A 115343-nucleotide genomic window follows, 5' to 3' on the forward strand; every position below is an offset into this window, starting at 1 on the left:
AATTCTGGAAGCGCGACCAACCAAGCATTCCAGGAGCCCCGGATGAACTTGCATAAACATGCCCGTCTTACCCCTCGAGGTCGAGCCCTTCTCGTGCAGCGCATGCTCAATGGGTTACGTGTCGAGGATGCAGCACAAGCCGCAGGAGTCAGTGTCCGCACCGCCTACAAGTGGCTCAGGCGCTTTCGTGAGGAGGGCGAGGCCGGTCTGATGGATCGTTCGTCACGTCCGCACTCTTGCCCGCATGAGACGGCAGTCGACCTGATCGAACAATTGATTCAACTACGCCAATCTCGCCATACCTACCGACAGATCGCCCAGGTACTCGGCATGGCCGTCAGTACCGTTGCGCGCCGTCTCAAACAAGCTGGCTTTCATCGGTTGGCCGAGTTAGAGCCCGCCCCTGTAGTGGTGCGTTACGAATACCCCAACGCCGGCGATCTCCTGCATCTGGACATCAAGAAACTTGGCCGATTCTGGAGGCCAGGACACCGAGTTACGGGGAGTCGCCTGCAGGGCTCCGATGGTGCCGGCTGGGAGTTCGCTCATGTGGCCATCGACGACGCCTCTCGACTGGCCTTCACCAGCCTGCACCCGGATGAGCGCGGCAGTAGCGCCTGTCGGGCCTTGCTGCAGGCGTTGCGTTACTACCGTGGGTTGGGCATCCGCTTCAAACGCGTCATGACAGACAATGGTGCCTGCTACCGCTCTCATACGTTTCGGCGCTTATGCGCTCGGCTAGGGCTGAAACACATCCGCACCAAACCCTATACACCGCGCACGAACGGCAAGGCCGAACGCTTCATCCAGACCAGCCTACGTGAGTGGGCCTATGCACGCAGCTATGACAGCTCCGAACAACGAGCCAGGCACTTGCCTGCCTGGCTGCACCACTACAACTGGCATAGACCGCATGCCAGCCTCCATTACAAACCACCCATCAGTCGGGCTCCATTGCCACTGAACAACGTACTGGGTTTACACAACTAGGCGTCCCCGCCCGTCCCCACAGGTAAAGCAGCGATGTCCGCTTGGTAGCTCAGGCCAAGGCGCTCTGCGCCTGCTCCGACTGCGCTCGGCATGCAACAGCGGACGCAGAGCGTCCTCGGCGGCATTCCCACGCAGAGCGTGAGGAACGATCAGTTGGGTGGCTGCTTCGTCGGTGTCAGCGGTCGTAAGTCTCCCACCTGTGGGAGCGGGCCATGCCCGCGAAAAAAATCACGGGCATGGCCCGTTCCCACAGGTAAAGCAGCGATGTCCGCTTGGGAGCTCAGGCCAAGGCGCTCTGCGCCTGCTCCGACCGCGCGCGGCATGCAACAGCGGACGCGGAGCGCCCTCGGCGGCATTCCCACGCAGAGCGTGAGGAACGATCAGTTGGGTGGCCGCTCTTGCCATCGGCTCACAGGATACAGGCTCCCGGAAACCCAAAGATCGCCAACAGGCTCTCTATGAGCGCCCCAGGGCCTGCCGCGTTGAATCGACAACAGCCCCTAGCTACAAGGCGAACGGCAAGGGTTCGCGGCTGATCACCTGCACCCGCTGTGCGGGCACCTGGGCGTGCCAGCGCACCACCCCCTGGGCCTGTACCTGGAACTGGCTGGCGATCCGCCGGCCATCCTGCTCGAACTCGAGCTGCAGGATGAAATCACCGCTGTTGAGCAGCAGCCCTTCACTCAAGCGCTCGAACGTCGGGTCGTCCACCGCGCCCAGGGCCTCGCGCAAGGCCGCCACATCGCGGTAGCCGTTGGCCGGCCGGCCGGTGATGATGCGCGCCAGCAGCGAGCGCGCGAACTCACCCTCGTAGAGCGCATCGAGCAGGGGCAGCTGCTCCAGGCTCAGGGCATTGGCATTCAGGCGCCAGCCCGATGTCTGCGGCAGTGCACAGAGCTGCGGATAACGCAGCTGCCGGCCGCCCTGCGGGGTGAGCAGCAGGTTCAGCTCGCTCATGTCCACCATCGGCTGGTTGGCCGCCAGCCGAGGTGGCGTCTGGCGCAGGTACTGATCGCTTTCGGCGCCGTGCAGGCGGCTTTGGCCGTCGCTGTCGATCCAGTCGGCCAGGGCATGCACCAGTTGCTCGGCGGCCAGGTCATCACCGAGCAGGTACTGCAGCTGACGCTCGGCCCGTTCGGCTTCCTGGCCGGCCAGTGCATTGACGTTGAAGCAGCTGTGCAGATCACGAATGCGCAGGGTCGCCGCGCCGCCGGCGAAGGCGTAGCGCAACGGCTGGCCACGCAGGGCTTGCCAGAACAGCGGGCTCTGCCGCCAGGCAGGATCGCGCAACGCCTGCTCGGCGAACGCCAGGCCGGCGACCTCCAGGGCCCGCGCCTGGATGCGCTGCTGCTGCAGGCGCACCGCGTCGACCTGCTGCCGACCCTGCTGCACCATCCACGCCAGCCCAGCGGCAAGCATGGCCAGGGCCACCAACACCATCAATAACGCGGCACCGCGTTGCTGCCTGCAACCCATCGCTCACCCCTCGAAGCAGAGAGCCGACAGTCAACAGGCTGAATGTTGCAGAGAGGTGGCAATCGCCCTTTTTCGTCATCGCCGCGTCACCGTAGCGTCACAAAGCCCAGGCAGATTAGCCCTTCAATTTCATGGCGTTGGAGAGTTTTCATGGGTGGCATCGGTATCTGGCAACTGGTCATCGTGCTGTTGATCGTGTTCCTGTTGTTCGGCAGCAAACGCCTCAAGACCCTGGGTGGCGATCTGGGTGAAACCATCCAGGGCTTCCGCAAATCCATGGCCAGCAACAGCGAAGCCGACGAGCCGCCGGCCCAGGTGCAGCAGCAGGCGCCGCTGAGCGAAACCGCCCAGCCAGCTCGCGCCCACACGGACCGGCCAGCCTGATGTTCGAAGTAGGCTTCACCGAGCTGCTGCTGATAAGTGTGGTGGCGTTGCTGGTGCTCGGCCCGGAACGCCTGCCGGTGGCGGCCCGCACCCTGGGTCGCGGCCTTGGCCAGGCAAAACGGGCAATGGCCATGCTGCGCGACCAGGTGGAACGGGAGCTCGATGCCCAGGCCGTGAGCAAGGAACTGGATGCCCTGCCGTTGCGGCAACTGGAGCAGGAGCTGCGTAGCGGAATCAATCTGCAGCCGCAGCCTCAGCCTCAGCAGGCTGCGGCCAAAACCGAGGGCAGCGTATGAGCCGCATGCCGTTGACCGCCCACCTGGGCGAACTGCGCAAGCGGCTGCTGCGCTGCCTGCTGGCGATTGTGCTGGCCTTCCTGGGCCTGTTTCCCTTCGCGCAGACCCTCTACACGCTGATCTCCGAACCGCTGCGCCGCTACCTGCCCGAAGGCGCGAGCATGATCGCCACCAGCGTGACCTCGCCGTTCCTGGCACCGTTCAAGCTGACGCTGATGGTCGCCATATTCCTGTGCATGCCGATACTGCTGCATCAGGCGTGGGGCTTCGTGGCACCGGGGCTGTATCGCCGCGAGCGGCGCATCGCGGTACCGCTGCTGGTCTCCAGCATCCTGCTGTTCTACGCCGGCATGGCCTTCGCGTTCTTCGCGGTGTTCCCGATGATGTTCGGCTTCTTCGCCAGCGTCACGCCCGATGGCGTGGAGATGATGACCGATATCGCCCTGTACCTGGATTTCATCCTCGCCCTGTTCCTGGCGTTCGGGCTGGCCTTCGAGATTCCGGTGGCCACCTTCATCATCGTCTGGGCTGGGCTTACCGATGTCGCCACGCTGCGGCGTAGCCGGCCTTACGTGATCGTCGGCTGCTTCGTGGTCGGCATGCTGCTGACCCCGCCGGACGTGTTCTCGCAAACCATGCTGGCGGTGCCGATGTGGCTGCTGTTCGAAGTCGGCCTGCTGGCCTGCGGCAGCATCCAGCGCCGCCAGCAGCAAGGCGAGCAGGAGCTGGCCGTCAGCGAGTGAGGGCTGGGGTGCGTTGCCGTTTCACGCACCGGCGCGATGGCCCTGTCGATAGCCTGCTGGCAGCCAGCAGGCTGGGTCAGAATTGCAGATCGGACAGGCGCCACACTTCGAAGGCGGGCACTTCGTAGGGATGGGCTTTGCGCATTGCCTTGACGGCGTTGTGGATCAGCTCGTCAGCGACCACCAGCTCGACCTTCCACTCGGCAACCGTGGCCAGCTCGCCGCTTTTGCCAATGAACGGCGTGCTGCCTTCCAGCGGGCGGAACTGGCCGCGCCCCTGGGTTTGCCAGCAGCAGTGTTCGTAGCCGGCAGCACGCCCGGCGCCTTCCGCGAATACGACGGCTTTCACGCTTTCCAGGTGGCTCTCTGGAACGTAGAAACACAGCTTGTACATCAACTACTCCACTGCAAGTCGCTGAAAACAATGTGCTAATCATGCCACAGCATAATGGCACATTGCCTAGCGAGATTCGTGATACAGCCAACACTGCTGAAATATTCAGACTCATCTAGCCTGCCGCCGTTTCGCCGCGCCCTGTGCTGCGCGAGTCGCCGGCCACTCCCTGCAGACTAGCCGCTGCCATGCAAAAACCCAGGCGCTACGTCTCAAAACCGACGACCTGAACCAGCGCCGAATCGACACCCAGATAAAAAAACGCCAGGCAATGCCTGGCGTTTTTGATGCGGCGGGAGGTATCGGTCAGTCGACCCATACCCGCGCATTGCGGAACATGCGCATCCAGCCGCCGTCTTCCTGCCACTCGTCCGGGCGCCAGGAGTTCTGCACGGCGCGGAACACCCGCTCCGGGTGCGGCATCATGATGGTCACCCGGCCGTCGCGGCTGGTCAGGCCGGTAATCCCGCGGGGCGAGCCGTTGGGGTTGGCCGGGTAGGCTTCGGTGACCTTGCCGTGGTTGTCGATGAAACGCAGCGCCACGGTGCCGGACAGGTCGGCTTCGAGCAGTGCCTCTTCGCTTTCGAACTCGGCATGGCCTTCACCGTGAGCGATGGCGATCGGCATGCGCGAACCGGCCATGCCACGCAGGAAGATCGACGCCGACTCCTGCACCTGGACCATGGCCACCCGCGCTTCGAACTGCTCGGAGCGGTTGCGCACGAAGTGCGGCCAGAACTCGGTGCCCGGAATCAGCTCGTGCAGGTTGGAAAGCATCTGGCAACCGTTGCACACGCCAAGGGTGAAGCTGTCCTTGCGCTCGAAGAAGCCCTGGAAGGCATCGCGGGCACGGGCGTTGAACAGCGCCGACTTGGCCCAGCCCTCACCGGCGCCGAGCACGTCACCGTAGGAGAAGCCGCCACAGGCGACCAGGCCCTTGAAGTCGTTGAGGTCGACGCGGCCGGCGAGGATGTCGCTCATGTGTACGTCCAGCGCGGCGAAGCCGGCGCGGTCGAAGGCCGCGGCCATTTCCACCTGGCCGTTGACGCCCTGCTCACGCAGCACGGCGATCTGCGGGCGCACACCCTTCTTGATGTACGGCGCGGCAATGTTGTCGTTGACGTCGAAGCCCAGCTTGATCGACAGGCCCGGGTTGTCCTCTTCCAGCAGCGCGTCGAACTCCTGATCCGCGCAGTCGGCGTTGTCACGCAGACGCTGGATGCGGTGGCTGGTTTCCGCCCACTGACGCTGCAGCAGCCGACGCTGGCCAGTGAACACCGGCTGATCGTCGAAGCTGATCGCCACGTCGCCGTTGTTGACCGGCTTGCCGATCACCGCCACGCAGTCGTCCAGGCCAGCGGCGCTGAACTGGGCGAGCACGTCCGGGGTGGCGTCCTGGCGAACCTGAATCACCGCACCCAGCTCTTCGTTGAACAGGAAGGCCGCGAGTTCTTCACGGCTCTCGACCAGGCCGTCGAGCTGCAGGCTGAGGCCGCAATGCCCGGCGAAGGCCATTTCCAGCACGCTGACCAGCAGGCCACCGTCGGAGCGGTCGTGGTAGGCCAGCAGGTGACCATCGGCGTTGAGGCCCTGGATCACCGCGAAGAAGGCCTTGAGGTCTTCGGCGTCATCGACGTCCGGCGCCTGCTTGCCGAGCTTGCTGTACACCTGGGCGAGGATCGAGGCGCCCATGCGGTTCTGGCCACGGCCCAGATCGATCAGGATCAGATCGGTCTCGCCCTTGTCCATGCGCAGCTCGGGGGTCAGGGTCTTGCGCACGTCGGCGACCGGGGCGAAACCGGTGACGATCAGCGACAGCGGCGAGGTGACGCTCTTATCACCGCCCTCTTCGCTCCACTTGGTCTTCATCGACATCGAGTCCTTGCCCACCGGAATGGTCAGGCCCAGCTCGGGGCACAGTTCCATGCCGACGGCCTTGACGGTGTCGTACAGGCGCGCGTCTTCACCCGGGTGACCGGCGGCGGACATCCAGTTGGCCGACAGCTTGATGTCGGAGAGTTTTTCGATGTGCGACGCGGCGATGTTGGTGATGGTTTCACCAATCGCCATACGCCCGGAGGCCGGTGCGTCGAGCAGGGCCAGCGGCGTGCGCTCGCCCATCGCCATGGCTTCACCGGTGTACACGTCGAAGCTGGTGGCGGTCACGGCGACATCGGCCACCGGCACCTGCCATGGGCCGACCATCTGGTCACGAGCCACCAGGCCAGTGATGGTACGGTCGCCGATGGTGATCAAAAAGCTCTTGCTGGCCACGGCCGGGTGGCGCAGCACGCGCTCGGCGGCTTCGCGGATGTCCAGGGTGCTGGGGTCGAAGTCGTCGCCCAGTTCGGCTTCACGGGTGACCGAACGGTGCATGCGTGGCGGCTTGCCGAGCAGCACTTCGAGCGGCATGTCCACCGGGGTGTTGCCGAAATGGCTGTCGGTGACGGTCAGGTGCGGCTCTTCGGTGGCTTCACCCACCACCGCGAACGGGCAACGCTCACGCTCGCAGATGGCCTGGAAACGCTCGAAGTCCTTGGCGCTGACGGCCAGTACGTAACGCTCCTGGGACTCGTTGCTCCAGATCTCGTGCGGGGCCATGCCCGGCTCGTCGTTGGGCACGTTGCGCAGTTCGAAACGGCCGCCGCGGCCGCCATCGTTGACCAGTTCCGGGAAGGCGTTGGAGATACCGCCAGCGCCCACGTCGTGGATGAAGGCGATGGGGTTCTGGTCGCCCAGCTGCCAGCAACGGTCGATGACCTCCTGGCAGCGGCGTTCCATTTCCGGGTTCTCGCGCTGCACCGAGGCGAAATCCAGGTCCGCCGAGCTGGCACCGGTGGCCACCGACGACGCGGCGCCGCCGCCCAGGCCGATCAGCATGGCCGGGCCGCCGAGCACGATCAGCTTGGCGCCAACGGTGATCTCGGCCTTCTGTACGTGGTCTTCACGGATGTTGCCCATGCCACCGGCGAGCATGATCGGCTTGTGGTAGCCGCGCACTTCGTCGCCGTGGGGGGTGCTGATCGACTGCTCGAAGGTACGGAAGTAGCCGGTCAGCGCCGGACGGCCGAATTCGTTGTTGAACGCGGCACCGCCCAGGGGGCCTTCGATCATGATGTCCAGCGGCGTGACGATCCGCTCGGGCTTGCCGTAGGCCTGTTCCCACGGCTGTTCGAAGCCGGGGATGTTCAGGTTGGAAACGGTGAAACCGGTCAGGCCGGCCTTCGGCTTGGCGCCACGGCCGGTGGCGCCTTCGTCGCGAATCTCGCCGCCGGAGCCGGTGGAGGCACCGGAGAACGGCGAAATGGCCGTCGGGTGGTTATGGGTTTCCACCTTCATGAGGATGTGCACCGGCTCCTGCACCGCACCGTACTGGCGGGTTTCAGGATTGGGGAAGAAGCGCCCGGCGGTGTGGCCGACGATCACCGAGGCGTTGTCCTTGTAGGCGGACAGCACGTTCTCGCTGTGCATCTGGTAGGTGTTCTTGATCATGCCGAACAGCGACTTGTCCTGGCTCTCGCCGTCGATGTCCCAGCTGGCATTGAAGATCTTGTGGCGGCAATGCTCGGAGTTGGCCTGGGCGAACATCATCAGTTCGATGTCGTGCGGGTTGCGTGCAAGACCCTGGAAGGCATTGACCAGGTAATCGATTTCGTCTTCGGCCAGGGCCAGGCCCAGCTCGACGTTGGCCTTTTCCAGCGCGGCGCGCCCGCCACCGAGGATGTCCACGGCGGTCAGCGGCTTGGGCTCGGCATGGCTGAACAGCTTGGCAGCGTCCTGCAGGTTGCTCAGCACCAGCTGGGTCATGCGGTCATGCAAGAGCGCGGCAACCTGCTGCACCTCGGCGTCGCTCAGCTCGCCGGAGACGTAGTAGGCAATGCCCCGCTCCAAGCGGCGAATCTTTTCCAGACCGCAGTTGCGGGCGATGTCGCTGGCCTTGCTCGACCACGGCGAGATGGTGCCGAAACGCGGGATGGTCAGCAGCAGGCGACCGCTGGGTTCCTGCACCGGCACGCTGGGGCCGTACTTGAGCAGACGGGCCAGTACCTGCTCTTCGTCGGCACTCAGCGCACCGTCGACATCGGCAAAGTGGGCGAACTCGGCGTACAGGCCGGTCACAGCAGGCACTTTACTGGTCAGTTGCTCGAGCAATTTACCGTGGCGAAAAGCGGAAAGGGCGGGAGCGCCGCGCAGGATCAGCATCAGGGGACAGCCTCTGGGAAGGGGGTGTGCTTTGAGGGCGCATATTCTAGCCTAAAGCGACGAGCGCGGCACGCCCGCTCATGCCCTGGCTCGCCAGCCCGCGAGCCTCTGGTAAAGCGCTTTCGCCTAGCAGAGCGCGGGCGTGCTGTCCAGATATGGCACGGCACGACGTTGGCGTATACTGCGCCGATGCCCTCTCCTTACCTGATTGGCAAGCGCTACGCCGGCTGGCTGTCGGCGATCGGATTACTCCTGATGCTCAGCGGCTGCGCGGAACCTCCGAGCAGCCTGGAGCGGATCAAGGAGGAAGGCGTGCTGCGCGTGATAACCCGCAACAGCCCGGCCACCTACTTCCAGGATCGCAACGGCGAAACCGGCTTCGAATACGAGCTGGTCAAGCGCTTCGCCGACGATCTGGACGTCAAGCTGGAAATCCAGACCGCCGACAACCTCGACGATCTTTTCGACCGCCTCGGCAAGCCGGGTGGCCCGGTACTGGCCGCCGCCGGCCTGGTCGAGAGCGAAGGCCGCCAGCAGAGCGCACGCTTCTCCATTCCCTATCTGGAAGTTACCCCGCAGATCGTTTACCGCAACGGCCAGCGACGCCCCAGCCGCCCGGCGGACCTGATCGGCAAGCGCATCCTGGTGCTCAAGGGCAGCAGCCATGCCGAGCAACTCGCCGCGCTGAAGATCGAAGAGCCGGAGCTGCAATATGAAGAGTCGGCCGACGTCGAGGTGGTCGACCTGCTGCGCATGGTCGACGAAGGCGAGATCGACCTGACCCTGGTCGACTCCAACGAGCTGGCCATGAACCAGGTGTACTTCCCCAACGTGCGGGTCGGCTTCGACCTCGGCGACTCGCGCAATCTCGGCTGGGCCGTGGCGCCCGGCGAGGACACCAGCCTGCTCGAGCAGGTCGACGGTTTCCTGCGCCGCTCCCAGGACAACGGCAGCCTGCAGCGCCTCAAGGAGCGCTATTACGGCCACGTCGACGTACTGGGTTACGTAGGCGCCTACACCTTTGCCCAGCACCTGCAGCAGCGCCTGCCGCGTTACGAGAAACACTTTCGCAAGGCCGCCCAGGAACACGGCCTGGACTGGCGCATGCTCGCCGCGGTGGGCTACCAGGAATCGCTGTGGCAACCGGGCGCCACCTCCAAGACCGGCGTGCGCGGCCTGATGATGCTGACCCTGCGCACCGCCCAGGCGATGGGGGTATCCGACCGCCTCAACCCGCAGCAGAGCATCCAGGGCGGCGCCAAGTACCTGGTGCACGTCAAGGAGCAGTTGCCGGACAGCATCCAGGAGCCGGATCGCACCTGGTTCGCCCTCGCCTCCTACAACGTCGGTGGCGGCCACCTGGAAGACGCCCGCAAGCTCACCGAAGCCGAGGGGCTGGACCCCAACAAATGGCTCGACGTGCAGAAGATCCTGCCGCGCCTGTCGCAAAAGCAGTGGTACAGCAAGACCCGTTACGGCTATGCCCGCGGTGGCGAGCCGGTGCACTTCGTGCGCAACATCCGCCGCTACTACGACATCCTCACCTGGGTGACCCAGCCGCAGCTGGAAGGCAGCCAGGTCGCCGAAAGCGGCCTGCACGTGCCAGGCGTCGCCAAGGATCATCCTGAGCAGCAGGAAAAGGCGCCGCTCTAAGCGCCTGTTCATACTCTTTCAGCCCAGGTTCGTCGACGTTGCGACTCCGATCGAGTGTTTTACTCAGCACGTTGCGTCGACCGGTTGAACCCGCCGGCGAGAGCGGACATTTGTAGGGTGGACGACGCTTCATCCGTCCACCGCTCCGTGATCGCAACGGTGGATGAAAAGAGCGTCATCCACCCTACGTAGCGAGCGACCGCTTCTGCCTTGTAGTTGCCTCTTCATGCGCATACAAGACTTTGAACAGGCTCTAAGAGCCCACGCTTTCACCCTGCCACCTACTATCGAACGCTCTTGATCACCTCGATAAACGCCCGCAGCGCAGCCGATACGGGGCGGTGGCTCGGGTAATAGAGGCGCAACCCGCCCACCAGCGGCGACCAGTCCTCCAGCACGGCGACCAGCTTGCCCTCCTCCAGCCAGCGTTGCGCCGCCATGTCCGGCACATAGGCGATACCCATGCCGGCCACGGCCGCTTCGATCATCAGCTGCGTATGGTTGAGGGTCATGCTGCCCGGCACGTCCACAGCGACCTCCTGCCCACGCTGGGCGAACTCCCAGCGGTACAGCTTGCCGCTGGGCAGGCGCTGGCGGATGCAGCGATGGCCGCGTAAGTCCTCTGGCGTGACGGGGTGCCCGGCACTGGCCAGGTACTCGGGCGACGCCACGGCGAGAAAGCGAAAATCCTCGCTCAGGGCCACCGCGATCATGTCCTGGGGCACCGCCTCGGCGAGCCGAAGGCCGGCATCGAAGCCTTCGCGCACCACATCTACCAGGTGACCATCGCTGACCAGATCCAGGGAAACCTGCGGGTAACGCTGCAGAAAGGCCGGCACCACGCGCTTGAGCAATACGCGCATGGCCTCCTCGCCACCGTTGATGCGCAGGGTGCCGGTGGGATGACCACCCTCCTCGCTCAACGCGTCGATAGCCTGGTCGAGCCCCTGCAGCACCGGCGCCAGGCGCTGCAGGAAATGCTCACCGGCCTCGGTCGGCGCCACGCTGCGCGTGGTGCGGTGCAGCAGGCGCACACCCAGCTGACGCTCCAGCGCGGCAATCGCGTGGCTGAGTGCGGAGCGGGAAATCCCCAGCTCATCGGCGGCTTTTCTAAAGCTGCGGTGCTGCGCCACCGCCATCAGGGCAGTGAGATCGCCTAGCGTCGGCCTGCTCATTGTTCACTCCCATTCACCAGCTCATGCAGATTAAAGCCGATTATCACAACAAATAACCTGATTAGAGTGCACCTTCACGCAATCACCAAGGAGCACAGCATGAGCAAGACCTGGCTTATCACCGGCGCGTCATCCGGGCTCGGCAAGATCATGACCACCCAGCTGCTACAGCGCGGTGATCGGGTGATCGCCACCGCACGGCGTGAGCAAGCCCTGCAGGATCTGTCGAACGCGCATAGAGACCGGCTGCAGGTGCTCGCGCTGGACCTCACCGACACCGTGCAGATCGGCCGCGTGATCGAGCATGCCTTCGAGCGCTTCGGCCGTATCGACGTGATCGTCAGCAACGCCGGCTATGGCCTGTTCGGGCCTGCTGAGCAGGTAAGCGACGAGCAGATCGATCGGCTGCTGGCCACCAACCTGACCGGCTCGATCCAGCTGATCCGCCACAGCCTGCCCCACCTGCGCGCCCAGGGCGGCGGGCGCATCGTCCAGGTGTCGTCCGAGGGCGGGCAGATCGCCTACCCCGGCTTCAGCCTCTACCACGCCAGCAAATGGGGGATCGAAGGCTTCGTCGAAGCCGTGGCCCAGGAGGTCGCGCCCTTCGGCATCGATTTCATCCTCGCCGAGCCCGGTCCGACTCGCACCAACTTCGCTGCGGCCCTCGATCTGGCAATTCCTTCCGGCGTTTACCAGGACACACCGGCCGGCCAGGTTCACGCGATGATCGCCAGCGGCGAATTCAAGATCCGCGGTGATGCGGTGAACACGGTCGAGGCGATCATTCGAGCAGCTGATTCAGCCAGCCCGCCCTTGCGCCTGGCCCTGGGCAGCACCGCCTACGAAAACATCCATCGCGCCCTGACCGGGCGCCTGGAAGCGCTCGAAGCGCAGCGTGCCGTGGCCTTCTCGGCCGACAGCCAGGAGCACTGACATGAACCAGCATCCATTGATCCGCATGGCCGCAGCCACTGCATTGCTACTGTGCGCCGCGAGCAGCCTGGCAGCCGAGGCACCGAACAAGGTCGCCGGCACCTGGAACCTGATCGCCGCCACGGTGGAGAGCAATGGCGTGAAGTCCTACCCCTACGGCCCCGAGCCTCGCGGCCGGCTGGTCTTCACCCCGGATCTGTACTTCGTGGAGTTTTTGCACGACCCACGCATCCCGCGCTTTCAGTCCAACCAACGGGGCGGCGGCACCGACGCGGAAAACCGCGCGGTGATGGCAGGCAGCCTGGCGCTGTATGGGCGCTACACCGTCGATGAGCAAGGCAACTTCAGTGGCAACAGGGTGGAAGGCTCATCCTTCCCGAACTGGACCGGCGACGTGCGCACCACCCGGGAATTGCGCATGGAGGTCCGGGGCGAGCGCATGATCGAAAGCTTCCAGCGCCCTGGCGGTGCCAAGGTCAGGCTGGTGTTCGAGCGCGCCGATTAGGCGCTCCGGCAACTGGCAGCGCAGCATGAACAGGCTGTATGGACTACTGACGCCGCGCCTTGAAAAACGCCTTCAACACCTCGCCACACGCCTCGGCCAGCACCCCGCCCTCGACCAGCACACGGTGGTTGAGAAACGCCTGATCGAAAAACTGGCCGCGGCTTACCGCCATGCCGGCACGGGGTTCGCTGGCGCCGAATACCACGCGCTGCACCCGCGAATGGACGATCAGCCCGGCGCACATGGCGCAGGGTTCCAGGGTCACGTACAGGGTGCTACCGGGCAGGCGGTAGTTGGCGATAGCGTGCGCGGCGGCGCGGATGGCGACCATCTCGGCGTGGGCGCTGGGGTCCGAGGTGGAGATCGGGCAGTTGAAACCGCGGCCGATCACTTCGCCCTCCTGCACCAGCACGGCGCCGACCGGTACTTCACCGCGCAGAGCGCCTTCGGCGGCCAGCGCCAGCGCTTCGCGCATGAAACGCTCGTCGTGGCTACGGTCGATGATCAGCGGGGCTCTCAAATCAAGGTTCTCAAATCAGGGTACTCACGTCAGGCGATCTCGATGGCGGCCATCAGGCCGGTTTCCATATGGTCGATGACGTGGCAGTGGAACATCCACACACCGGGGTTATCGGCCACCAAGGCGATGCGCGCGGTCTCGTTCTTGCCGAGCAGGAAGGTGTCGGTGTAGTACGGCTCGATCTTGCGGCGGTTGGAATCCAGCACCTTGAAGATCAGCCCGTGCAGGTGAATGGGGTGCTGGTACTGGGCCATGTTGCGCAGCACGAAGATGTAGTGGCCGTCCTTTTTCAGCTTGGCGATGGGCCGGTCGGCGCAGGTCTTGTCGTTGATGTCCCAGGCCTGGCCGTTGATCTGCCAGTACTTGTAGCGGCCGGCGGCCTCATCGGCAGGCGATGCCAGGGAGGCGGCCCATTCGAAGTTGAAACGCAGGGTTTCGGCTTGCGCCAGGTCGGGCTCGGCCACCGGGTTGGGCGGCAGCGCCGGCGGCCACTCGGCGGCAGGCTCGCTGCTGGCGACAGGCTTGATGGTGGCCAGGCGCAGCGGCCCGTTACGCAGCGACAGCGCTTGACTGCCAACCGCCGGCACCTTGAGCGCCAGGTCGATACGCATGCCCGGGCCCAGCCAGTATTCCTTGCCCAGGGGGCGCGGCTGGATCGGGTTGCCGTCCAGGGCATAGATGCGCGCTTCGCCCTTGGGCAGGTTGAGCCGGTAGGTGATGGTGCTGTCGACGTTGATCAGGCGCAGGCGCACCACCTGACCGGCGGGCAGCTCAAGGCTCGGTAGCGACACACCGTTGATGGTCGACAAGCGTCCACGGGTGCCCTCACGGGCGGCTTCGCGGGGCACGCTGAAGGCGGTGAAGGCGCCCTCTTCGTCCACGTGCCAGCTCTTCAGGCACAGCGTGCGCTCGTGCCGGAAACCGGTCGGTTCGCGTTCCTCGATGATCAGCGGGCCGACCAGGCCACGGCCCAGCTGCCTGGCACTGGACTCGTGGGGGTGATACCAGTAGCTGCCGGCATCCGGGGTGACGAAGCGGTAATCGAAGAACTCACCCGGCAATACCGGCGCCTGGGACACGTAGGGCACGCCGTCCATTTCCAGCGGCAGGCGGATGCCGTGCCAGTGGATGGTGGTGGGCTCGGGCAGGTGGTTGATGAAGCGCACGCGCAGCTCGTCGCCCTGGCGGCAACGCAGCTCGACACCGGGCGCCTGGCCGCCGAACGTCCAGGCGGGCGTGACATGGCCGGGCACCAGCTCGATGTCGTGGGGCGCGGCGATCAGCTCGTAGTCGTGGGTCTTGCGGTCGAACGGCCGGCCCAGCCAGTAACGCGCGCCGCCAGCGCCAAGGCCAACGACGCCAAGGCCGATCAAGCCGCCCAACACCTGTCTACGGGTGAAACTCATGAAACCTGCTCCTGAAGCGATACTGCGGTGACGCTAATCAGGTGATACCGATGCGCCTCTGCGGGCGCTGGAGAGCTGCGCACGATACACCCTGGGGGCTGGGCCGTTAAGGGCTGCCGCCTAACTCCGGCGATAGGCGCGGGTGGTCAACAAATAAACCGGCAGGCCCGAGACCAGCACGATCAGCGCGGCATAGGGCGCAGCGCCGGCGTATTCCAGGTTACCGGTGTGCGACCAGACCTTGGTGGCCAGGGTCTCCAGGCCGGTCGGGCCGAGAATCAGCGTGGCCGTCAGCTCCTTCATGCAGTCGAGGAACACCAGCACGAAGCCGGCGCCAATGGCCGGCGAGATGATCGGCAAGGTCACCCGCACGAAGGTGGCAATCGGCGTATGCCCCAGGGTGCGCGCGGCCTCTTCCAGTTGCGGCGAGGCCTTCTCCAGCGCCACGCGGATCGGCCCCTGGGCCATCGGCATGAACAGCAACGCGTAGGCCACCAACAGCAGAATGCTGGTCTGGTAAAGCGCCGGCACATAGCCGAGGGCGAAGAACACCAGCGACAGGGCAATCACCAGACCCGGCAAGGCGTGCAGCAGGTACGGCAGGCGATCGGCCAGGGTGGCCATGCGCCCGTAGTACCGCACCACCACCAGGCACACCGGCAAGGCCAGCAGACAGCTGAGCAAGGCGCCGCCGAACGAATACCTCAGCGATGACCACAGCGTGCCGAGGATCTCCATCAGCGGGAAACTGGCCGAGCTGCCTTCGGTGATCCAGAAGCCCAGCATCACCAGCGGCACGCCACAGCCGATGGCCACCAGCGCCAGCAACAGCAACTGGGCCGGCACACTCCAGCGGCCCAGGCGCACCCGCGCGGCACGGCGTGCCGCACCCTGGCCGGTGCGCGCAAAACCGCGCCCGCGCAGGCGGAACTCGCCCCACAACAGCAGCATGCACAGCCCCAGCAGCAAGGCGGACAGCATCGCCGCGTTGCTGCCGCTGAACTCCAGCTCGAACTGCTGGTAGATGGCCGTGGTGAAGGTCTGGTAGCGCATGATCGAGGGTGCGCCGAACTCGACCAGCATATGCACCGCCACCAGCAAACTGGTGGCCATCAGCACCGGGCGCAGCAGCGGCAGCGTGACCCGCCAGAACACCTCACGGCGACTGCAGCCGAGCATGCGTGCCGACTCTTCCAGGGCCGGGTCGAGGTTGCGCAGCACCGCCACCACCGGCAGGTAGATCAGCGGGTACTTGGACAGGATCATCACCAGCACCGTGCCGCCCAACCCCTCGAACAGCGGGCTGATCGACACCCAGGTGAAGCCGCTGACGAACGAGGGAATGGCGAACGGCAGGCACAGCAGCACGTTCCAGTGGTTGCGCCAGCGCAGGTCGCTGCGCTCCACCAGCCAGGCCAGGGCCAGGCCGAGCAGCGCACAGCCCAGGGTCACCAGCACCATCAACTTCAGGGTGTTGGCCAGCAGGCCGAACACGAACGGCCGCCACAGCAGCGCGAAGGCTTCGTGCGGGCCGACCTGGGCGGCGCGCACCACCACGAAGAACAGCGGCAACGCGGCGAGCAGCAGCAAGGCCAGGATCGGCAGCTGCAGCCAGATCGGTGGCGCCTTGCGCCGCCGCGTGCTGACGGTAACCGTCGGCAGCGGCAGTTCCGGGGTGACCGCCTGAGGCTGCATGGTCAGTTCATACCCACTTCACGTTGCAACTCCAGGGCATCCTCGGCCAGGCCGATCTGCGCCGCGGTGATGGCCGGCGGCTTGAGCTGGTCATAGGGTTTGAGCAGCGGATCGGCCGCCACCTTGGGGTTGACCGGGTATTCGGCGGACTGGGTGAGCACGGCCTTCTGGCCCTCCTCGCTGATCATGAAGGCGAGAAACTGCTGGGCTTCTTTCGGGTGCTTGCTGGCCTTGACCACGGCCGCACCGGAGACGCTCGACAGGCCACCGGCATCGCCGTCGGCGAAATAATGCAGTTTGGATTTCAGCTCGCCCTTTTCCTTCTTCAGCGCCGTCCAGTAGTAACTGTTGACCAGCGCGGCACCGACCTCGCCGTTCTCCACCGCCTTCATGGCGATCACGTTGTTGGTGTAGGTGCTACCGAAGGCCTTGAGGCCGGTCAGCCATTCCTCGGCGGCTTCGCGGCCGTTGAGGCGAATCACCGCGGCGGTCTGGCCGAGGAACTCGCCACTGCTGGGCACGAAGGCGATCTTGCCCGCCCACTCCGGGTCGGCCACTTCCAGCACGCTTTTCGGCAACTCGGCCTCGCTGACCAGGTCCGGGTTGTAGGCCAGCACGCGCACGCGCGAGGTGATGCCGATCCAGTTGCCGTTGTCATCGGAGAACTTGGCGTCGATCTGCTTGAGCGTGGCGTCATCGACCTTGGCCAGCAGGCCCTGGCTGCCGAGCTTGATCAGCGGCGGCGCTTCTTCGGTGTAGACGATGTCGGCCGGCGAGCGCTCGCCCTCTTCGGCGATCTGGTTGGCCAGCTGGCCACCACCGCCCTTGCGAATCAGCACCTTGATGCCGGTCTTCTTCTCGAAGGCTGCTGCCACGGCCTTGCCGGTGGCCTCGTGCTGGCCGTTGTAGAGGGTCAGGGTCACCGGATCCTCGGCATGGGCCAGGTTGCCGAGCAGCAGGCCGCAGGACAGAACGCTGGCGGCGATCACGCGCGCCAATCCGGTTACTGGATGTGCCGACATCAATCACTTCCTCTGAAACAAAAAGTTACCAGCGATTATACGGGCCAACTGCAGCTGATTCTCAAGTAATCCATGCAACAGCCGGCCGAGCCGACCGAATCATCTGCCTCTCGACAACCTACCAAAAGTAAGTTACCAATAGTAGGTCAATCCCACACAGGTAACCGTCATGCATGCCCTGATCGTCGTTGCACACCCGGACAAGCACTCCCTGACCCACGCGATCGCGACCGGTATCGCCGCTGGTCTTGCCGGCACGGACTCCAGCCACTCGAGCGAAATCGCCGATCTGGCCGCCGAAGGGTTCGACCCACGCTTCAACCAGGCGGACATCGCCCTGTTCCAGCAAAAGGCATCAGCACCGGCAGACGTCGCCGCCGAACACGCCCGGCTCGAACGGGCCGACGCGCTGGTGCTGGTCTACCCGATTTACTGGTGGTCCTTCCCCGCCCTGCTCAAGGGCTGGATCGACCGCGTGTTCACCAACGGCTGGGCCTATGCGGAAGCCGACAACGGCAAGGTGGTGAAAAAGCTGCAGCGCCTGCAGGTTCACCTGGTAGCGGTTGGCGGTGCCGACGCGGGCACCTTCACGCGCCACGGCTATGACCAGGCGATGCAGACGCAGATCGACCATGGCATCTTCGATTACTGTGGCGCAAAGGTCGCGACCTCGCGGTTTCTGCTGGCCTCCGATCCGGGCTTCCCGGAGGCGCATCTGGAGACGGCGCAAGCGATTGGCCGTAAGCTGTTCGCCGCGCAACCTTGAACAGCCCGGAGTATCGATGAGTCCGCAACCTCCTGTATCGCCACGTCGCCGCCTGCCCCGCGAGGAGCGCACGCGCCAGCTTCTGGAAGTGGCCTGGCAACTGATCGGCGATGAGGGCACCGATGCCCTGACGCTGGGCAAGCTGGCAGAAGCGGCGGGCGTGACCAAGCCGGTGGTGTATGACCACTTCGGCACCCGCAACGGGCTGTTGGCGGCGCTCTATGAGGATTACGACGAACGCCAGACTCGGATCTTCGACGCTGCCATCGACGCCGCTGCCGCGACCTTGCAAGACAAGAGCCGCGTCATCGCCGCCAGCTACGTCAATTGCGTGCTGACCCAGGGGCGAGAAATCTCCGACGTGGTCGCAGCCCTCACCGGTTCGCCGGAACTGGCCGCCGTGAAGAAGCAGTACCAGCATGCCTTCATCGAAAAATGCGCCGCCATCCTGGCGCCCTTCTGCTCTGGCAAAGGCATCTCGACGGCTAGCCTGTGGGCCATGCTCGGCGCCGCTGACGCGCTGTCGGACGCTGCCGTGGCCGGCGATATCAGCGAAGAACAGGCGCAGGACGAACTGCAATCGATCATTCTCGGCATGGTCGAGCGAAGCCGATAAGGTGACCCCGGTTCGCCTCAGGCCCATCGAGGCTTGCTGCGGCATTCCTCTGTGCGGGGCGGCTTTGAACTGCCCTTCCGGCGCGGTGCCAGGCCAAGGCAACGGCGCGAATCGATCAACCAGCCGCGCCTTTGCTGCTTGGCGGTGCCGTCCAGGCGCAGCGCCAGAGCCGCGTCAAACCGCTCGGGCTCTGCGCCACCCTGGCTGAATTAATCGTCGCTCGGCTGCAGTTCGCGCAGCTCGCCGCCCTCCTGCTGCAGGCGCTGCAGAAAGCGCGAGCGATCCAGCAACTGGTAGGGGAAGTACAGGCCGGGCTTGCTCGGCGCCTCGCCGTCCAGCCCCAGCAGACGCTCGAGCAGCATTGCCACGCACAGGCCAGTCAGCAACGCGGCGCCCCTTGGGTGCACGACGGCATGCCGGGTGCGCAGCGGCTTGCCCTGCAGGTCTTCGCCGGCCAGCTCGATGAGGATCTCCGTCGACATTGGCCCACCCTGGCGCCGTGTGGAGCTGACATCGATGGCCAGATTGAATTGCACGTTCGGCGCGCCGGTTGCCGCGGCAAGACCGACCACATCGATGGACGAGAACCCCGTGGCCTCGATTGGCGTGCCGTCCACGGCGCGAAAGTGGGCTTTTGCCTGGTCGCCTTCGCGCCATACATAAACGCCCTCACGGCGCGTCAAGGCGGCGGGCAGCATTCGGTTCAGGTGTTCGAAGTCGCTGGCGACTGTCGGCCCGCCGGTATCCTGCTCGTCGACCAGGGCGCTGAGACGAATCTCATCGACGCGCCGAAATGCCTCGGCGACATGCAGCGTCGAGGCCGTCGTCGCGCCCACCAGCCACTCGTAGCCAAGCACCATGGGCGCGGCGTCGGGAGCATGCATGTAGGTTGCGATTTCCGGGGCGATCTCGAACACCCCGGAGGAAATGCTCAGGTGCGGCACGCCGCGTTTCTGGGCGAAGCGCAGGCCGGCCAGGGCATGGTCCATATAGAAGACCACCACCGCACTGACCGGCTGCGCGCCGAGGCCGAGGTCTTCGGCAGCAGGGTCGATCACCACCGCCTGCGCGTTACCGATTCGCTCGGCAGCTTGCTGGGCCTTGGCCAGATCGCGACCGCCGATCACCAGGGCGACGTCGGGATACTGGGCACGCAGCGCCGCAGCCGTGTGGCTACCGATGGCTCCAGAGCCACCCATCAACAGAATAGGAGCAATAGACATGGTGTACGTTCTCCGGTTACTGACTCAACCTACCTTTAGTAGGAACCTGTAACCGAGCCTAGCGCCTTTAACCTACCATTGGTAGGTATATGTTCCCGAACCCGACCAAGGGCAACAAAGCAAGCACTCTGCCAGCACCCAGAGCGCCGAAGCCAATTGCTGAAAACCGCGCGACAGGTGATAGGCCATGCGGCGCCGACCATCCTGGTCGCTTGCTAAAAACGCACGGCGGCGGTCTCCTGTACAAGCACCCTGGATCCCACGGAGAGACCGGCGAATGATCGACTTCAACAACAAGGGCTTTTTCAAACTCAAGCAGAACGACGAATACGCCCAGCGCGTCAGCGACCTGCTGCTTGAAAACGAACAGGTCATCGACTCCTACAAATCCATGCGTGACGGCGTGGTATTCACCACCAAGCGCATCATCGCGGTGAACGTGCAGGGCCTGACCGGCAGCAAGAAGGACTTCACCTCCCTGCCCTACAAGAACATCGTCGCCTATTCGATCGAAACCTCCGGCACCTTCGACCTGGACTCGGAGCTGGAAATCTATTTCTCCTCACTCGGCAAAGTGAAATTCGAATTCACCGGCAAGACGGCGATGGTGGAGATTTCCAAGCTGATCTCGGCCCATGTCTTCGGCTGACCTGGGGAGATCAAGGTGGCGCGTGCAACCTTGCTACGGCTGCGTTGCTTGCAACCCAGCCGTGAGAATATCCACGCATCAGGTTGCGCAGCCAGGTCAGCCAGCTACTGCCCTGCAAGGCCAACGTAGCCCGGCAAATCATTGCCATACAGGATCGTTTCACGCAGCGCGCATAGCTGCTCGTGGGACAGCACCGACCCGGCGAGCTCGTCATACTTGGCGATTAGTTCCGCATCGGACAACGGGTCTTCCGGGTCACCCTTGCGGGTTTTCTGGAAGTGACTCAATTGCCGCCCATCCCTTAGCCGAACTGCAATCCTGGCCATGCGCTTTTTAGGGTAGGCGGCCGTCAGCGCCTGATCCTCGGCAACCGTAACCTTCGCCAGCAACTGACGAATATCCTCACGACTCAGCACATCCGCTGAGAATGCGGCGAGACGAACGTCACCGACCAGCAACTGCGCAGCGATGCAGTACTGAATGCTGAAGCGTGCCTCCTGGGCCGATAGGGGGTTGGCGCGATTGCACATCTGGTAGGTTGCGTTGTAGCCATCGATGTGGATCGACACGATCTCACCTGGCTGGAACCCCTGCGCTGCCTGCAGCACCCGCAAACCATCCAGCGCCGGGAATATATGCCCACAGCAACCATGGTTTTTCACCGTCATCCGGGTGATGGGCGTCCAGTCGCCGATGCCTTCCAGTGCTGCGCCCCAATCCCCTGCCGATGAACTGGTCGCGGCAGCAAAGCCGTTTTGCGCATGCAGGCTGTCAAGCGAAGCCGTTACGCCATGAGCGGCTGCAATGCCCGCCAGTATTCCTGCATCGGCGGCATGACCTGGGTGCAGCGCCTTGGCCATGCCTTCACCCTGCAGGTTCTGCTGGTGGCCCCCGGCGAAACTGCTCGAGAGCGCGATGGCATGGGCGATTCGCTGCGCATCCGCGCCGAGCAGCATCGCGGTCGCCACGGCGGCGCCGATGGTTCCCACCGTTGAGGTGGTATGCCAGTACCGATAATGGCTGGGTTGAATGGCCAGGGAAACCCGGCAGCCGACCTCGTAGCCGGCGATGATCGCGCGGTGCAGTTGCGCGAGCGAGGCGCCCCGATCCTGGGCCACGGCCAGCGCGGCGGATACCGTCGGGCTGCCCGGGTGGTAGCCGCCATCCTTGAAGATGTCGTCGAATTCCACCGTGTGGCTGGCGCAGGCATTGAGCAGCGCAGCATGCCGCACAGAGGCAGGCTGACCGTCCACGTAGCAGATGGCCTTGCCTGAACCCCGGCAGGCATCCAGGGCACCGGCCAGCAGGCTGGCCGGCGGCAAGGCGCAGCCAGGCAAGGTGGTGGCGAACCAGTCGAGGATGACCCGCCGTGCTGCCCAGCTCAGGCTCTCACCCAGGTCGCGCTGCTGCCAACTGGCCGCGGCATCGGCCAGCGCGTGGATTGGATTGTTCATTGCAAGCTCCCGCCCCTCAATTGATGACACCGGCGGCGCGCAGCGCGTCGATCTCCTGCTGCCCGTAACCCAGCTCGGCGAGGATCTCGGCGCTCTGGGCGCCCATGGCTTGCGGTGCCAGGGTCAGCCTGGCAGGGCTGTCCGACAGGTTGAACGCCGCCACCGGCACCCTCAGCCCATCGACGACGCTGCCCGGCGCCGTGTGCTGCTGCAGCACCTGGCGGCACGCCACCTGCTCATCGGCAATCGCCTCCTCCAGGCGGCGAATGCGTGCGGCGGGAATACGCCGGGTCTGCAGGAACTGCTCCCAGTAATCCGCCGACATGGTGCCGATGATTTTCGTCAACACCTGCGCTTCTTCGGCATGCGCATCGAGACGCTGGTTGTTGTCGGTCTTGATCATGTCCTCACGACCAAGCGCCGTCCACAAGCGGCGTTGTTGCACCAGGTTGGAGGCACCGATCATCAGCGGCACATCGCTGGCCTGGTAGCAGCCGATGGTGGCGAAGGGGAAGACATTGCCCTTCTGCTCCGGGTGCTTGCCGTTCCAGAGCAAGCCGGTGAGGTGCGAGCTGCTCAGGATCAGCGCGACATCGAGCATCGAGACATCGATGAACTGGCCCTTGCCGCCATTGCGTTCGCGCTGGAACAGCGCGGTGGCGATGGCGAAGGCTGCCGACGTGCCGGTGGCGTAATCGACCACCGGCGCGCCGGACTTCAACGGCCGGCCATCGCCATGGCCGGTCATCGCCATCATCCCGGAAAAGGCCTGGATCACGTTGTCATAGGCGGTCTGCTCGCGGCGCGGGCCGTTCGAGCCGAAGGCCGAGATGGAGCAGTAGATCAGCCTGGGGTTGAGTTTCGACATTTCCTCGTAGCCCAGCCCCAGCTCATCGAACGCACCGGGGCGATAGTTCTCCACGAACACGTCGGCGGTGGCGATAAGCCGCTTCATCGCCTCGCGGCCCTCGGCGCTCTTGAGGTCCAGTGCCAGGGCCTTCTTGTTCGAGGCCTGGGCCATGAACGCAGTGCCCATGCCCATATCGTTCAAGGCACGATCGGAGCCCTGCATGCGTGCCTGGTCGGGATCATCAGGCGACTCGACCTTGATCACCTCGGCGCCCAGCACCGCCATCTGGTAGCTGGCGAAGGGGCCAGCCAGTACGTGCGTCGTGTCGACGACGCGAATTCCCTCGAATGCTCTAGACATAGATCCTTACCTGTTGCGACGGAAATCCCGCGCCGAAGATGACCACAGCCCGCGCCCCAACAGCGGTCACTCGCAGGGGGAGTCATCTTCGGGGATAGGCTGTTCCGGGAAAGGCCAGCCGAGCCTTGCGCTCGCCAGAGCCGCTTCGGCGGCCAGCCGCCTTATTGAATGTAGCCGGCTGCCTTGAGCTGGGTTTGCGCCACGTCCGTCACCCGCTTGACGAAGCTGGTGTACTCCTCGGGGCCCATCCAGGAATCCACCACGCCTGCGTTGCGCGCGTAGTTCTGGTATTCCTCCGAGCGCATCGCCTTGTGGATGGCATCGGCGATCTGCTGCTGCAGTTCCTTGGGCATGTTCGCCGGCCCGAATACCCCGCGAACCTGCAGCCAGCTGGTGTCCACCTCATAACCCTGTTCGGCGAAGGTCGGCACATCGGGCAGACCGGTGAGCCGATCCTTGCCCAGCACACCCAGGCCCTCGATACGTTCGGCGTCGAAGAAGGAGCTGACGGCGCCGAGGTTGGAGACCCCGACATCGACATGCCCGCCGAGCAGGGCCGCGGTGATATCCGGGGTGGAGTTGAAGGCGACCCAGTTGAACTTGACCCCGGCGGCCTTCTCCAGCATCGAGATGCCGAGGCTTTGCATGGAGCCCGCCGGGCCGAAGCCGCCGACATTGACCTGGCCATCGTTGGCTTTGGCCTTGGCGATCAGGTCGTCCAGATTGTTGATCTCGGAATCGGATTTGACGAACAGCAAAATGGCATCCTCCTGGGTCGAGGCGATCCAGGAGAAATCATCGATGGCGTAGGTGCCCTTGAGATTGGTCAGCATGCTGGTGAAGTGCGACAGGGTATTGACCCCCAGCGTCAGGCCATCCGGGCGGGCGGCGCGAACCCGCGTCATCTGTGCGGCGCCGCCGCCACCCGGTGCGTTGATGACGATCACCTTCTGGCCGATCTCCGGCTCCAGGTTCTTGGCCAGGGTTCGGATGAACACGTCCGCGGTGCCGCCCGCTGCCGTGTGCATGACCATGTTGACGGGACCGGTGGGGCGCCACTCGCCTTCGGCCAACGCGGCATCGACCGCAGCGAGCATTGTCATGGCAGCCAGTACGCTTGCACCCAGGCAGTGACGGGCCTTGTTTCCAGCTTTGCTTAGCATTTTCTGACGATCTCCGACGGATGTTATTTTTTTAATTCGCTATGGGGTCAGCCCCTGAATCAAGGCTCGCAAATATCCAGCGGAGGCGGTACTGACGATTTGTCAGCCAAAGCGGGCCTTTATATTGGGCAGCGCGCCAGGCACTCGAGCGCAGGCGGCAGGCGCTCGGGCACGACGGGTCACAACCGTTATAAGTACCTGCCAAGCGCAATGCCGGATCACCGGCGGGAGGCCGTAACGGCAACGACGCTCAATCGGTCTGCGCCAGCAGCTCGCGCATCCAGGAGAGGAATTTCAGCAGCGGTTCCGAAGGCTTCATGTTGCGCGGCCAGGTCAGGTAATAGCCTTCGCCGGTCTTGCAGGTGTGCTCGAAAGGCGCGATGAAACTGCCGTTCTTCAACTGGCGTTCGACGAACGCCTTGACCGCCACGGCCACGCCGATGTTCATCGAGGCGGCCTCGTAAGCCAGTGCCGAGTTATCGAAGCGGATACCGCTGTCGGCATCGACCCGGCTGACGATGGACGACAGCCAGCTTGCCCAGTCGTTGGGCCGCGCCATGGAATGCAGCAAACGCACCCGGGCAAGATCCTGCGGGGTCTCGAGCTTGGCGGACGCCATCAGGGTTGGCGAGCAGATGGGGATGAGTTCGATATCGACGAGTTTTTCCGCGTGCAGATCGGGCCAGTCGCCGTGCCCCGAACGAATCGAGGCATCGATGTTCTGGGTGTCGAAATCCACCGGCGCCAGCGACGACGACAGCCTGATCTCGGTCGACTCGTGGGCCTCGTGAAAATTGGCCAGCCGGGGAATCAGCCAGCGCTGCGAAAAGGTCGTGTAGGACTGGATCGAGAGGATATCGCGCCGCCCTCGGCGCGACACCTTGCGCGCCGCACTGCTGATGTCCTGGAACGCCCGGGTGATGCCCTCGTAGAGCTCCTTGCCCTCGCGCGTCAGCTCGATGCCCCGGTGCAGGCGCCGGAACAGCGCCACCCCGAAATACTCCTCGAGCACCCGCACCTGGCGGCTGACGGCCACCTGCGAGACGTTCAGTTCCTCGGCCGCGCTGGTCAGGCTGCACAACCGCGCCGCGGCCTCGAAGGCTCGCAGGGGGTTCAAGGGTGGAAGGGGGAATTTCATTGGATCACCATGATGACGCGAAAGGCACCAGCCGCTGCCAGGCAATGGCCTGTCGGCTGGTGCACGGGGTCAGAGAAGGCTGAGCGGGTAGCTGATGATCACCCGGGCGTCGTTGGCGCCACGCGCGAAGTCGGCGCGAACGAGGGGCACGCCCAGGGGGCGGCAGGCGAGGAGCTGTTCATGAAGACCTACTTGTTGTTATGGGAATTGCCCCTCGATTATGCAATCGCGCCGCGGATGTTCAACCGAACCATTCCACTCTATGGAATGGCTTCGCATGCACGGGGTATCCTCCCGGCGGCATGCACACATGCGCCCAGGCGGGCAGGCTCGGCCGGGTGCGCGCAGACAATCGGCCAGCACTCAACTGCGGCGCAACCGCCCGCAGCGTCCACGAACATTCGAGAGAAGCGATGAAGAGTCCCCAAGCCAGGCGCAGCGAAGCGACGCCATCGGCCCTCCCCGGCCAGGGCAAATCGACGCCCAATCGTTCGCTGGAGCGAGGCCTGGATCTGTTGCGGGCCTTTCGCCCGGGCAGTGAATACCTGACCAACGGGGAGCTGAGCGAGAGGACGGGCCTTTCCAGGTCGACCGTCAGCCGCCTCACGCAGACGCTGGTACGGGCCGGCTTTCTGGACTACCACCCGCCCAGCGGCGCCTACCGGCTGGCCTGCTCGCTGCTCAGCCTGGCCCATAGCCTGTATCACGGCAGTTCGCTGGTACGGGTAGCGGCCCCGCTGATGCGCCAGGTCGCCCGGCAACTGCAGGTGAACGTCGGCCTGGCCGCCGCGGATGGCGATGAAATGGTCTATCTGGAGTCGATCCGCCTGGGCACGCGCAAGTCTCCGCGCACCATCGCCAGCGGGCAGCGCCTGCCCATGGAGCTGACCGCACTCGGGCGTGCCTCCTTGGCGACCCAGGACGAGGCGCAGCGGCGTTCGCTGCTGGCGCATTTCCAGGCACGCCGCTGCGCCGCGCGCTGGGCAACGCTGAGCGAGGAAATCGAGGCGGCCATGCGCAGCGTCGAAAGCCTGGGCTACTGCGCAGCGTCCTGGCAACCCCAGGTGGTCTCGATAGCCATGCCCCTCGACCTGCCCGGCTACCGCGGCCACGCCCTCAATATCAGCCTGTCGACCCGCGAAGGCATCGACCGGGTGAGCGCGCGCTACGGCCAACCGCTACTGCAATTGGCGCAGGCCATCAGCAGCGAGTTGAGTGCGCGATGACCACTACGCCACTCGCCCATTGAACCTCGCCGGCACGGCCAATCCCCCTTCACCCGCCTCTTGCCTCGAAGCGCCGGGCCAGGGCGATGAACCCGTGCACCCCCGGCATGAAGATGCAGATACGCACGATCTGGAAGGACACGATGATGGCCACGCTGTAGCCGAGAAACTGCGCGGTCAAGGCCATTTCCGTGACCCCGCCGGGCGCGGCGCTGAGCACCATGACCTCCCAGGGCAACCCGGTCAGCCCGGCGAACGCCACCGCCATCAGGCTGGTCAGGAACAGGAACAAGAGCATGGACAGGATGATCGAGAGCGTCAGCTTCATCTCCACGAACAGCTCGCGGGTGAACACCGAGCCCAGCCAGGTGCCCAGCACCACCTGGGCCATGGCCAGCACCAGCGATGGGTACGGCGCGACCGGCAAACCGCTGCTGGACACCGCCGCACTGACCAGCAAGGCGCCGAAGAAATACGGGTTCGGCAGCCTCAGCCATTTGAACAGCACGGCCCCCGCCAGCGCGGCGACGGCCAACAGCGCCATGCCGCCGACATCCAGGGCCCCGGCCGCCCCCAGGGTGCGCCCCGCATTGCCCGGCCAACCGTCGGCCACATACAGGGCAATGGGGATGATCACCACGACGCTGGCGATGCGGATGGTCTGCGACAGCACCACCACGCCCTTGTCCAGGCCGAATCGCTCGGCGATCACCGCGGCCTCCACCGGGCTGGTGGGCAGGGTGCAGAGCAAGGCAGTGGAATAATCGAGGCGGCTAAAGCGCTTGAGCAGCAAAGACACGAACAGCGCACAGAGCCCGGTCAGAACAGCCAGGCCAACGATCTCAGGGCCCATTTCGAGGATCACCAGCAAGGCCTCCGGGGTAAATGCCAGGCCTACCGTGGAGGCGATGATCATTTGCCCGTAGGGCCGGGTTCTGGCCGAGATGGGCGTTTTCATCACCCCCGTGATGTACAGGGCGGCCGTCAGCAGCAACGGCCCGATCATGTACGGCAAGGGCATGCCGATGGCCACGAACAGCCGCCCCATGGCGCAGCACAGCCCATACAGCGCAAGCAACCGAACCAGGCCGGAAAGATTCATAACCATCACGCTCCCCTTTCAGGGCCCCTCTGAGCATCGGCGAACGCCCATGGCGCATACGAAACGGCCCGCAACGGCGCGCCATGCCGGCTCTGTCGTTGCGGGCCCCGAGTTTCCACATCCACCCTGGCCGAGCGAACACCCAGCGCCAGGGTGGCCGCCTTCAGGCGAGGCGCTGACGGGTGAACCTGCCGCACAGGAACTTCAGCGCAGGCAATGCGAAGGACAACACCGCAACCGCCAGCAGAACCAGCGTCAGCGGGCTGCTGTAGAACACCGAATAATCACCATTGGAGATGACCAGCGCCCGGCGGAAATTGGTCTCGAGCATTTGCCCCAGTACCAGGGCCAGGATGATGGGAGCGAGCGGGATATCCAGCTTGCGCAGCACATAACCGAGCACGCCGAAGGCCAGGGTGAGATAGACCGGGAACATCGAGTTCTCGGAGGCGTAAGCGCCCATCAGGCAGATGGCGGTTACCGTCGCCGCGACCGCCGGGCGCGGGATGTCCGCCACCTTCGCCCAGTACTTCGCCCCGGCCAGGCCAATGAAGATCATCACCGGCACGCTGACCCACAACGCCGCGATGACGGTGTAGGGGATCTCCGGGTTGGTGGTGAACAGCAACGGCCCCGGCTGGATGCCATGGATCATCAGGGCACCGATCATGATGGCGGTTGTCGGCGAGCCCGGGATGCCCAGCGCGAACAGCGGTGCCAGTGCGCCGGATACCGCGGCGTTGTTGGCCGACTCCGAGGCGGCGATGCCCTCGATGCTGCCCTTGCCGAATTGCTCGGGCGTTTTCGAGGCCTTCTTCGAAACGGCGTACGCCACGAAGGAAGCAATGGAAGCACCAGCACCCGGGATCACGCCGATGACGTAGCCAAGCACGGAGCTTCTCAACAGGTTGTATTTCAATTGCCCGAAGGTTTTCAGGGGAACCGCAAGTATCCCTGTCATCGGGTGGCTTTTGGTCTTGCCACTAGCCCCTGCTTCGACCATGAACAGCACTTCGGAAAGCGCAAACAACCCCAACAGCACGGGCACCAGGTGGAAGCCTTCGAAGAACTCGGGATTGGGGCTGAAGCGCGGGATACCCGTCTGCGTGTCCAGGCCAACGGTTGCCAGCGCCAGGCCAATGCCCATGGCGATAGCGCCCTTGGCTGCAGAGCCATTGGAGAGCGTGGAGACCAGGCTCAACCCCAGCACCGCCAGTGCGAAATAGGCGGTAGGGCCGAAACTCAACGCGAACTCGGAAAGCGGAACGGCGGTTACCAGCAACAGGAAGGCGCTGATAAAGATACCCAGGCCCGACGAGATGATGGATATGTTCAGCGCTACCCCCGCCTTGCCTTGCTGGGTCAGCGGAAAACCATCCCAGGAAGTGGCCACTGCAGCCGCGGTTCCCGGCGAGTTGATGAGAATCGCGGAAATCGCCCCGCCATATTCGGCCGCGGCATACAGCGAGATCAGCGTGACGATCGAGACCAGCGGATCGAGGCTGTAGGTGAAGGGAATCAGCAAGGCAACGCCGAGGCTCGGGCCCAGGCCGGGTAACGCACCGATCATGTAGCCCAGCAGCGCACCGACGATCAGGCCGACCAGCACCAAGGGGTCGGCAAAGGCCGAGAACCCGATCAGGATATTTTCGAACATGGGGGTTACCTCAAGAAAAGCTGACGCCGAGAGCCAGGACGAACACCGCATACAACCCCAGGCTCAAGCCCAGAGAAACGGCAATGATCTGCATGGGCCGACGCTCACCCGCGGCGAGCATGGTCAGCGCAGAGATGACCGCGACGCCGATCAGGGGCCCCAGCCTGTCCAGGTAGGCGCCGATAGCCAGCAGTACCAGAGCGGCCAGCACCACCGACAGGGGGCGACAGGTGGTGACCACCGGATGGGCCGAGCGCCGCACGCACTTGACCACCCCGACAGCGAGCATCAGCGCCACGGCGACGAGGCTGGTCACGGCGATGATCAGCGGGAACTCACCGACGCCTATGCCATTGGGATTCATCGGCCCGGGCAGTTGCCAGGCATACCAGCCATACAGGCCGAACGCGGCAAACAGGACAACGCCGGCAACAACATCCAACACCCCCGCCGGGGCTTTGAGCGCAGGCTCCGCGTTGCGCGAACCCGGCGTGGACGCCTGCGTTGTTTGCGAGGTTGGCGACGCACTTGATGTGTTCATTTGCACTTCCTCTCTCCGCGACCCAGGCCACGGATTTTCACGCCTGCCAGTGGCGTGCTTGTTTTTATTTTATTGGGTTGTCCACGTACTGAATGCCACTGGATATAACTCGATCCTTTGCCAGCAATCAGCCGTGGATTCGCTAACCGGCAGTCTCAACCCGTCGTTCTTACTGCGCACTCACTATGACTGAACGCCCAACCGCCCTGAACTGAGAATTTATTTGGCCTAGAGCAGCAAGTTGTTTGTCAGGCCCGGCCAATGCTCAGGAAAAACCGCCTGCAGACGCCGCAATACGGGAGCTGGCGAGCACTCTCCTGCCCCCGTTAGTGCGCGTGACTGAACAAGTCGATTGTCACTGCCGCGACATCCCAACGTTTTGTTAGAGCAATCGACATCTTTAGTCATTTGAACAGCAGGCGTGCTGACTCAAGAATGTTCGGCAGGATGACTGAAGAACCCAAGGTTCAAAGCGCCAGTTAGTTTCATGACCTGCCCTTGCGCCAGGCACACCTCGAATCGGTTTATTTAAATACAAGAGAGCCAATAATGAGCCAGAACACTCTCATCAACTTCAATCAGGAAAACGGCATTGCCGTCCTGACCCTGAACCGGCCAGAAAAACGCAATGCGATGAGCGACGCCATGCGCGCCGAACTGGTCCAGTTGCTGGAGAAGGTGCGTAGCGATCGCAGCGTTCGTGCGCTCATCATCACCGGCACGGGCAAGGGCTTCTGCGCGGGCGGCGATATCGCCGGCATGCAGGCCCGTATGGAGGCCGATCCGGCCGAGGTCGGCTTCAATGGCTGGGAGCGCCAGCAAGGCGTGCACTATGCCGCCAGCCTGCTGCTCAACCTGCCGATTCCCACCATCGCCGCGGTCAATGGCGCCGCTGCCGGCCTGGGCGCCGACCTGGCGCTGTCCTGCGACTTCGTGGTCGCCGCGCGCCCGGCCACCTTCACCTGGGCCTACATCGCCCGTGGCCTGATCCCCGATGGTGGCGGCCTGTACTTCCTGCCACGCCGCGTCGGCCTGGCCCGGGCCAAGGCGCTGATCTTCAGTGGCCGCCGCGTGGCCGCCGAAGAGGCGCTGGCGCTGGGTATCGCCGACCGCCTCTGCGAGGCCGACGATCTGCTGAGCAGCGCCATGGCCATGGCCGACGAGATGAGCCGCGGCTCGCGCACCGCCACCGCCCTGACCAAATCCATCATCAACCGCAGCTACGAGATGGCCGAACAGCAGGTGTTCGCCGAGGGCAGCAAGGCCCAGGGCATCTGCTACACCTCGCGGGAACACCGCGCCTCGGTGCAGGCCTTCCTCGACAGCGCCAAGGAGGCCGGCAAATGAACCCGCTCGACGCATTGCTCAACCCGAAAAGCGTCGCGGTCATCGGCGCCTCGGCAGATGCCAGCAAGACCTCGGGGCGCCCGGTTTCCTACCTGCTCAAGCATGGCTTCACGGGCGCCATCTACCCGGTCAACCCGAAAGCCAGTGAGATCCAGGGGCTGCCCTGCTACGCCAGCATCGAAGAGCTGCCCCAGGCCCCGGATGTCGGCCTGGTGCTGCTCAGCGCCAAGCGCAGCATCGAGGCCGTGCGCTCGCTGGCCAGGATCGGCTGCAAGGCGGCGGTGGTGCTGGCCAGCGGCTTCGCCGAAGCCGGTGAAGGCGGCCTGGACCTGCAGGAGGAGCTGAAAGCCGCCGCCGGTTCGATGCGCATTCTCGGCCCCAATACCATCGGCCTGGTCAACCTGTCGGCACGCATCCCGCTGTCCGCCAGCGGCGCCCTGGAGGTCAGCAACCTGCCCGCCGGCCATGTTGCGGTGGTCTCGCAGAGCGGCGGCATTCTCGGCGCCCTGCTCTCCCGTGCCGCCGGCCGTGGCATCGGTCTCTCCTCGCTGATCTCCACCAGCAACGAAGTGGATCTGGAAGTCAGCGACTTCATCGACTACCTGGTGGACGACCACAACACCAAGGTCATCGCCCTGTACCTGGAAAGCGTGCGCAACCCGCAACGCTTCCGCGAAGTGGCGCTGCGCGCCCGTGCGGCCGGCAAACCCCTGGTGGTGTTCAAGATCGGCCGTTCCGAAGCCGGCGCCAGCGCCGCCAGCTCCCACACTGGCGCACTGGCCGGCGAAGACCGCGTCTACGATGCCTTCTTCCGCGAACTGGGAGTGATCCGCGCCAACACCTTCGACGAATTTCTCGACATCCCCGCCGTACTGGTCGCCGGGCGCCGCCTGGCTGGCCGCCGTGTGGCCATCCTGACCTCCACCGGCGGCGCTGGCACACTGATCGCCGACAGCCTGGGCATGAACCATTTCGACACCCCGGCCCCGGATGCCGCCACCGCCGAGAAGCTGCGCGCCCTGCAGGGCGACACCCCCACCGCCCTCGACCGCAACCCGATCGATGTGACCCTGGCCGGCCTGCAACCCGACCTGCTGCGCCAGGCGATCCGCACCCTGCTGGCCAGCGACAGCTACGACGCGCTGGTGGTGATCATCGGCTCCTCGGGCCTGGCCATGCCGGACCTGGTGGTCTGCGCCATCCAGGACTGCCTGAATACCAACGACAAACCGGTGCTGGCCTACGTCAGCCCTCATGCACCCGATACCCTCAAGCGCCTGAACAGCGCCGGCATTCCGGGCTTCAGCTCGCCGGAAAGCTGCAGCGCCGTGCTCGCCGCACTGGATCTCATCGCGCAGCCGCTGCCCAACCTGGCAGCCGCGCCGCGCATCCCGTTGCCCGCGATGGTCGAGCAGGCCGCAGGCTCGCTCGATGAGGCCGCCGCCAAGGCGCTGTTCAGCCAGGTAGGGCTGCGCGTGCCGCAGAGCCGCGTGGTCGCCAGCCGCGAGGAGGCCGTGCAGGCCGCTCGTGAACTGGAACATCCAGTGGTGCTCAAGGTGCTGGACGCCAAGCTGCTGCACAAGAGCGATATCGGCGGCGTGGCCCTGCAGCAGACGGCCGACAGCATCGGTGCGCGCTTCGACAAGATGGTCACGGAAGTGGCCGGCCATGTCGGCTATCGCCCGGATCGCTTCCTCGTCGAAGCCATGGTCGCCGGCGGTCACGAGCTGATTCTCGGCGCCAACCGCGACGCCCTGGGCACCACCATTCTGCTGGGTGCCGGCGGCGTCACCGCCGAGCTGTACAAGGACACCGCGCTGCGCATGCTGCCCGAGCAGGGCGGCCTGACCCTGGAGCAGGCCCACTCGATGATGCGGCAGCTGATCACCTGGCCATTGCTCGACGGCTATCGCGGTTCCAAGCGTCGCGATACCGAAGCACTGGCCCAGGCCATCGTCAATTTCTCCGCGCTGGTCGCCGCCTTTGGCGAGCGCCTGGTAACGGCCGAAATCAACCCGCTGTTCGTCCTGCCCGAAGGCCAGGGCGTGGTGGCGGCCGACGCCGTACTGGTGCTGGAGCACGTCAGCGGAGAACGCCGTCATGGCTGAAGCCCCGAGCAACGGCCAGGTTCACCTGGCCTACGAGGGTGAGATCGCCGTGATCACCCTCGACAACCCGCCGGTCAACAGCAGCACCGATGCCGTCCGAAGAGGCATCCTCAACGCCCTGGCGAGCCTGGATAGGGCGCGGGCCCGTGCGGTGCTGCTGACCGGCGCCGGGCGCAACCTGATGGCCGGCGCCGATCTGCGCGAGCTGGACAACGAGCCGAGCGAGCCCACCCTGCCCCAGGTCACTGCGGCCCTGGAAGCCTGCCCCCTTCCGGTGATCGCGCTGATCAAGGGGCACACCCTGGGTGGCGGCCTGGAGCTGGCCCTGGCCTGCGATGTTCGCCTGGCCACGGTCACTGCCAACCTGGGCCTGCCGGAAGTCACGCTGGGCATCATCCCCGGGGCCGGCGGCACCCAGCGTCTGCCTCGCGCGGTCGGTCTGGGCACGGCGCTGGAGATGATCCTCAGCGGCAAACCGATCAAGGCCACCAAGGCCCTGGAACTGGGCCTGGTGGATCATCTGCTGAGCGCCAGCGAGGAAGCCGAGCAACAGGCCGAAGCGCTGGCCTTTGCCCGCCAATACCAGGGCGGCAAGCGGCCGCTGAGCGCGCGCCCCGTGGCCGCCGAGGACAAGACCGCCCTGCATGCGCGGGCCCAGAAGCTGGTGGCCGCCGCGCGCGGCCTGCCGGCGGCGGCGGTTGCCGCCGAGGTGCTGCTGGCCGCCGATGAGATGAGCTTCGCCCAGGCCATCGGCAAAGAGCGCGCGGCCTTTCTCGCCCTGCGCGGCAGCCAGCCGGCCCAGGCCCTGCGCTACCTGTTCTTCGCCGAGCGCGCCGAGCCCTATGTCCCGGCGCAACCGACAGAAGCACGGGTGCTGGAACGGGTCGCGGTCATCGGTGCCGGCACCATGGGTAGCGGTATCGCCCTGTGCGCACTGCAGGCCGGCTGCACGGTGGACTTACTCGAACTCAATGCGCAAGCGCTCGCCGCAGGCGTCAAGCGCATCGAAGACGAGCTGGCGCGCGATGTGGAGCGCCAGCGTCTGAGCGCCGACAAGCGCGATGCCATCCTCGCTCGCCTCACGGCCAGTCAGGACGTCCAGACCGTCGCCAAGGCCGACCTGGTGATCGAAGCGATCATCGAAGACCTGGCTGCCAAGCAGGCGCTGTTCGGGCAACTCGCCGCACAGGCGAGCCGCGACACCCTGCTGGCGACCAACACCTCCTATCTGGATATCGACGCGATCGCCAAAGGCATCCCCCACCCCGAGCGCGTGCTCGGCCTGCATTTCTTCAGCCCGGCGCAGCGCATGGCCCTGCTGGAAGTGGTGCGCGGCCGTTCGACCGGCGAGCAAGCACTGTGCACGGCGCTGAAATTCGCCGAGCGCCTGAAGAAGAAAGCCATCGTCGTCGGCAACGCCTGGGGCTTCGTCGGCAACCGCCTGTACGCGGCCTATCGCCGCCAGTGCGAGTTCATGCTCGAAGAAGGCGCCAGCCCCGAACAGATCGACGCGGCCCTGGAGCAATACGGTTTCGCCATGGGCCCGTTCAAGGTAGCCGACATGTCGGGCCTGGATATCGCCTGGCGGATGCGCCAGCAGACCGCCGCCACACGCCACCTGCGCCGCTACGTCGGTATCCCCGATCTGCTCTGCGAAGCCGGTCGCCTCGGCCGCAAGACGGCCAGGGGCTACTACCGCTACGGCGAGGACAACAAGCCACAGAGCGACAGCACCGTCGCCGAGATCATCGCCGGCTATCGCCGTGAACAAGGCATCGAAGCCAAAGCCTTCAGTGATCAGGAAATCCAGCAGCGCGCCGTGCTGGCACTGATCAACGAAGCCCTGCTGCTGCTCGCGCAGGGCGTCTGCCAGCGCCCGGAGGATATCGATATCGCCCTCGTCCATGGCTACGGTTTCCCGCGCTGGCGCGGCGGCCCGATCTTCATCGCCCGCAGCATGGGTTCGAGTGAGTTGAATGCCGCCCTGGATGGCTTCGTCGAAGCCTCCGGCAAAGGCCAGGAGCGTGGCGATGCCACCCTGCTGAAACCTGGCGCCAAGCCAGAGAAGGAGTGAGGAAAATGTCAGAAGCCTATATCTGCGATGCGATCCGCACGCCGTTCGGCCGTTTCAACGGTGCGCTGTCCGCGGTTCGCACCGATGACCTGGCCGCCCTGCCCATCGCCGAGCTGATGGCGCGCAACCCCGGCCTGGACTGGGGCCTGCTCGACGAGGTGATCTACGGCTGCGCCAACCAGGCCGGCGAAGACAACCGCAACGTCGCGCGCATGGCCGCGCTGCTGGCGGGCCTGCCGATCTCGGTACCCGGCGCGACCCTCAACCGCCTGTGCGGCTCCGGCCTCGATGCGGTGGGCAGCGCCGCCCGCGCCCTGCGCTGCGGCGAGGCGCAGCTGATGATCGCCGGCGGCGTCGAAAGCATGAGCCGCTCCCCTTATGTACTGGCCAAGGCGGAACAGGCCTTTGCCCGCGGCCAGCAACTGGAAGACACCACCATCGGCTGGCGCCTGGTCAACCCGAAGATGAAGGCGCTGTACGGCGTCGACGCGCTGACCCTGACCGCCGAGAACGTGGCCGAGGAAGAAGGCGTGTCGCGTGCCGACCAGGATGCCTTTGCCCTGCGCAGCCAACAGCGCTGGCAACAGGCCCAGGAGGCGGGCTTTTTCGCCAAGGAAATCATGCCGGTGACCATCACCCAGCCGCGCAAGCCCGAGCGCATCGTCAGCCAGGACGAGCACCCACGCCCGGACAGCACGCTCGACGCGCTCGGCGGCCTGAAGGGCGTGGTCAAGGCCGACGGCACGGTGACCGCCGGCAACTCCTCGGGCATCAACGATGGCGCCTGCGCGCTGCTGATGGCCAGTGGCGCAGCCGTCGACCGTCACGGCCTCAAGCCACGCGCCCGGGTGGTGGCCATGGCCACTGCCGGCGTCGCCCCGCGCCTGATGGGCATGGGCCCGGTACCGGCGGTGGAAAAGGTCATGGGCCTGAGCGGCCTGAACATCGAGCAGATGGACGTGATCGAGTTCAACGAGGCCTTCGCCGCGCAGGCCATCGCCGTGTGCCGGCGCCTGGGGCTGCGGGACGACGACCCACGGGTCAACCCCAACGGCGGTGCCATCGCCATCGGCCATCCGCTGGGCGCCTCCGGGGCGCGGCTGGTCACCACCGCGCTGAACCAGCTGGAGCGCCAGCAGGGCCGCTATGCGCTGTGCAGCATGTGCGTCGGGGTCGGCCAGGGTGTGGCGCTGATCATCGAGCGGCTCTGAAAAACGCTGACTACGCCCGCCTCCGTCCGGCTGACAGCCTGCCTGCAGCCGGACGAAGGCGGCCAACCCAGGAGAGGATCATGAGCCCTTTCTTCGAAGCCTCGATCAAGCCGCGCTTCAGCGAGACCGACATGCGCGGGCATATCAACAACACCGTGATTCCCGTCTGGCTGGCCGACGGCCGCGCGGCGCTGTTTCGCGAAGAACTGGGCTCCCGGGTGCCGACCATGGTGGTCAACCTGAACGTCGATTTCAGCCGGGAGCTGCACTGGGGCACGCCCGTTACGGTTCGCACGGCCGTCGAACGCATCGGCAACAGCTCCATCTGCTTCGTTCAGGAACTGTGGCAGAACGACCAGCCATGCGTGCAGGCGCGTACCACGGTGATAACCATGGACGCCGAGACGCGAAAACCGATACGCGTACCTGACGCGGAAAGGACCTTGCTGCGCCCCCATCTGCTGGCGTAACCAGGGCGGGTTGCCGAGGACGGCCGCGAGCGGCTTGCGTTTCTCGGCGACCAAGGTCTGCTCGTCGCCCGCGTTGGCGGCACCGCGCCCAGTGTTTCAGGCCAGGCCTCGCGCCCTCTCCAGCCCCTTTTCCAGCCGCCCCGCCTGATCAGCGCAGGACATGCTGCCGCCTGCCTGCTTTTCGCAATAAAGCACTCCACGGCTGCCCATTTGTATCCATTTCGACCAGTTGCTTGCCAGTACATTAAAGGTTGCATGCTCCCGCAGAGCGACCCGAATAAAACCTCTAATTCGCCTTTTGAATCTGCCACCCCTTCGGAGCCCACGATGAAAAAATTCCCCGGTAACGCAATCAGCGGTATCACCCTGGCGATGCTGAGCACTATCGCCAGCCACGCCTCTGCAGAAGACATTACATTCGTCTCCCAAGGCGGCGCCTATCAGGAGGCGCAGACCAAGGCGATTCTCGAGCCGGCCGCCAAGAAGCTTGGCCTGACGCTCAAGCAGGACAGCTCGCCCAAGGCCTATCCGATCATCAAGACCCAGGTGGAAAGTGGCAAGGTCACCTGGGATGTGGTCGACCTGCCCACCGGCGACTGCATTCGCGGCGTACAGGAAGGCTTGTTCGAGAAGCTCGATATGGCGCTGATTCCCAATGCCGCACAACTTCCCGCCGAGTTGAAAGACGATTACAGCGTCGGCTATATCAGCTACTCCACGGTGCTGGCCTACCGCACCGACGCCTTCGATGAAGACTCCGCGCCGAAAACCTGGGCGGATTTCTGGGATACCAAGAAATACCCAGGGCAACGCTCGCTGCGCAATCTGCCGCGCCCGACCCTGGAAATTGCCCTGCTCGCCGATGGCGTTGCGGCTGACAAGCTATACCCCATGGACGTCGAACGGGCCTTCAGGAAGCTCGAAGAAATCAAGCCGAATATCGCCACCTGGTGGACTTCCGGCGGCCAGTCGGCGCAGCTGATCAGCGACGGTGAAGTCGATATGATCCAGGCCTGGAACGGCCGTATCAGCGCGGTCCAGCAGGCCGGCGCACCCGTCGCGTTCGACTACAACCAGGGCATTCTGGAAACCAACTCGCTGTGCGTGCTCAAGGGCACGCCCCACAAGGAAGCGGCGATGAAGTTCGTCAACGAGGCCATCGACGCCAAGCTGCAGGCAGCCCTGCCGATGATCATCGATTACGGCCCGCTCAACCCCGAAGCCTTCAAGACTGGCGTGATCCCTGACGAGCGTGCCGCCAAACTGCCCTCCTCGCCGCAAAACCTGGCTCGCCAGGCCCTGCTGTCTGCCAAATGGTGGGCCTCCGAGGAAGGCGTCAAAGCCGAAGAGCGCTGGCTGTCGTTCGTTCAGAAGAAGTGATCGGAGGCCCCATGACTAACGCGTATCTCGCCAAGCCCCTGGCCGAAGCCAGTGGCCGCAGCGGCCCGCCCTCGCCCGATCAAGCAGCACTGGCCCGAGAGGAGCGCAAGGAGCACGCCTCGATGCTGTTGCTGCTGGCCCCCGCGCTGGTCATGGTGGCGGTGCTGCTGATCCTGCCGCTGTGCTGGCTGACCTTCCAGTCGGTGCAGAGCGAAGAGGGTTTCACCCTCGCCAACTACCTGCGCATTTTCAACGAGCCGATCTACTGGGATACCTTCGCGCTGACCTTCAAGATCAGCTTTCTGGTCACCATCCTGTCGATCATCATGGGTTTCCCGATCGCCTATGCGGCATCGCGCCTGCAAGGTTTCTGGGCCAACCTGGTGCTGATCTGCGTCATCCTGCCGTTCTGGACCAGCGTCCTGGTGCGCTCCTATGCCTGGCTGGTACTGCTGCAACGCCGCGGCCTGGTAAACCAGACGCTGATCGACATGGGCATCATCGACCAGCCGCTGAACCTGATGCACAACACCACCGGCACGGTGATCGGTACCCTGCACGTGATGCTGCCGTTCATGGTGCTGCCGCTGTACGCGGTGATGAAGAAGATCCCCCAGGATCTGCTGCAGGCTTCGGAAAGCCTGGGGGCCAAGCCCTTCTACACCTTCCGCCGGGTGTTCCTGCCCATGGCCGCGCCGGGAATCATGGCCGGCTCGATTCTGGTCTTCGTGATCTGCCTGGGCTTCTTCATTACCCCGGAACTGCTCGGCGGTGGCCGCACCATCCTGGTGTCGATGCTGGTGCAGCGCAACGTCGAGCTCTACCACGCCTGGGGCGCCGCCAGCGCGGTGGGCCTGGTACTGCTGCTGGTGGTATTCCTGATCTTCTGGGGGGTCAATCGCTTCATTCCCATCGAACGTATTCTGGGGGCACGCTCATGAACCTGTTCGCCAGACTGCGCTACCTGCGCCTGTCGCAAGTCCTGTTCGTTGTGCTGGTCACGGTGATCCTGCTGTACCTGATCATCCCGGTGCTGATCGTGGTGCCGATGTCGTTCTCCGAAGCACGCTTCTTGCAGTTTCCGCCCAAACAGTGGTCGACGACCTGGTACGAGGCGTTCTTCAACAGCCGCGAGTGGATGTCGGCGGCCAGGGTCAGCCTGATCACGGCGTTCTTCACCATGCTGATCAGCCTGCCAATCGGCATGGCGGCGGCTTACGCGATCAACAGCTCGAGCCTCAAGGTGGTGCGTACCCTGCAGATCATTCTGCTGCTGCCGATGATGGTGCCGATCATCCTGATCGCTGCCGGGGTGTTCTTCGTCTACGCACGGGTCGGCCTGATCAGCACGCTGACCGGCCTGGTGCTGGCGCATATCATGCTGGCGTTGCCCTACGTGATCATCGCCCTGCTCGCTGGCCTGCGCAATTTCGACATGTCCCAGGAAATGGTCGCCCGCAGCCTCGGCATGAATCGCTTTCGCGCCTTCATGGCGGTGACCCTGCCGCAGATCAAACCCAGCGTGGTGTCGGCGACGCTGTTCGCCTTCATTACCTCGCTGGACGAGACGGTGGTGGCGCTGTTCGTCTCCGGTGGCGACAACCAGACGCTGACCAAGCGCATGTTCACGGCCCTGCGCGACGAAATCGACCCGACCATCGCCGCGATCAGCTCGATCCTGATTCTCGCCTCGTTGATTCTGGTGGTGATCGCCGGGCGCAACAAACAGGCCTGAGCCCCTCACGGCCCCCAGGGCAGGCTGCCAGTTTCTCCGGCAGTTCTGTCCCTGGGGCAACCAGCCGGCGGCCAGCATAGCCTGCTGCCAATCCTGGCAATTCAGCATCTATCACCCGCCCGGCGCCCCATCTCGGCATCGGCCGCTGGGCGGGATTTTTACAATGAAACCATCCCACCTAGCCTCAAGGTCCTGAACATGTTGAAGAACCAATTGCGCGACCCTTCCCTGCTGGTCGAACGCGCCTATGCCAACGGCGCCTGGATCGAAGCCGATGACGGCAGCACCATCGACGTGATCAACCCGGCCAACGGCGAGCTGATCGCCCGTGTGCCGGCCCTGCAGGCAGCCGAAACCCGCCGCGCCATCCAGGCCGCCGAAGCCTGCTTCGCGACCTGGCGTGAAGTGCCTGCCGCCGAGCGCGCGAGCTATCTGGAGAAATGGTTCAGGCTGATCATCGACAACCAGGAAGACCTGGCACTGATCATGACCACCGAGCAAGGCAAGCCGCTGGCCGAGGCGCGTGGCGAGATCGCCTATGGCGCCAGCTTCGTCAAATGGTTCGCCGAGGAAGCGCGACGCATCTATGGCGACACCATCCCCTCGCCCGCCGCCGACCGGCGCATTCTGGTACTCAAGCAACCCATCGGCGTGGTCGCGGCGATCACCCCGTGGAACTTCCCCAACGCGATGATCACCCGCAAGTGCGCGCCGGCCCTGGCCGCCGGCTGCCCGGTATTGGTCAAACCGTCGGAAATGACCCCGCTGTCAGCGCTGGCCCTGGCGGTACTCGCCGAGCGTGCCGGCATACCGGCTGGCGTGTTCAACGTGCTGACCGGCCTGCCGGCCGGCGTGGGCGGCGAAATGACCGCCAACCCGGCAGTCCGCAAACTGTCGTTCACCGGCTCCACCCGCGTCGGCCAGTTGCTGATGAGCCAGTGCGCGGCCACCATCAAGCGCCTGAGCCTCGAGCTGGGCGGCAACGCACCCTTCATCGTGTTCGACGATGCCGACCTCGACCTGGCCATTGCCGGCGTCATGCAAAGCAAATTCCGCAACGCCGGGCAAACCTGCGTATGCGCCAACCGCATCCTGGTGCAGGACGGCATCTACGAGCGCTTCGTCGAGCGCCTGAGTGCCGCGGTCAGCCAACTCAAGGTCGGCGACGGCCTGCAGGAGGGCGTCACCATCGGCCCGCTGATCAATGCCGCGGCGGTGGACAAGGTCGCCCGGCATATCGCTGACGCGCTGCACAAAGGCGCCAGCCTGGTTACCGGTGGCGCCCCCCAGGGCGACGGCCTCTATGTACAACCCAGCGTATTGCGCGATGCCAGCGCCGACATGCTGCTGGCCAACGAAGAAACCTTTGGCCCGGTTGCGCCGCTGTTCCGCTTCCAGGATGAAGCCGAAGCGCTCGCCCTGGCCAATGCCACGCCATACGGCCTGGGCGCCTATTACTTCACCCAGGACATGCGCCGCGCCTGGCGCGTGGGCGAGCGCCTGGAGTTCGGCATGGTCGGCCTCAATACCGGGGTGATCTCCATGGAAGTCGCGCCCTTTGGCGGCATGAAGCAATCCGGCACGGGCCGCGAAGGCTCCAAATACGGCCTCGATGAATTCCTCGAAGTGAAGGCCTGGCACATCGGCGGGCTGAACTAGCCGGGCAGCAGATCGTGTTTTTCCGGCCGCCCAAAACGGCACGAACCCCGCCCATGGCTGTGTTCAGATGACAGGCAGCCCATTTTCGTCCACTCCCTTGTGCATAGAGGACACGCCATGCAGTTCACTGAAGGTTTCGAATCGGTCAGCGTCAACCGGGTATGCAAGCAGTACGGCAGTCTCAAGGCGCTGCACAATGTCGACTTGAAGGTTGAAGCGGGTGAATTCATGTCGTTGCTGGGGCCATCCGGCTCCGGCAAGACCACCTTGCTGAGCATCCTCGGCGGCTTTATCCGGGTCAGTTCGGGGAGCATCTTCTTCGGTGAGCGCGACGTCACTCTGATGCCCCCGCACAAGCGCGAAATCGGCGTGGTGTTCCAGAACTACGCCCTGTTCCCGCACATGACCGTGGGCGAGAACGTCGCCTTCCCGCTGCGCGCCCGCGGCGAAAGCGCCAGCAACAGCCGTGAGCGGGTCAAGACCGCCCTGGCCACCGTCGAGCTGAGCGGCTACGAAGACCGCAACATCGCGGCGCTGTCGGGTGGCCAGCGCCAGCGCGTTGCCCTGGCGCGTGCCATCGTCTTCGAGCCCAAGCTGATTCTCATGGACGAACCGCTGTCAGCGCTCGACAAGCAATTGCGCGAGATCATGCAGATCGAACTGCGCACGCTGCACAAGCGCCTTGGCGCGACGATGATCTACGTGACGCACGACCAGCGCGAGGCACTGACCATGAGCGACCGCATTGCCATCATGCGCGGCGGCGAGCTGGTGCAAGTCGATACGCCACGGCGCCTGCACGACCATCCAGCCAACGATTTCGTCGCCAGTTTCATCGGCGAAAGCACCCTGGTGCCCCTGCAGCGCACGGCAGACAATGGCCTGAGCCTGGGCAGCACGGCGCTGCGTACCAGCCGCCCGATCCCCCCTTCCGGTGACGTCTTTCTGGCCCTGCAGTCGGAAAAACTGCTGCTCGACAACCCAAGTGCCGGCCCGGAATGGAATCGCCTGCGCGGGCGGGTTGCCGACATCGTGTTCCAAGGCGAAAGCCTCAAGGTATTCGTTGACCTGGAAGCAGGCCCCACCGTCAGCCTGCGCCAAGCCAGCCACCACGAAGGCAATCTCAGCCTGCCGCCCATCGGTTCGCCCATGCTGATGCGCCTGCATCCGGAAGACACCATCGTGGTGCCCCGCGCCGGCGCCTGACCCGCAACGCCGGCGGTGGCCCGCTGCTTGCTGCCACCGTCGGCCTCGGCTTTACACAGTAGCCGAGCCACCCACAGCGAAATATTTCGCAGCCCTGCTGCAAAACAGTCGATCCGCCCGCGGCCTGCACGAACTTCAGCGCTTGTGGTTCCGGGCAATCCTTATCCTGATCACATACCCGCCACCCCGGCGCTCATGGAGATCGAGATGAATTCTGCACTGACCGAAACTCAACGCCTGCTGACCCTGCGTGAGCAACACGTTCCCCGTGGCATCGCCACCGCTCATCCGGTGGTCGCGGCTCGGGCCGCAGGCGCCGAGCTTTGGGATGTCGACGGCAAGCGCTATCTGGACTTCGTCGGCGGCATCGGCGTGTTGAACACCGGCCACAGTCACCCGCGCATCGTCGAGGCGGTACGTCGCCAGGCCGGTGAAATCTCCCACGCCAGCTTTCAGGTGGTGGCGTACGAAACCTATATCCAGCTGGCGGCGCGCCTGAACAAACTGGTGGGCGGTGACGAGCACTACAAGAGCGTGCTGTTCACCTCTGGCGCCGAGGCCGTGGAAAATGCCGTCAAGATTGCCCGCGGCTACACCAACCGCACGGCGGTGATTTCCTTTCGCGGCGGCTTCCATGGCCGCACGCTGCTGGGCGTGACGCTGACCGGCATGAGCCAGCCCTACAAGCAGAATTTCGGCCCTTTCCCTGCCGAGATCTACCATGCGACCTACCCAAACGCCTACCGCGGCATCAGCAGCGAGCGTGCGCTGGCCGAGCTTGACGAATTGTTCGCCACCGATGTGGCGCCTGATCGGGTGGCGGCCATCATCATCGAACCGGTACAGGGCGACGGTGGTTTTCTGGCCGCGCCAAAGGAGTTCCTGCAGGCCCTGCGCGCACGCTGCACCGAGCATGGCATCGTGCTGATCCTCGATGAAATCCAGGCCGGCTTCGGTCGCACCGGCAGCATGTTCGGGTTCCAGCATGCCGGTATCCAGCCGGATCTGGTCACCGTGGCCAAAAGCCTGGCCGGCGGCATGCCGCTGTCGGGCGTGGTAGGCCGCGCGGCGATCATGGACGCGCCGACACCCGGCGGCCTGGGCGGCACCTACGGTGGCAACCCGGTGGCCTGTGCTGCCGCCCTGGCGGTACTGGATCTGTTCGAAGAGCAGAATCTGCTGGAGCAGAGCGAGATGCTTGCGGCGCAACTCAACGAGGGCTTGCAGGCCCTGCAGCGTCGCTACCCGCGGATCGGCGAGGTGCGCGGTCTGGGCTTCATGCAGGCCATCGAGATGGTCGCCGACGATGACCGCCAGAGCCCGGATGCGGCCCTGGCGCAAAAGGTCATCGACGAGGCGCGCAACGCCGGGCTGCTGGTGATCAAGTGCGGCATACACCGCAACGTGGTGCGCTTCCTCGCCCCCCTGGTGACCACACCCGAGCAACTGGCCGAAGCCTTGCAAATGCTCGACAAGGCGCTGGCGGCGGCCTGCTGAGCAGAATGGGAGGGGGCGGCGTCGCGGCAGTGGGCGCTGGCCTGAATGATCAGGGATGTAGCACGGCCATATTCTGGAGCGAGCAATGAAGGTTACCCAATACAAGGCACTGGGCCTGTCGTTCGGCACCCTGGTTGATCGTGAACGGGGCATTATCGAAGGGCTGCGTCCACTGGCAGTGCAGGTGCAGGGGCTGGCGGGCGACGCCCAATTGCTCGATGCCTACCGGCACGTCGCTGGCGAGCTGGCCAACAGCAACGGACACAGCAGCGCCACGGCATTTCACGGGCAGCTCTACCAGCGTCTGGCGCAACAATTGCAGATCGTTCCCGACTGGGATGAAAGTGTGGCGTTCAGTAGCTCTTCTGCCCAGTGGCCCATGTTCGAAGATGCGCCGGGCGCTCTGCAGTACTTGAGCAAGTTCTACCGCCTGATACTGATCGCCCCGCCTTACGGCATCGATGTACAGGCCCTTGCCGAGCGTCTGCCGATCGCCTTCGATGCGGTCATCGAGCCGGCCAGTGACGACTGGCACGCGGGCCTTGAAAGCGCGCTGCAGCGTCTAGGACTGGAGCGCGCTGAGCTGCTACCGGTGCGCAGCACCGAGAGTGATGATCCGTGGGTCGACCGGGTGGACTTTCCAATCTGCACGTTGCGCCGCGATCACCATTCACCATGGAACAACTCGCCTCAGGCAATGGACGGCAAGCGCTGCGAATATGCCAGCCTCGCCGACCTGGCATATGCCCATCAGCGTGCGCTGTTGGCTTGATCGAGGCTCCGATTCGACATTGCGAGGACTGAACGATGGATGCAGCAACCAAGCTCGACCGTATCGATATCAATATCCTGGTTCAATTGCAGAAAGACGGCCGCATGACCAACGTCAGCCTTGCCGACGCGGTAGGTCTCTCGCCGAGCCCCTGCCTGCAACGGGTCAAGCGCCTGGAGGCGGCCGGCTACATCAGCGGCTATGAAGCGCACGTCAACCTGGCCAAGTTCGCCAACTCGGTCACCGTGTTCACCGAGATGACCCTCTCCGATCACAAGCGCGCCGATTTCGTGAAGTTCGAGTCGAGCATTCGCAACATCGACGAAGTGCTCGAATGCCACCTGATCAGCGGTGGCTACGATTATCTGGTGCGCTTCCTGTGCAGCAGCATCCAGCATTACCAGGAACTGATGGAGTCGATCCTGGACAGGAACATCGGCATCGACAAGTACTTCAGCTACATCGTCATCAAGTCGCCGGTGGTGAAAAGTACCGTACCGCTACGCAGCCTGGTTCACGCCGTTTGAGGCCGTGCGCGCCCATCCACCGGGCGCTCTGCTGCACGCAATAGAAGCACCCGACAAGCAACCACGCACGGATCGCCCAGAGCAGAAACGCCAGCTCCGGTAACGCCATTCGCTCCCGAAATACCCAGATAATCGCCCCATATCGAACAGGCACGCTCCAGCATCGTGCACGGCTTTACGCTGCCACGCGGCCTCCCCCCTCTATACCGACCCTCTCATGCACTTTCCACTACTATGGCGCGGGACTTGCTTTGTAAAAATTACACAGTATTAAAAATTACACAGAGCAGCCATGGCCCGCAAAAGCACGCAAGACGGCATCGAAAACCCGCCACCAAGCCCGCCGGCGCAGCGTATCAATACCTTTATCGATATCTGGCTCGGCGAGCAGCTTCGCCATCGTCGCAAGCAATCGGGCAAGTCGCTGAAAGCGGTCGCCAATGCGGCCGGCATCTCCGTCAGCCTGCTCAGCCAGGCGGAGCGTGGCTTGCGTTCGCTGTCGCTGCGCACCCTCAGCGCCCTGGCACTGGAGCTGGAGTTGCCCATGGAGCAGCTCATCCGCAATACCCAACTGCATGACAGTGAAGCCGGCAGCACGGTCGTGCGCGCCGGCCAGCACCCGCTGATCGATGTGCAGAAAAGGCGCATTCACAAGGAAAACCTGACCCCTCCCGCAGCCCCCGGTGGCGTGGAGATGTACCGGGTGGTCATCGAGCCCGAAGGCTCCACCGGCGATGGCCTGTTCACCACTCAGCAGAGCGAGCAGGTCGGCTACATCGTCGAAGGCCAGCTCGAACTGGTGATCGAGGACCGCCTGCTGCTTCTGCAGACCGGCGACAGTTTCTGCTACGACGGCGCCACCCCGCGCCGCTGGCGCAACCCTGGCAAGAGTTTCACAACGGTTATCTGGGCTATTGCCCGCAAGACTTCCTGACCGCTACCGTCCTTCACATGAGGTAAAGCTGCATGAAAAATCGCTTGCTGATCGCCACGCTGTTCTCTGCACTGACCCTGACCAGTGTGTGCAGCCAGGCTGAAACCCTGAAGGTCGCCTCGACGCCCACCGGCAGCCCCTTCACCTTTCTCGACACCAAGCGCAACAGCATCGAAGGCGTGATGGTCGATATCGTCCGCGCCGTCGGCAAGGAGGCCGGCTTCGACGTGCAGATCGAGCCCATGCAGTTCTCCGCGCTGATCGGCTCGCTGAGCTCCAGGCGAGTCGACCTGATCTCGGCGGCCATGTTCATCACCGATGAGCGCAAGAAGGTGGTCGATTTCTCGACCCCGGTCTACAGCTACGGCGAAGGCGTGGTAGTGCCGAGCAAGGACACCACCGACTACACCGAAATGGCCCAGCTCAAGGGCAAGCGAGCGGGCGTCCAGGTGGGCACTGCCTTTGTCGCCACCCTGCAGAACAGTGGCCTGTTCAGTGACGTGAAGCTCTACGACACCACCGCCGACCTGCTGCGCGATGCCAACGCCGGCCGTATCGACGTGGCCGTACTGGACTACCCCATCGCGGCCTATGCCATCGCCCAGGACAACTTCCCCAACCTGCGCCTGGTGACCAGCTACAAGCCGACCATGGTCAACGACATCGGCATTGCCGCACGCAAGGACAACCCCGAACTGATGAGCCGCATCAACAGCGCCCTGGAAAAGCTGCAGGCCGATGGCAGCATCGCCGGCATCGTCAGCAAGTGGGGGCTGTAACCCGGTACCGAGGCCACTTTTCCGTGTACTCCACGGCGGCATGCCGCCGTGACGACTCGAGAGTCTTTTCATGTCCGAATTTCTGCAACGCTCCGCCGAGTACCTGCCGATTCTGCTGCAGGGTGCCTGGCTGACCATTCAGGTGACCCTGGGCTCGCTGCTGTTGTCCACCCTGCTCGGCCTGGTCTGGGCCACCATGCGGGTCTCGGGAATCAGCGTGCTGGTGTGGCTCAGCAGCTCGATCATCAACCTGCTGCGCGGCATCCCGATCATCGTGCTGCTGTTCTACATCTACTTCGTGATGCCGGACTTCGGCCTGTCGCTGAGTGCCCTGCAGGCCGGCATCATCGGCCTGGGCATCGCCTATTCGGCCTACCAGGCGGAGAACTTTCGCGCCGGTATCGAGGCCATCGACAAGGGCCAGCTGGAAGCCGCTGAAGCGATGGGCATGAGCTGGTGGCTGATGATGCGCCGTGTGGTGCTGCCCCAGGCCTTTCGCATCGTGCTGCCGCCCTATGGCAACACCATGATCATGATGCTCAAGGACTCGTCCCAGGCCTCGACCATCACGGTTGCCGAACTCGCCCTGCAGGGCAAGCTGATCGCCACATCCACCTTCCAGAACGCCACGGTGTTCACCCTGGTCGCGCTGCTCTACCTGATCATGTGCGTGCCACTGATCCTGCTGGTGCGCCACTTCGAGAAACGGGGGCAGAAATGATCGAGATCAGCGGGCTGCAAAAGGCCTACGGCGCTCTGCAGGTCATCAAGGGCGTCGACGCCAGCGTCGCCAAGGGTGAGGTGGTGTGCATCATCGGCCCATCCGGCTCGGGCAAGTCGACCATCCTGCGCTGCATCAACGGCCTGGAAAGCTACCAGGGCGGCAGCATCACCATCGACGGCCAGAAGGTCGAACGCGGCTCGCCCGGCATCAAGGCAATCCGCAGCGAAGTGGCGATGGTGTTCCAGCGCTTCAACCTGTTTCCACACCGCACGGTGCTGGAGAACGTCACCGAAGGCCCGATCTACGTGAAGGGCGAAAACCGCGAGCAGGCCATCGTGCATGCCAGGGAATTGTTGGCCAGTGTCGGCCTCGCCGAAAAAGCCGATGCCTACCCCAGCCAGCTGTCTGGCGGGCAACAACAGCGGGTGGCGATTGCCCGGGCACTGGCGATGCGGCCCAAGGCGATCCTGTTCGATGAACCGACCTCGGCCCTCGACCCGGAACTGGTCGGCGACGTGCTCGGCGTCATGCGCCAACTGGCTGAATCGGGCATGACCATGGTGGTGGTCACCCACGAAATGCAGTTCGCTCGCGAAGTTGCCGATCGCGTGCTGTTTATCGATGGCGGCCTGGTCGTCGAGCAGGGCGTCGCCAAGGACGTATTGAACGCCCCTCAGCACCCGCGCACGCAGGATTTCCTGCACCGCGTACTGAACCCGATATGAGGCGCAGCACATGAACCGAGCGTATTTCCCACTGCGTCATTCGTTGTGGGCGGCAACCGCCGTGGCCGCGCCGCACACCGATAGCCTGCAGGACGCCCTGAAGGCGGATGTGATCATCGTCGGTGCCGGCTACTGTGGGTTGAGCACCGCCCTGCACCTGGCCGAGCAAGGCGTCGACGTGGTGCTGCTGGAGGCGCAGGAAGTCGGCTTCGGCGGCTCCGGGCGCAATGGCGGTCAGGTGATTCCCGGCCTGAAGTACGACCCCAGCGAGCTGCTGGCGCGCTTTGGCGCCAAGGAGGGCCAGCGCCTGGTCGACTTTGCCGGCAGCACCGCCGATGCGGTGTTCGAGCTGATCGACAAACATGCCCTGGACGTACCTCGTGTGCGTCAGGGCTGGATCCAGGGCGCCCACAACGCCCAGGCCATGCAGCTGGCTCAGCGCCGTGCGCGCGACTGGGCCGCTCAGGGCGTGGCGACCGAGCTGCTCGACCAGGGCCAGGCCGAACGCCTGCTCGGCACCAACAAGTACCTGGGCGGCTGGGTCGACCCCCGTGGCGGCGGCATCCAGCCGCTGAGCTATGCCCGTGAGCTGGCACGGGTGGCGATAGCGGCTGGCGTACGCCTGTTCAGCCAGTCACGCGTCACCGCCCTGCAGCGCAGTGGCAAGCAATGGACGGCGACGGTGGCAGGCGGCAGCGTCACGGCAGAGCGGGTGCTGCTCTGCACCAACGGCTACACCGACGATCTATGGCCGAACCTGCGCAAGACCATCATCGACGCCAACTCCTTCCAGGTGGCCACCCAGCCACTGCCGCCAGCGCTGCGCCAAACGATATTGCCGCAAGGTCATGTCAGCTCCGACGCGCGCAACCTGCTGCTCTATTACCGCTTCGATCACACGGGGCGGTTGCTGATGGGCGGCCGTGGCACCTTTCAGGAACCCGACCCGACACGCCGGGATCACTGGTCGCACCTCGAGGCAGCGGTGGCCAAGCTGTTCCCCCAGGTGGCCGGCATACCCTTCGATTACCGCTGGTGCGGCCACGTTGCGGTCACCCGTGATTACCTGCCGCACCTGCACGAGCCGGCACCTGGCCTGCTCATCGATATCGGCTGCCAGGGGCGTGGCGTCGGCCTGCAGACGCGCATGGGCCAGGCGCTGGCCAGCTATCTGCTCAGTGGCGATCAGCGGGTGTTGCCGGTCCAGCCATCGGGCATCAAGGCCTTTCCGCTGTATGGCATGCGTCGTCTGTATATCGCCGCCGTGATCGCCTGGTATCGCATCACCGACGGTGGCGTGTAGAGGCTTGTTTCAGCCAAGGATGCAGAACAGCTTCTTCACCGCTACAGCGTTGCGCCAGGCATTGGTGGCACCGGCCGGGATGAGGATGGCTTCACCAGCCTTTACCTCGTAACGCTCGCCGCTCGGCGTATCGAAACTCACGCCGCCTTCGTAGAAGTACATCAGCTCGCTGTAGCCTGGCTGCACCTGTCGGCGCGCATAGGGCGTACAACTCCAGATGCCGATGCGCAGGCAGTCGCCGCTGTCGAACTGGGTGTGGCTATGGGCAATCGGCTCGGGCGTCAGCAGCACCTCGGCCGACGGCGGGCTGCACGGTTGCAGCTCGGCGTGCGGATCGATCTTCACCGCCCGCGCCGGCATCTCGCCCAGGCTGCCAGCCGCAGTGAACGCGACGAAGATGCGCCGCAGCTCGCCGTCATGCTTCCAGCGCAACGTGGCGCCACGAGGCACGAGCAGAACCTCCCCGGCGGACGCCGTCAGGGCATAGCCGTCACCCTCCACCTGCAGGGTACCGGCCTCGATGATGCTCAGCTCGACCCAGGGGAAGGCGCTGATGCTCTGGTCGACAGTCACGGCGCACGCCACACCGCTGACGTACCCTTGCTGCAGCGCCTGGAAGTGGACATGCCGCCCCTTGCTCAGCGGGTCGTCGGGCAGCGTGCTCTCGACCTCGTCAGGCAGCAGGCGGGTGGATTCGGGCTGGGTGAAATGCACAATGGGAATCATGGGCTCACTTCATTCGGCGGCTGAGGCCGGCCGCCTAAGCGCCGACCCGCAGCGGATCGACCTAACGGCCAAGTACATCGAGAAACTGCTGCCAGCCGGCGGCCAGGCGAACGCCGGGCGTGCGGAAGGCATGCAGGGGGATGGGATTGAAGCCCTGGCCGCCAAGCGGGCCGAGTTCGACCTGTTCGCCGGCCGTCATCGCCGCCAACTGCTTGCCCATCCACGTCGACATCGCCACCCCACCGCCGTTGTAGCCGATGGCGTAGTAACTGTTTTCGTCGAGCTGGCCTGCATGGGGCAAGTAGTCGAGGGTCATGGCCACCAGGCCTGACCAGCGGTAGGCGACCTGGTAGTCGCGCAGGATGGGGAACACCACTGCCATGCTGCGCTGGAGATCGTCGAAGGCGCTTTGCGAATCGTTTTTGCCGAATGCCCCGCGGCCACCAAAGATCAGCCGGTCGCCCACCACCCGGAACCAGCGCAGCATGCGCTTGGTATCACCGCACACCTGGCCGCCCGGCATGAGGCTGGCCAGTACCTGGGCCGGCAGTGGCTCGGTGGCGATGATGGCACTGCGAAACGGGATCAGCCGACGATGCAGCGTCGCGGTGGCGCGGCTCTGATCCGAATAGCCGTTGGTGGCGTAGATCACCTGCCGGGCACTGACCCGCCCCTGGGGCGTATGCACGATGACGCGGCCATCCTCGCGCACCACCTGCTCGGCGGGCGTGTTGATATACACCTGCGCGCCCCTGTCGAGCAGGTGCCGAGCAATCCCTCGCGCATAATTGAGCGGATGAATACCGCCAGCCTGCGGCGTCAACAGGCCGCCGGCAAAGATCGTCGAGCCGGTCAGCTCGCGTACCTGTTCGGCGGAAATCATCACCGAGGATTCGCCACCGGTTTCGCGCTTGATCCAGTCAGCGGTCGACTGCAAACCACCCAGCGCGTGAACGTTGTGCGCCGCCGCAATGTGCCCACTGAGCGTGAACTGGGCGTCGGCCAGGCCGAGGGTTGCCACCGTCTCGGCCACGCTGGCTACCGCCGCGTGGCCGGTTCGGTACATGTGCAAGGCGGTGTCACGCCCGAAGCGCGCCATCAGGCTGGAGAAGCCGACACGAAACTTCGGTGACACCACCCCGCCATTGCGGCCACTGGCCCCCCAGGCCAGGGTATTGGCCTCGACGATCAGCGGCTCACGGCCACTTTCGGCGATGTGCCTGGCAGCCGAGAGGCCGGTATAGCCGGCACCGATGATCACCACGTCGCACTGCCGATCACCTTGCAGCGATTGCAGGGCGGGGGCGGGTTGGGCGGTGGCCGCCCATAAGCTCTGAACAGTCATGCCAGCCTCTTGGCCAAGTTGGAAACGGCGCTCACGCGCCGGCCGTCACGCAACCAGGGTCAGCCCAGCTCTTTGTCGACCGCATCCGCCAGTTGCGCCAGCGAGGTGAAGTGGTAATGCGGCTTGGTGTGCGCCGACTCCAGGGTACCGCCGCTGCCCTTCTGCGCGTGGCGGCGCTCGATCCAGCACACCTGATAGCCCAGGCGCACGGCCACGCCGATGTCGTGGTACTGACTCTGCGCGGTGTGCAGGATGTCTTCGAAGAGGATGCCCTGGGTCGCCAGGGCGCCTCGCACGTAGCCGAAATATTGCGGATCGGGCTTCTCGAAGCGCGAGTCGTCGATGGTGAACTCGAAGTCGAACGGCTGCTCCAGGGTCGCGGCCATGTGATCCAGCGCCCAGCGCTGGGCGTTGGTCATCGCCACCAGTTTGTAGTGCTTGCGCAGGCGCTTGAGCGCTTCGACGGAGTCCGGGAAGGCCGGCCAGTTCTTCACCGAGGCGGCCAGGCCTTTGGCGTAGTCATCGTTGTCGGGCAGCCCCAGCGCACGCGCCATCAGGTGATAGCAGCGCTCCAGATCGTCCGGAAACCAACCCGCGTCTTCCATCGCACGGGCCTCGCGGTACGCCTTGAGAATATCGTCATCGCTATGGGCCTTGCCCGCCTCGCCCGATACTTCGCGCATGTGGGCGAGAATGCCGGCTTCAAAATCGATCAGGGTGCCGACGACATCGAACGTTAGGGCTTTGAACTGCTTGAAAGACATGGGGCGCTCCACAGGAAGGATCATGGGGGAAAACTCTCTGGTCGATTAATTATCGGCCTGCCCCCTCACGAAATATTCTGTTTTGCTCTAACCCTGAGGCATAACCTACCGTTTTTTTACTCGGCAAGCGGCAGCTGTGCTCGCAGGCCGATCAGGGGGCACGGGGCCAGACCGAAATGCACTTCCAGCTGCTGCAGCCTGGGTGCTACGACGCGGGCCTGTACGCCTTTGGCAATGGCGACCACCTGACTGTGGGCCGTCACTGCAGGCCGTTATCGAAGTGCGGCAAACGGCAGACGCTTGCTCAGCTCCTGGGCCAGGTAGCGAACGAACACGGAGATACGCTGGGGGATATGCCGGCGATGCTGATACACCGCGAAGATATCGCCACGGGGCGCCTGATGATCAGCCAATACGGCACGCAAGCGCCCACACGCCAGGTGTTCATGCACATCCCAGAGCGAACGCAGAATCAGCCCATGGCCTTCCAGCGCCAGGCTCACGGCAACTTCCCCGTCGTTGCTCGATAGCGTGCCACTGACCTTGTGGGAGAACTCGCGGCCGTCCTTGTGGAAACGCCAGATCGCGTAATCGCTGCCGAACTGGCGCAACACGATGCAGTTGTGGCGTGCCAGATCAGCCACGCTGACGGGTTCGCCCATCGCCTCGAGGTATTCAGGCGAGGCGCACAGAACCCGTGGATTATCCAGCAGCCGTACGCCAATCAAGCGTGAATCCGGCGGCTCGCCCATGCACAGCCCCACGTCGAATTGATCATCGAGCAGGCTCAGCGGCTGGCTGGTCAGCTCCAGGGATATCTCCAGCTGCGGGTGCAAGCGGGCGAACTGCGACACCAGTGGCGCCAGATGCCGCCGGCCGAAACCCAGGGTGGCATTGATTCGCAGCCGCCCCCGCAAGGTTGACTGGCGGCTGTCCAGGGCGCTTTCCAACTCTTCCAGCTGACGCAGGATCGGCCGCCCGCCTTCCAGATACAGGGAGCCCTCCGGCGTCAGCGACAAGCGCCGGGTGGTGCGTTGGAGCAATTGCACGCCCAGGCGTGCCTCCAGCTGGCTGAGGCGCTTGCTGACCGCCGGCAGCGACAAGCCTAGGTGGCGCGCCACCTCGGTCAGGCTGGCGCGTGTGGCCACCTGCTGGAAAAAACTCAGATCATCGATGGCGCTCACAATTGTTTCCGAAAAGATAAGAGTGCCTTTCTTTATAGGCCAATTATTAATTTAAAAACACTACATACACTGCCTGGCAATCCCCACGAGCCCCAGGAGTCCAATCATGAGCAAGGCCCAATACAAGATCGCCGTGATCCCCGGTGATGGCATCGGCAAGGAAGTGATGCCCGAAGGCGTGCGGGTACTCGACGCCGTGGCAGCCAAGCACGATATCGACCTGCAGTGGGACTGGTTCGATTTCGCCTGTGCCGACTACTACGTGGCCCACGGCAAGATGATGCCGGACAACTGGTTCGAGTTGCTCAAGGGCTACGACGCCATCTATTTTGGTGCCGTCGGCTGGCCGGACGTGGTGCCGGATCACATCTCGCTGTGGGATTCCCTGCTGCAGTTTCGCCGCGAGTTCGACCAGTACGTCAATCTGCGCCCCTGCCGGCTGATGCCCGGCGTCAAGGCGCCGCTGGCCAATCGCAAGCCCGGCGACATCGATTTCTGGGTGGTGCGCGAGAACACCGAAGGCGAGTATTCCAGCGTCGGCGGCAAGATGTTCCCCGGCACCGAGCGGGAGATCGTGCTGCAGGAAACGGTGATGACCCGGGTGGGCGTCGACCGCATTCTCAAGTTCGCCTACGACCTGGCACAGAGCCGTCCGAAGAAGCACCTGACCTCGGCCACCAAGTCCAACGGCATCGCCATCACCATGCCGTACTGGGACGAACGCGTCGCCGAAATGGGCAAGCAATACCCTGAGGTCAAGGTCGACAAGTACCACATCGACATCCTCACCGCGAACTTCGTTCTGCACCCGGACTGGTTCGATGTGGTGGTGGCCAGCAACCTGTTCGGCGACATTCTCTCCGACCTGGGCCCGGCCTGTACCGGCACCATCGGCATCGCGCCGTCGGCCAACATCAACCCCGAGCGCAAATTCCCCAGCCTGTTCGAACCCGTGCATGGTTCGGCCCCCGATATCGCCGGCAAGGGCATCGCCAACCCCATCGGGCAGATCTGGTGCGGCGCCATGATGCTCGACCACCTTGGCCACCCTGAAGCTGGCGCCGCGGTTCTGGCAGCCATCGAAAAGGTCCTGGCGATGGGGCCGCACAACGCGCCGCTGACCGGCGACATCGGCGGCACCGGAACCACCGAAGCGTTGGGCAAGGCCATCGCAGCGGCCTGCTGAGCGCCGTGATAGCGTGCACTCCTCTGTTTGAGCAAGCGCATTCAGAGGATTGCCGCGCGCCAGGCCGGCAACGCCTGCGAAGCGCCCATGGTCCTGCATCGATGCCCAACGTTCTCGACAGGGGTCACCTGCAACACGCGATCATCGTTATGCTCTACCCATGGCGCCTTCAGCGCCTTGCTCGGCAACCTGTACCGGCACATGGGTGGCGAACCGATGAACGGCCGGGTCGAGCGCAACGCCCGGTATTCGAGCCGCATGTCATCACGTTGAGCGCCCATAAAAAATCGCAGAGCGGGCATGCCGCAGCCGAGGCGGTGTGCAGGCCTGCTGCAGCGCCTGTATGATGGCGAGCCCGAAAGCCGTCTTGGTTACGCCCATCGTGACTCGCTCCGCCCAACACCTCTGGCTGCCTACGCCGCCATAAAGCACCGCCCCCTCGCGTCACCTCGCCGCTCGCCTTGACTGCGGCGCCCTCTGCTGTGCGTGTGATTCCGGTTTCTCGCCCAGCCCACTGAACCCTGAAAATTCGAACCTATCGCAAGTTGCTGTGCGTCTTCGCGCCGTGCTTTGCGACCTATTCGTGGGATTCCTATGCTCGCAAAACTGCAAAACACCTGGTTGTTCAACATCCGTGGCGATGTGCTCGCCGGTATCGTCGTTGCCTTGGCGCTGATTCCGGAGGCAATCGCTTTCTCGATCATTGCCGGCGTCGACCCGAAGGTCGGCCTGTATGCGTCGTTCTGCATCGCCGTGGTCATCGCGTTTGTAGGCGGTAGACCAGGCATGATTTCCGCAGCGACCGGCGCAATGGCGCTGCTCATGGTCACCCTGGTCAAGGAGCATGGCCTGCAATACCTCCTTGCTGCGACCCTGCTTTGCGGCGTGCTGCAGATTTTCGCCGGCTACCTCAGGCTGGGCAGCTTGATGCGCTTTGTCTCGCGCTCGGTGGTTACCGGCTTCGTAAATGCGTTGGCCATACTGATTTTCATGGCCCAGCTGCCCGAGCTGACCAACGTCACCTGGCATGTTTACGCCATGACCGCAGCGGGTCTCGGCATCATCTACCTCCTGCCGTACGTGCCCCTGGTTGGTCGTCTGTTGCCTTCTCCGCTGGTCTGTATCCTCGTGCTTACCGCAACCTCCCTCGCGCTGGGCCTGGACATCCGGACCGTCGGCGACATGGGCGAGTTGCCGGACACCCTGCCCGTTTTTCTCTGGCCGCAAGTGCCGCTGAACATCGATACCTTGCTGATCATCTTGCCGTACTCGGCGGCGCTGGCAGTGGTAGGCCTGCTCGAGTCGATGATGACGGCAACCATCGTCGACGACCTGACGGACACGCCAAGCGATAAAAACCGTGAGTGCAAAGGACAGGGCATTGCCAACATCGCCTCGGGCCTGGTCGGCGGTATGGCTGGCTGCGCGATGATCGGCCAGTCGATCATCAACGTTAAGTCCGGCGGCCGCGGCAGGCTCTCATCGTTGACTGCTGGCGTCGTGTTGCTGGTGATGGTGGTATTTCTCAGCGACTGGGTCAGCCAGATCCCGATGGCTGCGCTCGTTGCAGTCATGATCATGGTATCGATCGGCACGTTCAGCTGGGCATCGCTGCGCGACCTGCAGAAATACCCCCTGTCGACCAATCTCGTGATGATCGTGACCGTGGTGGTGGTGGTCTGGACCCACAATCTGGCCTACGGCGTGCTCGCCGGGGTATTGCTCGCCGCGATGTTCTTCGCGAACAAAATCGGCCGCCTATTGGCCATCGATTCGGAGCTTATCAACGGCACTCGACGCTATCGGGTTATTGGCCAAGTGTTCTTCGCGTCTGCCGATCAGTTCGTCGCAGCATTCGATACACGAGAGTCGCTGGAAAACGTGGTCATCGACCTGACCGATGCGCATTTCTGGGACATCACTGCAGTCGGTGCGCTCGACAAGATAATGCTCACGTTTCGCGGTGCGGGTACCGAAGTCGACTTGGTGGGGCTCAATCAGGCCAGCGCCACGCTGGTTGACCGTTTCGCCATGCATGGCAAGCCGGACGCACTGGATCAACTCTTGAAGCACTGAGTGGAGTCCTGCGCTCGGCTGGGCCCAGCTGCTCAGCCTGGCTGCGCAGCCCTTGGCCTGCCAGCCGAGTCTTTTGGCCAGAGGAGCGCTCTGGCCGCCCCACCTCCTCCTCGGCCTGAAGCAGCTGCAGCATCTGCGATGCACTAGCCAGCCAGCTTTTTATATGTGAATATCCGCATATTCGTTTTTTCATATATATGTGGCGACCATGCTGACCCCTCCCGATGCCTTCAAATGCCTGGCAGACGAGACCCGCGCTCGTGCCACCCTGCTGATCGCCGAACACGGAGAACTCTGTGTCTGCGAACTGATGTGCGCCCTGCAAGACAATCAATCGAAGATCAGCCGGCACCTGGCACAGTTACGAACTGCCGGGCTGTTGCTCGATCGCCGCCAGGGGCAGTGGGTGTACTACCGGCTCAATCCCGGCCTGCCGGAGTGGTTCAAAGAGGTGCTGCGCATCACCTCGGCAGGCAACAGCGCATGGCTGAGCGACGGCACGGCCCGCCTGAACACGATGGATGGACGCCCCGAGCGCGCCATCGGTTGCTGCTAAACCTGGCCAGGAGCCCTGTAGATGGTCATCGCCGCCGCTGTATTCGTCTTCACCCTCATCCTGGTCATCTGGCAGCCCCGTGGCTTGGGGGTGGGCTGGAGCGCGACGATCGGCGCCGCCCTGGCCCTGGTGGTCGGTGCGGTGTCGTTTCAGGACATCCCCACGGTCTGGGCTGTGGTGTGGAACGCCACCGCAACCTTCATCGCGATCATCATCATCAGCCTGTTGCTGGACGAGGCGGGTTTCTTCGAGTGGGCGGCCCTGCATGTGGCCCGCTGGGCGAATGGCAACGGACGGCGCCTCTTCGCCTTCACCGTGCTGCTGGGAGCAGCCGTTTCGGCACTGTTCGCCAATGACGGTGCCGCGCTGATCCTCACCCCCATCGTCATTTCGCTGCTGGTCGCACTGCGCTTCTCGGCCGGTGCCACACTGGCATTCGTCATGGCAGCGGGCTTCATTGCCGACACCGCGAGCCTGCCGCTGGTGGTCTCCAACCTGGTCAATATCGTTTCTGCCGACTTCTTCGGGCTGGGCTTCGCCGAATATGCCTCGGTAATGGTGCCGGTGACCGTGGCCAGCGTGGCCTCGACGCTGCTCGTGCTGTTCCTTTACTTCCGCCGTGAAGTACCAGCCACTTACTTGCTGGCCGATCTGAAAGCTCCTCGATCCGCCATCCGCGACCGCACCACCTTCGTCTGCGGCTGGTGGGTGCTCGGGCTGCTACTGGTCGGCCTGTTCGTATTGGAGCCCATGGGCGTGCCGGTCAGCGTGGTTGCCGCGGTGTGCGCCGCGCTGCTCTTCGCGGTCGCCGCCAGGGGGCAGGTGATCTCGACTCGCCGGGTGTTGCGCGAGGCGCCCTGGCAAATCGTGGTCTTCTCGCTGGGCATGTATCTGGTCGTCTACGGGCTGAACAATGCAGGCCTCACGAGCCACCTCACCGCCGTGCTCAACCGCCTTGGCGAGCACGGGATCTGGGCTGCGGCGCTCGGCACCGGGCTGCTGTCGGCGCTGCTGTCGTCGGTCATGAACAACATGCCCAGCGTACTGATCGGCGCGCTGTCCATCGATGCGAGTAACAGTTCCGACCTGGTGCGCGAGGCGATGATCTACGCCAACGTCATTGGCTGTGATCTTGGCCCGAAGATCACGCCCATCGGCAGCCTGGCGACCTTGCTGTGGCTGCACGTCCTGCAGCGCAAGGGCATCCGCATCACCTGGGGCTACTACTTCAAGGTTGGCGCCTTGCTGACCTTTCCCGTGCTGCTCATCACCCTCTCTGCGCTTGCCTTGCGCTTGAGCCTTTGAAGCCCGCCATTGGCGGCAGGAGTCACCATGCGAGTCCTTTTCATGTGCACCGCCAACAGCTGCCGGAGCATCCTCTCCGAAGCGCTGTTCAACCATATCGCGCCCCAGGGCTTCGAGGCCGTGAGTGCCGGCAGTTTCCCCAAGGGCCAGGTGCTGCCCCGCAGCCTGCAAACGCTGGAAGAGGCAGGCATCTCTACCACCGGCCTGAGCAGCAAGGGCAACGAGGCCTTCGCGGCCAACCCGCCCGATATCGTCATCACCGTGTGCGACAAGGCGGCTGGTGAAGCGTGCCCGGTGTACTTCGGCCCGGCACTCAAAGCGCATTGGGGGCTGGAAGATCCCTCCGATGTGCAGGGCGACGAAACCGAGGTGGCGGCAGCCTTCAAGGCGACGCTGGCACGCATAGAGCAGCGTTGCCGCGCCTTCCTGGCGCTGCCTTTCGGCGACCTGAGCGATGACGCGCTCAAGCGCGAGCTGGATCGCATTGGCCAACTCTGAGGGACGCATCGATGAGCGCTGAACTGCCCAACCTGGAAAACGACCTGATCGGCCAATTCTCCTGCCGCATCGAGCCAAGCCGGCACCAGCCCAGGATCTTGTTGCTCCACGGCTCCACCCGTGAGCGCAGCTTCAGCCGCCTGCTGGTCGAGGAAGCGGCGCGGTTGCTGCAACACTTCGGCGCCGAGACGCGCATCTTCGATCCATCGGGCCTGCCGCTGCCCGATGACGCACCCGTGGAGCACCCCAAGGTGCAGGAGCTGCGTGATCTGGTGCTGTGGTCGGAGGGCCAGGTCTGGTGCTCACCGGAGCGACACGGCGCCATGTCCGCCGTATTCAAGGCTCAAATCGACTGGATTCCTCTGGCACTCGGTGCGGTCAGGCCCAGCCAGGGCAAGACGCTGGCTGTCATGCAGGTATGCGGCGGTTCGCAATCGTTCAACGTGGTCAATCAACTGCGCGTGCTGGGCCGCTGGATGCGCATGTTCACCATCCCCAACCAGTCGTCGGTGCCCAAGGCCTACCTGGAATTCGACGGCGACGATCGCATGAAGCCGTCCGCCTACTACGACCGTGTGGTCGACGTGATGGAAGAGCTGATGAGGTTCACCCTGCTGCTGCGCGATCAGCAGGCGTTTCTCGTGGATCGCTATTCCGAACGCAAGGAAACAGCCGAGCAACTCGCTGCCCGCGTCAATCAACGCTCGATCTGAGGTGCCGGATGCCGGGCGACCGAGGCGGGCATTGTTCGCCGATCATCTGCCTGCGCTAGGGCGCCAATCGGCGCAGACCGGCAGCCCACTGGCCGTCAAGCGTCGATGCCTCTCGACCGCCCTTGCCTGGCTGACGAGCATCGCAACAGGTAGGTGGAACGAAAGCAAAGTGCCATTAGTCGTAAAGACTATAGAAACCTGAGCGTCGGCCGACACGTTCCCATGAGAGCATGGGTTTAGCCCTGCTCGATCCAGGCTGGAAAGGATAATCCGCTCGGTTATTTATCTGGTCTATTTTCAGAGCGTCGCCTGATGAACAAAACACTGCTCGCCGTGCGAGCGCTGATGTCCGTACCCAAGGACAATCCTGGCCTGGTCAAGGCGCAATACATCGCGCTGGCTCGCCAGTTGCCCATGATGTACTTCATCCTGCTGGTCAACACCCTGATGCTGGCGGGCACCCACTTTGCGGTCGCGCCGCGCTGGCTGGTGGTGTATTGCCCGTTGCTCATGACCGTGTTCGGTGTGGTCCGTGCGGTGGACTGGGTACGCACGCGAGGGCAAACGCGCAGCCCGGCGCAGATGGCGACCGCGCTGAAACGCACCAATATGCTCGCGCCGTTCGTGGCCGTGGCGTTCACCGCCTGGTCGCTGGCACTGTTTCCCTATGGCGACAGCTACGCCCAGGCGCATGTCGCCTTCTACATGGCGATCACGGTCATCGGCTGCATTTTCTGCATGATGCACCTGCTGCCAGCCGCCTTGGCCACCGCCGCTGTGGTCAACACGGCGTTCGTGGTGTTCTTCGCGTCCACCACCATCATCACCTTCGTCGCCACTGCGATTGACGTGCTGCTGGTGTCCGTCGCCATGCTGATCATTCTCAAGGCCCAGTACGCCGACTTCACTCGGCTGGTGAACATGCAGGCGCAGACGGCAAAACTCAGCGAGGAAAACCTGCACCTGGCCAACCAGGACAGCCTGACCGGGCTGGCCAATCGGCGGCAGTTCTTTTCCCGCCTCGATACGCGGCTGGCGCGCGCCAGCGAGCAGGAGACCCGCCTGGCGGTGGGGCTGATCGACCTGGATGGCTTCAAGCCGGTCAACGATCTGTATGGCCACAGCATTGGTGACAAGCTGCTCTATCAGGTTGGCCAGCGCCTGACCGGGCTGCTCGACGACGATGTGCACCTGGCCCGCCTGGGCGGTGACGAGTTCGCCCTGATCATCACCCAGGCCATGAACGACGAGCAGTTGTGTACCTTTGGCGAGAAGATCTGCGCCAGCCTGCGCGAGCCGTTTCTGCTCGTGGACATCCCCATCCAGATCAGTGGGTCACTGGGCATCGCCACCTTCCCGGACCAGGCAGCCTGCGCCACCCAGGTGTATGAATACGCCGACTATGCCCTGTACCAGAGCAAGCGCCACCGCCCCGGCACGGTCTGCCTGTTCAGCGCAGCCCATCGCCAGCAGCTCAATCGCGAAGGGCTGACCGAACAGGCCCTGCGCCGGGCCGATCTGGATGCTGAGTTTCACGTGGTGTTCCAGCCCATCGTGGATATTCACAGTGCGCAAACCGTCGCCTTCGAGGCACTGGCACGCTGGCAAAGCCCGGAGCTGGGTAACGTGCCACCAGGTGAGTTCATCCCGATTGCCGAGCGCGTTGGCATGGTCAATCGCCTCACCGTGCCGTTGCTGAGCAAAGCGCTGGACGCGGCGACAGGCTGGCCGGCGGGTACCCGCCTGTCCTTCAACCTGTCCGCCCACGACTGTGGCTCGCAGGATGCCGCCCAGCAGATCGTCGAGCTGATCAAGCGCAGCGGTTTCGACCCGGCCCGTCTCGATCTGGAAATCACCGAAACCGCCGCCATCCAGGACCTGCCGCAAACCCAGCGGACGATCAGCCGGTTGCGCGAACTGGGCTGCGGCATTTCCCTCGACGACTTCGGCACCGGTTATTCCAGCCTGAGCCAGATCCACGCGCTGTCGCTGACCAAACTGAAGGTGGACCGCACCTTCGTCACGGACATCCACCTCGACCCGGCCAGCTTCAAGATCGTCAAGTCGCTGATTGCCCTGTGCCAGGACATGCAGCTGGAGTGCATCGTCGAAGGCGTGGAAAGCGCCGCAGAACTCGCCGCCCTGAAAAACCTCGGCTGCACCCGAGCCCAGGGCTACCTGTTCTCCAAACCGATGCCTGCCTGCGACATCAGCGCCTGGCTTGCAGGCGAAAAACTGGCCAAGGCGCAGGCGGTCTGACCCACCGACAAGGCAAGGCCCCCCTTGCGCACCTGCCCCGGCAACAACGCCTGCTTCAACGCTGCACCTTCGTTCATGCAACCCGGGCCGGGCACCCCAACTCCCCTGCTTGGCGATGCACAGCGCTACCTGGATTTTTCAGGCACCAGAAGTCAAAACCCGCAACCAAGCGGCTCCCGGAAAGGGCACAGCACGTCCTCACAGGCTCGATACGCCGCTACGCTTGCAGTGTCGCGATCCGCCCGGCGGTCATCGTTGAGCATGAACCTCGTACCCCGCTCCCCGCTCCGATGAGGTAGGCCAACTCTTTGGCCTACCTCGAGGTACACCGTCATGAAAGTCGTCAATCTGAAAGATGGGACGCCCCACTACCAGGGCAACCCAGGCTATGTCGCGCCCCAAGCCTCTGCCCCAGATCCCAGGCAGGGCTCGGTGAGCGCGATTAGGCGGCCCCTGGCGCAGCAGCCTGGCAGAGAGCTCGGCACCGAGCACGACGACGGCCCGGATCCGGGCAGCGGCACCGAAAGCGAGCCAACCTCGCTACCGGACGAAGCACCGCCCGTGGAGCCCGAGGACTTCGATGGCAACAAGGCTGCAATGGATACCAGGCAGACCTAGCGTCGTGCCGGCAACGGCACCTCCTGCAGCATCGCACGCCCGGCTCAGATAGCGGGCGTTGCCCATGGCTCGGCTGCACGGGTAGCAGCCCGGTGCCTGGGGTAACCGCAGCGGCAGATCAGTTGCTATGTGCGCCAGCAGACAGACGCCCTGCTGTAAGGATTTCACACTTCCTGTCAGCACACTCCTTCCTGACGCCCGCTGCGCTTGCTTGACTCTTGTCACTGCAGCGTTGCCCGCACGCCAGGTTGCACCCCAAGGAAAACATGGATAGGCAATGGCTTCGAGCAATCCAACGGTTGTGGCGGCCCACGCCACGCACCTTCGAGTACGAGCCGGCCCTGCGCGCGGAACTGTTCAGCGCAGAACAGATGGCCACCCACGGTGCCCATCTGGCCCGACAACATCACCTTAGCCCCGCCCCTACCTCCGACGCCCTCCTTCACCGCCTCTCCGAAAACGCCGCCGTACTGGCCAGCTGTTGCCAGGCGATGAGCGCGGCAGCGCTCTCCAACCAGCGCGCGACGCCTGCTGCGGAGTGGCTGCTGGATAACTTCTACCTAGTCGAAGAGCAGATCCGTACGGCGCAGAAACATCTGCCAGAAGGCTACTGCCGCGAACTGCCCGGCCTCGATGATGGGCCTTCACGAACCTTGCCACGGGTCTACGACATTGCCCTGGAAACCATCGCCCATGGTGATGGCCGGGTCGATAGCGACAGCCTGAGCCGTTTCGTGGCGGCCTACCAGGTAGTCACACCGCTGACGCTGGGCGAGCTATGGGGCATTCCCATCATGCTGCGTTTGGCATTGATCGAGAACCTGCGACGGGTGGCGTCCCGGGTGATGGCCAGCTGGAGCGACCGCAGCCTGGCCAACGACTGGGCAGATCGGCTGGTTTCAACCGCCGAGCTCGACGCCAAGAACGTGGTGCTGCTGGTTGCCGACCTGGCGCGCTCTGCGCCACCGATGACCAGTGCTTTCGTGGCCGAGCTGGCGCGGCGCCTGCAAGGCCAGAGCACGGCACTGATACTGCCGATGACCTGGGTCGAGCAGGCCCTGGCCGAATCCGGGCAGAGCGTCGAACGGCTGATTCACCTCGACGCTCAGTTGCAAGCCACAGAGCAAGTGTCGATCAGCAACAGCATCAACAGCCTGCGCCTGCTCTCTTCGCTGGACTGGCGCGAGTTCGTCGAGCTCATGAGTGGCGTCGAGCACGCCCTTGGCGAAGACCCGTCTGCGGTCTATGCCAGCATGGATTTCGCCACCCGTGACCATTACCGCCACGCCGTCGAGCGCCTGGCGCGCTGTTGCCGGTATTCGCAGGTCGAGATTGCCCGGGCAGCCGTCGCCCTGTGCCACGCGGCAGCGGATGAAGACCCGCTGACGCGCCACGTTGGCTTCTACCTGCTGGGCGCCGGGCTGGCCGATCTGGAGCAGCAACTGGGGGCGCGGCGATCCCCGGCCGAGCGCTGCCGGCGCGTGCTGCGCAAGTCGCCGCTGGCGTTTTTCATCACGCCGGTAGTGCTGCTCAGCGTTCTGCTGGCCTGGCCCTTCTACAGCATGCTGCGCGCCGACGGCTGGGGCCCATGGGCATTGCTGCTACTCAGCGTGCCGACGCTGGTGATGACCAGCCACCTGGCCATCGCGCTGGTCAACCGGCTGGTGACCCTCAGCCTGCCACCGGACATCCTGCCGCGCCTGGATTACAGCGCCGGCATCCCAGCCCAGGCACGTACGCTGGTGGTAGTGCCGACACTGATCGGCAGCGCTCAGGATGTCGAAGAGCTGGTGGACGGCCTGGAGATACGTTTTCTCGCCAACCGTGATGCCAACCTGCATTTCGCCCTGCTCACCGATTTCATGGATGCCCGGAGCGAGGTGCTCGACGGCGACGCCCCCCTGCTGCAACACGCAAGCCTGGCGGTCGCAGCGCTCAATCTGAAATACCCCGAAGCGGTTGCGTCGCGTTTCTTCCTGCTGCATCGGCCACGGCGCTGGAACGCCACCGAGCAACGCTGGATGGGCCATGAGCGCAAACGTGGCAAGATCGCCGAGCTCAATGCCCTGTTGCGTGGTCAGGGGCACGGGCGGTTTTCCCTGATCGTCGGCGATATCGCCGCGCTGCCGAGGGTCGAATACGTCATCGCGCTGGACACCGACACCCAACTGCCACGCGATGTGGCCCGGCAGTTCCTCGGCGCCATCTGCCACCCGCTCAACCAGGCACGCTTCGATCCGCAGCACAATCGCATCGTCAGTGGCTATGCCATCCTGCAACCGCGGGTGGGTATCAGCCTGCCGAGCATCGCCCGCTCCGCCTACGCGCAACTGTTCGGCAGCGATGCGGGGGTGGATCCCTACACCCGTTCGGTATCCGACGTGTACCAGGATCTGTTCGGCAACGGCTCGTTCATCGGCAAGGGTATCTACGCCGTGGATGCCTTCGAGCAGGCCCTGCAGGGCTGCTTCCCCGACAACTGCATTCTCAGTCACGACCTGATCGAGGGCTGTTACGCCCGCTCCGGGCTGATCAGCGACGTACAGCTGTACGAGGAACACCCGGCGCGCTACAGCGCCGATGCCAAGCGCCGGCATCGCTGGATTCGCGGTGACTGGCAGTTGTTGCCCTGGCTGATGCCCTGGACACCGAAAACCGGTGGTGGCCTGGAGCGCAACCGCCTGACCAATCTGGCCTGCTGGAAGATCGTCGACAACCTGCGCCGCAGCCTGGAGCCGGCGGCCTTTCTGTGCATGCTGCTGTGGGGCTGGTTCGCCACCACTCAGCCACTGCTGTGGAGCCTGGGGGCGTTCCTGCTGATCATCGCCCAGCCACTGATCAACACCCTGTTGGCGTTGTTGCACAAAGCCCACGACATCAGCCGTGGTCAGCATTTGAAGGTCAGCCTTCGCGATGCAGCCCAGGACTTCAGCCGTGCGCTGCTGACGTTGGCGTGGCTGCCCTTCGAAGCATTCAGCAGCCTGGATGCGATCGCTCGTACCCTGTGGCGCATGACGATCAGCCAGCGCCGTTTGCTGCAATGGAACCCTTCGCGGGAAGTGGAGCGCAACAGCCGCAACGACCTGCCAGGCCTGTACCGGCTGATGTGGATAGCACCGCTGCTGGCGGTCGCCGTTGGCTTGCTGCTGGCTGGTCAGCCTGTGGCGCTGGTAATCGCCACGCCCTTCCTGCTGGCCTGGCTGCTGGCACCTGCCATCGCCTTCTGGCTGAGCAGGACGGCGGCCTACGTGGCCTATGCACCATCGCTAGAGGACCAGCAGTTTCTGCGGCGCCTGGCACGCAAGACCTGGGCCTTCTTCGACGATCATGTCGGCCCTGGGGACAACTGGCTGCCGCCGGACAACATCCAGGAACGGCCAACGGCAGTAACCGCCCACCGCACCTCGCCGACCAACATGGGCATGGCGTTGCTCTCGCACCTGGCCGCTCACGACTTCGCCTACCTCAGCGGTGCTCGCCTGCTCGCCCGTCTTGATAACGCCCTGACCAGCATGTCGCGGCTGGAACGCCATCGCCGCCACTTCTACAACTGGTACGACACCCAGACGCTGCAACCGCTGCCGCCACGCTACGTTTCCACCGTGGACAGCGGCAACCTGGCCGGTCTGCTGCTGACCCTGCGCGCCGGCCTGTATGAACTGCCGAACGCAGCAGTGCTCAGCCCGAACTGGCGCAGCGGCGTGGCCGACAGCCTTGGCGTGCTGCACGAAGCGCTGCTGGCCGGTGGCCTGGACGGGCACCTGCTCGATGAAGCCTTCGATCAGCTGGCACCGGCACATCCTGCCGAAGCCGAGAGCCCGTCTGATATCAGCACCGTCCTGCAGCAGCTGATCGCCCTGAGCCAGGGCCTGCAACCCGCTCTTGCAGCGGCTGTCGAGGCCGACTACTGGCGCCAGGCACTGCTCGCCCATTGTCAGGATCTGCACAGCGAACTGGCCTGCCTGACCCTGCCCGGCAAGCCGCTGGCCACGGCCAGCTGGCAGGAGCTGGCGCAGCTCGATGCAGCGCAATGGCCGGCAGCCGAACAGGCCCAGGTACGCGCGGTGATCGCCCATGCCGGCGAGCGCATCGCCACGGCGCTGCGCCTGGCGGCCCTGGCGGCCGAGCTGGCGGACATGGACTTCACCTTTGTGTACGACGCGCAACGGGAGCTCCTGGCCATCGGCTACAACGTCGATGAACAGCGTCTCGACAGCGCCTACTACGACCTGCTGGCTTCGGAAGCGCGGCTGACCAATTTCGTGGTCATCGCCCAGGGGCAGCTCCCCCAGGAAAGCTGGTTCACCCTGGGCCGGCTGCTGACCAGCAACGGCGGGGTTCCCGTGCTGCTGTCCTGGACCGGCTCGATGTTCGAGTACCTGATGCCGATGCTGGTCATGCCCAGTTATGCCGGCACCCTGCTCGACCAGACCTGCCGCGCCGCCGTGGCCCGGCAGGTCGAATACGGCCAGCAGCTGGGCCTGCCCTGGGGCGTGTCCGAGTCCGGCTACAGCACCCTGGATGCCCAGCTGAACTACCAGTACCGGGCTTTCGGCGTGCCCGGTCTGGGCCTCAAGCGTGGCCTTGGCGAAGACGTGGTGATGGCGCCCTATGCCTCGGTGCTGGCGCTGATGGTGGCGCCAGAGGCTGCCTGCAAGAACCTCCAGCGCCTGGCCGACATGGGCATGGCAGGCCGCTATGGCCTTTACGAAGCCATCGATTTCACCAGTGCGCGCCTGCCACCGGGGCAGAGCTCGACCGTTATTCAGTCCTTCATGGCCCACCATCAAGGCATGAGCCTGCTGTCGCTGACCCATGTGCTGCAGGGTCGCCCGATGCAGCGCCGCTTCGAGGCCGATCCGCAGTTCCAGGCCACCGCCCTGCTGCTGCAGGAGCGGGTGCCGAAAAGCGCCGCGCAGTACCTGCACACCGCCAATGCCTCGCTGGAGGGCAAGGTCGCGCGGGTCAACGAGAACAAGCTGCGGGTCTACACCGACCCGGGGCGCCGGCACCCGGCCGTGCAACTGCTTTCCAACGGCCGCTACCACGTGATGATCAGCAATGCCGGCGGTGGTTACAGCCGATGGGACGAGATGGCCGTCACCCGTTGGCAGGAGGACATCACCTGCGACAACACCGGCACCTTCTGCTACCTGCGCGATGTCGAGAGCGGTGATTTCTGGTCCTCGGCGCACCAGCCGACCTTGCGCGCGACACAAAGCTTCGAGGCGATCTTCACCGATGCCCGTGCCGAGTTCCGCGTGCGCGAGCGCGACTTCGACGCCCACACCGAGATCGTCGTGTCCCCCGAGGACGACATCGAACTGCGGCGCCTGCACATCAGCAACCGTGGTGCGCAGCGCCGCACCCTGGAGCTCACCAGCTACGCCGAAGTGGTTCTGGCTTCGGCCCTCAGCGACGCCCTGCACCCGGCCTTCAGCAAGCTGTTCGTACAGAGCGAATTGCTCACCCCATTGCAGGCGATCCTGTGCAGCCGGCGGCCCCGCTCCAGCGAAGAGAAGGTGCCGTGGCTGTGCCACCTGCTGGCGGCGCACGAGGTGGACATCGCGGCGATCTCCTACGAAACCGATCGCGCCCGCTTTATCGGTCGTGGGCGCAACCTGACGCACCCAGCGGCGATGGACGGCGAAGCGCTGTCCGGCACGGCCGGGGCGGTACTCGATCCGATCGTGGCGATCCGTTGCCGGATCACCCTGGAGCCCGGCCAGACCGCCACCATCGACCTGGTGACCGGGGTCAGTGACAGCCGTGACGGTTGCCTGCACCTGATCAACAAGTACCGTGATCGGCATCTGGCCGACCGTGTCTTCGACTTGGCCTGGACCCACAGCCAGGTGCTGCTGCGCCAACTCAACACCTCCCATGCCGAGGCCCGCCTGTTCGAGCAGATGGCCGCGTCGATCATCTATACCAACCCTTCGCTGCGCGCCGCACCCAGCGTGCTGGCGGCCAACCAGCGCAACCAGAGCGGCCTGTGGGGCCAGGCGATTTCCGGCGACCGGCCCATCGTGCTGCTGCAGATTTCCGCGACCGCGCATATCGACCTGGTGCGCCAGCTGGTGCAGGCCCACGCCTACTGGCGGCACAAGGGCCTGATCGTCGACCTGGTGATCTGGAACGAAGACCAGGCCGGCTACCGCCAGGACCTGCAGGACGTGATCATGGGCCTGGTCGCCTCGGGCAGCGAGGCGCACCTGCTGGACAGGCCTGGCGGAATTTTCGTGCGCCCTGCCCAGCAGCTTTCCGACGAAGACCGCGTGCTGATGCTGGCCGTGGCCCACCTGGTGCTCAGTGACGAGCGCGGCAGCCTCGCCGAACAGATCCATCGGCGCCGGGCAGAACCCGCGCTGCCCGCCTTCGATGCCAGCCTGTTGCTCAGGCAGGCACCGCCAGTGGTGATTCCGCTGGCCGATTCGTCGCTGATCTTGAGCAATCCCCATGGCGGTTTCAGCGCCGACGGCAAGGAATACGTCATTCACTGCCAGGCCGGTCAGCCCACGCCGGCACCCTGGGTCAACGTGCTGGCCAACCCGAACTTCGGCAGCGTGATTTCGGAAAGCGGCAGCGCCTATACCTGGCATGAAAACGCCCACGAGTTCCGCCTCACCCCATGGCGCAACGACCCGGTCAGCGACCCGGGTGACGAGGCCATCTACCTGCGCGATGAAGACAGCGGCCACTACTGGTCGCCAACGCTGTTGCCACGTCCCGGCAAAGGCGCTTACGTGACCCGCCACGGTTTCGGCTACAGCGTCTTCGAACATGAGCAAGACGGGATTCGCAGCGAGCTGTGGGTCTACGTGTCGCTGCACGAGCCGGTCAAGTTCTCCCATCTTAAAGTCCACAATCGCTCCGGCCGTCCAAGGCGCCTGTCGGTCACCGGTTACGTGGCCTGGGTACTGGGCGATCTGCGGGAAAAATCGGCCATGCACGTGGTCAGCGAGGCTGACCCGAACAGCGGCGCCCTGTTCGCGCGCAATGCCTACTCCATCGAATTCCCGGGCCGGGTGGCCTTCTTCGACGTCGATGCGCCGCTGGCCAGCAGTACCGCCGGCCGCGGTGATTTCATCGGCCGTAACGGCAACCTCGGCGCCCCCGCAGCCATGGCCCAGCCGCAGCTGTCAGGGCGCAGCGGGCCGGGACTCGACCCATGCGCGGCCCTGCGGGTCGAGCTGCACCTGGCGCCGGATGAGCAACGCAGCGTGACCTTCCGCCTCGGCGCCGCCCGGGACGCTCAGACCGCCTCCCGCCTGGTGCAGCGCATGCGTGGCAGCAGCGTCGCCAAGGCCGAGCTCGAGCGCGTGCGCGATCATTGGCAGGAGACCCTGAGCAAGGTGCGGATCGAAACCCCGGAGCCGGCCGTGGACGTGATGGTCAATGGCTGGCTGATGTATCAGGTGATCGCTTGCCGCTTCTGGGCGCGCAGCGGTTACTACCAGTCCGGTGGCGCCTTCGGCTTCCGTGATCAGTTGCAGGACAGCATGGCCATGCTGCATGCCGACCCGGCGACGGTTCGCCAGCACCTGCTGCTGTGCGCCGCCCATCAGTTCGTCGAAGGCGATGTGCAGCACTGGTGGCACCCGCCACTGGATCGCGGTGTGCGTACCGGCTGCTCCGACGACTACCTGTGGCTGGCCCAGGCGACCAGCCGCTACGTAGAGGTCAGCGGTGATCAAAGCGTGCTGGCGGAAACCGTGGGCTACCTGGAAGGCCGCTTGCTCAACAGCGGTGAGGAGTCCTATTACGACCTGCCGCACCACGCGCCCCTGCAGGAAACCCTCTACCAGCACTGTGTCAGGGCCATCGAGCACAGCCTGGCACGGGGCGTTCACGGCCTGCCGCTGATGGGCCATGGCGACTGGAACGATGGCATGAACCGCGTCGGCGAAGGGGGCAAGGGGGAAAGCGTGTGGCTGGGCTTCTTCGCCTACGACGTGCTGCGCCGCTTCGCCAGCACCGCCCTGCTCCACGGGGACGCCGGATTCGCCACGCGCTGCGAAGAGCAGGCCGATGCCCTGCGCCTGAGCCTCGACGCCCACGCCTGGGATGGCGACTGGTATCGCCGCGCCTATTTCGACGATGGCACGCCACTGGGCTCGACGGGCAACGACGAGTGCCGCATCGACTCCATCGCCCAGAGCTGGTCGGTGCTGTCTGGCGCAGCACCCGATCAGCGCCGGCGCACGGCCATGGACTCACTGGAACGGCATCTGCTGCGCCGCGATATCGGCCTGGTGCAACTCCTCGCGCCACCCTTCGACCAAGGCGTGCTCGACCCTGGCTACATCAAGGGCTACGTACCCGGCGTGCGCGAGAATGGTGGCCAGTACACCCACGCGGCGGTGTGGGCGAGCATGGCCTTCGCCGAACTGGGCGATAGCGCACGGGCGTGGGAGCTGCTGCGCCTGATCAACCCGGTCAGCCACGGCAACAGCGCCGCAACCATCGCCACCTACAAGGTCGAGCCCTATGTGGTGGCCGCCGATGTCTACGGCATGCCGCCCCACGAAGGCCGTGGCGGCTGGAGCTGGTACACCGGCTCGGCCGGCTGGATGTACCGGCTGATCGTCGAGTCACTGCTCGGTCTGCAGCGCAGCGGTGGGCAGTTGCGTGTGCAGCCGGTACTGCCGGCGGGCTGGCGCGGTTTCAGCCTGCACTACCGCTTTGGCTCCACAACCTACCGTATCATCCTGTCCTGCGCGGCGTCAGGCGATGCGACCGTGCATCTGGATGGCACGCTGCTGCAGGGCGACAGCATTACCTTGATCGATGACGGCCTGGAGCATCGGGTAGAGATTCAATGGCCGGACAAGATCCCGGCACACGACGGGCGCTGGGCGAACACTCACAGCACGCCCCTGCCGCAATGAAGTACGAGAGGAACGATCATGGACAGACCACTGAGCACGATCATCGAAGGGAAATGGACGCGATTGGTAGAGCCAGCGCATATCGTCTGGCACGAACTCACCCGCAACGAACTGCTCAAGTGCGGCGGCGATCTGGACAAGCTCACCACGCTGGTCCACAGCCGCTGCGACATGACGCGCGATGAAGCACGCAAGCAGGTCGTGAGTTTCTTCGAGCGGCACCGCACCACCTGACCGGCAAACTGCCCAGGAGATCGCCATGCTCGCTGCCTACTTCGTCGTCGCACAGAGTTCGGGCAACATCATCCGGGTCACTCGTCGCGACGTCCGCCCGGACGACTCGGCGACCATCACCCACGTTCACGCCTCATCGAGCCAGCTGCAGTGCTATCAGCGCTTGTTCGACTGGGGCCAGGATCTGATCAGCATCGACAGCCTGCGGCAAGGCACCTGAACGACTATGTGCGGCAACGAACCGAGCCGGGCGCTTGCGAGGCGTATAGTGAAGGGTTCATTAGAATAAATTGCCAAGGGATTCCATGCCCGACGACTGCATGCCGCAGCAGAACCACTTGTTGGCTGCTCTGCCTGGCGAAGTCCAGCAGAGGCTCTTTTCACACCTGGAGCACGTCTCCCTGCCGCTCGGGCAGGTGCTCTATGAGTCCGGGGAATCCGTGCGTCATGTGTACTTCCCCACCGACTCCATCGTCTCCCTGCTCAATGTCATGGAAAATGGTGCCTGCGCGGAAATCGCCGTGGTCGGTAACGAAGGGCTGGTGGGCATCTCGCTGTTCATGGGCGGTGAGAGCACCCCAAGCCGCGCGGTGGTACAGAGTGGTGGCTATGCCTATCGCCTGCCAGCACCGCGCCTGAAGGAAGAATTCAATCGCCATGGCGAGCTTCTGGTGCTGATGCTGCGCTACACCCAGGCCCTGATCACCCAGATGTCACAAACCGCCGTTTGCAATCGCCACCACTCCATCGACCAACAGCTGTGCCGCTGGCTGCTGCTGTCGCTGGATCGCCTACCTGGCAACCAACTGAAAATGACCCAGGAGCTGATTGCCAACATGCTCGGCGTACGCCGCGAAGGCGTTACCGAAGCCGCCGGCAAACTGCAGCGCCAAGGCGTGATCGAATACAGCCGCGGCCACATCACGGTGCTCAATCGCAAGCAGCTCGAACAAATGAGCTGCGAATGCTATGCCGTGGTGAAAAAGGAAACCGACCGTTTGCTGTCCTACATGTCGCGACACAACTGAGCCCTGATTCGCTGCGTCAGAGGCACTCTGTGCAGTGCATCCAGGACACTGGCCAATCGTCGCGATGGCTTGCCGTAGCTCACGAAAAACCTACCGCGCCTGGCGATGCGATCGTGATACAGAACGCGACCTGGAATTTTCAGACACCAAAAAGCCCGCAATCACGCGGGCTCTTGGTTTTCCTGACCACTGACTACCGGCTTACGCCGGACGCGGGATCATTCCCACTCGATCATCAATAGGTCGCCTGCTGGTCAGAATCCGCAGGAGGCCCGGCAGATCGTCAGAAGGGAACGGCGACGGTGAGCTGGCTGTAGACGTTGGTGCCGTTACTGCCGCCCTGCGCCCCGCCGTTCTCCAGGCTCTTGTCCGGCTGGTAGAGACCCAGCAACGGCGTGATGATCAGGTGGTCGTTGACAGCCCACTCGGCGTACAGGTCCAGCTCACGTCCGCTGGTGTCGGTTTTGCCTCGGGTTTGCAGGGCGTCGAAGTCGAAATACAGCACGCCGAGCGTCAGCCCCTCCAATGGTATGGCCTTGAGGCCGACATGGTGGATCTGGGTATTGCTGTTGAACGGACCGGCATAGTTGGCTGCTACTTCGCCCTGGAACCAGGTACCGTAACCGCGGCTGAAGCCGTTGAACATCGAATCCCAGTCTTGCGAATAGCGGCTGTAGCGATAGGTCAGGTTGGGCGCCCAGGCCACATTGGCAAAGGTATAGCCCGCCTCGGCATACCAGGCTTTTTCATCACCAGCCGCCTTGTCCTGCCATGCGTATTCAAAGGCGAAGTTGGCGTTTTCCACGCCTGCGTTGCCAGCGCCACGCAGGCTGTAGATATCCATACCGTCACGCTCACGCTGGAAGTCGCTGGCGTAACGCTTGTCGACGCCGATGCCATGGATATAGGTGAACGCCAGCTCCCCGGGCTCCGTGGTGTAAGCCAGCGTGCCAGCCGCCAGCTCGGTGTTGGCCTGGGCGCGGTTATCCGACTTCATCCACATCAGGTCGCCATGCAGGCCCTGTTTGCCGCCAATACGCACGATCGCTGTCTGGTCGAAGGTATGGCGAGCGGCCAGGTACATGGCGCCACCGCGATTGAGCGCCCCATCGGCCACGCCGTTGCCGAAGTTGAGGCCGTCGTCGTTGATGATGAAGCCATCACCGATCTTCACGACCTGACGACCGAAAGAGACATCCAGGCCGTCCTCCCCCAGCGTCGGGATCAGCTTGCCCGAACGCCATCCGAGATAGGCATCCTCGATCTTGGTGGTGCGTTCGCTGCCATCTGTGAGGCCGGCCGCATCACCGCTTCCCCAGGTGCCGGAACTGACCCAGTTGAGCGCGCCATAGGTCTCTCCGTTACCAGCAAGGCCTTGTTCGAAACTGACACCGTACTTGATGAAACCTTCGCGCCAATTGCGCCCACCGGTTTTGCCGTCGTAGCGCTTGCGGCTGTTGAACAGGCTGTACACGGCGAGCATGTCAGCGTTCAGTTTGGTCTCGCCCTGGTTATAGAACTCGTAGGCCTGGGCCGGTGGAACTGCGCCCAACACACCAACGGAAAAGGCCACGGCTGCGGATATGGATAGGTAACGGCTCTGCTGCATGAGGTGCTCCCCTTGTTCTTCTCGCTGAGCCGCCAGGCGAATCATGACGACCCTGGGTTTGCGTCCTGCCGGGCAAGACGCATCACCGCTTGGGCGCCGGTATCCGCCCTCGGTCTAGCGGGCCGCCTCGACCAGCGATGACAACCCATTAGGGATCGATTGCACGGCAGATGCTTGTTCGCACTTGCCAAGGAACTTGACCGCCAGCGCCAGCCACCCTGCTGCCCAGAATGGGTACACGAGTAACGTCCGTGACGGGCATGATTCAGAGCAAAACGCTTCGGAGCGCTTCCCAAGGCCGCTCCTGCTGCCTGGATGAGGCGCATGCACGTATGCCGCAAAGCGGCCAGCACGCGGCACGAATCATGCTTAACATGTTAACAAAGTACAGCGCAGTGAAAATCAGTAACATATTAATAAAAAGGTGATCGCCATGTATGCGCAGCAGTCCCGGCAAAGCACACTCGAGAACTGGCATAACTCCATGCAGTCGATATGCGGGAATTACGAGACTCGTCTCGCCTTCAATAGCTCGTTGTTCATCGGCGACGCTCATGCAGAGGAGCACGGTGGGTTCACCTTTGCCCACCTGAAGACCAATGCCGGGGTCATTTCGCGGACGCTGAATTCAGACCGCGACGATGATCGCTACTGCTTCCTGGTCAGCCAACGCAGCGGCTGCGCGCGCATCACCCATAACGGCTCGACCTTGCAGCTCGCCCCCGGCGACTTGGTCTTGATGGACTCGGTAGGGGCCTGCGAAATAACCCCGCAGGGTCTGATCGAGCACACCTCTCTGCACCTTCCCAGGGAGCAGGTGCTCAGGTGTTTCAATAACGAGCGCCAGCTTTTCGGCAAGGTTTCGTCGCGCAGCATCAGCGGCCGTATGCTGCGCATACTGGTCGACGAACTCTGTAGCAGCGAGGAAAACACCTCCAGCTCTGAACAGGAGGCCCTGCTCGGTACCTTCACCAACCTGCTGCGCACCGCTCTGATGCAAGAAGGCAAGGAGGCCGAAGTTGCCGACTCCGTTGCGGGCAACAGCCTGAGGCTGCACGCTCAGCGGCTGATCGAGGAATCGCTGAGCCAGCCGAACCTGACGCCGCTGAACCTGGCCAGTCGCCTGCAAATATCGCTTCGCCAGCTTTACCGACTGTTCGAAGAACAGGACGACAGCGTTTGCCGCTACATCCAGCGCAAGCGCCTGCAGCGCAGCGCCAGCGACCTGGCCAACCCCAACATGCGCCGAGAATCGATCACCTCCATCGCCTACAAATGGGGGTTCACGGACTCGGCGCATTTCAGCCGTGCCTTCAAGAAGCAGTTCGAGCAATCGCCCAAGGATTACCGCACCCATGCATTCGGAGCATGAGTGCTGCGAGCATCAGGGATGACGAGTGCCCCATCAGGCTCGCCGCGCCCAGTGCCGGCACCTGAGCCGCGGCATGAAAGCAAGCCGGGCTGAGCAGCCCTGTTCAGGCCTCCGGCAACGTAGCGCCACCGTCGACGATGATCGTCTGGCCGGTGATATAGCTGGCCGCATCCGACGCCAGAAACAGCATGGCCGCGGCGATATCCCGGGGCTCGCCGAGGCGTCCCAGGGGCACACCGCGCGCAATCTCCGAACCAAGGGCAGCATCACCCAGATTGCTCATCGCCGGGGTCCGGATCATGCCCGGCTCCACACCGTTGACGCGGATGCCGCGCCCGGCCAACTCCAGGGCCGCGTTGCGAATGAAGCCATTGACGCCTGCCTTGGACGCCGCATAGTGCGTCAGCCCCGGGTAAGCCACCCGCGGGCCGGTGACCGATGAGGTCACCAGCACGCATCCACTGCCCCGTCGCTCGAATAACCGCAGCGCGCCCTGGCTTAGCCAGAACAAGGCACTGAGGTTCACTGCCAAGGTGCGCTGCAGGATCGCCGGGGTTATCTCGGAAAAAGCCGTCAACGGGAAATAGCCGGCGTTGTGCACCAGCACGTCCAGGCGTTCGAGCCCTGCCAGCAAGGTGGCGATCGCGGCCTCATCGGCCAGGTCAATGCCGACAGCCTGTACGTCGCAACCTTGCGCGCTCAATTCGCTCGCCAGCGCTTGCGCTGGTGACACTTGCAGATCAGCGATCAGCACCCGTGCCCCGCTGCAGGCGAAGTGCTCGACGATGCTTCGGCCAATCCCCTGCGCACCGCCGGTTACCAGGACGGTCTGCCCGCTGAAATCGTATGTCACACGCATCAGTTTCCCTCCAGTCGGTCGTATACCAGGGTCGGCACGTCGACGATGCTCGAACCGCCGTCTGCAACGATGCAGGCACCGGTGACGATGGCTGCTTCATCACTGATCAGAAAGCGACAAACACTGGCGATTTCGTGGGCGCTGGCCGGACGCCGCAAGGGAACATCGGCGGTGACCCGCGCATAAGCAGCGTCGAGGTCATCGCTGAAGTGCTCCATCAGCGGCTGCATTTCCTCATCCGCCATCGGCGTTCTCACCCACCCCGGGCAAACACAATTGACCCTGACCCCCATCGGGCCATAGTCGCGAGCCAGGGAGCGGTTCAGACCGAGCAAGGCATGCTTGGCCGTGGTGTAACCGCACACCTGCGGCCCGGCTGCCAACGACGCGATGGAACCCAGCAGGACGATGCTGCCGCGGCTTTCGATCAGCCGCGGCAGGCATGCCCGTGCACTGTGGAAGGCACTGTCCAGGTTGCCGCGCATCGCCGCCTGCCAGGCGTCGTCCGAGGTGTCGGTAATCGAGCCCTGCCCTAACCCGCCAGCGCAGGCCAGCAGGGCATCGATCCCACCGAATCGCTCACCAATCTCGTCGATGAACCGGCCCCAGCAGGCGCTACTCGCCGCATCTCCGGCCAACACCAGCCCGCCAGTGCGGGCTGCCACCCGCTCCAGGGGCTCACGCCGGCGCCCGATCAGCACCAGGTTATGGCCCTCGGCTGCCAGGCGCTCGGCGCAAGCCTCACCGATGCCCGTGCCGGCACCGGTTATGACGATGGTTTTCACCTTATGCATCGGGGTACTCGATGCGATTGAGCACGCTGCAGTGGGATGCAACCGGGAAGTTGGAAAGCGCCTCGAAACCGCCGCCAGCGTAGCCAAAGATCTTGCCGTCGCTACGGTGCTGGAGCATGTCGATCATGACCAGGCCCAGCGTGGGCACGATCTTCTCCCGCCAGACGAACAGGTACAGCTGATCGGCAATCTTGTAGTAGTGGCAGCGATCGGTGTCGCACAAGCCCACCTCGCCGCCTTTCAGGCAGTGCCAGGTGTAATAGTCCTGATTCAGGTAGATATGCTCGTACACCTCGGACGGGCTGTAGCGGTACAGGTTGCGCAACCCGACCAGCTCTTCGGTAGACGCGTGCAGACAGGCGCCCTCTTGCCACGGCTTATCCAGAGAACCCTGCAGGAACTCGACCTCTACACCCGTCAGGTTCTTGCCTGCCAAGGCGCGACCGTAGAGCCCTTCCCGGGTGGTTTCGGCGCTAGGCAGGCGCCCGATAACCGCGGTAAAGCAGGCAGCCTGGATATCCACGACCAGGCTGATGGACCAGTCCTGGCCGCCCTCGTTCTTGATGAAATCAACCAGGTAGATGCCCGGGCGAATGGACGTGGCGCGGTACGCGGCCGAGCCCTGGGAGTGACCATCGGCGGCCTGCCAAGTCAGGCGCTCGGCCTCGAACTGGTGAGCGATTTGCCAGCCATTGGAGAAGTGCAGCGTGAACTTCCTGCCAGCCAGATCGGCCAGGTTCGGCAGGATGAACGCCCCTGGAGCGAAGCTATCCGCCAAGTCGCCTACGGTGATCCACTCGGTTTCAGTCGTCATGATGCAGTCTCCTCTTTGTTTTTTGCATGGTGCGCCGAAGCCATGCGGGCGACTATCAACCGGATGGTTGAGGAGCATCTGTCAAAAAGGCTGCATCTGCCCGGCGTGTTCAGGCCGAGCAGATGGGGCGTGATAAAGCGGCACAGCCTCGCGGGCTTACAGAAACAGCGCTGCGACCAGCTCTGTACGATTGCCGACTTCCAGCTTGCGGAACAGGTTGATCAGATGGGTCTTGACGGTCGGTAAGCCGACCTCGAGTCGACGGGCGACTTCCTTGTTGCTGCAGCCATCTCGCAACAACTCGGCCACCTGCCACTCCCGCGCGGTCAGGGATGCATGCTCGCTGCGCAGGGGCCTTGGTGAAACCGCCAGCTCGAACAGACCTTGCAGCGCCTGCAGCTGCCCCAGCTCATGGGGCGCGAAAAGTCCGAGCTCCGGCCCCCTCAACAAGGAGATACCGGCAATCGGACGTCCCCGTTCGAAGGCGAGCACCTCCACCACGTCCATCACCCCGTAAGCGCGCAGGAAATCGTCATAACGCCGGTTGGCCAGGTCATCCTGGGCGCGCATCCCGATCCGCAGCGGCACGACGCTTTGCCCCGTCAGTTGGCAATTCTTGGGTTGCAGGGGATCGAGCTGCTGAAAATGCGTGAGATAACGCTCATGCATATCAACGCGCATCTTTTGCAGAAGGAAATCATGCGGCTCCAGTTGCTCGGCGATGCGATAGAACACGCCACTGGAAACAGGCATCAACTGGGTGAAGGTATGTAGGCAGGACTGCCCCGCTTGCGTGGCATGCATAGGAAGGCACTCGGTAGGCCCCTGCGGTTCACGAACCCGGCAGGGGCTGGACTGAAAGAGTTACACAGCCGCCAGGTAGTGCTTGGTGAAGCTGTCGCTGAGCACTTCCCAGAGCACCGCGGTGCCCTTGGTCACGAACCAGCTGTCGCCGGCTTTGTAACGCGTGCTCTGGCCGGTACCCTCATCGGTGAGGATGACTTCCCCGAACACCACCGTGGCCTGCTCGTTGAAGGGGTACACCATGCGGAACTTGCTCCTGGTCACGGCGAAGTACCCGGCGCTGAGCGCATCGGTCGGCGCACCGAAGGTCATCTTGCCGTAGATTTTGCCATCACCCTCGAGAAGCTCCGAGCCCAGGTCGGCTACGCTGCCCCATGCGTCCAGCTCAGTCAACGTGGTGCCCTGTTTGATAGGTGTCATGCGGTCTGTCCTCAGTGTGCGAATACAGTGAAAGTTGAATCAGCGGCGGCCGTTCCAGAAGCCGGAAAGCTGGTGCCAGCACTTGCCACCGGTCAGCAACAACGGGCGGATCTGGTCTTTGCCGATCACCTGGATGCGTCGTACCGAACTGATCAGGTCATAGCGCGCCGACCCCTCGCTCATGCCCTCGGCCAGCACTTTGCAAATGATGTGGCTGGGGGTCACGCCGAAGCCGGAATAGCCCTGGACGTAAAACACGTTCGGGTGCTGCGGTAGCGAGCCGATCTGCGGAAACAGGTTGGGGCTGCAGGCCATCGGGCCGCCCCATGCTAGGTCGATCTTCACGTCCCGGAGATAAGGGAAGATCCTGAGCATCAGGTTGCGGTTCCACGCCTTGAGATCGCGCGGAATGTGTTCGACAAACGGTGTGGCAGAGCCGAACAGCAGACGATTTTCGCGGGTGACCCGGTAGTAATCGATGACCGGACGGATGTCGCTGTAAGCGCCACGAATCGGGCTGATGCGCTCGATCAGCTCATCGCTCAGCGGCTCGGTAACCATCTGGAAGGCGTAGGTATTGATGGTGCTCTTGTGCAGCTCAGGCTCGAGTTTGTTCAGGAAGCTGTCACAGGCCCAGAGCAGTTTGCTGGCCTTGATCGATCCCTTGGCGGTTCGCACGGTCACGCGCTCACCGTACGTCACCTCAAGGGCCGGGCTGTACTCGAAGATCTTCGCCCCGTGACTGGCCAGCGCCTTGGCTTCGCCAAGCAGCAGGTTGAGCGAGTGCACGTGCCCTGCGCCCATGTGCATCAAGCCGCACCGATAGGCATCCGAGCCGATGATCTGCTTGAGTTCCGAGCCCACCAGCAACTGAATCTCCTGCTCGGGGCTCAGCGCCTTGAATTCTTTTTCCCAGGCAGCCAGAGTCTTTTCTTGCCGGGCATTGAACCCCATGTAGCCGTAGCCGTGGCAGAAGTCGGCATCGATTGCATACTTCTCGATGCGCTCCTTGATGATGGTGGCGCCTTGGTCGCTGATCTCGAGGATCGCGCGCAGACCGTCCTCCCCGACATCCTTGCGGATCTTCTCGAGATCATGACCGATGCCCGCCATGATCTGCCCGCCGTTGCGACCAGTCCCACCGAACCCCAGATAACGGCCTTCCAGCACGACGATATTGGTGATGCCTTTTTCGGCCAGCTCCAGCGCCGTGTTGATGCCGGAGAAGCCGCCACCGATGACGACGACATCCGCTTCGATATCCGCTTCGAGCATCGGAAAGCTGAGATCGTATTTTTTGGTGGCGGTGTAGTAGGTCGGGGTTTCGACATGGATCATAGGGTGTGACCTTAGCGTTCAGAGCAGCAAATACAAATTGCAAGACGCCGAATCAGGGCGCCGCGCCTGAGGGCTATTAAGAACCCTGCGGCGTGAGCAGGTCTTGCCACTAGGTGCCGGCCTCTTGACCGCGCATGCCACGCTCGGGCTTCTGCCAGAAATGCCTCTACGCATTGCACGGCAGCTTGAGCGCACTGCCGGTCCAGGCTGGGCGCCCTGCCCACCTAGCGCCCGGGAGCCGCTTGGCTAGCCAGTGTGTCGGCGGACTGCCCTCGAGCCTGGGCGCCACCAAGCATCGCCTGAATCTCCTGAGTCGCCTGACGCGTGCTCTGCGCCAACTTCTTCACCTCGTCGGCCACCACCGAAAATCCACGCCCCACCTCACCGGCCCTGGCGGCTTCGATGGCGGCATTGAGCGCCAGCAGGTTGGTCTGCTCGGCAATCCCCTTGATGACGCCGACCACCTGGGCGATCTGCCCGTAGGTTTCCTGATTGTGTCGCAGCATCTGCTCATGGGCGGCCTGGGCATTGCGCTCATCGGAAATGTCGCGCACCGCACCGATCACCCGGTAGAGCCGGCCGTGCTCGTCACGCACCGAACGCCCACGCTCGCGACACCAGATATAGCCGCGCACCTTGTGACGCATGAGGTACTCGATCACGTACTCGCCGCTACCGGACGGCGTGACGATCTCGCGCTCGAACAGGTTGCCGATGGCGCTGAGGTGATCCGGATGGATGAGACCGGCCTGGCTGTCCAGGCCATCGGGTAACTCCTCGCGGCTGTAGCCCATCAATGCGCGGAACTGATTGGAAATACGCATGCTGCTGGCCGGATCATCAATGCGCCCGTTGGCCACCACGAAGTCCCAGTAGCCTTCGGTCAGCGTCGATTCAGCGAGGCTCCAGATGCGGGCTTCGAGTTCCCAGTTACGCAACGCATCTCGCTGCTCATCGCAGGTGCGGGTCAGGGTCTCCAGCGCAGACTGCGCCTCGCACAATGCCTCGCTCGAGGCCCGCTCGCGGAGCACCGCCTGATCACGTTGCCGCGTCAGCTCCTGCACCTCCTCAAGCAGCCTGATCACGTCGCCTCGCCCCTGCTCGAGCCCCTGTGCAACCTGCTGCAGCGAGACCTCGAGCTCGGGATAACGCCCCGCGAGAGCCGTATCGGCAACGGCAGTACCAGGCGGCGCTGCCAACTGGGCAATCTGCTTGGCCAGCCGCGTGGCCAATTTGCGCTCGCGTTGTTTGAAAAACATGCTGCTACTGCGCTCCGTTAGAAGGACGCTGCCGCGCGAAAAAGTGCGGTTTCATCGCCGGCCACTGTTGATCGATCATCGTTTTCTGCTCCGTTTTCAGTGGCTCGAGAAAGTACCGGTGCCACCGCCCGCCTTTGGCAGCAGCGAAGGCGCGCCTGGTGCTAAGGCCTGTGCGAATCGGCGAGCGCCACGGCCTTGAAGAGGACGCCTCTTTCGAGAGGCGCCCTGGAGTAGCCGGCTCAACCCAGATCGGGCTCGAACAGTTTGCGCTTCATGTAAAGCTTGACCCAGAGCGCGCCGATCACACTGACCACCACCAGGATCGCGCCCAGGATCTTGTAGACCGTGGTGGTCATTTCAGGTGATGGCGAGTTGTGCATGGCCACGTACAGCATGGCGACGATGCCGATCACCTGCGGCAGCGGATAGAACGGTGTCTTGAACGGACGCGCCCTATCGGGCATGCGGCGGCGCAGTACGATGACATCGATATGCGCTACCACGTAGGCCAGCAACCAACTGGTGGAAGCAGCGATCACCAGAGGGATCAGCGAATCGATATCCATCAACAGGAACGGGATGGCGATGATCGATGCCACGAACAGGATGCCGACCCAGGGTGTGCCATAACGCTTGCTGGTGATCTTCAGCTGCGGAAACGCCTGGCCGTTTTCCGCCATGCCTTGCAGCATGCGCGGCACTGCTGCCAATACGGTGTTGATCGTGCTACAGGTGGCGGTCAGGGCCATTACCGCGGCGATGATCAAGCCACCCTTGCCGAACACTGCATGGGCGTAGTCGAGGTAAGGTAGCGGCGTGGTGGTCAGCGTCTCGACGCTCAGGTAAAAACTCGCCCCGTAGACGAACAGCAGGAAGATCGCCAGCATCGCGCAGAGCGACAGCATCATGGCGCGCGGGATGTTGCGCTGCGGGTTATCCACCTCCTTGATCATCGGGCAGATGAACTCGACGCCGACCATCAACCACATGGCCATCGCCACCAGCCCGATGAAACTGCCGTTGAGCACCGGCTCGAAACTCCAGCTCACCGGAGTCCCGGTAATCGCAACGTGCGGCTCGATTGCCGCCGTGACAGCGCACAATCCAATCAGGAGCAGAGCCGTCACCAGCACGAAGGACAGCAGGTTCTGCACCTTGGCGAACAGATCGGCCCCCAGCAAGTTGGTCACGGCCAGAATAGCGAGGATCAGCAAAGGCAACAGCAGCGGAGGAAACAGGCCGGGGAACAACTCTCCCAGAATGGTTTCGACCAAAAACATCTCGACGGGCAGTGCCAGCATTGCCACCACCACGTACCCGGCGAACACTGCCACGATGGCCGGAAAGTGGCCGATGGCTTTCTGTGTATAGGTCGCCAAGGTGCCTTCTTCAGGGAACATGAGGGAAAGCTCGGCGAAGCTCATGGCGTTGAACTGCGCCAGTACGAACGCGACGATCATCGCGGCGATAAATCCCATGCCGCCGATGCCGATACCTTGCGTGGCACTGATCATCGAACCCTGGACGATAACCAGGCCGACACAGATGCCCATCATGGTGAGGAACTTGAGTTTCTTGGCTTGCATGGAGGTGCTACTCCCCGCGTTGGACGCCTGCATCGAGGCAATGTGAGGGGCTTTGGTATCACTCATTGGATTATTCTCCCGCTCGGGCCGTAGCCGGCCCAATGGTGCCCGTGGGTATGAGGTCAGATGGCTGCCGCCTCGGATGTCACTCTGCGCCCATGAACGGGAGAAAATCTTGCCTCTGGCTGCCGCAGTCTTGCCCAGGCGTGTCAACGCCAAGAACCAGATCGATGTGCCGGGCCAGGAACGATGCGCCGCCGCTTTACGCCCAGAGCAAGCTCACTGCTCAGCACTGATCAGATTGCTGCAATCCAGAACGATCCGGCGGTTCTCCCCGTCCTCGGTGCGGCCTTGCCGATGCAAAAAAGCCGGTCCCGGAATCACCCGGGGCCGGCCTGAGAAAAGCATGGTGCAGCGGCTCAGCCTTGGGCGATTACAGCCTTGAGCATGTGCTTGAAGGTTTCGATCTGCTCTGCGCTAAAGGCACTGAATACCTTGTCTTGCTGTTCCCCAGCGATGCGCCAGAGCGCTTCGGCCTGCTCCACTCCGGCTGCAGTGAGCAGGTATCGCTCAGCGCAATCGGCAACCAGGCCCTTGCGCTTGAGGATGTCCACGGCCTGCTCGATCTCGCGCACCGGCATAGCCACCTCACGGAGCAACCCGCCCATGCACAGGCCGGCATCGTTCTCCAGAACCATCAGCATGCGCGCCTCGCTGGTACGCAGGCCGGTGGACAGCTGGCGCGGCTGATAGCTGCTCTGGTAGCTGCGCACGGCCTGGGTCATCAGGTAATACAGGTTGTGGCTCAGACGCCCCTGAAAATCGCTGCTGGGCGGCTGGCCTTCGCTCTTCTGGGTCATCCGCGTATGCGGCAGCACCATCGAATAAGCGCCCTGGTGGTAGAGCAGTGGCGAACGGCCCAGGTCATCGAAGGCCACCACCTTGCCGATCAGAATCCAGTGATCGCCACCGTCGAGCTGCTGGTGCATCTCGCACTGAAAGCGCGCCGCGCAATCGGCCAGCAACGGCGCCCCGCCCTGACCGGCTTCGTACGCGATGCTTTCGAACTTGTCGTCACGGGGGCGTGCGAACTGGTTGGACACATCGATCTGGTCCGCAGCCAGCACGTTGACCGCGTAATGGCTGGCGCGCCGAAACACCTCGTAGCTGGTGGAGCGCTTGTCGATGCTCCACAGCACCAGGGCCGGGTCGAGCGAGACCGAGTTGAAACTGTTGGCAGTCACACCGACCTTCTGCCCATCGGGGGTGGCAGCGGTGATGACGGTGACGCCAGTGGCGAAGTTACCCAGCGCGCGGCGAAAGGCGCGCGAGTCGATGCAAGGGCTCATGGGAATCTCCCTGGCCACAACGGCATGCGCTGCGGCTTGTTGTTCGAGTAGCGGGGCCATACACCACCCCAAGCGAAGTACAGCTGCCGTCAGACCATGCTCGGGTCCGGCTCCAGGCCCATCAGCTCGCGGCCGAGGATCTGCGCACAGACGTCGTAGTCGGTGTAGGCATGGGCGCCGGTCATGTGCGCGTCACGGAACAGGCGCTGCATCTCGTTGCTCTCGAACCATGCGGTACCACCGGCGGCTGCGAACAGACGATCGACCGCCGCGATGCACATCTTCACGGCATAGGCCTGGTTGGTCCGCCAGAACGCCAGCGTTTCCCGGCTCGGGTACTGCTGAAGCGCTGAATGCTCGGCGTGTTCGGCCCAGGTCTTTTCCAGGAAGGCACGGGCAGCGGCGACCTGGTGGGTAGACTCCGCCAAACGCATCAGCGCTGGCGTTGCAGTACCTACATTCACGCCGGTATAGGCGCGCACGCGATTCCTGGTCTTTTCCTGGTAGGCCTGCAGCATCCGCTCGGCCACACCCAGGCTGACCGCAGCAAAGCCACTGGCGAAGTACGGGCGATACGGTGCGTAGAAGACCTTGCTGTGCGGGTACAGACCGAACCCCGCGGACTTGCCTTCCATCATGTCCTTGGCCTTCTGGATGCGATGGTTGGGCACGAACGCATCCTTGATCACCAGGGTCTTGGTGCCGCTGCCCTTCATCCCGGCGGCGAACCAGTCATCGCGGATCTCGTAGTCGCTGCGCGGCAGCACGGCGAAGCAATAGTCCTGGCCGCCCTCGCCGTTCTGCCGGCGGCAACCGACGATGGCCCATTCGGCGTGGTCGCTGCCGCTGCTCCAGCCCATTTCACCTTTGAAGATGACACCACCCTCCACCTCCTCGACCTTGCCGAACGGTGCGATGCTGCTGCTCGCAGTGGCGTCGGCATTCTCGCCCCAGACCTCGTCCTGCAACTGCTTGGAGAACAGCGCCATCTGATGGCTGTGCGTGCACAGGAGGCTGAAGGCCCAGGCGGTGCTGGCACAGGCGCCAGCCAGGGCAGCAACGCAGTCGGCGAATTCAGGCAGGGAGATTTCCAGGCCGCCGTAGGCTTTGGGCTGAAAGGCGCGGTGCAGACCGATGCCCTTGAGCAGCGCGATGTTTTCCTCGGGAACCGTGCGCGCCTGTTCGGCACGCGATGCGTTGGCGGCAATGGCCGGAAGGATGGCGTTGAGATCTTCGAGCAGCGGATTTGGCTTTTTCATCTGAATACGAGCCCTGATTATTGTTAGCGCTGGATCGCCGCGAGCGTCTCGTTCGCAGTACCGGCGAGCTGCTCGTGCAGCCCGCCAGCGTGCGCATCCGAGTGATCTGCCAGGCGAGGGACGGGCTCATTATGGGTACTGGCACGTAGGCTAAAAATGCATCTTCCGGGGACTAAATTGCACTTTTCATGTAGGCGAAAGAGTGCCAGCTCGAAAAAGTTAATCTCCGGGCGAGGCTCATTCCGATAACTGCGATGAAGCCAGAGGCACTGTACCTACGTGCAAACCTTCAGCAATGCGCCCTGCGGCACAAGGAATGAGGCATGTCGGCCATCGCCCATGCATTTAGATCTATATGTGTTGCCGCCGGGGCTGGCTAGTAGCCGATTAGGGATAGATGAAAAAGTGAAAAGGCTGCGTTCGGCCAGGAGCAGCCATTGACCATGCGATGCCTCTTAAGCCTTTTCTCGGCCGAATGTATAGGCTTTGATTACCAATCTGGTTCCAGTGACGCTATGGGTCTGTGCTTCGCGCGCTCATAGGATTTCGCAACAGGCAATGATGCCTGATTGTGGAGTTTGTCATGGATACACTGAATCTACCGCAGCGTCTGAAGACGCTCGGCGTCGTAGCGGTTATGGCTGTCGCATCGCAGGCTGCATTCGCAGCTCCGGCCGACCAGCACCAGCAGGCAGCTGGCTTCTACCGGCAGATGGTCGGCAACACCACTGTGACTGCCGTTTACGACGGCTATATCGATCTGAACCCGAAGCACCTCGCGGGTATGCCGCAAGAAAAGATCCAGGAGCACATGCTGCATGAGTACCAGAAGGCGGCGCCGTTCGTACAGACAGCGGTCAACGCCTTTCTCGTCGATGACGGGAAACAGCTGGTGCTGATCGACTCGGGCTCGTCTGATTGCTTCGGCCCTACCATGGGGCGGATGGTCGACAACATCCGTGCTGCCGGTTATAGGCCCGAAGAGGTTGATGCCGTGCTGCTGACGCACATGCATCCTGACCATGCCTGCGGAGTGACCCTGCCAAGCGGCAAACGAGCCTTTACTAACGCAACCGTCTGGGCCGCAGCCCGAGATGCGAATTACTGGCTCGACGTAAAGCAGGAGGGCTCATTGCCTGAGGAGCAGCGTCCATTCTTCAAAATGGCGCGTGATGCAATTTCACCTTACTCAGATGTAGGCAAATTCAAAACCTTTAATGAAGGTGACTCCATCAGCCCAGGAATACAGGTCGTGCCGTCAAATGGTCACACCCCTGGTCACACGTCTTACCTGCTCAGTTCGGGAGACGAAAAGCTGCTGCTCTGGGGGGACATTGTGCATGTGCATGCTGTGCAATTGCCGCATCCGGAGGTAACCATCGCAGTGGACGTCGATCCTAAAGCCGCCGTTGCATCTCGCACACGGTTGTTCGCTAAGGCCGCAAGGGAGCGTTGGTTGGTGGCAGCGGCTCACTTGCCCTTTCCGGGGATCGGGCATCTGCGTAAAGAAGAAAAGGGCTACAGCTGGGTGCCTGTCGAGTACCGAAATCCTGTTAATTCTGAGCGTTGAACAGCGCCCGAATAAGGCCACGGTACTCTGTGGCCTTTTTGTTTGCCCGTCATGGATTGGTTCTTTTCGAGTACCAATCTATGAGCCGATCAGCGCTCTGTCCCAGGCAGGAGGGCCAGTAGGATTGGCATAGCTTTTCAGAAGTAGCCGTTATCTCTTGCTCTTGATGAGGTGTGCCATGTCCAAGGTTGTTCAATTTCACCGTACCGGTGACGCTGATGTTCTGACGCTCGATGAAGTCACCGTACCATCGCCGAAAAGCGGTGAGGTTCAAATTGAAGTAAAGGCCATCGGCCTGAACCGCGCTGAAATCATGTATCGCACAGGGCAGTACGTGATCGATCCTCAGTTCCCGGCGAAGCTGGGCTATGAAGCGGCCGGAATTGTTCGTGCGGTTGGCAGTGACGTCAGCGACGTTGTTCCCGGCGACGTAGTAAGCGTCGTGCCGGCGTTTTCCTTCGCTGATTACGGTATGTACGGTGAGGTGGTCAATGCGCCTGCGCATGCTGTGGTCAAGCATCCGTCCAACCTCAGTTTCGTGGAGGCGGCGGCCAGCTGGATGATGTTCGTGACTGCTTACGGGGCCTTGATTGAGTACGGCAATCTCCAGGCTGGTGAAACCGTGCTCATTCCGGCTGCGTCGAGCAGTGTCGGGCTGGCAGCGATCCAGATTGCCAACATGCAGGGCGCCATCCCGGTAGCCCTTACCCGCACAAGTGCCAAGCGTCAGGCGTTGCTGGATGCGGGTGCAAAACATGTCATCGCCACCCAGGAAGAGGATCTGATTGCCGAGGTGGCAGCGATCACCGACGGCAAAGGTGCGCGTATCGTTTTCGACCCCGTTGGCGGTCCCGAGGCAACCAAGCTGATCAAGTCCATGGCCAACACCGGGATCTTCTTCCAGTACGGCGCGCTGGATCATCGCGATATTCCGGTTCCGGTCTTCGATATTCTTGGCAAGCATCTGACCGTGCGCGGCTATGAGCTGTTCGAAATCACCATGGATATGCAAAAGCTGGCCAATGCCAAGGCTTTCGTTGCCAAAGGCTTGGCAGGTGGTCAACTCAAGCCCGTCATCGACCAGGTCTTCCCGCTCGCTGACATCGCGGCAGCACACCGCAGAATGGAGTCGAATGCGCAGATCGGCAAGATCGTCGTGGTGGTTGACTGAGTCACATGCTGCGGTAGTCAGCCTGGCTGCCGCACGCCAGCGCTGCTTGCTCCCAAGCAGTCTTGGCGTACTCTGTTTTGATGCCTGAGAGAGTCAGCCTGGCTTCGCTATCGTCCTCAGTGCAGAGCACGTCTGGCCCCATGCACAGTTAACTGGAGGATGGCGATGAACATGATTGAAGCCATGCAGATGTTCGTGGCAGTGGTTGACCATGGCAGCTATACCAAAGCGGCCGAGGCGCTCAATGTGCATCGCCCGGCACTCTCCAAGCTCATTCAAAATCTTGAGCAGGAGTTGGGCGTGCAGCTGCTACACCGCACCACGCGCAGAGTGAACACCACGCCTGCTGGCGACGAGTTCTATCACCGCAGCCTGAAATTACTCGCTGAGCTAGCGGAAACACTGGAATTGTTTTCGCCGACTCGTCCGCCACGAGGCAAGCTCAGGATCGACATGCAGACCGTACTCGGTCACGCGGTGATAATCCCGCGGCTGCCCGAGTTCATGGAGCGCTACCCTGGCCTGGAAATATCTCTGGGAGCCTCCGACAACCTGAATGACCTTGTCGCGGACGGCATCGATTGTTCCGTGCGGCTCGGTGACCTGGATGATTCAAGCCTGGTCGCCAAACGTATCGGCGAGGTTGCTTTGGTGACCTGCGCGGCTCCCGCCTACGTGAAGAAACATGGTTTACCAGGCACGCTGGATGATTTACAGGCACACCTGGCAGTCAATTTCATGGTTGAGCAGCGCCGCCAGATCATGCCCTGGCGCTTCAGGGCCAACGGTAAAGCTATCAATGTGAAGATGCGCAGCGGCATCGTCGTCGACAATGCCGAGGCGTTGCTTTACTGCGCATTGGCGGGGATCGGGATGGTGCAGGGCCTGCGCCCGGCGTTGCAGCGATACATCGATAGCGGGCGTCTCGTGGAGGTTCTGGCGGATGTTCCCGTCGAGCCGAAGAGCGTTTCCGTGCTGTTTCCAGACCGCCGTCATCTCTCACCCAATGTGCGGGTATTCGTCGAGTGGGTAAGTGCGTTGTTCCAAGAGAAAAGGCGTTAGTGCGGGAGCCAATTGGTATTAGCTGAATAACAGTTCATGACTCGTTAACGGATTTATCCCTCCTTCCTCTGCGCGTACCGTTCTCTCTACAACCGAATAGGGTGTCAGTCGGTGCCAAAATGCGGTTATCGAGGTACGCGTGCCTTTTCCGATGATCATGCCCGCCTGATGATTACGTCACGTTGGGGAATGCGCAACCGAGCCGCCCGCCTAGCCAACCGACACTTAATGAGAGGAAAAAATGTCGGACAAAAGAGTGCTTCCGAATGGGCTGGCTGAGAGTGTTTTTGCCAGGATTTTTCGTCCTGGAAAGCTGACGTTCGGCCTGCTCACGCCGCTGGAGGGCTATCCCCTGAGCGATACCCCAACCATGGCGGAACATACCGCGCTCGCTACGCTGGCCGACGATCTGGGGTTCGCCGCGCTCTGGTTGCGTGACGTGCCGCTGCGTGACCCGTCCTTTGGCGACGTGGCTCAGATATTTGACCCGATGGTATATGCAGCATGGCTCGCTGCGGCGACCCGGCGTATCGCAATTGGTACGGCCGGGATGATCCTACCTCTGCGAGACCCTATTGCAGTGGCCAAGCAAGCGCTCTCAGTCGACCAACTCTCGCAAGGGCGTTTCGTGCTGGGTGTTTCGACTGGAGATCGCCCCTCGGAATATCCGTCATTCGGTGTTGACTTCGACAACCGAGAAGCACGCTTTCGTGATGCCCATGCTGTGATCCGTACGGTTATGAACCAGTCATTTCCGGTTCACCAGTCGAGCCACTACGGCCGTTTGGATGGAACTCTGGATCTGATTCCCAAGGCATTTCATGCACGGCTACCGACGATAGCGGTAGGGCGCTGCGGCCAGGAAATCACTTGGCTGGCAGAGCATATGGATGGCTGGATCTGGCACCAGAGTGACCTTGAGCAGTTGCCGACACTGATTAGCCACTGGCAGTCCGCATGCGGCCTGCAGACGTTCAAGCCTTACGGCTATGGAACGTTCTTTGAGCTGGACGCGGACCCCAATGCCCCCATCCGCTGGGGAAGGGGGCTACGCGGCGGGCGAAATGCGCTTATCAGCCTGTGGCAGCGGCAGCGCGACCAGGGCGTGTCGCATATTGCATTGAACATGAGGGTGTCGCACCGCTCAGTGAAAGACAGTGTCCAAGAGCTGGCGGATTACGTGCTCCCACTCTTTGCTTGAGGACATAAAAACTGGCTGTGTGTCCGCTTTTGGCCGATTGCTGCCCATCGTTAACGACGGCAAACGGCCAGTGAGTGTATCTGCCCCCTCTTCTGCCTTATTGGGCTGCAAGCGTTTCGTTTGACGCGAATGGAGTGATTCGCTATGGGCATCCTCAAAGCCGCTCACTGGGCAACTAGATTTTCAGCGCGTTGATAAGGGAACCGACAAAGCCTGTTGAAACAGGGGGTGAGGGATGACCCTATCTTTCATCTGCTGAATGAACAGCTCTGTGTGAGGGTTGCCGGCATCCGGTTTGACCGCATATGCAAGTTTGGCCAGTTCATGCATGTCCTCAAAATCCGATTGATCCAGCACCTCGCCATAGCCTGTGTAGCTGTCGTCCAACGCGATAGCCAGGGAGCTCAAAAATTAGTCGATAGTGATTTCGACATAGCTGCGTTCCTGGCCCGTGAAACGTTTTTTGGAACGTCTATAGACTTCTTCTCGACTAGACGATTCCGAATACCGAATGTGGCGACGCGCGTCTATTACATAACAGCGTACGGCGTCGCGAGGACAGGTCACCACGTAGTCGTGCCGGTCATAGATACCCATCGGCTCTTTGCAGCCGACCCATTTGGGGTTATAGAGTGCTTTGGCAATCAGCTCCACCCGGTGAAACTCAGCAGGACAGGCGCGCAGCCTATAGCTAGTCATACGCAGTGCGTTTTCGTGCAGCCTCCCGCGATGCGAGATATGCTCGGCGCGATAAAACTCAAGTATCTGATCGACGGAATCGAAGGGAGTGAGCCGGATACGCTCGTCTGGATACAACACCGCATCGTTTATTCGCGGCTTGCCTCGTTGGAAAAAACGGCCCCGATTTTCCCATTCCGTTTTGACGAAGAATTGATCTTCTTGCTTCTCCCGATCGGCGATAGCGTTCCAGGTCTGCTTTCGTTGGGCAACCCACTCTTTGTCGTCGACCTTCCAGAGCGGCAGGTAGTGAGAGAAGGAGCTGCAGTATTTTTCGTATTCCTGCTGGCGGTGTTGCTTAGTGTTGGCAGCCCGTTGTGCGGCATCCATCGATTGACCTCGTCCGTGTTGTTCAACCTGTTCGTTGAGTCGGGCCAGTTTAGCGGCATATGTCACTGATGTGACATGAGTACAAACCACCATTCTAGCAACGCCATGTATCCATGAGTTGCACACGTCTATCGACCCACGATGTACCATTGCTGAAGGGCTGCTTTTTGGCCGAAAGCGGCCCTCACGGAGGATCAGAGTCTGTCCAGATTTAGCGCAGCTACAATCAAGAACCAGGGCTCTCGACCTCCAGGGTTCCCCTACTCCACCGCCCCCTTGCCAACCCGATATTCGCCAGGCGTCATGCCGGCATTGCGCGTGAAGAACCGGCTGAAATAGGCTGGATCCTTGAAGCCGAGCTGGTAGCAGATTTCGTTGACCGAGCTGCCGGTGAACAGCAAGAGGCGCTTGGCTTCCTGCATCAGGCGGTCGAACACCAGGCGCTTGGACGGCAGGTCGGCGACCCGTCGACAGATGTCGTTGAGGCGCGCTTCGGTCACGCCCAGTTGCCCGGCGTAATGGCCCAGGGGCCAGTGTTCCAGGTAATGCGCTTCGATCAGGGCGTTGAAGCGCTGGAAAATGTGCAGATCTTCGCCGCGCGCCGGTTGTGCCTGGATGGTGCGGGCGGACAGGCGCAACAGGCTGACGAAGATCAGCCGGGTCAGTGCCGCCAGGCTGAGTTCGCGACCGGGACGATCGTCTGCGAATTCGTGGCGTAGTTCGTCGAACAGCAGGTTCAGCCGCGCCACCTCGCCGTCGTATTGCCCATCCAGTTCCCCCACCGCCACGCACAGGGGCGCGATCTGCGGCCCTTGGGCGAGCCCCTGACGGCTCTCCAGCAACGGCCAGACCAGCTCCTGACGCACGGTCAGTACATGGCCGTCGCTATCGGCGTCGGTGACGAAGGCATGGGGAAAGGTTGGCGGGGTGAGGAAAAACATCGGCCCCTGCTGCTGATAGCGCTGGTCGTCCAGGTACACCCGCACCACGCCACTCTTGACGTAGTGCACCTGGAAGAAACGATCGTGGCGATGCACCGGCATGTTGCGGCCGAAAAAATCGGCCAGCTTGCCTAGCGCTTCGTAGTGCACATCCGCATCGGCGTAACGCTGGTCGTAGACCTGGCCGATGTTGATATTGGGGATCGGTTGCGAGTCACGCATGGCCTCACCCTCCAGCGCATCGGTTCAGGGTTTGATCTGCTTGAGGTCGTTGAGCAGACCCAGCAGCTGCTGCAGCTTTTCTTCGCCGAACTGTTCCTGAATGCGCTGGTAGTTGCGTTCCATGCCATCACTCATGGACTGGAAGCAGGCATGACCTTTTTCGGTGAGGTTGATGTGTACGCGGCGCTGGTCGGTGGAGCACTTGCGCCGTACGACGATGCCATCACGTTCCAGCCGGCTGAGTACACCGGTCATGCTGGGCTTGAGAATGCAGGCCTGTTCGGCCAGGCGAAAACTTTCCAGTTCCCCCTGCTGGCGCAAGATGCGGATGACCCGCCACTGCTGTTCGGTCAGGCCGTGCTCGTTGAGCAGTGGCCGAAAGAAGCTCATGGCCGCTTCGCGGGCCTGCAGCAGGGTAAGCGTCAAGGACGGTCGTGCAGAGGACATGGGCGTTCACATTACGGAAATTGGTAAACATTTTAACGAGATAAAGCAGATGGCACACCGCGTCAATGGCATGCAGGTACTTGGCATGCTCAGACATGGCCAGCGGCAGCCTCGATCAAGCCCATACCCGGCCTCGCTCGTATCCTGAAGCCAACTGACTCGCGCCACGGCCCGAGGTCGGCAATTCATTTGCAGCAGGAGCTACGCGCCCATGGCCACTTCACTCGTATCGACCCTCTCCGCCGTCGAAGGCTTTCTGAACAAGCGCCATCGCTCCTTCGTCGATGGCAGCCAGGGCAGCCTCCAGCACGGCAGAACCATGGACATCTTCAACCCGGCCAATGGGCAGGTTCTGGCTCAGGCGGAGCTGGCGGACGCAGCAGCGGTGCACGCCATCGTGACCTCGGCCCATCGCGCCTTCACCTCGGGCTGCTGGAGCATGCTGGCGCCTGCCGTACGTGAGCGCACCTTGCTGCGCTTCGCCGATCTGGTCGAAGCCCATGGCGAGGAGCTGGCCCAGCTGGAAACCCTCAACCAGGGCAAGTCGATCCAGCTGTCACGCGCCATCGAAGTCGGCGCCTCGCTCAACTACATGCGCTACATGGCCGGTTGGGCCACCAAGATCGAAGGCCAGACGCTCGACGTGTCCATCCCCATGCCGGAGAACGCCCGCTTCAATGCCTATACCCGCCGCGAACCGGCTGGCGTCGTGGCCGGCATCGTGCCGTGGAATTTCCCGATGATGATCGCCCTGTGGAAGGTCATGCCGGCGCTGGCCTGCGGCTGCACTGTGATCATCAAGCCGGCTGACGAAACCCCGCTGACCGCCCTGCGCCTGGCAGAACTGGCAATCGAAGCGGGCATTCCGGCCGGGGTGTTCAACGTCCTGATTGGCCGTGGCGCCGAGGTCGGCCCCGCGTTGGTGGCCCACCCACTGGTGAACAAGGTGTCCTTCACAGGCTCCACCGCTGTCGGCAAACAGGTAGGCGTTGCTGCTCTAGAGAACATGACACGCTTCACCCTCGAACTGGGCGGCAAGAATCCCATGCTGCTGCTGGAGGATGCCGACATCGACAAGGCCGTGGCCGGCGCCATCGGCGGTGGCCTGCTCAACCAGGGCCAGGTCTGCGCGGCCGCCTCGCGCATCTATGTGCCGGCCCGCCACTACGAGCGCTTCGTCGAGGCGCTCAGTGCCCAGGTCAGTGCGCTGAGCCTCGGCGCCGGCATGGATACCAACGCGCAAGTGGGCCCCCTGGTGTCGAAGAAGCAGCAAGGCAGTGTGCTCGACTACCTGCAGATCGCTCGCCGCGAAGGCGCGCGTTTCGCCGCCGGCGGGCAGGCCGTGGATCTGCCCGGCTACTTCGTCGCCCCGACCGTGCTGGCGGACATGCAGCAGCGCATGACCTGCGTGCAGGAAGAGATCTTCGGCCCGGTGCTGTCCGTGGTGCCCTATGACACCACCGAACAGGCATTGCAGATGGTCAATGACAGCCGCTATGGCCTTACCGCCAGCCTCTGGAGCAATGACCTGGGACGGGTGATGGAGCTCATCCCGCAGGTCGAAGCCGGCACGGTGTGGGTCAACAACCATGTGCCCGTCGACCCCAACCTGCCCTTCGGTGGCTTCAAGCAATCGGGCATGGGCCGTGAATTCGGGCGCAGCGCCATCGAGGGATTCACCGAACTCAAATCGGTGTGCATCACCTACTGATTCGGTGCACAGACGCAGGGCTTGCTGGCACGCGCATCAGCGCCCTGCGCCAGCAAAAGTGCAATTGATTCACCGAAACAGCCATTAAAGGCGGTGCTCGCCACCATCACTATCACCGCAACAGGATCAGATGGATCGGCGGGCCAAGAATCTCGTTTACATATTAACTTTAAAGTTAATATATTAACTAAATGAGATGCCACACCGGCCACACCGCATGCCCCGAGCAGGAGAACAAGAAATGAGCCGCCCCACCGAACAGGCCGCCACCGGAACGCTCTTCGGCGTTGCCTTGAATTACCAGGGCCTGCTGCGCAGCCGCCTGGCCGAGTTCAACGAGCCGCCGTACCAGCAGCCACCGCTCAAGCCGGTGCTGTTCATCAAAACGCCCAATACCCGCAATGCTGACGGTCAGCCAGTGGTCATGCCTGCGGGCGAGCGCCTGCAACCGGGCCCGGCCCTGGGCGTGGTGATCGGCAAGACGGCCAGCCGCGTCGCCGAGCAGGATGCCCTCGCCCATGTCGCCGGCTATGTGATCGTCAACGAATTCAGCCTACCGGAAGAGAGCTACTACCGCCCCGCCGTCAAGGCCAAGTGCCGCGATGGTTTCTGCGCCCTCGGCAGCGAAGTGATCGAGCTGGCCGACCCGCACGCCCTGACCCTCAAGGTGCTGGTCAACGGCGAGGTTCGCCAGGAAAACACCACTGCCAACTTCGTGCGCAGCATCCCGCGCCTGATCGCCGAACTCAGCGAGTTCATGACCCTGCATGCAGGCGACGTGCTGATCACCGGCACGCCTGAAGGCCGCGTCGACGTGCAGCCGGGCGATGAGGTGGTCGTCGAGATCAGCGGCCTGGGCCGCCTGACCAACCACATCGTGGCGCAATAAGGAGAGCAGCATGAAACACGCCCGTATTCGCTACGAGAACCAGATTCACGCCGTCACCGTCGAGGCGGACAACGCCGTGCGTTTGACCGATGGTCGCCTGCTCGCCGAAGCTGACGTCGAGTGGCTGCCGCCTGCCGAAGGCAGCATGTTCGCCCTCGGCCTGAACTACGCCGACCATGCCGCCGAGCTGGCCTTCAAGGCGCCGACCGAGCCGCTGGCCTTCATCAAGTCGCCCGGTACCTACACCGGTCACAACGGGGTGACCTGGCGCCCGGACAACGTCAAGTACATGCACTACGAGTGCGAACTGGTGGCGGTGATCGGCAAACAGGCGAAGAACGTCAAGCGCGAAGACGCCCTGCAGTACCTGGCTGGTTACACGGTGTGCAACGACTACGCCATCCGCGACTACCTGGAAAACTACTACCGCCCCAATCTGCGGGTGAAGAACCGCGACTGCACCACCCCGGTCGGGCCGTGGATGGTCGACGCCGCCGACGTGGCGGCCCCGTCCAAGCTCACGCTGCGCACCTGGATCAACGGCGAGTTGAAACAGGAAGGCAGCACGGCGGACATGATCTTCGACATTCCGTATCTCATCGAATATTTCTCCAGCTTCATGACCCTGCAGCCGGGCGACATGATCGCCACCGGCACGCCGGAAGGCCTGGCCGACGTGGTGCCGGGCGATGAAGTGGTGGTGGAAGTGGAAGGCGTTGGCCGGCTGGTCAACCGCATCGTCAGCGAATCCGAATTCTTCGCCGCCCGCGGCAAGTGACACCTACGAGGCAGACAACATGATCAAGCACTGGATCAACGGCCAGGAAGTCGAGAGCCGCGAGACGTTCACCAACTACAACCCGGCCACCGGCGAGGCCATCGGCGAAGTCGCCAGCGCTGGCGCCGAGGAAATCAATCGCGCCGTGGCGGCCGCCAAGGAAGCCTTCCCGAAGTGGTCGAACACCCCGGCCAAGGAGCGCGCCAAGCTGATGCGCAAGCTGGGTGAGCTGATCGACCAGAACGTGCCGAAGCTGGCCGAGCTGGAAACCCTGGATACCGGCCTGCCGATCCACCAGACCAGGAACGTGCTGATCCCCCGTGCCTCGCACAACTTCGACTTCTTCGCCGAAGCCTGTACGCGCATGGATGGCCACAGCTACCCGGTCGACGACCAGATGCTCAACTACACCCTTTACCAGCCGGTCGGCGTGTGTGGCCTGGTCTCGCCGTGGAACGTGCCGTTCATGACCGCCACCTGGAAGACCGCGCCTTGCCTGGCCTTCGGCAATACCGCGGTTCTCAAGATGAGTGAGCTGTCGCCGCTGACCGCCAATGAACTGGGCCGCCTCGCGCTGGAAGCGGGCATTCCGCCGGGCGTGCTCAACGTGGTGCAGGGTTACGGCGCCACCGCTGGCGATGCCCTGGTGCGCCACCCGGACGTGCGCGCGATCTCCTTCACCGGCGGCACCGCCACCGGGCGCAAGATCATGCAGACCGCCGGCCTGAAGAAGTACTCCATGGAGCTGGGCGGCAAGAGCCCGGTGCTGATCTTCGACGACGCCGACCTCGACCGCGCCCTCGATGCCGCGCTGTTCACCATCTTCTCGCTCAACGGTGAACGCTGCACCGCGGGCTCGCGCATCTTCATCCAGGAGAGCGTCTACGACCAGTTCGTCGCCGAGTTCGCGGCGCGCGCCAAGCGGCTCATTGTTGGTGATCCGACCGATCCGAAAACCCAGGTCGGTTCGATGATCACCCAGGCGCACTACGACAAGGTCACCGGCTACATCAGGGTCGGTATCGAGGAAGGCGCCAACCTGCTCGCCGGTGGTCTGGATCGTCCGGCCGGCCTCCCTGCCCATCTGGCCAAGGGGCAGTTCATTCAGCCGACCGTATTCGCTGATGTCGACAACCGCATGCGCATCGCTCAGGAAGAGATCTTCGGCCCGGTGGTGTGCCTGATCAAGTTCAAGGACGAAGCCGAGGCGCTGCGCCTGGCCAACGACACCGAGTACGGCCTGGCTTCCTACATCTGGACCCAGGACATCGGCAAGGCGCACCGCCTGGCCCGTGGCATCGAGGCCGGCATGGTGTTCATCAACAGCCAGAACGTGCGTGACCTGCGCCAGCCGTTCGGCGGCGTGAAGGGCTCGGGTACCGGCCGCGAAGGCGGCGAGTACAGCTACGAGGTTTTCGCCGAGGTGAAGAACGTGTGCATTTCCATGGGTAGCCACCACATCCCACGCTGGGGCGTGTGAAGGCCTGCCCGCGCCAATGATTCGAACGGGCTCACTGCCCGCTCGCACTTGCTGCGTGCAGACCCACCACAAGAAATCGCGAGGAGACATCGTCATGGGCAAAGTCGCTCTAGCAGCCAAGATCACCCACGTTCCATCCATGTACCTTTCGGAGCTGCCTGGCCCGCGCCAGGGCTTTCGTCAGGCAGCCATCGACGGCCATAAGGAGATCAGCCGGCGCTGCCGCGAGCTGGGCGTGGACACCATCGTGGTGTTCGACACCCACTGGCTGGTCAATGCCAACTATCACGTGCTCTGCGGCCCGCACTTCAAGGGTATTTACACCAGCAACGAGCTGCCCCACTTCATCAGCAACATGGAATACGAATTCCCCGGCAACCCGGAGCTGGGCAAGCTTCTGGCGGCCGAGTGCAATCGCCAGGGCGTCGAGACCATGGCCCACGACGCCACCACCCTGGGCCCCGAGTACGGCACCCTGGTGCCGATGCGCTACATGAACCAGGACCAGCACTTCAAGGTGATCTCGGTCTCGGCCCTGTGCACCTCGCACTACCTGGCCGATAGCGCGCGCCTGGGCTGGGCCATGCGCAAGGCCGTGGAAGATCATTACGACGGCACCGTGGCGTTCTTCGCCAGCGGCTCGCTTTCCCACCGTTTCGCCCAAAACGGCCAGGCGCCGGACTTCGCCACCAAGGTATGGAGTCCGTTCCTGGAAACCCTCGACCACCGCGTGGTGAAGATGTGGGAGAACGCGGAGTGGAAGGAGTTCTGCGGCATGCTCCCCGAGTACGCATCGAAGGGGCACGGCGAAGGCTTCATGCATGACACGGCCATGCTCCTCGGCGCCCTGGGCTGGTCGGACTATGACGGCAAGGCCGAAGTGCTCACGCCGTATTTCGGCTCGTCAGGTACTGGCCAGATCAACGCCGTGTTCCCGGTAACGCCCCAGGATGGCTCGGCGATCCCGCCGGTTCAAGCGGCCAACCCGGCCGGCGTGCAGTCCACCAGCCGCCTGTAGGAGGTCGCTCATGCCCCATCTGGTTCTGCTTTACAGCCCCGATGTCGAGCGTGACGTGAACGTCGCCGGGCTGTGTCGCGCGCTGGCCGACTGCATGCTCGAACAACGCGATGAAGCCGGCAAGGCGGTGTTTCCCACCGGCGGCACCCGCGTGCTGGCCTACCCCGCCGCTCACGCCGCGGTGGCCGACGGCAAGGGCGACTACGGCTTCCTGTACGCCAACCTGCGCATGGGCGCCGGCCGCAGCCAGGCCGTTCACCAGCAGGTCGGCGACAGCCTGATGCGGGTGCTGCACGCGCACCTCGACGACCTGCTCACCAGGCGCCCCAGCGGCGTCACCCTGCAGATCGACGAAAGCCCGGGGCAGGTCTACGACGGCAAGCACAGCAGCCTGCACCCGCTGTTCAACAGGCCAGCCTGACGCCGGGCGCCTTGCGCCCTTACCCACGCGTATCAACAACAAAAAGAACAAGATCATGAGCCCAGCCGAATCCGCCGTAACCGGCGCGGCGTATGCCGTCAGCGACTCCACACACCGCACCGTGACCTGGCGGCTGATGCCGCTGCTCTTGGTGTGCTACCTGTTCGCCCATCTGGATCGCATCAACATCGGCTTCGCCAAGATGCAGATGAGCGCCGATCTGCAATTCAGCGATACCGTCTACGGTTTCGGCGCCGGGCTGTTCTTCATCGCCTACGCGCTGTTCGGCGTGCCCAGCAACCTGGCCCTGGATCGGGTCGGCCCGCGCCGCTGGATCGCCACCCTGATGGTGGTCTGGGGCCTGCTGTCGTCGTGCATGTTCCTGGTAGAGAGTGCCAGCGGCTTCTACACCCTGCGCTTTCTACTCGGTGTGGCCGAGGCCGGTTTCTTCCCCGGCATTCTGGTCTACCTCAACCGTTGGTACCCGGCGCGCCGGCGCGCGCAGATCACCGCCCTGTTCGCCATCGCCGTGCCCATGGCCGGGGTGATCGGTGGCCCGGTTTCCGGCGCCATTCTTGACCTGTTCCACGATGCTGGCGGCCTGCGCGGCTGGCAGTGGATGTTCCTGCTCGAAGGCCTGCCGGTGGTGGCGCTCGGCCTGCTGGTCTGGTGCGTACTGCCGGAGCGCTTCGAGCAGGTGAGCTGGCTCGACGAAACGCAAAAAAAGCGCCTGCGCGAAGAGATGGCCAGTGAGGAACAGCGCAAGACCATCACCTCCTTTTCCGGCGTGCTGCGCAACGGGCAGGTTTGGCTGCTGGTGGCGATCTACTTTGCCGTGATGCTGGCGGTCAACACCCTGGCCTTCTGGATGCCCAGCCTGATTCACGGTGCTGGCGTAGCCCGCGACAGCCAGGTCGGCCTGCTCAGCGCCATTCCCTATCTGGCCGGGGTGTTCTTCATGCTCGCCTGTGGCCGCTCCTCGGATCGCCGCCGCGAACGCCGCTGGCACCTCAGCATGCCGCTGCTGATGTGCGCGGTGGGCATCGCCGCTACTGGCGTCGCGCCGGATAGCGCCACATTCGTGATGGCAGGCCTGGTCATCGCCGGCATGGGTGCCAGCGCGGCCCTGCCGATGTTCTGGCAGTTACCGCCGGCGTTTCTGTCCGACCGCACCCTGGCGGCCGGCATTGGCCTGATCAGCTCGTTCGGCAGCATCGCCTCGTTCCTCGCGCCCTACCTGATCGGCTGGATGCGCGACACCACCCAGAGCGCCAGCCTCGCCCTGTTCGTGCTGGCCCTGTTCATCGCCCTCGGCGCGGCGTTGGTACTGCGCACGCCCGCCGCCCTCGTCAATCCACGTTAAGAGATAGCTCCCATGCTCGACTCGACCTTCATTCAAGAGGCCGCCGCCCGCCTGGACGCCGCCGAGCGTTCGCGCCAGCAGGTGCGCCAGTTCTCCCTGGAGCAGCCGCACATCACCATCGAGGATGCCTACGCCATCCAGCGCGCCTGGGTCGCCAAGAAGATCCAGGACGGCCGCAAGCTGGTTGGCCACAAGATCGGCCTGACCTCGCGCGCCATGCAGGTTTCCTCGAACATCAGCGAGCCGGACTACGGCGCGCTGCTCGATGACATGTTCTTCGACGAAGGCACCGACATTCCCTTCGAGCGCTTCATCGTGCCGCGGGTCGAAGTGGAGCTGGCGTTCATTCTTGGCAAGCCGCTCAAAGGCCCGAACGTGACGATCTTCGAGGTACTGGACGCCACTGAATGGGTGATTCCGGCACTGGAGATCATCGATGCGCGCATTCAGCAGGTCGACCCGGACAGCAAAGCCACCCGCAAAGTGTTCGACACCATTTCCGACAACGCTGCCAATGCGGGTGTGGTCATGGGCGGCCGCGCGGTGCGACCGACCGAAATCGACCTGCGCAAGGTGCCGGCGGTGCTTTACCGCAATGGCGTGATCGAGGAGTCCGGCGTGTCCGCAGCGGTTCTCAATCACCCGGCCAAAGGCGTGGCGTGGCTGGCCAACAAGCTGGCGCCGTACGATGTCACCCTGCAGCCCGGGCAGATCATCCTCGGCGGCTCCTTCACCCGGCCGGTGGCAGCCAGCCCCGGCGACACCTTCCACGTCGACTACGACATGCTCGGCAGCATCGCCTGCCGGTTTGTCTGAGTACAGGAGCCGGTCATGGACATGCCCATCAACACCTTCAAGCAGCGCCTGCAATCAGGCCAAGCGCAGATCGGCCTGTGGCTCGGCCTGGCCGATCCCTACTGCGCGGAGCTGGCGGCCAATGCCGGCTTCGACTGGCTGCTGATCGACGGCGAACACGCGCCCAACGACCTGCGCGGCCTGCTCGGCCAACTACAGGCCGTGGCGCCCTATGCCTCTCAGCCGGTGATTCGCCCGGTGATCGGCGATACCGCGCTGATCAAGCAGATCCTCGATATCGGCGCACAGACCCTGCTGGTGCCGATGGTGGAAAGCGCCGAACAGGCCCGCGAACTGGTGCGCGCCATGCACTACCCACCCAGCGGCGTGCGCGGCGTGGGCAGTGCCCTGGCCCGTGCTTCACGCTGGAACAGCATTCCCGGCTACCTGGATAAAGCGGACGCACAGATGTGCCTGCTGGTGCAGATCGAGAACCTCGAAGGCCTGGCCAGGCTGGATGAAATTGTCGCAGTCGACGGCGTCGACGGTGTCTTCATAGGCCCCGCCGATCTCAGCGCCGCCATGGGCCACCGTGGCAATCCTGGTCACCCGGATGTGCAGGCGGCCATCGAGGACGCGATCCTACGTATCAGCAAGGCGGGCAAGGCCGCCGGGATCCTCAGTGCCGATCAGAAGCTGGCACGCCGCTACATGGAGCTTGGCGCCAAATTCGTCGCCGTCGGCGTCGACACCACCGTGCTGATGCGTGGCCTGCAAACCCTGGCGGCGGCGTTCAAGGACGCACCGACACCCACCAGCAACGGCGGCGTGTACTGACCCTGCCTTCCACGATTGGCCAAGAGAACCACATGAAACTCTCCGATCTGCAGTTGTTGCGCGAACAGGCGTTCATCGATGGCCAGTGGGTCGAGGCCGACGACAAGGCGCGCTTCGCCGTGACCAATCCGGCCAACGGCGAACTGATCGCTGAGGTGGCCTCCGTCGGCCAGGCCGAGACCGCTCGCGCCATCGCCGCCGCCAAGGCTGCCCTGCCGGCCTGATGCCCGACGTCTGTAAACCTTATTCAGGACGGGACACAGACGCAAAACGCCAAAAGCCCGCAGTTACGCGGGCTCTTGGTTTTCCTGACCACTGACTACCGGCTTACGCCGGACGCGGGATCATTCCCACTCGATGGTCGCTGGCGGCTTGCTCGACACGTCATAGGTGACGCGGGAGATGCCGTCGATTTCGTTGATGATCCGGCCGCTCACGGTTTCCAGCAGCTCGTAGGGCAGGTGCGCCCAGCGTGCGGTCATGAAGTCCACGGTTTCCACGGCGCGCAGGGCGACGACCCAGGCGTAGCGACGGCCGTCGCCGACCACGCCCACCGATTTGACCGGCTGGAACACCACGAAGGCCTGGCTGGTCTTGTGGTACCAGTCGGCCTTGCGCAGCTCTTCGATGAAGATGTGGTCGGCACGGCGCAGGATGTCGGCGTATTCCTTCTTCACCTCACCGAGGATGCGCACGCCCAGGCCCGGGCCCGGGAATGGGTGGCGGTAGACCATGTCGTAGGGCAGGCCCAGCTCCAGGCCGATCTTGCGCACTTCGTCCTTGAACAGTTCGCGCAGTGGCTCGACCAGCTTGAGGTTCATTTCCTCCGGCAGGCCGCCGACGTTGTGGTGCGACTTGATCACGTGGGCCTTGCCGCTCTTGGCGCCAGCCGACTCGATCACGTCCGGGTAGATGGTGCCCTGGGCGAGGAACTGGATGTTGTCCAGCTTGCTGGCTTCGGCATCGAAGATGTCGATGAAGGTGCGGCCGATGATCTTGCGCTTCTTCTCCGGGTCGGCTTCGCCGGCCAGGTTGTCGAGGAACTGCTTCTCGGCGTCGGCGCGGATCACCTTGACGCCCATGTTCTCCTTGAACATGGCCATCACCTGGTCGCCTTCATGCAGGCGCAGCAGGCCGTTATCGACGAACACGCAGGTCAGCTGGTCGCCGATGGCCTTGTGCAGCAGCGCCGCGACCACCGAGCTGTCGACGCCGCCGGACAGGCCCAGCAGCACGTTGGCCGAACCCACTTGCTGACGCACCTGGGCGATGGCGTCCTCGACGATGTTGGACGGCGTCCACAGGGCTTCGCAGCCGCAGATCTCCTGCACGAAACGGGTGAGGATGCGCCCGCCCTGCTTGGTGTGGGTCACTTCCGGGTGGAACTGCACGCCGTAGTAGCCGCGGGCGTCGTCGAACATGCCGGCGATCGGGCAGCTCGGGGTGCTGGCCAGGATGTTGAACTGGGCGGGCAGCTCGGTGACCTTGTCGCCGTGGCTCATCCACACGTCCAGGCCCAGCACGCCGTCGGCGTCGACATGGTCTTCGATACCGTCGAGCAGGCGGCTCTTGCCCACTACATCAACGCGGGCATACCCGAACTCGCGCAGATCGGAGCCGGCGACCTTGCCGCCCAGTTGCTCGGCCATGGTCTGCATGCCGTAGCAGATGCCCAGCAGCGGTACGCCGAGGTCGAACACCGCCTGCGGCGCTCGCGGGCTGTTGGCTTCGTGAACCGACTCCGGGCCGCCGGCGAGGATGATGCCGCGCGGGGCGAAGGCACGGATATCGTCTTCGGACATGTCCCAGGGATGCAGCTCGCAGAACACCCCGATCTCGCGTACGCGGCGGGCGATCAGTTGGGTGTACTGGGAACCGAAGTCGAGGATCAGGATACGGTGAGCGTGAATGTCGAGGGCCATGACTCTGTTCTCGTCAGGTGGAAGCAGAAACAACGCGGGGCTGTCGATACAGCCCCGTTATTCATACAGTGTGAAAATCGATTTGCCGCGTCGCGAGCGATGAGCAGGCAAGGCGGAGAGAAGCGAGAAAGCGGAGTTTGCTGGAGCAAATGAGCATTTCGAGTTTCTCTCCAACGCAGCATGCTCAAGCGCAGCAGCGTCAAATCGATTTTCAGCCGACCCGGTAGTTCGGGGCCTCTTTGGTGATCTGCACGTCGTGGACGTGGGATTCGGCCATGCCGGCACCGGTGATACGCACGAACTCCGGCTTGGTGCGCATCTCTTCGATGGTCGCGCAGCCGGTGTAGCCCATGGAGGCACGCAGGCCGCCCATCAGCTGATGGACGATGGAGCCCATGGCGCCCTTGTAGGCCACACGGCCTTCGATGCCTTCGGGGACCAGCTTTTCGGCACCGGCCGAGGAATCCTGGAAGTAGCGATCCGAGGAACCCTGGGCCTGGGACATGGCGCCCAGCGAACCCATGCCGCGGTAGGCCTTGTAGGAACGGCCCTGGAACAGCTCGATCTCGCCGGGCGCTTCTTCGGTACCGGCCAGCATGGAGCCGATCATCACGGCAGAGGCGCCAGCCACGATGGCCTTGGACAGGTCACCGGAGAAGCGGATGCCGCCATCGGCGATCAGCGGAATACCGGTGCCTTCCAGCGCGGCGGCAACGTTGGCCACGGCGGAGATTTGCGGCACGCCGACACCGGCGACGATACGGGTGGTGCAGATCGAGCCTGGGCCGATGCCGACTTTCACCGCGTCAGCGCCCGCTTCGGCGAGGGCCAGTGCGGCAGCGCCGGTGGCGATGTTGCCGCCGATCACCTGGATGTCCGGGAAGTTCTGCTTGACCCAACGCACGCGCTCGATCACGCCCTTGGAGTGACCGTGGGCGGTATCGACGATGATCACGTCGACGCCGGCATGGGCCAGCGCGGCCACGCGGTCACCGGTATCGGCACCAGTGCCGACGGCAGCGCCAACGCGCAGGCGACCCTGGTCGTCCTTGCTGGCCAGCGGGTAGGCTTTGGCTTTTTCGATATCGTTGACGGTCATCATGCCCTTGAGGGCGAATTTGTCGTCGACGATCAGCACGCGCTCGATGCGGTTCTTGTGCAGCAATTCGCGGGCTTCGTTCTTGTCCGCACCTTCGCGCACGGTGACCAGACGCTCTTTGGGCGTCATCACGTCACGCACCAGAGCGTCCAGGCGGTTCTCGAAACGCACGTCGCGGGAGGTGACGATACCGACCAGGTCGCCGTTGCTCAGCACCGGCACGCCGGAAATGTTGTTCTGGCGGGTCAATTCGAACAGGTCACGCACCGTGGCATCGGCCTCGATGGTGATCGGGTCCTTGACCACGCCGGACTCGAACTTCTTGACCTTGCGCACTTCGGCAGCCTGCTGCTCGATGGTCATGTTCTTGTGGATGATGCCGATGCCACCCTCCTGCGCCATGGCAATGGCCAGGCGGGCTTCGGTGACGGTATCCATGGCGGCGGAAAGCAGCGGGATATTCAGCTCGATGCCGCGGGTAAGGCGAGTCTTGAGGCTTACGTCCTTCGGCAGAACGTCGGAGAAACCGGGAATGAGAAGAACGTCGTCGAAGGTAAGGGCTTCTTGACTGATACGCAGCATGGCGGGGGGCTCCCAGGCGGGAAATTGGAAGCGCGCCATTATACCGAGTCAGCGGCTGTCACTCAATGTAAAGAATGGCGATCGACCGTTCGGCATTTAACCGCAATGATTCTTGGTGAACAGGGAACCGAAGCGCATTCGCGTAGCCTGAATTATCTCAGGCTCAAGGAAGAGCTCCCCTTCTCCCTCGAACTCGTCACCCTCGACGAGCGCTCGACGCGTCCCTCAAGCCTCTACCACGGCCAGCGGATAACCCAGCCGTTCGGCGAACTCTTCGAGAAAACTCGCCGTGAAGCGCGCCTGCGCCCAGCCATTGAAGATGAAGCCCAGGTTGGAAAACGCGCAGGGCTGCAGGAACAGAAAGCCGTTGATGTCGTCTTCATGCCCACACAGCGGGCAGGTGAAGTTGTCGGTTTCGCCGGGCATCCACTCGTCCAGGCTCTCGAACAGCGCCTCGCCGACTTCCTGCCGGCACGCCGGGCAACCGGCTTCTTCGAGAAAACCGTCGGTAGGCGTATAGATGCAGCGCCGGTAGATGACCTCCAGGCCATTGACCGGCTGAGCGAATGGCAACTGCCCAGCCTCCTCGACGACCCGCCTCGCTCCTGGTGCGATGGCGTAGGCCATGCCGTTGCGCCCGCAGGTGGTGGGCAGCGCTGCGACGATCTCGCGCTTGGCCAGCCAGCGCAGGATCTGCTGCGCCTTGCGCTCGTGGCCGGGAAAGCTGGAAATGCGCGGAACGATGATGCTTTGCGTGGCCATACCGACTCTTTGCCGTGTCGAAAACCGCGCAGCTTAGTGGCAGCCGCCAGCCGGCCACAAGCCGGCCGGGACTGACGGTTGTACGCCCTCGCCCCTCAGGAACACGCCAGCGTGCGGGCCTGGCGCCGACTGACATAGCGCTCGCGCAGTTTGTCGTAGGCCAGGTTGTAGCCCAGGGTGTAGGGCAGGAAGAACAGGATCAGGCCGATGTCCAGGAAGAACGCCGCAACCAGGCTGATCGACAGCCACCAGGCCGCCAGCGGTACCAGCACCAGGATCAGGCCGGCTTCGAACAGCAGCGCATGGCTGATTCGCGCCCACAGGCCGCGCTCGAAGCCCATGCGCCGCTGCGCGGCATCGAACAGGATGTTGAAGAGCATGTTCCAGAGCATGGCGATGGCCGAGAACATCAGGGTCAGCGCGCCCATGTGCGCCAGCGACTTGCCCAGCGCCCAGGCCAGCAGCGGTGCGCATACCACCACGGCGATCAGCTCGAACAGGGTGGCGTGTAACACGCGCTCTTTCATGGAGCGCCGGGCAATGGTGGACTGCTTCATTTCAGACTCGCTAGCTAAGATCGATGACGCTATTCTCATCGGTAAAACTGCCATCTAAAAGTTAACAGCCATCGGCTAAACCGATATGAATCTTTCCCCTGAATCCCTGCAGGCCTTCGCCCAGGCGGCTGCCACGGGCTCGTTCAGCGCCGCGGCACGGCGCCTGGGCAAGCGCCAGTCGACGATCAGCGAGGCGATTTCGCGCCTTGAAGTCGACCTCGACGTCACCTTGTTCGTACGCGGCGCCCGGCAGCTGACCCTGACCGAAGCCGGCAGCAGCCTGCTGAGCCGCGTGCAGGACGTACTGGCCGCGTCGGATCGCCTGCTGCGCCAGGCCAGCCAGCTGGCGGCAGGCCTGGAGCCCAAGCTGACCCTGGTGCTTTCCGATGCCTACCAGGCCAGCCAGTACCAGGCGCGCTTGAGCGAGCTGGATGAGCGCTACCCGGACCTGGAGTTCGAGTGCTTCTTCGCCGAACACGCCGATGTGCTGGATCTGGTCGGCCAGGGCCGCGCCCACCTGGGCCTGCTTGCCGCCCAGAGCAGCTACCCGCCCGAGCTGGCCCATGCGAGCCTGGCGGACGCGGCGGACTTCGGCCTGTTCGTGGTCAAGGGGCACCCGCTCAGCCGACTGCCGCGCGTCACCCTGGAAGACCTGGTGCACTGGCGCGTGCTGCGCCTGAGCAGCGTGGCAGACCACTCCGGCGAACTGGACGATCTGCCTGGTAGCGGCGGGCGTTGCTGGTCGGCACCGGACTACCTGCTGCTGCTGGAAATGGCCGCCCTGGGCTTCGGCTGGGCCGCCCTGCCCCGCCAGCTGGTGCAGAACCACGGCGGCGAAAGCCTGTATGAGCTGAAGGTCAACGGCTGGCCGAAGCAGGTGCCGGTCGATGTGGTCTGGTCGCGCGTTAGGCCCCTGGGCCCGGCAGCCTCGTGGCTGCTGGAGCGGCTATTGAGCGCGTGAACGAGGCCGGCATGAAGAGCTTTACGCCGATCGATCTCGAACGCCGCAGCTTCACGGGCCTGCGCTGCGTATTTCTGTCGATCATGACGTTGGCGGATCGCTGTACGCCTTGATCGCAACGAGCTTCAACCTGTGGCTGGCGGGTTTTCTGCTGCTGCCCAATGGCCTGCTGATCTACCTCGGCATCTTTGCCAAGGACAACACCCTACGTAACACCCACGAGATGCTCAGGGATCTCGGACAGACCTTCGGCTAAACCGGGTGCCGGGCTTCTGCGCGCTGGGCTATGCTGCCCGCCCCGTCAAGGAGAAGACCATGATCACCTGCTATCTGCGCTACATCATCGATCCGTACCAGCTGGCCGAGTTCGAGCACTACGCCAAACTGTGGATCCCCCTGGTGGAGAAATTCGGCGGCCAGCACCACGGTTACTTCCTGCCCTCCGAGGGCGCCAACAACGTGGCCCTGGCGCTGTTCAGCTTTCCCACCCTGGCGGCCTATGAGGACTATCGCGTGCGCTCCATGCAGGATGAGGAGTGCCTGGCCGCCTTCGCCTACGCCCAGCAGAACCGCTGCATCCTCAGCTACGAGCGCAGCTTTATGCGCCCGGTTGGCGTCGAGCCCCGTTGAGGATCTTTGGGTTTCCGGGAGCTTGTATTCGGCACCGACTGCAATAAGGCAGAAGCGGCCGTTCGATTTGGTGGGCTGAAGCCCACCCTACCCAAGATGCGAGGCTGTAGGGTGGATGACGCTCTTTTCATCCACCATTGCGATCGCAGAGCGGTGGACGGGTCGGGCCGCGTAGGTGAGGCGTCGTCCACCCTACGACAGGCCGCTATCGCCACATTACAGTCACTCCATACGCAATTACGGCGAATGACCGTAAATGGCTTCTAAACCCTACAGCTCACCCGCGTAACAGACCGGCGAGCTGCTCGCACCCCGCCGTTCCAGTTCATCCTCGAGAAACTCCTGCAGCACGCGGGCATTGTTGTGCTGGCGGTCGCGGGCGGCATACAGCAGCGTCAGCGTGCCGGCGGCGGCGCGGAAAAGCAGGCTTTGCCAGTATTCGGGATGGGCAGCCAGCTCGCGGCGATAGCCCTCGCGAAAGGCGTCAAAGGCCTCGGTGCGGTGAGCGAACTGGCGGCGCAGCTCGGCAGATGGCGCCGCCTCGCGCAGCCATTGGTCATGATGCAGCTGATCCTTGGGCAGGCCCCGTGGCCACAGCCGATCAACCAGTACCCGGTAGCCATCACGCTCTTCATGCGGTTCATACACCCGCTTGCAGCAAATCATCGCCGGCCTCCTTGAGATTGCCCGGCGGCCTCGGTAACGTGGCCGCTCGCCAGACGGAGAGCCCCATGCACATCAGCCGTAAACTCCTAGTGTTCACCCTGCTGCCGCTGTTCGCCAGTTGCGCGGTGTATACGGGCAAGCCCGTGGACGCGGAAAAAGCCCAGACCCGCCTGCAGGGCGAACTGACCCGCGAGAACGGCCAGCTGTGGCTCAAGCCCTGCGAGGATCCACGGCGCTTCGCGATCAGCGAGGGCAGCACCACCATCACCCAGGATGCCAGCGAACTGCTGGGCGATGGCCACTCGGCGCTGTTCGCCGACCTGCGTGGGGTCATGGGCGCGACCCCGATCAGCGGCGCCGACGGCGCGATGCAGGTCGGCCGGGTATACCGCCTGCAACCCGAAGGCCACGGCTGCGACGACCCCAACTTCAAACGCACGCTGGTACGCGCCGCCGGCCAGGAGCCGTTCTGGAGCGTCACGGTGAGCAACCAGGGCATGGTGCTCAGCGGGCCCGACCGCGAACCGCTGGCATTGCCCTATATGGAAGAGCAACTGCCCGAGGGGCGCATCAACCTGACCAGCGAAGCCAACGGCGAACGCGTGGAGCTGTGGCTGGCCCCGCAACGCTGCGTGGACAGCATGAGCGGCGCGGTGCAGCACCTGAGCGCCCAGCTACGCCTCAATGGCAAGCTGATGCGCGGCTGCGCGGCGTTCGGCGGCGCGCGCAACGACTAGTTGATGGGAATATGGGGCATCGGTTACAGCAGGATGCCCTTGTCGCGCGCCCGCTCATGGCAGAACTGCAGCACCTGGCGGCGCTCGTCGTTTTCCATGCGGCTCCAGCGGGTGATCTCGTCGACATTGCGCTGGCAACCGATGCAGATGTCTTCTTCATCCAGCGCACAGACATGCACGCAGGGCGAGGCGACCGGGCGTTCTACGGTGTGCATCAGTCGTCCTGCTCACTCAGTTCGGCGGCGTAGCGCCGGGCGTTCTGTACATAATGGGCGGCGCCGGCTTCGAGCAGTTTCTTCTGCGCCTCGGTGAGCTCACGCACCACCTTGCCGGGCGAGCCGACCACCAGCGAGCCGTCGGGGATTTCCTTGCCCTCGGCGATCAGCGCATTGGCGCCGATGATGCAGTGCTTGCCGATACGCGCACCGTTGAGCACCACCGCGTTGATGCCGACCAGGCTGTAATCGCCCACCGTACAACCATGCAGCATGGCGTTGTGGCCGACGGTCACGCCGGTGCCCAGGGTCAGCGGCGAGCCCGGGTCGGTGTGCAGCACCGCACCGTCCTGCACGTTGCTGTTCTGGCCGATATGGATCAGTTCGTTGTCACCGCGCAGCACCGCGCCGAACCACACGCTGGCGCCTTCATCGAGGCGTACGTTGCCGATCACCGTGGCGTTGGGGGCGATCCAGCTATGCGGGTGCTGGTCGACGCGGGCGTTGCCCAGGCGGTATTTCATGACGGCAGTCTCACAGGCTGGCTCACTTGAGGTGAAGGTAATGCTCGGGCGGGCGGCGCATGTCGATACCGGCATCGAAGACCAGATTGACCAACTCCACCAGCATGATCGCCGTCAGCCCCCAGATCTTGTACTCGCCATAGCGATAGCTGGGCACGTACCAGCTGTGCCCGAGGTAGTCGATACGGTGGGTGACCTCGCGGGGGTCGTTGCGAAAGAACTCCAGCGGTACGGAAAACACCGCGGCAATCTCGGCATCGTTGGCCTGGTACTCGACGAAATCCGGCACTACCCCGACGTAGGGGGTGACCTGAATGCCATGCCTGGACACCAGGGTACTGAGCGGCCCGACGATTTCCACCAACCCGGGCGGCAGGCCGATTTCCTCATCGGCCTCGCGCAGCGCGGTTTCGATCAGATCACGGTCTTCCGGGTCGCGACGGCCACCGGGAAAGGCGACTTCGCCGCCATGGGTGGACAGACCACTGGCGCGCAGCGTGAGCACCACTTCGGGCTCATCGCTGCGGGTGATGGGCACCAGCACCGCCGCTTCGGGAAAACCCTCCTGGGCTTCCATGAGCTGCGGGCTGTAGCCGCGAACGCGTTGGAGTAACTCGTCCAGCATGACCATTCTCGGAATTCTTCTGCGCCGGATAATGGCATGAAAGCGCGGCGCTGCCCAACCCCGCGCCGCCTTAACGTGAGCCAGCCCACGCCATCAGCTTTTCAGGCGGTAGCCGGTCTTGAAAATCCAGCCGACGGTGAGAATGCACGCCAGCAGGAAGCCGAGAATCATCCCCAGGCTGACCAGCACATTGACGTCCGACACACCGTAGAAGCTCCAGCGAAACGCGCTGATCAGGTACACCACCGGGTTGAACAGGGTCACCGTCTGCCACACCGGTGGCAGCATGCTGATCGAGTAGAAGCTGCCGCCGAGAAAGGTCAGCGGCGTGACGATCAGCGCCGGAACGATCTGCAGCTTCTCCCAGCCATCGGCCCACACGCCGATGATGAAGCCGAACAGGCTGAAGGTCAGCGCCGTGAGCACCAGGAAGGCCAGCATCCACACCGGGTGGAGAATCTCGAAATCGACGAACAGCCGCGCCGTGGCGAGGATGATCAAGCCGAGCACGATGGACTTGGTGGCCGCCGCCCCAACGTAGCCGAGAAGAATCTCCAGGTAGGAGATCGGCGCCGACAGCACCTCGTAGATGGTGCCCGAGTACTTGGGCATGTAGATGCCGAACGAGGCGTTGGAAATGCTCTCGGTGAGCAGCGCCAGCATGATCAGCCCGGGGATGATGAAGGCGCCATAGCTCACGCCATGCACCTGGGTCATGCTCGAGCCGATGGCCGAGCCGAACACCACGAAATACAGCGAGGTGGTGATCACCGGGGTGGCGATGCTCTGCAGCAGGGTGCGCCAGGTGCGCGCCAGCTCGAACAGGTAGATGGCGCGGATCGCGTAGAAATTCATGGCTGCTCCTTCACGAGACTGACGAAGATGTCTTCCAGCGAGCTCTCGCTGGACTGCAGATCCTTGAAGGCGATGCCATGCTGCGCCAGGGCTTGCAGCAGCTCGGCGATGCCGGTGTCGTCCTGTTGGCCATCGAAGCTGTAGACCAGCTCATGGCCGTCGTCGCGCAGCTGCAGGTCATCGCGTTGCAGCGCAGGCGGCAGTTCGCTCAAGGGTTGCTGCAGGTGCAGGGTCAGCTGCTTCTTGCCGAGCTGGCGCATCAGGGTGGCCTTGTCCTGCACCAGAATGATCTCGCCCTTGCGGATCACCCCGATGCGGTCGGCCATCTCCTCGGCCTCTTCGATGTAGTGAGTGGTGAGGATGATGGTCACCCCACGCTCGCGCAGCTTGCGCACCATTTCCCACATGTTGCGGCGCAGCTCGACGTCGACGCCGGCGGTCGGCTCGTCGAGAAACAGGATCTCCGGCTGGTGGGACAACGCCTTGGCGATCATCACCCGGCGCTTCATGCCACCGGACAATTCGAAGATGCGTGCGTCTTTCTTCTCCCACAGCGACAGGTCGCGCAGCAGTTGCTCCAGGTAGGCGTTGTCCGGCGCCTTGCCGAACAGCCCACGGCTGAAGCGCACCGCCGCCCACACGCTTTCGAAGCCTTCGTTGAACAACTCTTGCGGCACCAGGCCGATCTTCGAACGGGCCGCGCGGTAATCGCGCAGGATGTCATGGCCGGCGACCGTGACCGAGCCGCTGCCCGGATTGACGATGCCGCAGATGATGCTGATCAGCGTGGTCTTGCC

At 63.6% G+C, this 115343-nt stretch carries 103 protein-coding genes and 3 pseudogenes (1 of these 106 running past the window's edge); 60 read left to right on the top strand and 46 right to left on the bottom strand.

The window, feature by feature from the left end; translation table 11 throughout:
• Positions 1 to 42: 42 nt before the first annotated feature.
• Positions 43 to 990, top strand: coding sequence for an IS481 family transposase (locus QYS36_RS01830; protein ID WP_308838006.1), 948 nt, complete (start codon positions 43 to 45; stop codon positions 988 to 990).
• A 504-nt stretch (positions 991 to 1494) separates the two neighbouring features.
• Here QYS36_RS01830 and gspK read toward each other — a convergent pair.
• Positions 1495 to 2466 carry a type II secretion system minor pseudopilin GspK gene (gspK, locus tag QYS36_RS01835; RefSeq protein WP_308837875.1) on the bottom strand — a complete coding sequence of 324 codons (972 nt, stop codon included), beginning with the start codon at positions 2464 to 2466 and terminating at the stop codon, positions 1495 to 1497.
• Positions 2467 to 2616: 150 nt separating this feature from the next.
• Here gspK and tatA point away from each other — a divergent pair, with 150 nt between their 5' ends.
• From tatA to tatC, 3 genes are read left to right on the top strand one after another with little or no spacing between them, the layout of a single operon-like run.
• Positions 2617 to 2850: a twin-arginine translocase TatA/TatE family subunit gene (tatA, locus tag QYS36_RS01840; RefSeq protein ID WP_308837876.1), complete on the top strand. Its 234-nt coding sequence runs from the start codon at positions 2617 to 2619 to the stop codon at positions 2848 to 2850.
• Positions 2850 to 3146, top strand: a complete 297-nt coding sequence (gene tatB, locus QYS36_RS01845) for a Sec-independent protein translocase protein TatB (protein ID WP_308837877.1) — start codon at positions 2850 to 2852, stop codon at positions 3144 to 3146. Before tatA ends, tatB begins: the two co-directional genes overlap by 1 nt.
• The gene (tatC, locus tag QYS36_RS01850) at positions 3143 to 3889 is read left to right on the top strand and encodes a twin-arginine translocase subunit TatC (RefSeq protein WP_308837878.1); all 747 of its coding nucleotides are present in this window, start codon (positions 3143 to 3145) and stop codon (positions 3887 to 3889) included. Before tatB ends, tatC begins: the two co-directional genes overlap by 4 nt.
• 76 nt (positions 3890 to 3965) lie before the next feature.
• Here tatC and QYS36_RS01855 read toward each other — a convergent pair whose 3' ends face one another.
• Complete coding sequence (locus tag QYS36_RS01855) at positions 3966 to 4283, bottom strand: YqfO family protein (protein ID WP_308837879.1); 318 nt, start codon at positions 4281 to 4283, stop codon at positions 3966 to 3968.
• A 306-nt stretch (positions 4284 to 4589) separates the two neighbouring features.
• A complete protein-coding gene (gene purL, locus QYS36_RS01860) occupies positions 4590 to 8486 on the bottom strand; it encodes a phosphoribosylformylglycinamidine synthase (protein ID WP_308837880.1) in 3897 nt (1298 codons plus the stop codon).
• A 189-nt stretch (positions 8487 to 8675) separates the two neighbouring features.
• On the opposite strand from purL, the gene mltF reads away from it, so the two are divergent.
• Positions 8676 to 10139, top strand: a complete 1464-nt coding sequence (gene mltF, locus QYS36_RS01865; RefSeq protein ID WP_308837881.1) for a membrane-bound lytic murein transglycosylase MltF — start codon at positions 8676 to 8678, stop codon at positions 10137 to 10139.
• Positions 10140 to 10423: 284 nt separating this feature from the next.
• Here mltF and QYS36_RS01870 read toward each other — a convergent pair whose 3' ends face one another.
• A complete protein-coding gene (locus tag QYS36_RS01870; RefSeq protein WP_308837882.1) occupies positions 10424 to 11314 on the bottom strand; it encodes a LysR family transcriptional regulator in 891 nt (296 codons plus the stop codon).
• 99 nt (positions 11315 to 11413) lie between these two features.
• Here QYS36_RS01870 and QYS36_RS01875 point away from each other — a divergent pair, with 99 nt between their 5' ends.
• Both QYS36_RS01875 and QYS36_RS01880 read left to right on the top strand, forming a co-directional pair.
• Positions 11414 to 12247, top strand: a complete 834-nt coding sequence (locus QYS36_RS01875) for an SDR family oxidoreductase (protein ID WP_308837883.1) — start codon at positions 11414 to 11416, stop codon at positions 12245 to 12247.
• A 1-nt stretch (position 12248) separates the two neighbouring features.
• Positions 12249 to 12752 carry a lipocalin-like domain-containing protein gene (locus QYS36_RS01880; protein WP_308837884.1) on the top strand — a complete coding sequence of 168 codons (504 nt, stop codon included), beginning with the start codon at positions 12249 to 12251 and terminating at the stop codon, positions 12750 to 12752.
• 43 nt (positions 12753 to 12795) lie between these two features.
• On the opposite strand, the gene tadA is transcribed toward QYS36_RS01880, so the two are convergent.
• The 4 genes from tadA to QYS36_RS01900 all read right to left on the bottom strand — a co-directional run bounded on the left by tadA (position 12796) and on the right by QYS36_RS01900 (position 17395).
• Positions 12796 to 13272 carry a tRNA adenosine(34) deaminase TadA gene (gene tadA, locus QYS36_RS01885; protein WP_308837885.1) on the bottom strand — a complete coding sequence of 159 codons (477 nt, stop codon included), beginning with the start codon at positions 13270 to 13272 and terminating at the stop codon, positions 12796 to 12798.
• 29 nt (positions 13273 to 13301) lie between these two features.
• Positions 13302 to 14678, bottom strand: a complete 1377-nt coding sequence (locus QYS36_RS01890) for a multicopper oxidase family protein (protein WP_308837886.1) — start codon at positions 14676 to 14678, stop codon at positions 13302 to 13304.
• Between the two features lie 120 nt (positions 14679 to 14798).
• Complete coding sequence (locus QYS36_RS01895; RefSeq protein WP_308837887.1) at positions 14799 to 16373, bottom strand: iron ABC transporter permease; 1575 nt, start codon at positions 16371 to 16373, stop codon at positions 14799 to 14801.
• Between the two features lie 2 nt (positions 16374 to 16375).
• Positions 16376 to 17395 carry an extracellular solute-binding protein gene (locus QYS36_RS01900; RefSeq protein WP_308837888.1) on the bottom strand — a complete coding sequence of 340 codons (1020 nt, stop codon included), beginning with the start codon at positions 17393 to 17395 and terminating at the stop codon, positions 16376 to 16378.
• Positions 17396 to 17564: 169 nt separating this feature from the next.
• Between QYS36_RS01900 and QYS36_RS01905 the strand changes: the two genes are divergently transcribed.
• Entirely contained in the window at positions 17565 to 18161 is a 597-nt protein-coding gene (locus tag QYS36_RS01905; RefSeq protein WP_308837889.1) for an NAD(P)H-dependent oxidoreductase, read from the top strand.
• Positions 18162 to 18177: 16 nt separating this feature from the next.
• Positions 18178 to 18777, top strand: a complete 600-nt coding sequence (locus QYS36_RS01910) for a TetR/AcrR family transcriptional regulator (RefSeq protein WP_308837890.1) — start codon at positions 18178 to 18180, stop codon at positions 18775 to 18777.
• A 209-nt stretch (positions 18778 to 18986) separates the two neighbouring features.
• Here QYS36_RS01910 and QYS36_RS01915 read toward each other — a convergent pair whose 3' ends face one another.
• Positions 18987 to 20000, bottom strand: a complete 1014-nt coding sequence (locus QYS36_RS01915; protein WP_308837891.1) for an NAD(P)-dependent oxidoreductase — start codon at positions 19998 to 20000, stop codon at positions 18987 to 18989.
• Between the two features lie 277 nt (positions 20001 to 20277).
• On the opposite strand from QYS36_RS01915, the gene QYS36_RS01920 reads away from it, so the two are divergent.
• Entirely contained in the window at positions 20278 to 20649 is a 372-nt protein-coding gene (locus tag QYS36_RS01920) for a PH domain-containing protein (RefSeq protein ID WP_308837892.1), read from the top strand.
• A gap of 104 nt (positions 20650 to 20753) precedes the next feature.
• Here QYS36_RS01920 and QYS36_RS01925 read toward each other — a convergent pair whose 3' ends face one another.
• The 4 genes from QYS36_RS01925 to QYS36_RS01940 all read right to left on the bottom strand — a co-directional run bounded on the left by QYS36_RS01925 (position 20754) and on the right by QYS36_RS01940 (position 25614).
• Positions 20754 to 22133 carry an MmgE/PrpD family protein gene (locus QYS36_RS01925; RefSeq protein ID WP_308837893.1) on the bottom strand — a complete coding sequence of 460 codons (1380 nt, stop codon included), beginning with the start codon at positions 22131 to 22133 and terminating at the stop codon, positions 20754 to 20756.
• A complete protein-coding gene (locus QYS36_RS01930; RefSeq protein ID WP_308837894.1) occupies positions 22120 to 23313 on the bottom strand; it encodes a CaiB/BaiF CoA-transferase family protein in 1194 nt (397 codons plus the stop codon). Before QYS36_RS01930 ends, QYS36_RS01925 begins: the two co-directional genes overlap by 14 nt.
• 161 nt (positions 23314 to 23474) lie before the next feature.
• Positions 23475 to 24416 (bottom strand): tripartite tricarboxylate transporter substrate binding protein, encoded by a 942-nt coding sequence (locus tag QYS36_RS01935; RefSeq protein ID WP_308837895.1) that lies wholly within the window; start codon positions 24414 to 24416, stop codon positions 23475 to 23477.
• A gap of 310 nt (positions 24417 to 24726) precedes the next feature.
• Positions 24727 to 25614 carry a LysR substrate-binding domain-containing protein gene (locus QYS36_RS01940; protein ID WP_308837896.1) on the bottom strand — a complete coding sequence of 296 codons (888 nt, stop codon included), beginning with the start codon at positions 25612 to 25614 and terminating at the stop codon, positions 24727 to 24729.
• 413 nt (positions 25615 to 26027) lie between these two features.
• On the opposite strand from QYS36_RS01940, the gene QYS36_RS01945 reads away from it, so the two are divergent.
• Positions 26028 to 26840, top strand: coding sequence for an IclR family transcriptional regulator (locus QYS36_RS01945; RefSeq protein WP_308837897.1), 813 nt, complete (start codon positions 26028 to 26030; stop codon positions 26838 to 26840).
• Between the two features lie 49 nt (positions 26841 to 26889).
• Here QYS36_RS01945 and QYS36_RS01950 read toward each other — a convergent pair whose 3' ends face one another.
• From QYS36_RS01950 to QYS36_RS01960, 3 genes are all read right to left on the bottom strand, one after another.
• Positions 26890 to 27948, bottom strand: a complete 1059-nt coding sequence (locus QYS36_RS01950; protein ID WP_308837898.1) for an AbrB family transcriptional regulator — start codon at positions 27946 to 27948, stop codon at positions 26890 to 26892.
• 157 nt (positions 27949 to 28105) lie between these two features.
• The gene (locus tag QYS36_RS01955; RefSeq protein ID WP_308837899.1) at positions 28106 to 29599 is read right to left on the bottom strand and encodes a tripartite tricarboxylate transporter permease; all 1494 of its coding nucleotides are present in this window, start codon (positions 29597 to 29599) and stop codon (positions 28106 to 28108) included.
• Positions 29600 to 29609: 10 nt separating this feature from the next.
• Positions 29610 to 30140, bottom strand: coding sequence for a tripartite tricarboxylate transporter TctB family protein (locus QYS36_RS01960; RefSeq protein ID WP_308837900.1), 531 nt, complete (start codon positions 30138 to 30140; stop codon positions 29610 to 29612).
• 549 nt (positions 30141 to 30689) lie between these two features.
• On the opposite strand from QYS36_RS01960, the gene QYS36_RS01965 reads away from it, so the two are divergent.
• The 18 genes from QYS36_RS01965 to QYS36_RS02050 all read left to right on the top strand — a co-directional run bounded on the left by QYS36_RS01965 (position 30690) and on the right by QYS36_RS02050 (position 50591).
• Positions 30690 to 31487, top strand: coding sequence for an enoyl-CoA hydratase/isomerase family protein (locus tag QYS36_RS01965; RefSeq protein WP_308837901.1), 798 nt, complete (start codon positions 30690 to 30692; stop codon positions 31485 to 31487).
• Positions 31484 to 33595 carry an acetate--CoA ligase family protein gene (locus tag QYS36_RS01970; protein WP_308837902.1) on the top strand — a complete coding sequence of 704 codons (2112 nt, stop codon included), beginning with the start codon at positions 31484 to 31486 and terminating at the stop codon, positions 33593 to 33595. Before QYS36_RS01965 ends, QYS36_RS01970 begins: the two co-directional genes overlap by 4 nt.
• Positions 33588 to 35669 carry a 3-hydroxyacyl-CoA dehydrogenase NAD-binding domain-containing protein gene (locus QYS36_RS01975; protein WP_308837903.1) on the top strand — a complete coding sequence of 694 codons (2082 nt, stop codon included), beginning with the start codon at positions 33588 to 33590 and terminating at the stop codon, positions 35667 to 35669. The genes QYS36_RS01970 and QYS36_RS01975 overlap by 8 nt, the downstream gene beginning before the upstream one ends.
• A gap of 5 nt (positions 35670 to 35674) precedes the next feature.
• A complete protein-coding gene (gene pcaF / locus QYS36_RS01980; protein ID WP_308837904.1) occupies positions 35675 to 36880 on the top strand; it encodes a 3-oxoadipyl-CoA thiolase in 1206 nt (401 codons plus the stop codon).
• An 80-nt stretch (positions 36881 to 36960) separates the two neighbouring features.
• A complete protein-coding gene (locus QYS36_RS01985) occupies positions 36961 to 37350 on the top strand; it encodes a thioesterase family protein (protein ID WP_308837905.1) in 390 nt (129 codons plus the stop codon).
• Between the two features lie 327 nt (positions 37351 to 37677).
• A complete protein-coding gene (locus QYS36_RS01990; protein ID WP_308837906.1) occupies positions 37678 to 38730 on the top strand; it encodes an ABC transporter substrate-binding protein in 1053 nt (350 codons plus the stop codon).
• Positions 38731 to 38741: 11 nt separating this feature from the next.
• Positions 38742 to 39671 carry an ABC transporter permease gene (locus QYS36_RS01995; RefSeq protein ID WP_308837907.1) on the top strand — a complete coding sequence of 310 codons (930 nt, stop codon included), beginning with the start codon at positions 38742 to 38744 and terminating at the stop codon, positions 39669 to 39671.
• Positions 39668 to 40465 carry an ABC transporter permease gene (locus QYS36_RS02000; protein WP_308837908.1) on the top strand — a complete coding sequence of 266 codons (798 nt, stop codon included), beginning with the start codon at positions 39668 to 39670 and terminating at the stop codon, positions 40463 to 40465. Before QYS36_RS01995 ends, QYS36_RS02000 begins: the two co-directional genes overlap by 4 nt.
• 198 nt (positions 40466 to 40663) lie before the next feature.
• Entirely contained in the window at positions 40664 to 42124 is a 1461-nt protein-coding gene (locus tag QYS36_RS02005; protein WP_308837909.1) for an NAD-dependent succinate-semialdehyde dehydrogenase, read from the top strand.
• 117 nt (positions 42125 to 42241) lie between these two features.
• On the top strand, positions 42242 to 43330 hold the full coding sequence (locus tag QYS36_RS02010) for an ABC transporter ATP-binding protein (RefSeq protein ID WP_308837910.1): 1089 nt from the start codon (positions 42242 to 42244) through the stop codon (positions 43328 to 43330).
• A gap of 207 nt (positions 43331 to 43537) precedes the next feature.
• Positions 43538 to 44827, top strand: coding sequence for a 4-aminobutyrate--2-oxoglutarate transaminase (gene gabT, locus QYS36_RS02015; protein WP_308837911.1), 1290 nt, complete (start codon positions 43538 to 43540; stop codon positions 44825 to 44827).
• An 85-nt stretch (positions 44828 to 44912) separates the two neighbouring features.
• Positions 44913 to 45599, top strand: coding sequence for a hypothetical protein (locus tag QYS36_RS02020; RefSeq protein WP_192424750.1), 687 nt, complete (start codon positions 44913 to 44915; stop codon positions 45597 to 45599).
• Positions 45600 to 45634: 35 nt separating this feature from the next.
• Positions 45635 to 46126, top strand: a complete 492-nt coding sequence (locus QYS36_RS02025; RefSeq protein ID WP_192424748.1) for an Lrp/AsnC family transcriptional regulator — start codon at positions 45635 to 45637, stop codon at positions 46124 to 46126.
• A 292-nt stretch (positions 46127 to 46418) separates the two neighbouring features.
• The gene (locus QYS36_RS02030) at positions 46419 to 47060 is read left to right on the top strand and encodes a helix-turn-helix domain-containing protein (protein ID WP_192424746.1); all 642 of its coding nucleotides are present in this window, start codon (positions 46419 to 46421) and stop codon (positions 47058 to 47060) included.
• Positions 47061 to 47092: 32 nt separating this feature from the next.
• On the top strand, positions 47093 to 47839 hold the full coding sequence (locus tag QYS36_RS02035; RefSeq protein WP_192424744.1) for an ABC transporter substrate-binding protein: 747 nt from the start codon (positions 47093 to 47095) through the stop codon (positions 47837 to 47839).
• 70 nt (positions 47840 to 47909) lie between these two features.
• Complete coding sequence (locus QYS36_RS02040) at positions 47910 to 48560, top strand: amino acid ABC transporter permease (RefSeq protein ID WP_308837912.1); 651 nt, start codon at positions 47910 to 47912, stop codon at positions 48558 to 48560.
• On the top strand, positions 48557 to 49288 hold the full coding sequence (locus QYS36_RS02045) for an amino acid ABC transporter ATP-binding protein (protein WP_192424739.1): 732 nt from the start codon (positions 48557 to 48559) through the stop codon (positions 49286 to 49288). Before QYS36_RS02040 ends, QYS36_RS02045 begins: the two co-directional genes overlap by 4 nt.
• Before the next feature lie 10 nt (positions 49289 to 49298).
• Complete coding sequence (locus QYS36_RS02050; protein WP_308837913.1) at positions 49299 to 50591, top strand: FAD-binding oxidoreductase; 1293 nt, start codon at positions 49299 to 49301, stop codon at positions 50589 to 50591.
• 9 nt (positions 50592 to 50600) lie between these two features.
• On the opposite strand, the gene QYS36_RS02055 is transcribed toward QYS36_RS02050, so the two are convergent.
• The 4 genes from QYS36_RS02055 to QYS36_RS02070 all read right to left on the bottom strand — a co-directional run bounded on the left by QYS36_RS02055 (position 50601) and on the right by QYS36_RS02070 (position 54610).
• Positions 50601 to 51317, bottom strand: a complete 717-nt coding sequence (locus QYS36_RS02055) for a cupin domain-containing protein (RefSeq protein ID WP_192424735.1) — start codon at positions 51315 to 51317, stop codon at positions 50601 to 50603.
• A gap of 61 nt (positions 51318 to 51378) precedes the next feature.
• Positions 51379 to 52662 (bottom strand): FAD-binding oxidoreductase, encoded by a 1284-nt coding sequence (locus QYS36_RS02060; RefSeq protein ID WP_192424733.1) that lies wholly within the window; start codon positions 52660 to 52662, stop codon positions 51379 to 51381.
• 59 nt (positions 52663 to 52721) lie between these two features.
• Entirely contained in the window at positions 52722 to 53426 is a 705-nt protein-coding gene (locus QYS36_RS02065) for an HAD-IA family hydrolase (RefSeq protein ID WP_308837914.1), read from the bottom strand.
• A gap of 272 nt (positions 53427 to 53698) precedes the next feature.
• Positions 53699 to 54610, bottom strand: coding sequence for a LysR substrate-binding domain-containing protein (locus QYS36_RS02070; protein WP_308837915.1), 912 nt, complete (start codon positions 54608 to 54610; stop codon positions 53699 to 53701).
• Positions 54611 to 54716: 106 nt separating this feature from the next.
• Between QYS36_RS02070 and QYS36_RS02075 the strand changes: the two genes are divergently transcribed.
• The 12 genes from QYS36_RS02075 (at position 54717) to QYS36_RS02130 (ending at position 73974) form a co-directional block, all read left to right on the top strand.
• Positions 54717 to 55796, top strand: coding sequence for a tartrate dehydrogenase (locus QYS36_RS02075; RefSeq protein ID WP_308837916.1), 1080 nt, complete (start codon positions 54717 to 54719; stop codon positions 55794 to 55796).
• A 594-nt stretch (positions 55797 to 56390) separates the two neighbouring features.
• Positions 56391 to 57872, top strand: coding sequence for a SulP family inorganic anion transporter (locus tag QYS36_RS02080; protein WP_308837917.1), 1482 nt, complete (start codon positions 56391 to 56393; stop codon positions 57870 to 57872).
• 208 nt (positions 57873 to 58080) lie between these two features.
• Positions 58081 to 58428, top strand: a complete 348-nt coding sequence (locus QYS36_RS02085; protein ID WP_308837918.1) for a metalloregulator ArsR/SmtB family transcription factor — start codon at positions 58081 to 58083, stop codon at positions 58426 to 58428.
• Between the two features lie 21 nt (positions 58429 to 58449).
• Complete coding sequence (locus QYS36_RS02090) at positions 58450 to 59733, top strand: arsenic transporter (RefSeq protein WP_308837919.1); 1284 nt, start codon at positions 58450 to 58452, stop codon at positions 59731 to 59733.
• Positions 59734 to 59760: 27 nt separating this feature from the next.
• Positions 59761 to 60231, top strand: a complete 471-nt coding sequence (locus tag QYS36_RS02095; RefSeq protein WP_308837920.1) for an arsenate reductase ArsC — start codon at positions 59761 to 59763, stop codon at positions 60229 to 60231.
• Between the two features lie 11 nt (positions 60232 to 60242).
• The gene (arsH, locus tag QYS36_RS02100) at positions 60243 to 60944 is read left to right on the top strand and encodes an arsenical resistance protein ArsH (RefSeq protein WP_308837921.1); all 702 of its coding nucleotides are present in this window, start codon (positions 60243 to 60245) and stop codon (positions 60942 to 60944) included.
• Between the two features lie 312 nt (positions 60945 to 61256).
• Positions 61257 to 63203, top strand: a complete 1947-nt coding sequence (locus QYS36_RS02105; RefSeq protein ID WP_308837922.1) for an EAL domain-containing protein — start codon at positions 61257 to 61259, stop codon at positions 63201 to 63203.
• A 333-nt stretch (positions 63204 to 63536) separates the two neighbouring features.
• Positions 63537 to 63821 (top strand): hypothetical protein, encoded by a 285-nt coding sequence (locus tag QYS36_RS02110; protein WP_308837923.1) that lies wholly within the window; start codon positions 63537 to 63539, stop codon positions 63819 to 63821.
• A gap of 266 nt (positions 63822 to 64087) precedes the next feature.
• Positions 64088 to 72712 (top strand): GH36-type glycosyl hydrolase domain-containing protein, encoded by an 8625-nt coding sequence (locus tag QYS36_RS02115; protein WP_308837924.1) that lies wholly within the window; start codon positions 64088 to 64090, stop codon positions 72710 to 72712.
• A gap of 18 nt (positions 72713 to 72730) precedes the next feature.
• Complete coding sequence (locus QYS36_RS02120; protein ID WP_308837925.1) at positions 72731 to 72946, top strand: general stress protein CsbD; 216 nt, start codon at positions 72731 to 72733, stop codon at positions 72944 to 72946.
• Between the two features lie 25 nt (positions 72947 to 72971).
• Positions 72972 to 73166 carry a hypothetical protein gene (locus QYS36_RS02125; RefSeq protein WP_308837926.1) on the top strand — a complete coding sequence of 65 codons (195 nt, stop codon included), beginning with the start codon at positions 72972 to 72974 and terminating at the stop codon, positions 73164 to 73166.
• Positions 73167 to 73251: 85 nt separating this feature from the next.
• Entirely contained in the window at positions 73252 to 73974 is a 723-nt protein-coding gene (locus tag QYS36_RS02130; protein ID WP_308837927.1) for a Crp/Fnr family transcriptional regulator, read from the top strand.
• A gap of 283 nt (positions 73975 to 74257) precedes the next feature.
• On the opposite strand, the gene QYS36_RS02135 is transcribed toward QYS36_RS02130, so the two are convergent.
• On the bottom strand, positions 74258 to 75583 hold the full coding sequence (locus QYS36_RS02135; RefSeq protein WP_308837928.1) for a hypothetical protein: 1326 nt from the start codon (positions 75581 to 75583) through the stop codon (positions 74258 to 74260).
• Positions 75584 to 76016: 433 nt separating this feature from the next.
• On the opposite strand from QYS36_RS02135, the gene feaR reads away from it, so the two are divergent.
• A complete protein-coding gene (feaR, locus tag QYS36_RS02140) occupies positions 76017 to 76955 on the top strand; it encodes a transcriptional regulator FeaR (RefSeq protein WP_308837929.1) in 939 nt (312 codons plus the stop codon).
• 103 nt (positions 76956 to 77058) lie between these two features.
• Here feaR and QYS36_RS02145 read toward each other — a convergent pair whose 3' ends face one another.
• The 11 genes and pseudogenes from QYS36_RS02145 to QYS36_RS02190 form a co-directional block, all read right to left on the bottom strand.
• Positions 77059 to 77814 carry an SDR family oxidoreductase gene (locus QYS36_RS02145; RefSeq protein ID WP_308837930.1) on the bottom strand — a complete coding sequence of 252 codons (756 nt, stop codon included), beginning with the start codon at positions 77812 to 77814 and terminating at the stop codon, positions 77059 to 77061.
• Complete coding sequence (locus QYS36_RS02150) at positions 77814 to 78608, bottom strand: SDR family oxidoreductase (protein WP_308837931.1); 795 nt, start codon at positions 78606 to 78608, stop codon at positions 77814 to 77816. The genes QYS36_RS02145 and QYS36_RS02150 overlap by 1 nt, the downstream gene beginning before the upstream one ends.
• Complete coding sequence (locus tag QYS36_RS02155) at positions 78601 to 79422, bottom strand: molybdenum cofactor biosynthesis F family protein (RefSeq protein WP_308837932.1); 822 nt, start codon at positions 79420 to 79422, stop codon at positions 78601 to 78603. The genes QYS36_RS02150 and QYS36_RS02155 overlap by 8 nt, the downstream gene beginning before the upstream one ends.
• Positions 79423 to 79578: 156 nt before the next feature.
• Complete coding sequence (locus tag QYS36_RS02160) at positions 79579 to 80226, bottom strand: LuxR C-terminal-related transcriptional regulator (RefSeq protein ID WP_308837933.1); 648 nt, start codon at positions 80224 to 80226, stop codon at positions 79579 to 79581.
• 60 nt (positions 80227 to 80286) lie between these two features.
• A complete protein-coding gene (locus tag QYS36_RS02165; RefSeq protein WP_308837934.1) occupies positions 80287 to 80646 on the bottom strand; it encodes a cupin domain-containing protein in 360 nt (119 codons plus the stop codon).
• A 39-nt stretch (positions 80647 to 80685) separates the two neighbouring features.
• Complete coding sequence (locus QYS36_RS02170) at positions 80686 to 81984, bottom strand: FAD-binding oxidoreductase (RefSeq protein WP_308837935.1); 1299 nt, start codon at positions 81982 to 81984, stop codon at positions 80686 to 80688.
• A 290-nt stretch (positions 81985 to 82274) separates the two neighbouring features.
• A pseudogene (locus QYS36_RS23855) lies at positions 82275 to 82460 on the bottom strand (methyl-accepting chemotaxis protein); the annotation flags it as partial.
• Positions 82461 to 82511: 51 nt separating this feature from the next.
• Positions 82512 to 83243 (bottom strand): annotated as a pseudogene (locus QYS36_RS02175) (PAS domain-containing protein); the annotation flags it as partial.
• A gap of 239 nt (positions 83244 to 83482) precedes the next feature.
• Positions 83483 to 85048, bottom strand: a complete 1566-nt coding sequence (locus QYS36_RS02180; RefSeq protein WP_308837937.1) for an APC family permease — start codon at positions 85046 to 85048, stop codon at positions 83483 to 83485.
• Between the two features lie 200 nt (positions 85049 to 85248).
• Positions 85249 to 86178, bottom strand: a complete 930-nt coding sequence (locus QYS36_RS02185; RefSeq protein WP_308837938.1) for a p-hydroxyphenylacetate 3-hydroxylase reductase component — start codon at positions 86176 to 86178, stop codon at positions 85249 to 85251.
• A gap of 89 nt (positions 86179 to 86267) precedes the next feature.
• The gene (locus tag QYS36_RS02190; protein ID WP_308837939.1) at positions 86268 to 87437 is read right to left on the bottom strand and encodes a p-hydroxyphenylacetate 3-hydroxylase oxygenase component; all 1170 of its coding nucleotides are present in this window, start codon (positions 87435 to 87437) and stop codon (positions 86268 to 86270) included.
• Positions 87438 to 88020: 583 nt separating this feature from the next.
• Here QYS36_RS02190 and QYS36_RS02195 point away from each other — a divergent pair.
• The 4 genes from QYS36_RS02195 (at position 88021) to QYS36_RS02210 (ending at position 92441) form a co-directional block, all read left to right on the top strand.
• A complete protein-coding gene (locus tag QYS36_RS02195; protein WP_308837940.1) occupies positions 88021 to 89007 on the top strand; it encodes an MBL fold metallo-hydrolase in 987 nt (328 codons plus the stop codon).
• 178 nt (positions 89008 to 89185) lie between these two features.
• Positions 89186 to 90178 carry a zinc-dependent alcohol dehydrogenase family protein gene (locus QYS36_RS02200; protein WP_308837941.1) on the top strand — a complete coding sequence of 331 codons (993 nt, stop codon included), beginning with the start codon at positions 89186 to 89188 and terminating at the stop codon, positions 90176 to 90178.
• A gap of 165 nt (positions 90179 to 90343) precedes the next feature.
• A complete protein-coding gene (locus QYS36_RS02205; RefSeq protein WP_308837942.1) occupies positions 90344 to 91240 on the top strand; it encodes a LysR family transcriptional regulator in 897 nt (298 codons plus the stop codon).
• 241 nt (positions 91241 to 91481) lie between these two features.
• Positions 91482 to 92441 (top strand): LLM class oxidoreductase, encoded by a 960-nt coding sequence (locus tag QYS36_RS02210; protein WP_308837943.1) that lies wholly within the window; start codon positions 91482 to 91484, stop codon positions 92439 to 92441.
• A 183-nt stretch (positions 92442 to 92624) separates the two neighbouring features.
• Here QYS36_RS02210 and QYS36_RS02215 read toward each other — a convergent pair whose 3' ends face one another.
• From QYS36_RS02215 to hpaR, 4 genes are all read right to left on the bottom strand, one after another.
• On the bottom strand, positions 92625 to 92828 hold the full coding sequence (locus QYS36_RS02215; protein ID WP_308837944.1) for a hypothetical protein: 204 nt from the start codon (positions 92826 to 92828) through the stop codon (positions 92625 to 92627).
• Between the two features lie 24 nt (positions 92829 to 92852).
• The gene (locus QYS36_RS02220; RefSeq protein WP_308837945.1) at positions 92853 to 93509 is read right to left on the bottom strand and encodes a hypothetical protein; all 657 of its coding nucleotides are present in this window, start codon (positions 93507 to 93509) and stop codon (positions 92853 to 92855) included.
• A 260-nt stretch (positions 93510 to 93769) separates the two neighbouring features.
• On the bottom strand, positions 93770 to 94672 hold the full coding sequence (gene hpaA / locus QYS36_RS02225) for a 4-hydroxyphenylacetate catabolism regulatory protein HpaA (RefSeq protein ID WP_308837946.1): 903 nt from the start codon (positions 94670 to 94672) through the stop codon (positions 93770 to 93772).
• 24 nt (positions 94673 to 94696) lie between these two features.
• A complete protein-coding gene (gene hpaR / locus QYS36_RS02230; protein ID WP_308837947.1) occupies positions 94697 to 95119 on the bottom strand; it encodes a homoprotocatechuate degradation operon regulator HpaR in 423 nt (140 codons plus the stop codon).
• 211 nt (positions 95120 to 95330) lie between these two features.
• Here hpaR and QYS36_RS02235 point away from each other — a divergent pair, with 211 nt between their 5' ends.
• The 10 genes and pseudogenes from QYS36_RS02235 to QYS36_RS02280 all read left to right on the top strand — a co-directional run.
• Positions 95331 to 96830, top strand: coding sequence for an aldehyde dehydrogenase family protein (locus QYS36_RS02235; protein WP_308837948.1), 1500 nt, complete (start codon positions 95331 to 95333; stop codon positions 96828 to 96830).
• A gap of 241 nt (positions 96831 to 97071) precedes the next feature.
• Positions 97072 to 97719 (top strand): fumarylacetoacetate hydrolase family protein, encoded by a 648-nt coding sequence (locus QYS36_RS02240; RefSeq protein ID WP_308837949.1) that lies wholly within the window; start codon positions 97072 to 97074, stop codon positions 97717 to 97719.
• Between the two features lie 10 nt (positions 97720 to 97729).
• Positions 97730 to 98497: a fumarylacetoacetate hydrolase family protein gene (locus QYS36_RS02245; protein WP_308837950.1), complete on the top strand. Its 768-nt coding sequence runs from the start codon at positions 97730 to 97732 to the stop codon at positions 98495 to 98497.
• Between the two features lie 19 nt (positions 98498 to 98516).
• A complete protein-coding gene (gene hpaE, locus QYS36_RS02250; protein ID WP_308837951.1) occupies positions 98517 to 99977 on the top strand; it encodes a 5-carboxymethyl-2-hydroxymuconate semialdehyde dehydrogenase in 1461 nt (486 codons plus the stop codon).
• Positions 99978 to 100071: 94 nt separating this feature from the next.
• The gene (gene hpaD / locus QYS36_RS02255) at positions 100072 to 100995 is read left to right on the top strand and encodes a 3,4-dihydroxyphenylacetate 2,3-dioxygenase (protein WP_308837952.1); all 924 of its coding nucleotides are present in this window, start codon (positions 100072 to 100074) and stop codon (positions 100993 to 100995) included.
• 10 nt (positions 100996 to 101005) lie between these two features.
• Positions 101006 to 101416, top strand: coding sequence for a 5-carboxymethyl-2-hydroxymuconate isomerase (locus tag QYS36_RS02260; RefSeq protein ID WP_308837953.1), 411 nt, complete (start codon positions 101006 to 101008; stop codon positions 101414 to 101416).
• A 55-nt stretch (positions 101417 to 101471) separates the two neighbouring features.
• Positions 101472 to 102779 carry an MFS transporter gene (locus QYS36_RS02265; RefSeq protein ID WP_308837954.1) on the top strand — a complete coding sequence of 436 codons (1308 nt, stop codon included), beginning with the start codon at positions 101472 to 101474 and terminating at the stop codon, positions 102777 to 102779.
• A gap of 12 nt (positions 102780 to 102791) precedes the next feature.
• Positions 102792 to 103595, top strand: coding sequence for a 2-oxo-hept-4-ene-1,7-dioate hydratase (hpaH, locus tag QYS36_RS02270; protein ID WP_308837955.1), 804 nt, complete (start codon positions 102792 to 102794; stop codon positions 103593 to 103595).
• A gap of 15 nt (positions 103596 to 103610) precedes the next feature.
• Positions 103611 to 104411, top strand: coding sequence for a 4-hydroxy-2-oxoheptanedioate aldolase (gene hpaI, locus QYS36_RS02275; protein ID WP_308837956.1), 801 nt, complete (start codon positions 103611 to 103613; stop codon positions 104409 to 104411).
• Between the two features lie 32 nt (positions 104412 to 104443).
• Positions 104444 to 104632: pseudogene (locus QYS36_RS02280) on the top strand (aldehyde dehydrogenase family protein); the annotation flags it as partial.
• Positions 104633 to 104755: 123 nt separating this feature from the next.
• On the opposite strand, the gene guaA reads toward QYS36_RS02280, so the two are convergent.
• The 4 genes from guaA to QYS36_RS02300 form a co-directional block, all read right to left on the bottom strand.
• The gene (gene guaA / locus QYS36_RS02285; protein ID WP_308837957.1) at positions 104756 to 106333 is read right to left on the bottom strand and encodes a glutamine-hydrolyzing GMP synthase; all 1578 of its coding nucleotides are present in this window, start codon (positions 106331 to 106333) and stop codon (positions 104756 to 104758) included.
• 211 nt (positions 106334 to 106544) lie between these two features.
• A complete protein-coding gene (gene guaB / locus QYS36_RS02290) occupies positions 106545 to 108014 on the bottom strand; it encodes an IMP dehydrogenase (protein WP_111461920.1) in 1470 nt (489 codons plus the stop codon).
• 225 nt (positions 108015 to 108239) lie between these two features.
• Positions 108240 to 108776 carry a sugar ABC transporter ATPase gene (locus QYS36_RS02295; protein ID WP_308837958.1) on the bottom strand — a complete coding sequence of 179 codons (537 nt, stop codon included), beginning with the start codon at positions 108774 to 108776 and terminating at the stop codon, positions 108240 to 108242.
• Positions 108777 to 108871: 95 nt separating this feature from the next.
• Positions 108872 to 109333 (bottom strand): multidrug/biocide efflux PACE transporter, encoded by a 462-nt coding sequence (locus tag QYS36_RS02300; RefSeq protein ID WP_308837959.1) that lies wholly within the window; start codon positions 109331 to 109333, stop codon positions 108872 to 108874.
• Positions 109334 to 109418: 85 nt separating this feature from the next.
• Between QYS36_RS02300 and QYS36_RS02305 the strand changes: the two genes are divergently transcribed.
• The 3 genes from QYS36_RS02305 to QYS36_RS02315 all read left to right on the top strand — a co-directional run bounded on the left by QYS36_RS02305 (position 109419) and on the right by QYS36_RS02315 (position 110924).
• Entirely contained in the window at positions 109419 to 110294 is an 876-nt protein-coding gene (locus QYS36_RS02305) for a LysR family transcriptional regulator (protein WP_308837960.1), read from the top strand.
• Between the two features lie 109 nt (positions 110295 to 110403).
• Positions 110404 to 110550 (top strand): hypothetical protein, encoded by a 147-nt coding sequence (locus QYS36_RS02310; protein ID WP_308837961.1) that lies wholly within the window; start codon positions 110404 to 110406, stop codon positions 110548 to 110550.
• Between the two features lie 59 nt (positions 110551 to 110609).
• Positions 110610 to 110924, top strand: coding sequence for an NIPSNAP family protein (locus QYS36_RS02315; protein WP_308837962.1), 315 nt, complete (start codon positions 110610 to 110612; stop codon positions 110922 to 110924).
• 270 nt (positions 110925 to 111194) lie between these two features.
• Here the strand turns inward: QYS36_RS02315 and QYS36_RS02320 are convergent, their stop codons facing one another.
• Complete coding sequence (locus QYS36_RS02320; protein ID WP_308837963.1) at positions 111195 to 111590, bottom strand: DUF488 family protein; 396 nt, start codon at positions 111588 to 111590, stop codon at positions 111195 to 111197.
• A gap of 65 nt (positions 111591 to 111655) precedes the next feature.
• Between QYS36_RS02320 and QYS36_RS02325 the strand changes: the two genes are divergently transcribed.
• Positions 111656 to 112327: a hypothetical protein gene (locus QYS36_RS02325; RefSeq protein WP_308837964.1), complete on the top strand. Its 672-nt coding sequence runs from the start codon at positions 111656 to 111658 to the stop codon at positions 112325 to 112327.
• A gap of 23 nt (positions 112328 to 112350) precedes the next feature.
• Here QYS36_RS02325 and QYS36_RS02330 read toward each other — a convergent pair whose 3' ends face one another.
• The 5 genes from QYS36_RS02330 to QYS36_RS02350 form a co-directional block, all read right to left on the bottom strand.
• Positions 112351 to 112542, bottom strand: a complete 192-nt coding sequence (locus tag QYS36_RS02330; protein ID WP_308837965.1) for a DUF1289 domain-containing protein — start codon at positions 112540 to 112542, stop codon at positions 112351 to 112353.
• Positions 112542 to 113066: a gamma carbonic anhydrase family protein gene (locus QYS36_RS02335; protein ID WP_308837966.1), complete on the bottom strand. Its 525-nt coding sequence runs from the start codon at positions 113064 to 113066 to the stop codon at positions 112542 to 112544. Before QYS36_RS02335 ends, QYS36_RS02330 begins: the two co-directional genes overlap by 1 nt.
• 22 nt (positions 113067 to 113088) lie before the next feature.
• Positions 113089 to 113691: a CoA pyrophosphatase gene (locus QYS36_RS02340; protein ID WP_308837967.1), complete on the bottom strand. Its 603-nt coding sequence runs from the start codon at positions 113689 to 113691 to the stop codon at positions 113089 to 113091.
• Between the two features lie 93 nt (positions 113692 to 113784).
• Complete coding sequence (locus QYS36_RS02345; RefSeq protein WP_308837968.1) at positions 113785 to 114546, bottom strand: ABC transporter permease; 762 nt, start codon at positions 114544 to 114546, stop codon at positions 113785 to 113787.
• Positions 114543 to 115343: the 3' portion of an ABC transporter ATP-binding protein gene (locus QYS36_RS02350; protein ID WP_308837969.1), read on the bottom strand. Its footprint extends 126 nt past the window's final position; 801 of the gene's 927 nt are visible here — the last part of the coding sequence; its start codon lies beyond the right edge, outside the window; it ends in the stop codon at positions 114543 to 114545. The genes QYS36_RS02345 and QYS36_RS02350 overlap by 4 nt, the downstream gene beginning before the upstream one ends.

Source organism: Pseudomonas sp. G34, assembly GCF_031119625.1.
Lineage (GTDB): Bacteria > Pseudomonadota > Gammaproteobacteria > Pseudomonadales > Pseudomonadaceae > Aquipseudomonas.

Coding starts and splice junctions, on each gene's coding strand:
- QYS36_RS02300 (WP_308837959.1), bottom strand. CDS start 109,333: ATGAAGCAGTCCACCATTGCCCGGCGCTCCATGAAAGAGCGCGTGTTA.
- QYS36_RS02295 (WP_308837958.1), bottom strand. CDS start 108,776: ATGGCCACGCAAAGCATCATCGTTCCGCGCATTTCCAGCTTTCCCGGC.
- gspK (WP_308837875.1), bottom strand. CDS start 2,466: ATGGGTTGCAGGCAGCAACGCGGTGCCGCGTTATTGATGGTGTTGGTG.
- QYS36_RS02025 (WP_192424748.1), top strand. CDS start 45,635: ATGGATGCAGCAACCAAGCTCGACCGTATCGATATCAATATCCTGGTT.
- hpaD (WP_308837952.1), top strand. CDS start 100,072: ATGGGCAAAGTCGCTCTAGCAGCCAAGATCACCCACGTTCCATCCATG.
- QYS36_RS02150 (WP_308837931.1), bottom strand. CDS start 78,608: ATGCATAAGGTGAAAACCATCGTCATAACCGGTGCCGGCACGGGCATC.
- QYS36_RS02260 (WP_308837953.1), top strand. CDS start 101,006: ATGCCCCATCTGGTTCTGCTTTACAGCCCCGATGTCGAGCGTGACGTG.
- QYS36_RS01875 (WP_308837883.1), top strand. CDS start 11,414: ATGAGCAAGACCTGGCTTATCACCGGCGCGTCATCCGGGCTCGGCAAG.
- QYS36_RS01830 (WP_308838006.1), top strand. CDS start 43: ATGAACTTGCATAAACATGCCCGTCTTACCCCTCGAGGTCGAGCCCTT.
- QYS36_RS02330 (WP_308837965.1), bottom strand. CDS start 112,542: ATGCACACCGTAGAACGCCCGGTCGCCTCGCCCTGCGTGCATGTCTGT.
- QYS36_RS02005 (WP_308837909.1), top strand. CDS start 40,664: ATGTTGAAGAACCAATTGCGCGACCCTTCCCTGCTGGTCGAACGCGCC.
- QYS36_RS01960 (WP_308837900.1), bottom strand. CDS start 30,140: ATGAACACATCAAGTGCGTCGCCAACCTCGCAAACAACGCAGGCGTCC.
- QYS36_RS02130 (WP_308837927.1), top strand. CDS start 73,252: ATGCCCGACGACTGCATGCCGCAGCAGAACCACTTGTTGGCTGCTCTG.
- QYS36_RS01985 (WP_308837905.1), top strand. CDS start 36,961: ATGAGCCCTTTCTTCGAAGCCTCGATCAAGCCGCGCTTCAGCGAGACC.
- QYS36_RS01890 (WP_308837886.1), bottom strand. CDS start 14,678: ATGAGTTTCACCCGTAGACAGGTGTTGGGCGGCTTGATCGGCCTTGGC.
- QYS36_RS02160 (WP_308837933.1), bottom strand. CDS start 80,226: ATGCATGCCACGCAAGCGGGGCAGTCCTGCCTACATACCTTCACCCAG.
- QYS36_RS02185 (WP_308837938.1), bottom strand. CDS start 86,178: ATGAGCCCTTGCATCGACTCGCGCGCCTTTCGCCGCGCGCTGGGTAAC.
- guaA (WP_308837957.1), bottom strand. CDS start 106,333: ATGGCCCTCGACATTCACGCTCACCGTATCCTGATCCTCGACTTCGGT.
- pcaF (WP_308837904.1), top strand. CDS start 35,675: ATGTCAGAAGCCTATATCTGCGATGCGATCCGCACGCCGTTCGGCCGT.
- QYS36_RS02065 (WP_308837914.1), bottom strand. CDS start 53,426: ATGTCTTTCAAGCAGTTCAAAGCCCTAACGTTCGATGTCGTCGGCACC.
- QYS36_RS01970 (WP_308837902.1), top strand. CDS start 31,484: ATGAACCCGCTCGACGCATTGCTCAACCCGAAAAGCGTCGCGGTCATC.
- QYS36_RS01915 (WP_308837891.1), bottom strand. CDS start 20,000: ATGTCTATTGCTCCTATTCTGTTGATGGGTGGCTCTGGAGCCATCGGT.
- QYS36_RS02220 (WP_308837945.1), bottom strand. CDS start 93,509: ATGGATGCCGCACAACGGGCTGCCAACACTAAGCAACACCGCCAGCAG.
- hpaH (WP_308837955.1), top strand. CDS start 102,792: ATGCTCGACTCGACCTTCATTCAAGAGGCCGCCGCCCGCCTGGACGCC.
- QYS36_RS02345 (WP_308837968.1), bottom strand. CDS start 114,546: ATGAATTTCTACGCGATCCGCGCCATCTACCTGTTCGAGCTGGCGCGC.
- QYS36_RS01935 (WP_308837895.1), bottom strand. CDS start 24,416: ATGACAATGCTCGCTGCGGTCGATGCCGCGTTGGCCGAAGGCGAGTGG.
- QYS36_RS01950 (WP_308837898.1), bottom strand. CDS start 27,948: ATGGTTATGAATCTTTCCGGCCTGGTTCGGTTGCTTGCGCTGTATGGG.
- QYS36_RS02090 (WP_308837919.1), top strand. CDS start 58,450: ATGGTCATCGCCGCCGCTGTATTCGTCTTCACCCTCATCCTGGTCATC.
- QYS36_RS02030 (WP_192424746.1), top strand. CDS start 46,419: ATGGCCCGCAAAAGCACGCAAGACGGCATCGAAAACCCGCCACCAAGC.
- gabT (WP_308837911.1), top strand. CDS start 43,538: ATGAATTCTGCACTGACCGAAACTCAACGCCTGCTGACCCTGCGTGAG.
- QYS36_RS02245 (WP_308837950.1), top strand. CDS start 97,730: ATGAAACACGCCCGTATTCGCTACGAGAACCAGATTCACGCCGTCACC.
- QYS36_RS02135 (WP_308837928.1), bottom strand. CDS start 75,583: ATGCAGCAGAGCCGTTACCTATCCATATCCGCAGCCGTGGCCTTTTCC.
- QYS36_RS02165 (WP_308837934.1), bottom strand. CDS start 80,646: ATGACACCTATCAAACAGGGCACCACGTTGACTGAGCTGGACGCATGG.
- QYS36_RS02085 (WP_308837918.1), top strand. CDS start 58,081: ATGCTGACCCCTCCCGATGCCTTCAAATGCCTGGCAGACGAGACCCGC.
- QYS36_RS02125 (WP_308837926.1), top strand. CDS start 72,972: ATGCTCGCTGCCTACTTCGTCGTCGCACAGAGTTCGGGCAACATCATC.
- QYS36_RS01955 (WP_308837899.1), bottom strand. CDS start 29,599: ATGTTCGAAAATATCCTGATCGGGTTCTCGGCCTTTGCCGACCCCTTG.
- feaR (WP_308837929.1), top strand. CDS start 76,017: ATGTATGCGCAGCAGTCCCGGCAAAGCACACTCGAGAACTGGCATAAC.
- QYS36_RS02240 (WP_308837949.1), top strand. CDS start 97,072: ATGAGCCGCCCCACCGAACAGGCCGCCACCGGAACGCTCTTCGGCGTT.
- QYS36_RS02210 (WP_308837943.1), top strand. CDS start 91,482: ATGTCGGACAAAAGAGTGCTTCCGAATGGGCTGGCTGAGAGTGTTTTT.
- QYS36_RS02020 (WP_192424750.1), top strand. CDS start 44,913: ATGAAGGTTACCCAATACAAGGCACTGGGCCTGTCGTTCGGCACCCTG.
- QYS36_RS02120 (WP_308837925.1), top strand. CDS start 72,731: ATGGACAGACCACTGAGCACGATCATCGAAGGGAAATGGACGCGATTG.
- QYS36_RS02105 (WP_308837922.1), top strand. CDS start 61,257: ATGAACAAAACACTGCTCGCCGTGCGAGCGCTGATGTCCGTACCCAAG.
- QYS36_RS01895 (WP_308837887.1), bottom strand. CDS start 16,373: ATGCAGCCTCAGGCGGTCACCCCGGAACTGCCGCTGCCGACGGTTACC.
- mltF (WP_308837881.1), top strand. CDS start 8,676: ATGCCCTCTCCTTACCTGATTGGCAAGCGCTACGCCGGCTGGCTGTCG.
- QYS36_RS02095 (WP_308837920.1), top strand. CDS start 59,761: ATGCGAGTCCTTTTCATGTGCACCGCCAACAGCTGCCGGAGCATCCTC.
- QYS36_RS02145 (WP_308837930.1), bottom strand. CDS start 77,814: ATGCGTGTGACATACGATTTCAGCGGGCAGACCGTCCTGGTAACCGGC.
- QYS36_RS02190 (WP_308837939.1), bottom strand. CDS start 87,437: ATGAAAAAGCCAAATCCGCTGCTCGAAGATCTCAACGCCATCCTTCCG.
- hpaI (WP_308837956.1), top strand. CDS start 103,611: ATGGACATGCCCATCAACACCTTCAAGCAGCGCCTGCAATCAGGCCAA.
- QYS36_RS01975 (WP_308837903.1), top strand. CDS start 33,588: ATGGCTGAAGCCCCGAGCAACGGCCAGGTTCACCTGGCCTACGAGGGT.
- QYS36_RS02335 (WP_308837966.1), bottom strand. CDS start 113,066: ATGAAATACCGCCTGGGCAACGCCCGCGTCGACCAGCACCCGCATAGC.
- QYS36_RS02340 (WP_308837967.1), bottom strand. CDS start 113,691: ATGCTGGACGAGTTACTCCAACGCGTTCGCGGCTACAGCCCGCAGCTC.
- QYS36_RS01930 (WP_308837894.1), bottom strand. CDS start 23,313: ATGTCTAGAGCATTCGAGGGAATTCGCGTCGTCGACACGACGCACGTA.
- QYS36_RS02080 (WP_308837917.1), top strand. CDS start 56,391: ATGCTCGCAAAACTGCAAAACACCTGGTTGTTCAACATCCGTGGCGAT.
- QYS36_RS01880 (WP_308837884.1), top strand. CDS start 12,249: ATGAACCAGCATCCATTGATCCGCATGGCCGCAGCCACTGCATTGCTA.
- QYS36_RS01870 (WP_308837882.1), bottom strand. CDS start 11,314: ATGAGCAGGCCGACGCTAGGCGATCTCACTGCCCTGATGGCGGTGGCG.
- tatA (WP_308837876.1), top strand. CDS start 2,617: ATGGGTGGCATCGGTATCTGGCAACTGGTCATCGTGCTGTTGATCGTG.
- purL (WP_308837880.1), bottom strand. CDS start 8,486: ATGCTGATCCTGCGCGGCGCTCCCGCCCTTTCCGCTTTTCGCCACGGT.
- QYS36_RS01855 (WP_308837879.1), bottom strand. CDS start 4,283: ATGTACAAGCTGTGTTTCTACGTTCCAGAGAGCCACCTGGAAAGCGTG.
- QYS36_RS01905 (WP_308837889.1), top strand. CDS start 17,565: ATGCATGCCCTGATCGTCGTTGCACACCCGGACAAGCACTCCCTGACC.
- QYS36_RS01910 (WP_308837890.1), top strand. CDS start 18,178: ATGAGTCCGCAACCTCCTGTATCGCCACGTCGCCGCCTGCCCCGCGAG.
- QYS36_RS02050 (WP_308837913.1), top strand. CDS start 49,299: ATGAACCGAGCGTATTTCCCACTGCGTCATTCGTTGTGGGCGGCAACC.
- arsH (WP_308837921.1), top strand. CDS start 60,243: ATGAGCGCTGAACTGCCCAACCTGGAAAACGACCTGATCGGCCAATTC.
- QYS36_RS02155 (WP_308837932.1), bottom strand. CDS start 79,422: ATGACGACTGAAACCGAGTGGATCACCGTAGGCGACTTGGCGGATAGC.
- hpaA (WP_308837946.1), bottom strand. CDS start 94,672: ATGCGTGACTCGCAACCGATCCCCAATATCAACATCGGCCAGGTCTAC.
- QYS36_RS02035 (WP_192424744.1), top strand. CDS start 47,093: ATGAAAAATCGCTTGCTGATCGCCACGCTGTTCTCTGCACTGACCCTG.
- tatB (WP_308837877.1), top strand. CDS start 2,850: ATGTTCGAAGTAGGCTTCACCGAGCTGCTGCTGATAAGTGTGGTGGCG.
- QYS36_RS02010 (WP_308837910.1), top strand. CDS start 42,242: ATGCAGTTCACTGAAGGTTTCGAATCGGTCAGCGTCAACCGGGTATGC.
- QYS36_RS02195 (WP_308837940.1), top strand. CDS start 88,021: ATGGATACACTGAATCTACCGCAGCGTCTGAAGACGCTCGGCGTCGTA.
- hpaE (WP_308837951.1), top strand. CDS start 98,517: ATGATCAAGCACTGGATCAACGGCCAGGAAGTCGAGAGCCGCGAGACG.
- QYS36_RS01920 (WP_308837892.1), top strand. CDS start 20,278: ATGATCGACTTCAACAACAAGGGCTTTTTCAAACTCAAGCAGAACGAC.
- QYS36_RS02265 (WP_308837954.1), top strand. CDS start 101,472: ATGAGCCCAGCCGAATCCGCCGTAACCGGCGCGGCGTATGCCGTCAGC.
- hpaR (WP_308837947.1), bottom strand. CDS start 95,119: ATGTCCTCTGCACGACCGTCCTTGACGCTTACCCTGCTGCAGGCCCGC.
- QYS36_RS02115 (WP_308837924.1), top strand. CDS start 64,088: ATGGATAGGCAATGGCTTCGAGCAATCCAACGGTTGTGGCGGCCCACG.
- QYS36_RS02045 (WP_192424739.1), top strand. CDS start 48,557: ATGATCGAGATCAGCGGGCTGCAAAAGGCCTACGGCGCTCTGCAGGTC.
- QYS36_RS01945 (WP_308837897.1), top strand. CDS start 26,028: ATGAAGAGTCCCCAAGCCAGGCGCAGCGAAGCGACGCCATCGGCCCTC.
- QYS36_RS02060 (WP_192424733.1), bottom strand. CDS start 52,662: ATGACTGTTCAGAGCTTATGGGCGGCCACCGCCCAACCCGCCCCCGCC.
- guaB (WP_111461920.1), bottom strand. CDS start 108,014: ATGCTGCGTATCAGTCAAGAAGCCCTTACCTTCGACGACGTTCTTCTC.
- QYS36_RS02315 (WP_308837962.1), top strand. CDS start 110,610: ATGATCACCTGCTATCTGCGCTACATCATCGATCCGTACCAGCTGGCC.
- QYS36_RS02055 (WP_192424735.1), bottom strand. CDS start 51,317: ATGATTCCCATTGTGCATTTCACCCAGCCCGAATCCACCCGCCTGCTG.
- QYS36_RS01995 (WP_308837907.1), top strand. CDS start 38,742: ATGACTAACGCGTATCTCGCCAAGCCCCTGGCCGAAGCCAGTGGCCGC.
- QYS36_RS02075 (WP_308837916.1), top strand. CDS start 54,717: ATGAGCAAGGCCCAATACAAGATCGCCGTGATCCCCGGTGATGGCATC.
- QYS36_RS01900 (WP_308837888.1), bottom strand. CDS start 17,395: ATGTCGGCACATCCAGTAACCGGATTGGCGCGCGTGATCGCCGCCAGC.
- QYS36_RS01965 (WP_308837901.1), top strand. CDS start 30,690: ATGAGCCAGAACACTCTCATCAACTTCAATCAGGAAAACGGCATTGCC.
- QYS36_RS01940 (WP_308837896.1), bottom strand. CDS start 25,614: ATGAAATTCCCCCTTCCACCCTTGAACCCCCTGCGAGCCTTCGAGGCC.
- QYS36_RS02040 (WP_308837912.1), top strand. CDS start 47,910: ATGTCCGAATTTCTGCAACGCTCCGCCGAGTACCTGCCGATTCTGCTG.
- QYS36_RS02200 (WP_308837941.1), top strand. CDS start 89,186: ATGTCCAAGGTTGTTCAATTTCACCGTACCGGTGACGCTGATGTTCTG.
- QYS36_RS02325 (WP_308837964.1), top strand. CDS start 111,656: ATGCACATCAGCCGTAAACTCCTAGTGTTCACCCTGCTGCCGCTGTTC.
- QYS36_RS02170 (WP_308837935.1), bottom strand. CDS start 81,984: ATGATCCATGTCGAAACCCCGACCTACTACACCGCCACCAAAAAATAC.
- QYS36_RS01990 (WP_308837906.1), top strand. CDS start 37,678: ATGAAAAAATTCCCCGGTAACGCAATCAGCGGTATCACCCTGGCGATG.
- QYS36_RS02305 (WP_308837960.1), top strand. CDS start 109,419: ATGAATCTTTCCCCTGAATCCCTGCAGGCCTTCGCCCAGGCGGCTGCC.
- QYS36_RS02000 (WP_308837908.1), top strand. CDS start 39,668: ATGAACCTGTTCGCCAGACTGCGCTACCTGCGCCTGTCGCAAGTCCTG.
- QYS36_RS02110 (WP_308837923.1), top strand. CDS start 63,537: ATGAAAGTCGTCAATCTGAAAGATGGGACGCCCCACTACCAGGGCAAC.
- QYS36_RS02235 (WP_308837948.1), top strand. CDS start 95,331: ATGGCCACTTCACTCGTATCGACCCTCTCCGCCGTCGAAGGCTTTCTG.
- tatC (WP_308837878.1), top strand. CDS start 3,143: ATGAGCCGCATGCCGTTGACCGCCCACCTGGGCGAACTGCGCAAGCGG.
- QYS36_RS02205 (WP_308837942.1), top strand. CDS start 90,344: ATGAACATGATTGAAGCCATGCAGATGTTCGTGGCAGTGGTTGACCAT.
- QYS36_RS02320 (WP_308837963.1), bottom strand. CDS start 111,590: ATGATTTGCTGCAAGCGGGTGTATGAACCGCATGAAGAGCGTGATGGC.